The 115343-nt window shown below is 42.4% G+C and carries 106 protein-coding genes, 2 pseudogenes and 2 riboswitches; of the genes and pseudogenes, 24 read left to right on the top strand and 84 right to left on the bottom strand.

Annotation, left to right across the window (positions count from 1 at the left end):
• Window positions 1-34: 34 nt before the first annotated feature.
• The 20 genes from ACIFOD_RS08485 to flaG form a co-directional block, all read right to left on the bottom strand.
• Window positions 35-604: a class I SAM-dependent methyltransferase gene (locus ACIFOD_RS08485; protein WP_430314273.1), complete on the bottom strand. Its 570-nt coding sequence runs from the start codon at window positions 602-604 to the stop codon at window positions 35-37.
• A 260-nt stretch (window positions 605-864) separates the two neighbouring features.
• Window positions 865-1146 carry a hypothetical protein gene (locus tag ACIFOD_RS08480; RefSeq protein WP_430314272.1) on the bottom strand — a complete coding sequence of 94 codons (282 nt, stop codon included), beginning with the start codon at window positions 1144-1146 and terminating at the stop codon, window positions 865-867.
• An 83-nt stretch (window positions 1147-1229) separates the two neighbouring features.
• A riboswitch (cyclic di-GMP riboswitch) is annotated at window positions 1230-1321 on the bottom strand.
• 164 nt (window positions 1322-1485) lie between these two features.
• A complete protein-coding gene (locus ACIFOD_RS08475; RefSeq protein ID WP_430314271.1) occupies window positions 1486-2850 on the bottom strand; it encodes a murein hydrolase activator EnvC family protein in 1365 nt (454 codons plus the stop codon).
• A 39-nt stretch (window positions 2851-2889) separates the two neighbouring features.
• Window positions 2890-3774 (bottom strand): permease-like cell division protein FtsX, encoded by an 885-nt coding sequence (gene ftsX, locus ACIFOD_RS08470; protein ID WP_397552716.1) that lies wholly within the window; start codon window positions 3772-3774, stop codon window positions 2890-2892.
• Window positions 3764-4450, bottom strand: a complete 687-nt coding sequence (gene ftsE / locus ACIFOD_RS08465; RefSeq protein WP_397552715.1) for a cell division ATP-binding protein FtsE — start codon at window positions 4448-4450, stop codon at window positions 3764-3766. Before ftsE ends, ftsX begins: the two co-directional genes overlap by 11 nt.
• A 509-nt stretch (window positions 4451-4959) precedes the next feature.
• A complete protein-coding gene (cccB, locus tag ACIFOD_RS08460; RefSeq protein WP_430314270.1) occupies window positions 4960-5274 on the bottom strand; it encodes a cytochrome c551 in 315 nt (104 codons plus the stop codon).
• A gap of 79 nt (window positions 5275-5353) precedes the next feature.
• Complete coding sequence (locus ACIFOD_RS08455; RefSeq protein ID WP_428976027.1) at window positions 5354-6226, bottom strand: YitT family protein; 873 nt, start codon at window positions 6224-6226, stop codon at window positions 5354-5356.
• Window positions 6227-6776: 550 nt separating this feature from the next.
• Window positions 6777-7878, bottom strand: a protein-coding gene (gene prfB / locus ACIFOD_RS08450; RefSeq protein WP_156142358.1) for a peptide chain release factor 2 whose coding sequence is annotated in 2 segments (ribosomal slippage) — window positions 6777-7805 and window positions 7807-7878 — 1101 coding nt in all. Because the reading frame shifts where the segments join, the coding sequence is not laid out codon by codon here.
• A gap of 370 nt (window positions 7879-8248) precedes the next feature.
• Window positions 8249-10759 (bottom strand): preprotein translocase subunit SecA, encoded by a 2511-nt coding sequence (gene secA, locus ACIFOD_RS08445; protein WP_430314269.1) that lies wholly within the window; start codon window positions 10757-10759, stop codon window positions 8249-8251.
• A 493-nt stretch (window positions 10760-11252) separates the two neighbouring features.
• On the bottom strand, window positions 11253-12383 hold the full coding sequence (locus tag ACIFOD_RS08440; RefSeq protein WP_430314268.1) for a YecA family protein: 1131 nt from the start codon (window positions 12381-12383) through the stop codon (window positions 11253-11255).
• Window positions 12384-12512: 129 nt separating this feature from the next.
• On the bottom strand, window positions 12513-13349 hold the full coding sequence (locus tag ACIFOD_RS08435) for a DUF1028 domain-containing protein (RefSeq protein WP_430314267.1): 837 nt from the start codon (window positions 13347-13349) through the stop codon (window positions 12513-12515).
• Window positions 13350-13363: 14 nt separating this feature from the next.
• Window positions 13364-14473, bottom strand: a complete 1110-nt coding sequence (locus ACIFOD_RS08430; RefSeq protein WP_430314266.1) for an aminopeptidase — start codon at window positions 14471-14473, stop codon at window positions 13364-13366.
• A 110-nt stretch (window positions 14474-14583) separates the two neighbouring features.
• Window positions 14584-15162, bottom strand: coding sequence for a ribosome hibernation-promoting factor, HPF/YfiA family (gene hpf / locus ACIFOD_RS08425; RefSeq protein WP_113971339.1), 579 nt, complete (start codon window positions 15160-15162; stop codon window positions 14584-14586).
• 340 nt (window positions 15163-15502) lie between these two features.
• Window positions 15503-16258, bottom strand: a complete 756-nt coding sequence (locus ACIFOD_RS08420) for an ABC transporter permease (RefSeq protein WP_430314265.1) — start codon at window positions 16256-16258, stop codon at window positions 15503-15505.
• A gap of 6 nt (window positions 16259-16264) precedes the next feature.
• Window positions 16265-16609, bottom strand: a complete 345-nt coding sequence (locus tag ACIFOD_RS08415; protein WP_430314264.1) for an MmcQ/YjbR family DNA-binding protein — start codon at window positions 16607-16609, stop codon at window positions 16265-16267.
• Between the two features lie 79 nt (window positions 16610-16688).
• Window positions 16689-17078 (bottom strand): hypothetical protein, encoded by a 390-nt coding sequence (locus tag ACIFOD_RS08410; protein ID WP_430314263.1) that lies wholly within the window; start codon window positions 17076-17078, stop codon window positions 16689-16691.
• Between the two features lie 8 nt (window positions 17079-17086).
• Complete coding sequence (locus tag ACIFOD_RS08405; protein WP_430314262.1) at window positions 17087-17434, bottom strand: flagellar protein FliT; 348 nt, start codon at window positions 17432-17434, stop codon at window positions 17087-17089.
• A complete protein-coding gene (gene fliS, locus ACIFOD_RS08400; protein WP_430314261.1) occupies window positions 17434-17838 on the bottom strand; it encodes a flagellar export chaperone FliS in 405 nt (134 codons plus the stop codon). The genes ACIFOD_RS08405 and fliS overlap by 1 nt, the downstream gene beginning before the upstream one ends.
• A 22-nt stretch (window positions 17839-17860) precedes the next feature.
• A complete protein-coding gene (locus ACIFOD_RS08395) occupies window positions 17861-19363 on the bottom strand; it encodes a flagellar hook-associated protein 2 (RefSeq protein ID WP_430314260.1) in 1503 nt (500 codons plus the stop codon).
• Between the two features lie 15 nt (window positions 19364-19378).
• Window positions 19379-19738 carry a flagellar protein FlaG gene (gene flaG, locus ACIFOD_RS08390; RefSeq protein WP_430314259.1) on the bottom strand — a complete coding sequence of 120 codons (360 nt, stop codon included), beginning with the start codon at window positions 19736-19738 and terminating at the stop codon, window positions 19379-19381.
• Window positions 19739-19897: 159 nt separating this feature from the next.
• On the opposite strand from flaG, the gene ACIFOD_RS08385 reads away from it, so the two are divergent.
• Window positions 19898-20830 (top strand): endonuclease, encoded by a 933-nt coding sequence (locus ACIFOD_RS08385; protein ID WP_430314258.1) that lies wholly within the window; start codon window positions 19898-19900, stop codon window positions 20828-20830.
• Window positions 20831-20875: 45 nt separating this feature from the next.
• On the opposite strand, the pseudogene ACIFOD_RS08380 reads toward ACIFOD_RS08385, so the two are convergent.
• Window positions 20876-20989 (bottom strand): annotated as a pseudogene (locus ACIFOD_RS08380) (flagellin); the annotation flags it as partial.
• A gap of 89 nt (window positions 20990-21078) precedes the next feature.
• Here ACIFOD_RS08380 and ACIFOD_RS08375 point away from each other — a divergent pair.
• A complete protein-coding gene (locus ACIFOD_RS08375; RefSeq protein ID WP_430314257.1) occupies window positions 21079-21291 on the top strand; it encodes a hypothetical protein in 213 nt (70 codons plus the stop codon).
• A gap of 42 nt (window positions 21292-21333) precedes the next feature.
• Here the strand turns inward: ACIFOD_RS08375 and ACIFOD_RS08370 are convergent, their stop codons facing one another.
• From ACIFOD_RS08370 to ACIFOD_RS08310, 13 genes are all read right to left on the bottom strand, one after another.
• Entirely contained in the window at window positions 21334-22455 is a 1122-nt protein-coding gene (locus ACIFOD_RS08370; RefSeq protein WP_430314256.1) for a flagellin, read from the bottom strand.
• A gap of 156 nt (window positions 22456-22611) precedes the next feature.
• Window positions 22612-22833: a carbon storage regulator CsrA gene (csrA, locus tag ACIFOD_RS08365; protein WP_430314255.1), complete on the bottom strand. Its 222-nt coding sequence runs from the start codon at window positions 22831-22833 to the stop codon at window positions 22612-22614.
• Between the two features lie 4 nt (window positions 22834-22837).
• Window positions 22838-23281: a flagellar assembly protein FliW gene (gene fliW, locus ACIFOD_RS08360; RefSeq protein ID WP_430314254.1), complete on the bottom strand. Its 444-nt coding sequence runs from the start codon at window positions 23279-23281 to the stop codon at window positions 22838-22840.
• Window positions 23282-23299: 18 nt separating this feature from the next.
• Window positions 23300-23890 (bottom strand): DUF6470 family protein, encoded by a 591-nt coding sequence (locus ACIFOD_RS08355; RefSeq protein ID WP_430314253.1) that lies wholly within the window; start codon window positions 23888-23890, stop codon window positions 23300-23302.
• 74 nt (window positions 23891-23964) lie between these two features.
• The gene (gene flgL / locus ACIFOD_RS08350; protein ID WP_430314252.1) at window positions 23965-24870 is read right to left on the bottom strand and encodes a flagellar hook-associated protein FlgL; all 906 of its coding nucleotides are present in this window, start codon (window positions 24868-24870) and stop codon (window positions 23965-23967) included.
• A gap of 14 nt (window positions 24871-24884) precedes the next feature.
• A complete protein-coding gene (gene flgK, locus ACIFOD_RS08345) occupies window positions 24885-26462 on the bottom strand; it encodes a flagellar hook-associated protein FlgK (RefSeq protein ID WP_430314251.1) in 1578 nt (525 codons plus the stop codon).
• A 29-nt stretch (window positions 26463-26491) separates the two neighbouring features.
• Window positions 26492-26986 carry a flagellar protein FlgN gene (locus ACIFOD_RS08340; protein ID WP_430314250.1) on the bottom strand — a complete coding sequence of 165 codons (495 nt, stop codon included), beginning with the start codon at window positions 26984-26986 and terminating at the stop codon, window positions 26492-26494.
• Between the two features lie 17 nt (window positions 26987-27003).
• The gene (flgM, locus tag ACIFOD_RS08335; RefSeq protein ID WP_430314249.1) at window positions 27004-27270 is read right to left on the bottom strand and encodes a flagellar biosynthesis anti-sigma factor FlgM; all 267 of its coding nucleotides are present in this window, start codon (window positions 27268-27270) and stop codon (window positions 27004-27006) included.
• 114 nt (window positions 27271-27384) lie between these two features.
• Window positions 27385-27801, bottom strand: coding sequence for a TIGR03826 family flagellar region protein (locus ACIFOD_RS08330; RefSeq protein ID WP_430314248.1), 417 nt, complete (start codon window positions 27799-27801; stop codon window positions 27385-27387).
• Between the two features lie 60 nt (window positions 27802-27861).
• Window positions 27862-28563: a ComF family protein gene (locus tag ACIFOD_RS08325; protein ID WP_430314247.1), complete on the bottom strand. Its 702-nt coding sequence runs from the start codon at window positions 28561-28563 to the stop codon at window positions 27862-27864.
• Entirely contained in the window at window positions 28553-30040 is a 1488-nt protein-coding gene (locus ACIFOD_RS08320; RefSeq protein ID WP_430314246.1) for a DEAD/DEAH box helicase, read from the bottom strand. The genes ACIFOD_RS08325 and ACIFOD_RS08320 overlap by 11 nt, the downstream gene beginning before the upstream one ends.
• Before the next feature lie 150 nt (window positions 30041-30190).
• Window positions 30191-31042 (bottom strand): DegV family protein, encoded by an 852-nt coding sequence (locus ACIFOD_RS08315; RefSeq protein WP_430314245.1) that lies wholly within the window; start codon window positions 31040-31042, stop codon window positions 30191-30193.
• Window positions 31043-31257: 215 nt separating this feature from the next.
• The gene (locus tag ACIFOD_RS08310; RefSeq protein WP_430314244.1) at window positions 31258-32160 is read right to left on the bottom strand and encodes a DMT family transporter; all 903 of its coding nucleotides are present in this window, start codon (window positions 32158-32160) and stop codon (window positions 31258-31260) included.
• Window positions 32161-32448: 288 nt separating this feature from the next.
• Between ACIFOD_RS08310 and murB the strand changes: the two genes are divergently transcribed.
• A complete protein-coding gene (gene murB, locus ACIFOD_RS08305; protein WP_430314243.1) occupies window positions 32449-33369 on the top strand; it encodes a UDP-N-acetylmuramate dehydrogenase in 921 nt (306 codons plus the stop codon).
• Between the two features lie 119 nt (window positions 33370-33488).
• Here the strand turns inward: murB and ACIFOD_RS08300 are convergent, their stop codons facing one another.
• The 15 genes from ACIFOD_RS08300 to ACIFOD_RS08230 all read right to left on the bottom strand — a co-directional run bounded on the left by ACIFOD_RS08300 (window position 33489) and on the right by ACIFOD_RS08230 (window position 48331).
• The gene (locus ACIFOD_RS08300) at window positions 33489-33614 is read right to left on the bottom strand and encodes a hypothetical protein (protein WP_258549747.1); all 126 of its coding nucleotides are present in this window, start codon (window positions 33612-33614) and stop codon (window positions 33489-33491) included.
• 97 nt (window positions 33615-33711) lie between these two features.
• Window positions 33712-34173 carry a hypothetical protein gene (locus ACIFOD_RS08295; protein ID WP_430314242.1) on the bottom strand — a complete coding sequence of 154 codons (462 nt, stop codon included), beginning with the start codon at window positions 34171-34173 and terminating at the stop codon, window positions 33712-33714.
• A gap of 135 nt (window positions 34174-34308) precedes the next feature.
• The gene (locus ACIFOD_RS08290) at window positions 34309-35202 is read right to left on the bottom strand and encodes a helix-turn-helix domain-containing protein (protein WP_430314241.1); all 894 of its coding nucleotides are present in this window, start codon (window positions 35200-35202) and stop codon (window positions 34309-34311) included.
• Window positions 35203-35422: 220 nt separating this feature from the next.
• Window positions 35423-36313: a tetratricopeptide repeat protein gene (locus ACIFOD_RS08285; RefSeq protein WP_430314240.1), complete on the bottom strand. Its 891-nt coding sequence runs from the start codon at window positions 36311-36313 to the stop codon at window positions 35423-35425.
• 416 nt (window positions 36314-36729) lie between these two features.
• Window positions 36730-37119, bottom strand: coding sequence for an SMU1112c/YaeR family gloxylase I-like metalloprotein (gloA2, locus tag ACIFOD_RS08280; RefSeq protein ID WP_430314239.1), 390 nt, complete (start codon window positions 37117-37119; stop codon window positions 36730-36732).
• 107 nt (window positions 37120-37226) lie between these two features.
• On the bottom strand, window positions 37227-38054 hold the full coding sequence (locus ACIFOD_RS08275; protein WP_430314238.1) for a creatininase family protein: 828 nt from the start codon (window positions 38052-38054) through the stop codon (window positions 37227-37229).
• A 29-nt stretch (window positions 38055-38083) separates the two neighbouring features.
• Window positions 38084-39259 carry a M20 family metallopeptidase gene (locus ACIFOD_RS08270; RefSeq protein WP_430314237.1) on the bottom strand — a complete coding sequence of 392 codons (1176 nt, stop codon included), beginning with the start codon at window positions 39257-39259 and terminating at the stop codon, window positions 38084-38086.
• A 3-nt stretch (window positions 39260-39262) separates the two neighbouring features.
• Window positions 39263-40273 carry an ABC transporter ATP-binding protein gene (locus ACIFOD_RS08265; protein ID WP_430314236.1) on the bottom strand — a complete coding sequence of 337 codons (1011 nt, stop codon included), beginning with the start codon at window positions 40271-40273 and terminating at the stop codon, window positions 39263-39265.
• Between the two features lie 5 nt (window positions 40274-40278).
• Window positions 40279-41232, bottom strand: a complete 954-nt coding sequence (locus ACIFOD_RS08260; RefSeq protein ID WP_430314235.1) for an ABC transporter ATP-binding protein — start codon at window positions 41230-41232, stop codon at window positions 40279-40281.
• A 3-nt stretch (window positions 41233-41235) separates the two neighbouring features.
• The gene (locus ACIFOD_RS08255) at window positions 41236-42120 is read right to left on the bottom strand and encodes an ABC transporter permease (RefSeq protein ID WP_430314234.1); all 885 of its coding nucleotides are present in this window, start codon (window positions 42118-42120) and stop codon (window positions 41236-41238) included.
• An 11-nt stretch (window positions 42121-42131) separates the two neighbouring features.
• Window positions 42132-43106 carry an ABC transporter permease gene (locus tag ACIFOD_RS08250; RefSeq protein WP_430314233.1) on the bottom strand — a complete coding sequence of 325 codons (975 nt, stop codon included), beginning with the start codon at window positions 43104-43106 and terminating at the stop codon, window positions 42132-42134.
• A gap of 59 nt (window positions 43107-43165) precedes the next feature.
• Window positions 43166-44947 (bottom strand): ABC transporter substrate-binding protein, encoded by a 1782-nt coding sequence (locus ACIFOD_RS08245; RefSeq protein WP_430314232.1) that lies wholly within the window; start codon window positions 44945-44947, stop codon window positions 43166-43168.
• A gap of 41 nt (window positions 44948-44988) precedes the next feature.
• A complete protein-coding gene (locus ACIFOD_RS08240; RefSeq protein WP_430314231.1) occupies window positions 44989-45942 on the bottom strand; it encodes a S66 peptidase family protein in 954 nt (317 codons plus the stop codon).
• Window positions 45943-45964: 22 nt separating this feature from the next.
• Complete coding sequence (locus tag ACIFOD_RS08235) at window positions 45965-46714, bottom strand: IclR family transcriptional regulator (protein ID WP_430314406.1); 750 nt, start codon at window positions 46712-46714, stop codon at window positions 45965-45967.
• Window positions 46715-47404: 690 nt separating this feature from the next.
• Complete coding sequence (locus ACIFOD_RS08230) at window positions 47405-48331, bottom strand: manganese-dependent inorganic pyrophosphatase (RefSeq protein ID WP_430314230.1); 927 nt, start codon at window positions 48329-48331, stop codon at window positions 47405-47407.
• 176 nt (window positions 48332-48507) lie between these two features.
• Here ACIFOD_RS08230 and ACIFOD_RS08225 point away from each other — a divergent pair, with 176 nt between their 5' ends.
• Both ACIFOD_RS08225 and ACIFOD_RS08220 read left to right on the top strand, forming a co-directional pair.
• Window positions 48508-48726 (top strand): hypothetical protein, encoded by a 219-nt coding sequence (locus tag ACIFOD_RS08225; RefSeq protein WP_430314229.1) that lies wholly within the window; start codon window positions 48508-48510, stop codon window positions 48724-48726.
• 116 nt (window positions 48727-48842) lie between these two features.
• Window positions 48843-49622: a plasmid pRiA4b ORF-3 family protein gene (locus tag ACIFOD_RS08220; protein ID WP_430314228.1), complete on the top strand. Its 780-nt coding sequence runs from the start codon at window positions 48843-48845 to the stop codon at window positions 49620-49622.
• On the opposite strand, the gene ACIFOD_RS08215 is transcribed toward ACIFOD_RS08220, so the two are convergent.
• Entirely contained in the window at window positions 49616-50671 is a 1056-nt protein-coding gene (locus ACIFOD_RS08215; RefSeq protein WP_430314227.1) for a DctP family TRAP transporter solute-binding subunit, read from the bottom strand. The two genes, ACIFOD_RS08220 and ACIFOD_RS08215, sit on opposite strands and share 7 nt — an antisense overlap.
• 74 nt (window positions 50672-50745) lie before the next feature.
• Here ACIFOD_RS08215 and ACIFOD_RS08210 point away from each other — a divergent pair, with 74 nt between their 5' ends.
• The 6 genes from ACIFOD_RS08210 (at window position 50746) to ACIFOD_RS08185 (ending at window position 57680) form a co-directional block, all read left to right on the top strand.
• Window positions 50746-52356 carry an ATP-binding protein gene (locus ACIFOD_RS08210; RefSeq protein WP_430314226.1) on the top strand — a complete coding sequence of 537 codons (1611 nt, stop codon included), beginning with the start codon at window positions 50746-50748 and terminating at the stop codon, window positions 52354-52356.
• Window positions 52337-53029 (top strand): response regulator, encoded by a 693-nt coding sequence (locus ACIFOD_RS08205; protein WP_430314405.1) that lies wholly within the window; start codon window positions 52337-52339, stop codon window positions 53027-53029. Before ACIFOD_RS08210 ends, ACIFOD_RS08205 begins: the two co-directional genes overlap by 20 nt.
• Before the next feature lie 151 nt (window positions 53030-53180).
• Entirely contained in the window at window positions 53181-54179 is a 999-nt protein-coding gene (locus tag ACIFOD_RS08200; protein ID WP_430314225.1) for a TAXI family TRAP transporter solute-binding subunit, read from the top strand.
• 42 nt (window positions 54180-54221) lie between these two features.
• A complete protein-coding gene (locus tag ACIFOD_RS08195; RefSeq protein ID WP_430314224.1) occupies window positions 54222-54695 on the top strand; it encodes a DUF1850 domain-containing protein in 474 nt (157 codons plus the stop codon).
• Between the two features lie 15 nt (window positions 54696-54710).
• Window positions 54711-56873: a TRAP transporter permease gene (locus tag ACIFOD_RS08190; protein WP_430314223.1), complete on the top strand. Its 2163-nt coding sequence runs from the start codon at window positions 54711-54713 to the stop codon at window positions 56871-56873.
• Between the two features lie 15 nt (window positions 56874-56888).
• Entirely contained in the window at window positions 56889-57680 is a 792-nt protein-coding gene (locus tag ACIFOD_RS08185) for an SDR family oxidoreductase (protein WP_430314222.1), read from the top strand.
• 49 nt (window positions 57681-57729) lie between these two features.
• On the opposite strand, the gene ACIFOD_RS08180 is transcribed toward ACIFOD_RS08185, so the two are convergent.
• The 7 genes from ACIFOD_RS08180 to ACIFOD_RS08150 form a co-directional block, all read right to left on the bottom strand.
• The gene (locus tag ACIFOD_RS08180; protein ID WP_430314221.1) at window positions 57730-58809 is read right to left on the bottom strand and encodes an SDR family oxidoreductase; all 1080 of its coding nucleotides are present in this window, start codon (window positions 58807-58809) and stop codon (window positions 57730-57732) included.
• Between the two features lie 192 nt (window positions 58810-59001).
• Window positions 59002-61005, bottom strand: coding sequence for a penicillin-binding transpeptidase domain-containing protein (locus tag ACIFOD_RS08175; protein WP_430314220.1), 2004 nt, complete (start codon window positions 61003-61005; stop codon window positions 59002-59004).
• Window positions 61006-61223: 218 nt separating this feature from the next.
• Window positions 61224-62753 carry an AbgT family transporter gene (locus tag ACIFOD_RS08170; RefSeq protein WP_430314219.1) on the bottom strand — a complete coding sequence of 510 codons (1530 nt, stop codon included), beginning with the start codon at window positions 62751-62753 and terminating at the stop codon, window positions 61224-61226.
• Between the two features lie 421 nt (window positions 62754-63174).
• Window positions 63175-64482, bottom strand: a complete 1308-nt coding sequence (locus ACIFOD_RS08165; protein WP_430314218.1) for a hypothetical protein — start codon at window positions 64480-64482, stop codon at window positions 63175-63177.
• Between the two features lie 6 nt (window positions 64483-64488).
• A complete protein-coding gene (locus ACIFOD_RS08160; RefSeq protein WP_430314217.1) occupies window positions 64489-65721 on the bottom strand; it encodes a M20 family metallo-hydrolase in 1233 nt (410 codons plus the stop codon).
• Window positions 65718-67040, bottom strand: coding sequence for an amidohydrolase (locus ACIFOD_RS08155; protein ID WP_430314216.1), 1323 nt, complete (start codon window positions 67038-67040; stop codon window positions 65718-65720). The genes ACIFOD_RS08160 and ACIFOD_RS08155 overlap by 4 nt, the downstream gene beginning before the upstream one ends.
• Entirely contained in the window at window positions 67037-68239 is a 1203-nt protein-coding gene (locus ACIFOD_RS08150) for a M20 metallopeptidase family protein (RefSeq protein WP_430314215.1), read from the bottom strand. Before ACIFOD_RS08150 ends, ACIFOD_RS08155 begins: the two co-directional genes overlap by 4 nt.
• Window positions 68240-68691: 452 nt before the next feature.
• Between ACIFOD_RS08150 and ACIFOD_RS08145 the strand changes: the two genes are divergently transcribed.
• Complete coding sequence (locus ACIFOD_RS08145) at window positions 68692-69657, top strand: rhodanese-related sulfurtransferase (protein WP_430314214.1); 966 nt, start codon at window positions 68692-68694, stop codon at window positions 69655-69657.
• A 67-nt stretch (window positions 69658-69724) separates the two neighbouring features.
• Here ACIFOD_RS08145 and ACIFOD_RS08140 read toward each other — a convergent pair whose 3' ends face one another.
• A complete protein-coding gene (locus tag ACIFOD_RS08140) occupies window positions 69725-74983 on the bottom strand; it encodes a 5'-nucleotidase C-terminal domain-containing protein (protein ID WP_430314213.1) in 5259 nt (1752 codons plus the stop codon).
• Between the two features lie 664 nt (window positions 74984-75647).
• The gene (locus tag ACIFOD_RS08135; protein WP_430314212.1) at window positions 75648-78077 is read right to left on the bottom strand and encodes a S8 family serine peptidase; all 2430 of its coding nucleotides are present in this window, start codon (window positions 78075-78077) and stop codon (window positions 75648-75650) included.
• Window positions 78078-78381: 304 nt separating this feature from the next.
• On the opposite strand from ACIFOD_RS08135, the gene ACIFOD_RS08130 reads away from it, so the two are divergent.
• Window positions 78382-79554 (top strand): SEC-C metal-binding domain-containing protein, encoded by a 1173-nt coding sequence (locus ACIFOD_RS08130; RefSeq protein WP_430314211.1) that lies wholly within the window; start codon window positions 78382-78384, stop codon window positions 79552-79554.
• Window positions 79555-79647: 93 nt separating this feature from the next.
• Here ACIFOD_RS08130 and ACIFOD_RS08125 read toward each other — a convergent pair whose 3' ends face one another.
• From ACIFOD_RS08125 to ACIFOD_RS08105, 5 genes are all read right to left on the bottom strand, one after another.
• Window positions 79648-80430, bottom strand: coding sequence for a MetQ/NlpA family ABC transporter substrate-binding protein (locus ACIFOD_RS08125; RefSeq protein WP_430314404.1), 783 nt, complete (start codon window positions 80428-80430; stop codon window positions 79648-79650).
• Window positions 80431-80490: 60 nt separating this feature from the next.
• Window positions 80491-81156 (bottom strand): methionine ABC transporter permease, encoded by a 666-nt coding sequence (locus tag ACIFOD_RS08120; protein ID WP_430314210.1) that lies wholly within the window; start codon window positions 81154-81156, stop codon window positions 80491-80493.
• Window positions 81146-82159: a methionine ABC transporter ATP-binding protein gene (locus ACIFOD_RS08115; RefSeq protein ID WP_430314209.1), complete on the bottom strand. Its 1014-nt coding sequence runs from the start codon at window positions 82157-82159 to the stop codon at window positions 81146-81148. The genes ACIFOD_RS08120 and ACIFOD_RS08115 overlap by 11 nt, the downstream gene beginning before the upstream one ends.
• A 71-nt stretch (window positions 82160-82230) precedes the next feature.
• A riboswitch (SAM riboswitch) is annotated at window positions 82231-82336 on the bottom strand.
• Between the two features lie 509 nt (window positions 82337-82845).
• Window positions 82846-83541, bottom strand: a complete 696-nt coding sequence (gene chbG / locus ACIFOD_RS08110; protein WP_430314208.1) for a chitin disaccharide deacetylase — start codon at window positions 83539-83541, stop codon at window positions 82846-82848.
• 21 nt (window positions 83542-83562) lie between these two features.
• Complete coding sequence (locus ACIFOD_RS08105; protein WP_148970316.1) at window positions 83563-84288, bottom strand: GntR family transcriptional regulator; 726 nt, start codon at window positions 84286-84288, stop codon at window positions 83563-83565.
• A gap of 222 nt (window positions 84289-84510) precedes the next feature.
• Between ACIFOD_RS08105 and ACIFOD_RS08100 the strand changes: the two genes are divergently transcribed.
• From ACIFOD_RS08100 to ACIFOD_RS08085, 4 genes are read left to right on the top strand one after another with little or no spacing between them, the layout of a single operon-like run.
• Window positions 84511-85818 (top strand): 6-phospho-beta-glucosidase, encoded by a 1308-nt coding sequence (locus ACIFOD_RS08100; RefSeq protein ID WP_430314207.1) that lies wholly within the window; start codon window positions 84511-84513, stop codon window positions 85816-85818.
• Window positions 85819-85841: 23 nt separating this feature from the next.
• Window positions 85842-87134, top strand: coding sequence for a PTS cellobiose transporter subunit IIC (gene celB, locus ACIFOD_RS08095; RefSeq protein WP_430314206.1), 1293 nt, complete (start codon window positions 85842-85844; stop codon window positions 87132-87134).
• Entirely contained in the window at window positions 87131-87451 is a 321-nt protein-coding gene (locus ACIFOD_RS08090; protein WP_430314205.1) for a PTS lactose/cellobiose transporter subunit IIA, read from the top strand. Before celB ends, ACIFOD_RS08090 begins: the two co-directional genes overlap by 4 nt.
• Before the next feature lie 12 nt (window positions 87452-87463).
• A complete protein-coding gene (locus ACIFOD_RS08085; protein ID WP_430314204.1) occupies window positions 87464-87769 on the top strand; it encodes a PTS sugar transporter subunit IIB in 306 nt (101 codons plus the stop codon).
• Window positions 87770-87868: 99 nt separating this feature from the next.
• On the opposite strand, the gene ACIFOD_RS08080 is transcribed toward ACIFOD_RS08085, so the two are convergent.
• From ACIFOD_RS08080 to ACIFOD_RS08060, 5 genes are all read right to left on the bottom strand, one after another.
• Complete coding sequence (locus tag ACIFOD_RS08080) at window positions 87869-88087, bottom strand: DUF2922 domain-containing protein (RefSeq protein WP_282138643.1); 219 nt, start codon at window positions 88085-88087, stop codon at window positions 87869-87871.
• Window positions 88088-88123: 36 nt separating this feature from the next.
• On the bottom strand, window positions 88124-88342 hold the full coding sequence (locus ACIFOD_RS08075; protein WP_430314203.1) for a DUF1659 domain-containing protein: 219 nt from the start codon (window positions 88340-88342) through the stop codon (window positions 88124-88126).
• 128 nt (window positions 88343-88470) lie between these two features.
• Window positions 88471-89850, bottom strand: a complete 1380-nt coding sequence (locus ACIFOD_RS08070; protein WP_430314202.1) for a Glu/Leu/Phe/Val family dehydrogenase — start codon at window positions 89848-89850, stop codon at window positions 88471-88473.
• Between the two features lie 381 nt (window positions 89851-90231).
• The gene (locus tag ACIFOD_RS08065) at window positions 90232-91653 is read right to left on the bottom strand and encodes a hypothetical protein (RefSeq protein ID WP_430314201.1); all 1422 of its coding nucleotides are present in this window, start codon (window positions 91651-91653) and stop codon (window positions 90232-90234) included.
• Window positions 91640-92158, bottom strand: coding sequence for an RNA polymerase sigma factor (locus ACIFOD_RS08060; protein WP_430314200.1), 519 nt, complete (start codon window positions 92156-92158; stop codon window positions 91640-91642). Before ACIFOD_RS08060 ends, ACIFOD_RS08065 begins: the two co-directional genes overlap by 14 nt.
• Before the next feature lie 234 nt (window positions 92159-92392).
• Here ACIFOD_RS08060 and ACIFOD_RS08055 point away from each other — a divergent pair, with 234 nt between their 5' ends.
• The 6 genes from ACIFOD_RS08055 to ACIFOD_RS08030 all read left to right on the top strand — a co-directional run bounded on the left by ACIFOD_RS08055 (window position 92393) and on the right by ACIFOD_RS08030 (window position 98128).
• Entirely contained in the window at window positions 92393-93181 is a 789-nt protein-coding gene (locus ACIFOD_RS08055; RefSeq protein WP_430314199.1) for an ABC transporter ATP-binding protein, read from the top strand.
• Window positions 93165-93920 carry an ABC transporter permease gene (locus tag ACIFOD_RS08050; RefSeq protein WP_430314198.1) on the top strand — a complete coding sequence of 252 codons (756 nt, stop codon included), beginning with the start codon at window positions 93165-93167 and terminating at the stop codon, window positions 93918-93920. The genes ACIFOD_RS08055 and ACIFOD_RS08050 overlap by 17 nt, the downstream gene beginning before the upstream one ends.
• A gap of 64 nt (window positions 93921-93984) precedes the next feature.
• Entirely contained in the window at window positions 93985-94980 is a 996-nt protein-coding gene (locus ACIFOD_RS08045) for an aliphatic sulfonate ABC transporter substrate-binding protein (protein WP_430314197.1), read from the top strand.
• 65 nt (window positions 94981-95045) lie between these two features.
• The gene (locus ACIFOD_RS08040; protein ID WP_430314196.1) at window positions 95046-95636 is read left to right on the top strand and encodes an SCO family protein; all 591 of its coding nucleotides are present in this window, start codon (window positions 95046-95048) and stop codon (window positions 95634-95636) included.
• 219 nt (window positions 95637-95855) lie between these two features.
• Window positions 95856-96797 (top strand): UTP--glucose-1-phosphate uridylyltransferase GalU, encoded by a 942-nt coding sequence (gene galU / locus ACIFOD_RS08035; protein WP_430314195.1) that lies wholly within the window; start codon window positions 95856-95858, stop codon window positions 96795-96797.
• Window positions 96794-98128 (top strand): UDP-glucose dehydrogenase family protein, encoded by a 1335-nt coding sequence (locus tag ACIFOD_RS08030; RefSeq protein WP_430314194.1) that lies wholly within the window; start codon window positions 96794-96796, stop codon window positions 98126-98128. The genes galU and ACIFOD_RS08030 overlap by 4 nt, the downstream gene beginning before the upstream one ends.
• A 43-nt stretch (window positions 98129-98171) precedes the next feature.
• Here the strand turns inward: ACIFOD_RS08030 and ACIFOD_RS08025 are convergent, their stop codons facing one another.
• The 13 genes and pseudogenes from ACIFOD_RS08025 to ACIFOD_RS07965 all read right to left on the bottom strand — a co-directional run bounded on the left by ACIFOD_RS08025 (window position 98172) and on the right by ACIFOD_RS07965 (window position 111881).
• Entirely contained in the window at window positions 98172-99275 is a 1104-nt protein-coding gene (locus ACIFOD_RS08025) for a histidine kinase N-terminal domain-containing protein (protein WP_430314193.1), read from the bottom strand.
• 187 nt (window positions 99276-99462) lie between these two features.
• On the bottom strand, window positions 99463-101238 hold the full coding sequence (locus ACIFOD_RS08020) for a LamG-like jellyroll fold domain-containing protein (protein WP_430314192.1): 1776 nt from the start codon (window positions 101236-101238) through the stop codon (window positions 99463-99465).
• Window positions 101239-101369: 131 nt separating this feature from the next.
• Window positions 101370-102398 carry a MupG family TIM beta-alpha barrel fold protein gene (locus ACIFOD_RS08015; RefSeq protein WP_430314191.1) on the bottom strand — a complete coding sequence of 343 codons (1029 nt, stop codon included), beginning with the start codon at window positions 102396-102398 and terminating at the stop codon, window positions 101370-101372.
• Window positions 102395-103156, bottom strand: a pseudogene (locus ACIFOD_RS08010) (PTS transporter subunit EIIC); the annotation flags it as partial. The gene ACIFOD_RS08015 and the pseudogene ACIFOD_RS08010, both read right to left, overlap by 4 nt.
• Entirely contained in the window at window positions 103153-103404 is a 252-nt protein-coding gene (locus ACIFOD_RS08005) for a PTS transporter subunit EIIB (protein WP_430314190.1), read from the bottom strand. The gene ACIFOD_RS08005 and the pseudogene ACIFOD_RS08010, both read right to left, overlap by 4 nt.
• A gap of 91 nt (window positions 103405-103495) precedes the next feature.
• A complete protein-coding gene (murQ, locus tag ACIFOD_RS08000; protein ID WP_430314189.1) occupies window positions 103496-104395 on the bottom strand; it encodes an N-acetylmuramic acid 6-phosphate etherase in 900 nt (299 codons plus the stop codon).
• 258 nt (window positions 104396-104653) lie between these two features.
• Complete coding sequence (locus ACIFOD_RS07995; protein ID WP_430314188.1) at window positions 104654-105214, bottom strand: competence protein ComK; 561 nt, start codon at window positions 105212-105214, stop codon at window positions 104654-104656.
• Between the two features lie 311 nt (window positions 105215-105525).
• Window positions 105526-107169, bottom strand: coding sequence for a M20/M25/M40 family metallo-hydrolase (locus ACIFOD_RS07990; RefSeq protein ID WP_430314187.1), 1644 nt, complete (start codon window positions 107167-107169; stop codon window positions 105526-105528).
• Window positions 107166-108341 carry an aminotransferase class I/II-fold pyridoxal phosphate-dependent enzyme gene (locus tag ACIFOD_RS07985; RefSeq protein WP_430314186.1) on the bottom strand — a complete coding sequence of 392 codons (1176 nt, stop codon included), beginning with the start codon at window positions 108339-108341 and terminating at the stop codon, window positions 107166-107168. Before ACIFOD_RS07985 ends, ACIFOD_RS07990 begins: the two co-directional genes overlap by 4 nt.
• 28 nt (window positions 108342-108369) lie before the next feature.
• Window positions 108370-109653 (bottom strand): TRAP transporter large permease, encoded by a 1284-nt coding sequence (locus ACIFOD_RS07980; RefSeq protein WP_430314185.1) that lies wholly within the window; start codon window positions 109651-109653, stop codon window positions 108370-108372.
• Entirely contained in the window at window positions 109650-110141 is a 492-nt protein-coding gene (locus ACIFOD_RS07975) for a TRAP transporter small permease (protein ID WP_430314184.1), read from the bottom strand. The genes ACIFOD_RS07980 and ACIFOD_RS07975 overlap by 4 nt, the downstream gene beginning before the upstream one ends.
• 64 nt (window positions 110142-110205) lie before the next feature.
• The gene (locus tag ACIFOD_RS07970; RefSeq protein WP_430314183.1) at window positions 110206-111216 is read right to left on the bottom strand and encodes a DctP family TRAP transporter solute-binding subunit; all 1011 of its coding nucleotides are present in this window, start codon (window positions 111214-111216) and stop codon (window positions 110206-110208) included.
• Window positions 111213-111881, bottom strand: a complete 669-nt coding sequence (locus ACIFOD_RS07965) for a GntR family transcriptional regulator (protein WP_430314182.1) — start codon at window positions 111879-111881, stop codon at window positions 111213-111215. The genes ACIFOD_RS07970 and ACIFOD_RS07965 overlap by 4 nt, the downstream gene beginning before the upstream one ends.
• A gap of 173 nt (window positions 111882-112054) precedes the next feature.
• On the opposite strand from ACIFOD_RS07965, the gene ACIFOD_RS07960 reads away from it, so the two are divergent.
• Entirely contained in the window at window positions 112055-113419 is a 1365-nt protein-coding gene (locus ACIFOD_RS07960; RefSeq protein WP_430314181.1) for an FAD-binding oxidoreductase, read from the top strand.
• A 672-nt stretch (window positions 113420-114091) separates the two neighbouring features.
• On the opposite strand, the gene ACIFOD_RS07955 is transcribed toward ACIFOD_RS07960, so the two are convergent.
• Window positions 114092-114292, bottom strand: a complete 201-nt coding sequence (locus ACIFOD_RS07955) for a hypothetical protein (protein WP_430314180.1) — start codon at window positions 114290-114292, stop codon at window positions 114092-114094.
• Window positions 114293-114319: 27 nt separating this feature from the next.
• Window positions 114320-115156 (bottom strand): tyrosine-type recombinase/integrase, encoded by an 837-nt coding sequence (locus ACIFOD_RS07950; protein ID WP_430314179.1) that lies wholly within the window; start codon window positions 115154-115156, stop codon window positions 114320-114322.
• Window positions 115157-115343: the final 187 nt, after the last annotated feature.

Genomic DNA, 115343 nt, shown 5'->3' with positions numbered 1-115343 from the left:
ATAGCTATCTTTATTTCCTGTATATCGATGCTCCCTACCCTTTTTTCACGACAATATAATAAACCGATGGATGCAAGTGACCTAATATTGTATGGAACCCGGATGATTGGAGCTGTCGATCGAGTTCCCCGGAAGAAATCCGATGATCTAAAGGTGGTCCCATTTCTGAATCTACCTTTTCCCAATCCAGGATCAGCCAAATTCCATCTTCCTTCAGCATATCGTGTAGATCCTGAAATACTTTGATCAGGTCGGGAACTTCGTGCAAGACAAAGGCGGATACGATTTTATCCAAGGTACCTTTGTTGAAGCTGAGGTATTCCAGGGATGATTTCACATACACGATATTGTCTACATTTTCTTCGTTTGCACGGTGTTTCAGGTATTCCAGCATCTCCTGCTGCAGATCTACTGCCTGGACCTTTGTTTCAACCGTTTTGGCAATGGGGAGAGTCAGATAGCCATTTCCACAGCCTAAGTCGGCTACGATATCGTCTTTATTGAGTTTGAGAAGTTCGAGTGCTTGGTCCACTGGTACGAGCTCCTGACGTTTTGGATCGAGGAGCTTTGAAGCTTTATGATGTTCGAATAAATCTCCTGTCATTTAGATTCCTCCGTTCGGTAAATATACCCTATTATGTATTAGTATCTTAAATTCTACATATACAAGCAAGTTATTTACTCATAGTGTATCCTATATGAGAATTATTACAGATTTACAGAAAGAGTGTGTGTCTAATCATTGAAATATGCACGAACTACTCCCATATGAGATGACTGTATATTAGGAACAAGGGCTTGAAGAGCAATTACTGCCTGTTACATAAATAAAACCGAATGCCGGATTGGATCCGCATTCGGTTTTTATGCTGCTTTTAATCCTTCTAAAATAAGCATAAAGTATGTAACTGTATTTCCACCACGGCGATGGATGATTTCAATGTCGTTTAGTATCCTCTTAACCTCTTCTGAGCCGAGATTTTCAATAATCATCTCGGTGATCTCTTCTGCTGAATATTCACCAACATAGGTGTACTTTAATGCAGTACGGTTCCTTCTACAAAAACTTCTTAATTGCCTTTTTAATTCAGTCGATTCCAACATCATCATCCTTACTACAGATTCAAATCCTACTATACTGGACATATAGATAAAAAAATCCCACCAAAAAGGCAGGCGAAATGATACTAATAAAGCGTCCTAATTAGTATTCATTGTAATCCATTGTTTTCGGTAACCCGGCGATCATTATTTTAAGATAAAAAATGGAAGACCCGTGGTTTTGCGTCCTAATTTTTCAATTAGTTTGCCTTTTCGAAGGACTATACAAATCAAGGTAATATAGTTGTCATTATACTAGAAGAAAAAGGATATGAAAACAGTCATGAGAATAATATTCCATTCCATTTCCTTACATCTTTATGTAATACAAAAAAAATGAATTATATCCATAAAAGAAACCCCGCTCATGGCGGGGTTTTCTAATTAAAAGTTAATATATTGACGTGGATTTACAGCATTGGATTTCGATGCATTCCATGAACCTGCGTGAAGTTCAAAGTGTAAATGCTGACCGAAAGAGTATCCTGTGTTACCCATGTAACCAATTCTGTCACCTTTGTTCACTGCTTGTCCAGAGCTTACTGATGAAGAAGCCATGTGGGCATAAACCGTTGTGAAGGTTTGACCATTAATTGAGTGAGTGATGTAAACTACATTTCCATAGCTTGAGCTGTACTGACTCTTGATGACATATCCATCAGCTGCTGCTGAGATTGGAACACTGCCTCTTGCCGCGATATCTGTACCATAATGGAAACGTTGCTTACCGTTCAATGTGTCCCAGCCAAAGTTTGTTGTAATCGTTCCATAAGCTGGAGCTGTCCAGGCACCGGCACTTACTGGTGCACTTGGAGCTGATGGGGCAGGGGCAGGTGCTGCAGAAGAAGAACCACCACCGCTATTGCTGCTCGCAGTTGCTTGTTGTTGTTCTGCTGCACGTTTTGCCGCTTCAGCTTCCGCTTGACGCTTGCGTTCGATTTCACGCTGGCGTGCAAGTTCTGCTAGACGTGCTTGTTCAGCCTGGATTTCACCTTCAAGCTGGTGTTCCATTTTAGAAAGCTCATCAGATTCTTTTTGAAGATCTTTTTTCTCCACTTCCAAAGAAGCCTGCTGCGCTTCTAGCTGCTTGAATAAATCCGCTTTTTTAGCTTTTTGACTATCAAGATCTTTTTTCAAAGACTCCAGACTTGCTTTAGTAGATTCTAATTCTGCAAGCTTGCCTTCTACTTCTTCTTGTTTCTTTTCTAATTCAGCCTGATCACGTTTTTGTTCGTCCATGATCTTCTTATCTGCACTTACGATTGTATTGACTGCTGTTACACGGTTGATGAAGTCACCGAAGCTGTCCGCGCCAAGTAGTACATCAAGATAGTTTGCAGAGCCGCCTTTTTCCTGGATGGCACGGGCACGTTCTTTTAATAGTTCGTTACGTTCTTCTATCTTTTTCTTTAGAACTTCAATTTCTTCTTTAAGTTTATTGATTTCTGCTGTTGTTTCGTCAATCTCTTTTGTTTTCTCGGTAATCTTTGTTTCAGTATCTTTTAATTTTGTACTGATTTCTGCAATTTGTGATTGGATTTCTTGTTGTTTACTGATGTTTTGGTTAATCTCTGATTTTTTCTCATCAATTTTTCCATTGATTTCCTCTTTTTTAGAAGAAATGCCTTCTTGTTGCTTCTGTAATTCCTCCACGGAGGAATGAGCGTTAGCTGTTGTCCCTAACGTTGGTAGACTCCCGATTGTTAATGCTGCTGCAATTGATAATGATATGAAATACTTCTTGTTCAAGCGGCATGCTCCTTTCAGCTTCTATCAACCTATCAAATTTTACACTTTTAAGAATTTACGTACAGACATAAAGCTTCCCCAAGCCCCAATCAGGCAACCCATTAATAGAATCAATCCGTTTACTTGATAGATAAAGGGGGTAAAATCTAATATCTGAATAAAATGGTTTTGTAGTTTTGGCTTAATAAATTCATAAGCATAGTAGTAACCTGTTGTGACAAGAGCGATCGGGATAATAGAACCTAAAATTCCAAGCCATAATCCTTCTAGAATGAATGGCCAGCGTACAAACCAGTTGGTTGCACCCACGAGTTTCATTATCTCGATTTCCCTTCTTCTGGCGACAATGGTGATTTTGATTGTATTTGAGATGAGGAACATGGCGGTAAACAATAGACCGATGATTAACACTAATCCAACGTTTCGACTCATTTCCAATACATTAAATAATCTTTCAATCTTCGCTTCACCATAAAGTGCTTCGTTCACACCTTCATACTTGCTGACTTCAGCAGCGATTTTCCCAGTTTCACGGGGATTTTCCGCTTTTACGATAAATACATCGTATAATGGATTATCCTGTTCGAATAACCTGAAATCGTCTCCTAAATCCTTTACAAGATTTTGAAGTTCTTCTTCTTTAGAAGAGTATTCTACGGATTCCACTCCACTTATTTGGTTAATCTTCTTATCTATTTTTTCTACTTGAGCTTTTTCAGTACCGATCTCAAGTAGTACGCGTACTTCAACGTCTTTCTCAATATCGGTTGCAACCTTGTTCATGTTTAGCATAAGTACCATAAATACACCAACAAGTAGCAGGGTTACAGTAACGGCACTCACGGATGCGAATGTCATCCAGCCATTACGTCCGATGCTTTTGAAGCTTTCCCTTAGATGTCGACCATACGTCCTAGCTTTCATAACCGTAATCACCTCGCTGTTCGTCACGAACAATTCGGCCATTTTCGATGGCAATTACCCGATGCTTGATGGTATTTACGATTTCCCGATTATGAGTAGCCATGATCACCGTTGTTCCACGATTACTGATATCCTCTAAGATGTTCATGATATCCCAAGATGTTTCCGGATCCAGGTTACCCGTAGGCTCGTCGGCAATCACAAGTTTCGGCGTATTCACGATGGATCGTGCAATCGATACACGCTGCTGCTCTCCGCCTGACAATTCATTCGGAAGCATTCTTGCTTTATGCTTTAACCCTACCAGATCCAGTACTTCCATGACTCTCTTCTTTATTTGCTTTGGATGTTCTTCTATTACTTCAAGTGCGAAGGCAATGTTTTCATAGATTGTAAGAGATGGTAACAGCTTAAAATCCTGAAACACGACTCCAACGTTTCTTCTTAAGTATGGAACTCTACTAGTTTTTAATTTTGCCAGATTAATACCGTTTACGATGATATCGCCCTTAGTAGGCCTCTCTTCGCGGTACATCATCTTGATGAATGTAGACTTCCCGGCGCCACTTGGACCCACAACATACACAAACTCGCCTTGCTTAATGTGGACGTTAAAGCCATTGGCAGCCATGACACCGTTGCTGTACTGCTTATACACGTCTTTCATTTCTATCATTTTAAAATCACCTAATTTGTATTATGTAGTTACCCTCTTGGCTGTTATCGACATATGTACGGTGTTTGAACACAACGACGTCTTTACCATAATTAGACACGAAATGGCGAAAAACCTCGAATTGCTCTCCCGAAAATTATTATAACATCACTTTGTCCGTTGTTAAGGAAAAAAATTATTACATTTACGTTTCAAAGGTTGAAATAATGTGTATATTTTACCTTTTTTATTGTCGGTTATACCTATTTACCGTTATAAATGTAGGTATTTTTATCTACAACCTGGTACTATAACCAAGTAAAAAAGTTTGATAGTGAGGGGATGCTAAACCTTAGGGTGATGCTAATCTGATTAAGTTACTAGGTTATAATTTTTTGCGGATTTAGTGCGGAATCTTTACAAAAACTATCAGATGAGCTTTTGTAACATATATTTAAAGAAGGGATAGGAGAAAGTTTGTGGATAAATCAAAAAAGAAGAATCCTCAGTTCAGGACTCTTCCTCTTCACTTACTTCTTATTCGCCAACCACTCTGCCACTGCTTCTGCTTCTTCACCTTCGATGAGTCCTGCAGGCATTTGACCTTTACCATTTTGAATGACTTCCAGGATTTGATCTTTGTTTAATTCAGCACCGATTTTATTAAGGGCTGGCCCCATACCGCCTTCAAGGTTTCCACCATGACAGCTGGTGCATTTATTGTTTACGATTTTTTCAGGGTCTACTCCGCCAGAGCTTGTTTCTGTACTTTCTTCGCCGCCGCCACCGCAAGCTGCAAGTACCAATGAAGCGCCAAAAACAATACTAAGTAGCTTTTTCTTCATTTTTTCTCCCCCTAGGAACACATTTTAGAGTAACGGGAAGTATCGAGGTCCGTCCCTCTATTACATAATTATACCAAGGTTAAACCCGTTTGAAACCTTCACCTAACACCTCTGAAGCGTCCATTGTGACGACGAAAGCAGATGGGTCAATGGTTTTGACCAGTTGTTTCAGTTTTGTGAATTCTGTTTGATCGACCACACACATAAGGATCGGGCGCTCATCGTCCGTATAACCACCGTATGCAGATAGTTTTGTTACACCACGATCAATTTTATTCAGGATTCCTTCACGAACTTCTTCCTGTCTGTTTGTAATGATAAGTGCCATTTTTGAACGGCTGATGCCGACCTGGACTAAATCAATCGTTTTACTTGTCACGTACAAACCGATAAGGGCATATAAACCACGTTCGATGTCAAACACGATCGCAGCAGAAAGAACAATCATTCCATCGATAAGCGCGACGCAGGTGCCCAAGGACAGCCCGGTGAATTTATTTACAATCTGTGCTGCAAGGTCCGTCCCGCCTGTAGACGCTTTACCTCGAAAGACGATTCCCAATCCCAGTCCTACACCAATCCCGCCGAATAAAGCGCCCAGCAGGGGATCTTCCGTCCACGGCTTCCAGTCTTCTGTTAAAAATACTACCAGCGGCAGGAAAACCGTACCGATGGCTGTTTTTACGCCAAATTGAAGGCCCAGGAAGATTAACCCTGCAATGAATAACGGAATATTAAATGCCCACTGAACAAAGGCAGGCTTCCAATCAAACACACCTTTCAAGATGGTCGATATTCCACTTACCCCTCCTGAAGCCACCTCATTCGGCAATAAGAACACATTAAACGCAAGGGCCACAATCGTTGACCCAACCACAACAAACAAATACTCTAACAACTTCTCTTTACGCGGATTAAATGCCTGCCCACGACGCCTCTCTTTCAAACCCATCCAGTACGACTCCTTTAACCTATGTATTTATAGTATGAGTACAACCTCTTCCTTTATGCAGAGTATGCAGAGGGACGGACCTCCAATTGGTCATGTCCTGAACCTCTGCGGATGAAGATTGCTCATAAATTTTGCTTGATATAGTTGAAAAGCATATGTATGAACCAGGTGAAGATTCACTTCTCCACCCTTCAAACACGCTCTGTATCAACCTTTGAGAGTATAGCATGGGTACTTGGAGGTGTAAATAACACTTCAATAACGTGGTAAAGCATTAATAAGTTGGGGTGTTATTGTGGTGAGGGACGGACCTTGAATAGTGAGTTGCTTTACAACATAATTTCGGATTTCTGCAACGGTGAATTGGATTCCGCTTTCTGCAATAGGTGATAATACCGGTAGTCTGCGTGTGCTTATTCGTGTATGTAAACTATATTCCCTGTTCATTTTTATACATATAACGGAAGGAACGAATCGCTTTTTGAGGTCCGTCCCTCAAAAAAAGCTGAACCCTCCAATTAAATGGAGGATCCAGCTTGATTGAGTATGATTATTGAATTTTGGAACGAAGGTATGCGTTGATGAACGGGTCGATGTCTCCGTCCATGACGCCTTGTACGTTTCCTGATTCTGTGTTGGTTCTGTGGTCTTTGACCATAGAGTATGGATGGAAGACGTAGGAACGGATCTGGCTTCCCCATCCGATTTCCTTTTGCTCTCCACGAATTTCGGCAAGCTCCTGTTCCTGCTCTTCGATTCGCTTTTGATAGAGCTTCGCTTTCAGCATTTTCATGGCTGACTCACGGTTCTTGATCTGAGACCGTTCAGACTGGCAGGTTACCACGACATTCGTTGGTAAGTGAGTGATACGGACAGCCGAATCCGTCGTATTGATGTGCTGTCCACCGGCTCCACTTGCACGGTACGTATCGATTTTAAGGTCTTCCGTACGAATTTCGATTTCGATTTCTTCATTAAACTCAGGCATGACTTCGCAAGACACGAAGGAAGTGTGACGACGCCCTGAAGAATCGAATGGTGAAATACGAACAAGACGGTGTACGCCTTTTTCAGCCTTTAAGTAACCGTACGCATTGTGACCTTTAATGGCAAGGGTCACACTCTTGATGCCCGCTTCATCTCCAGGAAGATAATCAAGGGTTTCTACTTTGAAACCTCGCTTTTCTCCCCAGCGGGTGTACATACGTAGAAGCATGGAACCCCAATCCTGAGACTCGGTTCCACCTGCCCCGGGATGCAGTTCAAGAATCGCGTTATTCTTATCATGTTCTTCGCTTAGAAGAAGCTGAAGTTCGTAGTCATTTAATCGTTTGACCAAATCACCCAGCTCTTCTTCAAGATCTTTTTGTAGTTCTTCGTCGGGTTCTTCTTTGATAAGTTCAAGGGTAAGCTCAAGGTTTTCATGGGATTCAAGCAATGATTTGTACTCATTAACAAGGTCCTTCAAACCGTTTCCTTCATTGATCAACCCTTGAGCTTTTTGCTGGTCATCCCAGAAATCGGGTTGAACCATGATTTCGTCCAGCTCTTGAATTCTGGCCTCTTTGTTTTCTAAGTCAAAGAGACCCCCTGAAGTCCGCTAATGTTTTAGCTGATTTTTCTAACTCTGCTCTGATTTCTGATAGTTCCATGTGTGGTCACCTCTATAGTTATTTGGGTTGTTGAATTTATTTTGTATTGATGATGGCTGGAATAGAGTGGCCGTGTATTATTAAACAGTAGTGGTTGATTTCCGCTCCAGGTGCTCGCTTTCCGCGGGGCGTGAGTTGAGCCTCCTCGGGCTTTGCCCTGTGGGGTCTCAACTTTCCCGCTATTCCCGCAGGAGTCGAGCACCTTCCGCTCCAATCAACTTTAAAATTATGCTATTACATAACCTACTTCAAAAACACTATTACAAGAAAAATCCAATTATTAGTAAACTCTATCCCAATCATCCATAAAAAACGGAAAAGTACCTGGCACTTATTTTATCAAAATAAGTACCAGGTAGCATCTCTTTATTTATCCAGTTATGCCGTGGCAGTGTTTGTATTTTTTGCCGCTTCCGCATGGGCATGGTTCGTTGCGCCCTACGTCTTCTTGTTTGCGAACTGGTTGTTTCTTAGCCTTACCGCCTTCTTCTTTCGGGTTCACCGCTTGACCTTTGGCTACTTCCTGACGTTCAAGATTGTTGCGGATTTCAGCTTTCATGACGTATTTTGCCACGTCTTCTTCGATTGCGAGTACCATGCTTTCGAACATGGCGAATCCTTCATGCTGGTATTCGCGCAGTGGGTCGGTTTGACCGTAGGCACGAAGGTGGATACCTTGACGCAATTGATCCATGGCATCGATATGGTCGATCCATTTCGTATCAACCGCGCGAAGCAGGATGACTTTTTCAAACTCGCGCATTTGCTCCGGCGTAAGTTCTTCTTCTTTTTCATCGTAACGGTGCTTCACATCTTCATAAATCAGATCCATCATTTTTTCAGGCTCTTTACCGCGTAGATCATCAACTGTCACGTCGTTTTCAGGAAGAAGATTCGCGTTCACATAATCAACGATGCCCTGAAGGTTCCAGTTTTCCATGTCTTCTTCTGCTGTATGGGCTGCTACCTGACGTTCGATGGCTGATTTGATCATTCCTTCAACGATTTCACGAAGGTTTTCCGAGTCGATTACTTCATAACGCTGGTTATAGATGATTTCACGTTGTTGACGTAAAACATCATCGTATTGCAGAAGCTGCTTACGAGCATCGAAGTTGTTTCCTTCCACTCGTTTCTGAGCCGATTCTACAGCACGGCTGACCATTTTACTTTGGATTGGCTGAGTATCATCCATTCCAAGGCGTTCCATCATGCTCTTCATATTGTCAGAGCCGAATCGGCGCATCAATTCATCTTCCATGGAAAGATAGAACTGGGTCACACCAGGGTCTCCCTGACGTCCGGAACGTCCACGAAGCTGATTATCGATACGGCGTGATTCATGACGCTCAGTACCAATAACGGCTAGACCGCCACTTTCGATGACGCCTTCTCCAAGCTTGATATCCGTACCACGGCCGGCCATGTTTGTCGCGATGGTTACGGCACCAGGCTGCCCGGCTTCTAAAATGATTTCCGCTTCACGTCCATGGTTTTTCGCATTCAACACATTATGGCGAACGCCTTTTTTTGTTAAAAGTTTCGAAATAAGCTCTGACGTTTCAACGGCAACAGTACCAACCAGTACAGGCTGTCCTTTTTCGTTCCGTTCTTTGATATCCTCGACTACAGCAAGGAACTTCCCTTCAATGGAAGCATAAATCAGGTCGGCACGATCATCACGAACGATCGGCTTGTTCGTCGGGATCACGATGACACTCATATTGTAGATATTACGGAACTCTTCTTCTTCCGTTTTCGCCGTACCGGTCATACCGGAAAGCTTTTCGTACATACGGAAGTAGTTCTGGAACGTAATCGTCGCCATCGTCATGCTTTCGTTCTGGATTTCAAGACCTTCTTTTGCCTCGATTGATTGGTGAAGTCCGTCACTGTAACGACGACCCTTCATCAGACGTCCTGTGAAAGAGTCAACGATGACGATTTCGCCTTCCTGAACCACATAATCCACATCACGGTGCATGCTGACGTGAGCTTTTAATGCTTGATTGATATGGTGGTTAAGGGTTACATGTGAAATATCAAACAGGTTATCAATGTGGAAAGCTCTTTCCACTTTGCTGATTCCGTCTTCCGTTAATAGAACACCTTTTGTTTTTTCATCATATGTGTAATCTTCATCTTTTTTCAGCGTACGTACCACCGCATTGGCCTGAATATAAAGCTGAGGCGTACGCTGAGCGTTACCGGAAATGATCAGAGGTGTACGTGCTTCATCGATTAAGATCGAGTCAACCTCATCAATTACGGCAAAATGAAGAGGACGCTGCACCATTTGATCTTTGTACAGGACCATATTGTCACGAAGGTAGTCGAAACCGAATTCGTTATTCGTACCATACGTGATATCCGCTTTGTATGCTTCACGTTTTTCGTCTTTGGACATAGAGTTTAAGTTAAGGCCTACAGAGAGTCCCAGGAAATTGTATAGCTTGCCCATTTCCTCGGCATCACGGCTGGCCAGGTATTCGTTGACTGTGATAACGTGAACGCCTTTTCCTGTGATCGCATTCAAGTAAACAGGCATAGTCGCTGTCAGCGTTTTACCTTCACCGGTTTTCATCTCGGAGATGTTACCGCCATGCAAGGAGGCACCACCCATAAGTTGAACGCGGTACGGATATAACCCAAGTACGCGGCGAGCCGCTTCCCGTACGACAGCAAAAGCCTCAATCATCATATCTTCCAGGTCTTCACCCTTTTGATAGCGCTCCTTGAATCGTTCTGTTCTTTCACGGATTTCATCATCCGTCAATCGCTCCATATCGGGGCCTAATTCTTCTATTTGATCAGCCAGTTTTTCAAGCCTCTTTAATTCTCTTTTATTCGCATCGAACACTTTGTTTAATAGACCAAGCATGTATAAACGCTCCTTTATCTGTGTTTAAATGAGAGCCGAACGTCACCAGTATAACGAAAGAAAATGAAATTCAGATGAGATTGTTGAAAAACTCATGTAAAAAGTCACCTATATCCGTTTTCAATCACTCTACTAAAATTCGCTACAAAATCCAAATATCCTCCCACAAAAACACGATATATTCCCTACCAATCTTACCACTATCCCATATGGGTTACAACTCAATGAGGGACGGACCTCTCAATCACAGAGCTTTCAAAGGTTGGATGCTTCACTAGCACACGGTATTCCTGGATGGCTCATGAGAGGCGAGATTCGTCACCTCTAGAAATAGCGTCGATTCAGGTTGAGGGACGGACCTCACCTACTATATAAATCCGTCTAGCATTGGCGACCCTATTGCAATTCCACATAAAATTGGTGAAAAGTGAGGTCCGTCCCTCAAAAACAAAAAAGCCGCCTTTGCAGACGACTTGTAGGTGTTGTGTATTGGTCAGGCTTTAGTTTCTTTCAGTAGTTCGTAGACGGTGTCCTGGTAGCTTTCCCAGATTTGTTTGCTTCGTCTGGAGATGCTGTTAGCGGAGACATCGAAGTATTCTGCCAGTTCTTTTTGAACGTGGCGGATACTGATTTCGTCGATGTTTTTCGCCATGTCCACCAGTGCTCCCGAGTAGATTTTCGGATTACGGATCGTTGGGCGCTCTGTGTAGAAGTATTTTTCCAATACGGCTACCAGCAGCTCACTTTCTTTTTTGTCTTCCCCTTTTTCATTCAGGAAGTTTTGAAGGGATGTGATCGCTTCAACGTATTCCGGCGTTTTCCAGATTTCTACTCCTTCGATCGCTTCTTCGGCTTTCTCATCCGAATCCTTGGAAGTATCTGTTTCATCCGTGGCTTTAGTAGATGCTGCTGCTTTTCCGGCCTTTTTCTTTTCAGCACTATAAAGAACGAATCCGACATCTGCTATTTCCAAGTACTGCCCTGATAAGTAGTCATGCAGACTTTCAAACTCACCTTGTTCAAATCGGATTTTCACCAGTTCCATCGCTGCTTTCTCAATCGCAGGATAAATGAAGTACTGAGCGAATGGAAGATACTTCTCCCCATTCGGCAACAAAAGCCCCAAGAAGAAACTATTCTCTTCTAACTTACCGAACTTTTCCGTTACAATCAGCACATCACCAGTGATGGCTTCTTCCACACGTAACGTATGGTCATCCAGCTTCTCTACGGTACCTGCCGTCACACGCACGTTTTTCCAAGACTCCAGTACTTCAGCTGTCTGAGGACGAGTCACCGTGCTCAACTGCTTATCAACAAAGCGTTCGATCAAACGAACACCGTCAGCATCCTTTTGAGTTGCTCCGTACCAGCTGACAAATGCCATTTCATAAATATCCGGATCCGCTTGCATCAGATCCATTTTCGCCAGGTAGTGGTGATAGGATTCTTCCATCTCTGTTGACTGTGCCGTAGCAATATAATCATAGAGCTGCGCCTGAAGCACATCAAGCTCCTGATTCACCAGCATATTTATATTCACAACATTTTCTTTTTCACAGCATTTCTTATATTTTTTCCCACTGCCGCATGGGCATGGTTCGTTTCTTCCGACTGTACTCATGTTTGTATTTACCTCCAACTTCTTGAGTCCCGTACACAAATGTTCATTATATAACATTTGAAGCGTTCCTTAAACTGTTTTAGAACAAGAAAAAAGAACCAATCGCTTTTGGATTGGTTCTTTTAATTTCTATCGTCCTTGTTTCTTCATATAATCCAACACATCCAGATCAATATAACTCTCATCCTGCTCCCGCATTTCAAAGTTTTCTGTATGGAGATAGTCTTTCAAGCTCTGGTGAAGAGACTGTCTTTCTTTTGCATAGCCAAGACGGGTGAGTTCCCGCTCCACTTCATCATGGATTTCACCTTCCAGCAATACGACTCTACCAGGCTCTGACTCTTTAAAATAGAGCTGATGCATCAAGTAGATTCGTTTCAATTCCTTAATGGGAGACGCGTGATCATCCACCCTGAGATCAATGTACCGATCATTGAAGCCACCATATCCACCGCTTTCCTTCACTACTAAAAGCGCAGCGGACTGCATGCCCCGGGAATCACCACCAGCTTCCTGCCCGGCGTCGAGTGCATGAAGTAATCGTTCAGCCAGAGATCCAGTCGTCGACTCAAATGTCTCTGCCATCGCCTTTACGGTATTCTCATCAACTAAAATATTTCCTTGAGCAGCAAAGTGTTTTCCAGTTTGTCCCCCGGCCCAATCATAGCATCCTTCCCCTGTAAAAGTAGCAGCATTTCCACCAGCATCAATCAATCCCACCTGGCGTAATGGACGCTCGGGATCATCCTTAGTGATGATATCCAGCGCTTCCTCTGCCGTCTTTCCTTCTTCCATTAATTGAAGTGCATGAGGTCCGTACGAAGTATTCGCGTAAGACTGAGTCGCCACGGCTCCCACTCCTGCTTTCGCAAAAGGTACGACAGAACCAACACCGAGGAATTTGGACTGTACCGCAATCCCCCACTCTTTCTCTTCCGGGTCATAGCCTACAATGGAATACGTCATGGTGAAGTCCTCCTTTAAATTAAAGCGTCAGGATTTAATCCTTTTAGCTCTTCTACTACAAATAACCCATCTTTCCGAATTAAAACATCATCGAAGTAAATTTCTCCACCGTCATATTCCGGACGCTGGATGCAGACCATATCCCAATGCACGCTCGAACGGTTTCCATTATCCGCCCCTTCATAGGCCTGTCCTGGTGTGAAATGGAAGCTTCCGTTTATTTTTTCGTCAAATAAAATATCCAGCATCGGCTCATTGATCTTCGGATTCACACCAAGAGCAAACTCCCCAATGAAACGGGCACCTTCATCTGTATCCAGAATATCGTTCAATTCCTTCGTTTTATCTGCCGTTGCTTTCAAGATCTTTCCGTTTTCAAATGTCAAAGAAACATTGTTAAAAGAAAATCCGCGATACAGTGTCGGTGTATTGTATGTAATCGTCCCATTTACACTATCCTTCACGGGAGCCGTATACACTTCCCCGTCCGGAATATTCCGCTCTCCAAAGCACATGACAGACGGTATATCCTTGATGGAAAACGTAAGGTCCGTCCCTTCGCCGGTAATCCGTACTTTATCGGTTTTATCCATCAGCTCTTTAAGAGGCTTCTGGGCTTCTTCCATCTGCTTGTAGTCGACTGTGCAGACTTCCAGAAGATAATCGAAGAACGTGTCATAGCTCATCTTCGCTTTTTGGGCGAGTGACGGGTTTGGATAGTTTAATAGAGCCCATTTCTTATTTTGAATGAGATAGTCATTGGATTCTTTCATATGCGGCATGAGGAGCTGCCACTGTTCGGCCGGCACTTCACTCATCTCTGCATCATTTGCTTCGCTTGAAATATTGAGAAACGCGTCGATATCCTGATATTTTTCCATATTCCATTTATTTTGCAGAATCATCTGTTCCGGTTTCGCATGAGTGGCCATGATACGCAGTAGCTCCTGATCGCCGAGCTCATAGTATGGAATCACCCCCATCTCATACGCTTTCTGAAGAACCTCCTTTACAAGCGGTTTTGTCGAATGCTCTCCCATTATAAAGAGCTTCTCCCCTTCTACTAATTTCAAGGAATGGGTAAGCAGTACCTCTGCCAACCTCTCTAGTCTTGGATCTCTCACTTGGTATCCCCCTAAATTTTGTCTACCTTCAAACTTCGACAAAAAATGGAAAAAACCTCCTTTAGAAATGAAAAATCCTGCGGTCTCAGTGACCGCAGGATTTAAGGCTATTAGTTTGTTTCGATCAAGCCATACTTCCCGTCACGACGCTTGTACACAATATTCGTTGCGTTAGTCTCTGCGTCTGTGAAGATGAAGAATGTGTGACCCAGCATGTTCATCTGAAGGATCGCTTCTTCGCTGTCCATCGGTTTAAGATTGAACTGCTTCGTTCTTACTACTTCCGTATCGTCCTCTTCCTCCAGTTCAACCGCAGCTGCACCATTTGGAGAAACGTGATTCAGATCTTCCTGAGCCGCGAAGAATTCCTTCGGGCTGCCCTTCTCACGCATTTTACGGTTCACTCTTGTTTTATGTTTGCGAATTTGACGCTCCAATTTATCTACAATCAGATCAATGGCCGCATACATATCCGTGTTGCGTTCCTCTGCACGTAACACTAATTGCGGCATTGGAATAGTCACTTCAGTTTTCGTATTTTTATCAGGATACACTTTTAAATTAACATGTACATTTGCATCAGGAGTTTCATTAAAGTAACGGTCTAACTTGCCAATCTTCTTCTCCACATGTTCGCGAATCGCTGGAGTTACCTCAATGTTCTCGCCTCGAATGTTGTAGTTCAACATGTAAACTCCTCCTTTTAAAAATAAAGCTATGTTTATATATTCTCCATTCCCTTAATTATTCCTTCTTAAACTTTCTAAATTTTTTGTCAATTTTTCGTAAAGTTTGTAATAAGGTGTCGAGAGTATTGATGGATCAGGGATTGGAGAATGAAAGAGTGAGGTGAGGGTTGCGAGTATGTAGGGTTCACCTTTCACTCTTTATATTATTATTTTCTCATTTTTTGAGGAGATTAAACGGTGGGAATTTGGAGGTTTTGTGAATGGTTTGGGGCGGATTTGTGAAGGTGTGAGTTGACGCTTTGGTGTGTTAGATTTTTTGGTACCTGGTACAATCAATTCACTAAACATCCACATCCCGCCGCCCAAAATACCACCCAGCCACTCCACCAAACCCAATCAAATACACCACAATCACCCCAACAGAAAACATAAACGTCATCCCTTCAAAAGGTGGAGTTCCGAAGAAATACTGCTGTAAATCGGTATTGGCAAACAACAAATACCTCCCCCATTCCATTCCCCGCTCATTCATGACAATCAATAACGTTCCTGCGGAAAACGTCAGAAAGAGAGTCGTTCCAATGGCAAAGGAACTGCTTCTCGTCAGCACAGACAGAGTAAAAGCCACAGAACAGATGACAATCAGTTCAAGAAATCTCAGGACATAAGCACCCGCTACCAGGAAAAAGTTTACGTTGAATTCAAAGAAGCTGTCGTAGAACCACAGGGCGCCCAGTACGGCCGAAAATAAGAAATGGGCAGAAGTAAGAGTTGTTGCTATGACGATAACGGCTAAGTATTTGGAGAGCAGTATCTTCACACGGTTAACCGGACGTATGAGCAGCAGCTTGATGGTACCTGACGAAAACTCATTGGATACGATGTCACCTGCTATGATGAGGCAGAAGACTTGTAGGACGATTATAAAGTTAGAGCTGATTCGCATATACTCCCAGAAGGAGAATTGGATGCCTTCGAATAGCATGTAGACGAATAGAGATGCGATGGAGTTGATGAATACGATGATCCCAAGCGAAATCCACATGCGGGGACGGGATAGTTGTTTTAAGAGTTCATTAGTGACTAGGTTGATCATGTGTCTTCATCCGTTTCGTAATTGATTTGCCAGTTTCTTGGGAGCCACTCTCAAATAACCTTCGTGAATCAAGGCTACAATTGCTTGCCATCCTACTTCCTCTGTCTCTACTAGCACCCAGCCATGCCTTCCGATAAATGGCGCTTTAGTGTAGCCTTGCTGATCGAGTAAGATTTCTTGAGTGGTGGGGAGCGTTTTGATGGATAGGGAGAGATTATTCTCCTCTCCAATGATCACAAATGGCTTGTCCTTCACCCGGAAAGAAGTGTGACCGAAGCCGTCTATGTGTTCATGAACTTCAGGGTAGGTTACGCAAAGACTTCTGATTTCATCTACCAGACTATTTTTCATCAAGTCTTCCTCCAGCATTTTTCTATAATTATAGCATGAGAGTATTTGGAAAAAGAAAAAAGCCTCGAAGATTCGAGACTTAGTGTGTTAGATAAGGATTTAGTTCGTTTTCAATCGACGGTTTCCATTTAGAAAAGGCTGGTGACAGTTTTTCCTGCACGATACTTTGTTTGACTGAGTTGTTGTTTAACTGTCCGTCCAGTTTCCATGCCTGATCCGTCACCGTATCAAATCCGGTTAGAGCTTGCTGAATGTCTTCCCGTCCATCAAAAATTTCTTTCAACAAGAGATTGCTTTCTGAAATCTGACCGATAGCCATGAAGACATCCGAAAGAACCCGGTCCCCTTCTGTTTTGCTTAAATTCGTGAAGCTTGCTTCGACATACATCAGTGCTTCTTCGATTGTGTCTAGCATTCCGACGTATTGGCTTACCAATTCGTACTGTTTTTCGTCTAATTTCGTTGTCAAAGAATCACCTATTTCTTTTTATCGTAGAACATTCCATCGTATTGTAAAGATTCGTATGGGTTTGAGTATTTTTGGACAGACGTTTTTTTCTTGGTCAAGCCGTTCATGTCCCGCTTGATTTGCAAACGCAATTGAGCCAGTTGCCGATCGATTAGCCCGTTCCAGGCGATCATCTGCTTGCCAAGTTCCTGCTCCTCCTGTGTATAGGGGGGCTTGATATTGCCAAGTAAGCTCTGTCTTTTTTCTAAAAGAGATTCCACTTCCTCAATCGTAGATTCCCTGTTTTCATCAGTCACCTGTTCCAATGCTTCTTTCAATTGCTTCGTGATCGTATAGCAAAGAAGGACCGAGCTCATTACGCCTGTCCACCTTGTCCGGCATGCTGCTTCTGGCGATTCAGTTGAATGACTTGTTTCCATGTATCACGGAAATCAGTGATGAGACCCTCTACTTCTTCTAAAATTGCCACATCATTCTTGATATTAGCTTCTGTTAAGCGACGGTTGATGTAGTCGTAGAGGGACATGAGATTTTGCGAGACTTCAAGATCTGTGTTCAACGTCACCATCAGCTCATTTACGATGGCTTGGGTCTTTTGGATATTAGTATTTTTCAGTTCAATATTCTTTTCTTCAATCGCTTTTTTCGCGATATGAATAAATTTCAGGCTTCCGTTATAGAGCATAAGGGTGAGTTCACCTGGTGATGCGGTGTTGACCGAGTTGTTCTGGTATGTTGCATACGGGTTGTTGATGGCCATAGTGACACTCCTTTATTTATGATTAACCGCCGAATTGGTTCATGAGGAACATGGATTGTTGGTTGGAACGCTGAATGGCTTTTTCCATGGCGGTGAATTGGCGCCAGTAGCGGTCTTCGACTTGGATCAGCCTGTCTTCGAATCGGTCCATTTGGCTGTCCATATTATTTAGTAAACGACCCAGGGTAAATGTATTATTGGTGCTTGAAGCTTTTCCTGCTTTTTGCTCAATGCTGTCCATTGTATCTTTCAAAGTATCACGTAAACGACGGGCGATTCCCTTTTCATTTGAAGTCGCACCATCTTTAGCAAAAATCTCGTAGATTGCATTTGGGTCTTTGGAAATCGCTTCTTTTAGCTTGCTTTCGTCAATAATCAGCTTTCCGCGATCAAGGTAGTTACTTGAAGTTTTGATACCGATTTGGGCTAACTGGTCAATACCTGATGTTCCACCAGAGATTGGTGTGTACATGTCGGTTCTCATTTTGTTGAGCCCCGATGTTAGAACGGAATCGTTTCTCAGAGTACCGTTGCGTGACTTTTCTTCCCATAATTCGATTTCTTTTTCTTCCATTGACTCTTTTTGTTCAGCGGTCAAAGGTTGGAAATCACGGTATTTCTTTTCGTTTACTTCTCCGTTTACTTTTTCGATGAGTTTGTTATATTCGTCGACAAATTTGACGATTTTTTCTAGGATTTTGTCGGTGTCGGGTGCAGAAGTAAAGGTGACAGGACCTGTCGACTCGTTTTTCAGCGTTAGTTCAAAACCATTGATGGAAAATGTGTTTGAAGGTCTCGTCGTCGTAAGTCCATTATAAGTAAACGTTGCGTTTACCCCTACCTGACGCACTCCATTAAAGTTTGCATCATCGATTAACTTAAGATCTTTAAAAAAGGTACCTGTTTCATCTGAAAGATCGATATCATTCCCAGTCGCGTCACCTGAGTTTTTGGCAGTGAAAGAAAATTTCTGTGACTTCTCATCAAAGAAAACAGAAACTCCCGACTGTTGATTGATCTTTGATATCAAACTATTTAAAGTCTCTTTTTCAGGATCAAATTCTATCGATGTTCCCTTAGGATCTAAGGTCCCATCTTTAAGAACAGACTTAATATTTATTTTTTGAGTACCAGTAAGGCCCATTAAATCTTTTATCGTCTTGGAGGAATCCGTAATTCCGGTAACTCCACTAATGGTAGTTGCCGATTTTGCTAGATTTCCAACCTCCAATGTTCCCGAAAAATCGGTCGTCGAATTAATGTTTTTCACAGAAACAACAGAAGGATCAGACACACTAATCGTCTTCTGCGTATACGTCCCCTGCTTCATCACCCCATCAAAAATAAGATTACTGAAATCAAACATCATCTTATTCATATCCCGGTAGTCATCTCGCTGCCATTCAAGGTATTGCTTCTTCTGTTCCAATTTATCTAAAGGAATTCGTTCCGCCTTCATCAAATCTTTTATGATTTGATCCGTGTCCATACCACTGGCAAGTCCACCTATTCGCATATCAGCCATATGTTTCTCCTTCCATTAAACCTTCTTATCGACCATCAAACCAACAAATTCCGTCATCGCGGCATGCATATCAAGAATTCTCTTTGCTGGTATCTCTTTGACTATCTCCTGCGTCCGATCATCGACAATCGTCACATAATATTCTTTTAATTCATCATGAAATTCAAATTTGAGGTGTGTATTCGAAGTGGACATAAACTCATTCATCCCATTAACGACATCTTCCATTTTTTCTTTGGTGACAGGTTCTTTCGTGGTGGTTTCTTCATTGTGTCGTTCCTGCGCTTGAATTTGTTTCACTTCTTCGCGTGTTTGGTTCTCTAATCTAGTAAATGATTGTACTCCTGGAACTCCGCCTGTCACTTTATCAATCATCTTTTGATCCTCCTGAGGGTTATATGGGTTATATCGGTGTTTGGTGGGGAAAGTTTAGGTTAGATTGGCAGAAATAAGTGGGATTTAGAGTTATATAAGTTATCTAGAGGGTATAACTAAAAAGAACAAACGTTCTCTACTGAAAGGCGGGAGGAAATATTGGCGTGTGAAGAATTCTTACCAATGGTTTGTGGAAAATTGCTAGGTGATGGATGCATTGTAAAACAAGAAGGAAGAAAACCTCGTTTTCAATTCATACATTCAATCAAAGACAAAGAATGGTGTTATTACTGTTACTCCAGGCTTAAAGACTACCTTCCATTAACAGGTCCCCATTATAAAAAAATTGAAGATAACCGTGTTAAGGCAGGTTATACAGAATCATATTATGTACAATCGCGCACTCATGACCACATAACCACCTTAAAATCAATCTGGTACAAGAATGGAAAGAAAGTTATACCTTTCGAGTTCTTAATGAAACATCTGACTCCTCTCGCACTTGCATGGTGGTATCAAGATGACGGTCATCTCAAGAAAGACTCTACTATTCCTCGAAAAATCATACTTTCGACTGACAGTTTTACACCTACTGAGAATAATCAATTATGCCATTTATTGAAAGGTAAATACTCATTACTCTTTTCAATAGACAAACAAAACCGGATTATTCTTTATGATCAGTTTCAGATTCAATACTTTCTCTATTTAATTAGTCCTTACCTCCACCCCTGCATGTACAGAAAGACTATTACCTCTTGTGAAATATATAATCGGATTTCAAATTCGAAGCGGACTACCATTTATTTACCGGACCACATAAATTTAATTTCTCCTACAAGAGAGATTAATGAAAAGCTATCAGTGCTTCCAGATATTTTTACGGCCATTAAAGGTAGTGACTTTTATACTAATGAGTTACTAACATTTATCGAGTCTACTAAAACACCTGTTACTAAGAAACCCTATCAAATTGTCGTTTCTGAAGAAAACCTTCAGAACCTTTCTATATTAAATAAAATGACCGGATTAAATGCTAGTATTTTGGCTCAATTATGCTTTATGGAGGTACAACCTATATGCTCAAAGTAAAAAGAGACCCTAGTGATACTAGAGTCTCTAATAAAGAAGTCACTATTAACGAAGAAGTTGTAAAACTCCTTGAGGCTGCTGGTTGGCTTGCGCTAGCATAGCTTGAGCAGCTTGAGAAAGAATAGAATTCTTCGTTTGGTTCATCATTTCTTTCGCCATCGTGCGAACATTTACTTTCATAAATGACTAGACTATATCTTCACCCTCTATAAATAGTAGGGGTTGGGCACTTCGGATTCACAATGCTGATGACCATTGTTTCACCTACGGATTTCATCACCATGAGCTTAGCTTTTAGATGGTCTATCCTAGTCGTTGAACCTTCTCCACTCTTTCAAGACAGGAGCTTGGCTGCTGATTGCCCAATCTTTTCTTTTGTTAAAGCCATCACGCTTGTCGTTTCCAACTACGTTGTGGCAAGAAAAGCTCTAAGGGGTTTCCAGCAATTCACCCAATTATGATCTCTAGCCGTTACCAGCCAGGACGACTGTGCTTGTCACTGCCTAGGCAGCTAAAGCATAATCTACGTCACGGATACGAGATTCCGCAGCAGTTAGGTTTTCAGAAGATGTACCTAAATTGTTGATTGTGTGTTCTAGACGGTTTTGTTGGGCACCTAGAGCACTTCTTTGTGAGGAAACATCTTGTATTGCATTATTAATAGTTTCAATTGCAGTAGCAGCACCATATTTATTAGAAATATCTATGTCTTTTACTCCAAGAGCATCTGCACGCATATCCTTAATAGACACGAATGATGTTTGACCTGCATTTGCTCCAATCTGTGTCATGATTGAGCCGTCTAAATCAGAACTAGCTGCTTCTGCATCGTTGAATGTAATAGTAATGCTCTCTCCAACCTTCATGCCTTTAAGTCCCTCAGCACCAACTGTTAAAGCTGCAGTTCCACCGACAGCAGTTGCGCCATCTACTGTAGTAATCGCCGCATCTGATAATACTAGCTGTGAAGCGTCACTACCTGCATATTCAGTACCATCTGGTCCAACAATTGTAAAGTCTGTATCAGTAAAAGTGCCAGCTGTAGCTTCTGATGTTTTCACTATCATATATGCACCATTAGCCTCAGCTTCAGACGCAGCAGTTCCAAGTGCACTTACAAATGTGTCAATATTTGCTTTTGATATATCAATAGAAGAGTTATTGCTAACGGAACCTGAACCATCAACCTTTTCTGCTACTCCTAAAGCGGATCCATCTAATAATTTTTTCGTATTAAATTCAGTTGTGTTTCCAATACGGTCGATTTCTGTAACTAGTTGCTTAACCTCCGCTTGAAGTTCTTTTCTATCTGCATCAGTATTTGTATCATTAGCAGATTGAACAGATAACTCACGCATACGTTGTAGGATTGAGTGAGTTTCATTTAAAGCTCCTTCAGCTGTTTGGATTAATGAAATTGAATCTTGAGCATTACGAGACGCTGCATCCAATCCACGGATTTGCCCACGCATTTTTTCAGAGATTGCTAGACCAGCAGCGTCATCTCCTGCTTTGTTAATTCGAAGACCTGAAGATAGCTTCTCCATGGATTTACCTTGTGCATTAGAAGCACTGTTTAATTGACGATAAGTGTTAAGTGCCGCAATATTATGATTAATTCTCATAACAATAATTTCCTCCTTGAAAGTAAGTCCACATCCATGTGAACTATCTAGTTTTTAGTTTGCAATAAATCACAAAGGTCGGCCGCCCTTCTCCTCATTGCTTACAATACTATTATCGGTCATTTCTACTAGTCTTTAATAGTTTCAAAAAAATAATTAATCATTTTTTGGCAAAAGATTAAACAGATTGTCGACTCCTTTAGAAGCTTCGGTGTTCTCATCCTGGATAGAGAGATAAACTTCTTTTCTATGAATATCTACGTTCTTTGGTGCGTTGATTCCCAATTTTACTTGATCCCCTTTTACAGAAATAACCTTTAGCTCGATGTCATCCCCAATCTGAATACTCTCTCCAGTTTTCCTTGTTAGTACTAACATTCCCTCACCCCTTCTTTCCTGCAGGCTGAGCAAAGATCAGGTGCTTGGTTTGGTAGTCTGAGTTTGTTAAGATGACTTGTTTTCCTTTGCGATTTGCCAGGTTAAGAATGATAGGGGCCTGTAAATTCGCTGTTGATTCATTAAGCGTTTCTCGTACAGTAAGAATAGAAAGCACCTGCACATCTTTTTCAGAAGGTTTTCCTAGAAACTCTACACTAGCCTGATCCAGTTCAAAATCATACTCCTTAAAAAACACAAACGGATCCGTCACCACAAATCCAAGTTGAGGAGTCGTTACGGATTGCAATATATGAAACCACTCATTCTCCGGAAGCGGCAATAATACAAACTGCTTCTCCTCCCCAAACCCGGGGATCCCGTGTTCAAATGTCAAAATGTCTTCCGATTTCACTTCTATTTCACCATGATATTTCGTATCAATTTTCATCCGCTTCATTCCTTCATACTATATTTCTTGTTCGTAGTTAATTCCTACGTGCTTTAAGTTCGCAAAATCAATTTGCAGGTCTGCATATCGTTTCAAACTGACATCCACTTGGGCTGGAGTATACTGTATATTGGGCTTTTGAGGACGAGAGTTATTCACGACTTTTTGCGGTTCGACGTTCACTTTGACACTTCCGGGTTCATAGCTGATTTTGACGCTCCCTGCAGATGGAATCCATCCTATGTTAAACTCATACATCGGGTCCTCACTGTTCCGTTTAGCCTGGGCGGCAATCGCACCTCCGCCATTCTCGATCATCATGAGTTCATCGCCATCCTGGGAGACTCGGGCAAGTCCCGACAGCCAGTCTTCGTACCCTTGTTGGGAATATTCTTCTATTCTGCGGCGCACCGATTTCAAGTCCATATCGGCTCTGGCCTCGGTTTGGTCGATGGTCAGTTTGGAAGGCGTACGTTTAATCTCCATCTTTGCCTGGGACTGCTGGATATCTAATTCTGCCGGTGGCTGTTCGATGTCCATGCGACCTGGAGTCGTCCGGATGCTCAGGGCTGCTGATGTGGACTGCAATCTTATTTGTGGAACGTTCACACATTGTCACCTCCATGTAAAAAGGGACTGACCCTAAGGTGACAAAACACCTTAAAGGGTCAGTCCCCTTGCTTTTATCGTAAAAAATCCATTAACGTCGGCTGAATGATTCTGGCTCCGACACTGAGTGCCGCTCTATGGACACTTTCCTGGGTTTTCAAGTCCGTGATGACGCGTTCGATATCAGCATCTTCGTTATCAGAAAGAATCCGGTTTGCTGTAACTTCCTGTTGACCCAGTCGGTCGTCTACCATTTCAAGACGATTGTATCTGGCACCTAGCTCAGAACGTTCTGCTGATAACGTGTTCATGACGTCATCCAGTTCCTCAAGCTGACCGTCAAGAGAAGAAACATCTCCAGATTCCAATGCCTTTTGGATATTGTGTACTGTATCAAACAGTTTCTGGTTAAAGACCTTATTTGGGTTAACATTTGCTTTTAAAGAAACACCCTGTGAAACTTCAACCGGATAAGCATCAATAGCACCGCTGCCTAAATTGTCAGCAACCTGTGGAGCACTTCCATCTGCCGGGTTCCCATCCTTAATTGGAGAATTCCCTACGTCTGTACCATGAAAAATATATCTTCCAGCTACTTTTGTTTCAGCGACACTGACTAGATCTTTTTTAATCTGTTCAATTTCAACAGCCACAGCTTTCCGATCTCCCGGGCTTAACGTTCCATTCTTCCCTTGAAGCGTCAATTCACGAACACGCTGCAATCCTTGATTTGCTTGTTCAATTCCAGACTCCGAGTTTTCCATCCACAAATAAAGCTCAGATAGATTCCGCTTATACTGCTCAATCCCAGTCAAATTCGAACGATAAAACATCCCTTTCATCGCAACAACCGGGTCATCCGAAGGCTTTGTAATCTTCTTCCCTGTCGCCAATTGATCTTGCAGTTGACCCATTCGTCCATAAGAAGAACTAAGGTTTCTCATCGAATTTGCAGTCAGCATACTTTGAGTAACACGCATATTAATTCACCTACCTATCTCCCAACGGTTCCCATGCCGTTGATGATTTTATCAAGCATTTCGTCCTGGAGTGTGATCATTCTGGCAGAGGCGTTGTAGGCATGCTGGAATTTGATCATGTCGGTCATTTCTTCATCAAGGGACACACCGCTTACAGACATTCGGCGTTCGTCCACTGCTCCTCTTAAAACGTTGGAGTTGCTTGCGAGTCGCACGGATTCTTGTGATTCTACGGCAATTTTACCGATCACGGATTCAAAGTGCCCTTGGAATGAGGCTTCTTTTTCGCCATAAGGCAGTTTAGTCGTTGTGATGATGTCTGCTAGGGCCAGAACGTTTGATGCGTCACCAAGTGTCGGATTATCTGCACCCGCTGTCGCAATGTTATCGAGATTGCTCATTTCATCGGCCACCTGGATTCTTTGAGCGAAGCCTTCTGTCGGCACACCGTCCAAATCTGCTGCGGCATTCTTTGCATCCTGGAAGAACTTCGGTGTATCCGGAGTATCGTTGTCAGGATCAAAGTTTGGATCGTTCATTTGTTCAGGTGTGAAGCCTTTTTGATGTTGTTCATTGAATGCTTTGGCGAATTCATACGCCATGCTGTCCAGTTCATCGAGCATGCTGATGTAGGAGCCTTCTGCTTCACCGTCTTTATTTTTGAAGCCGTATGTATCGACAAGGGATCTCAGTTTTCCTTCGCCTTGTGATAAGAAATCTTTAATGTCGAGCGTCTGGTTACCGATCGTTACGGAATCCACCGTATTTTGAGGGCCTTCATAGGTAAGCTTAAGTTCATTGACTCCACCTTGTCCGACCAGATTGACGGCCAGGTTTCCGTCTTTTCCGACCAATGTGACCGTGACCGCACCTTCTGCGATTGGTGATGACGCTCCTCCATTGGACTGGTAGCTCGTTTGGATGGAAACATGCTGTGAAAGTTCATCGATCAATCGGTCCCGTTCATCGTATAGATCATTCGGGAGATAGCCATGTGGTTCAACATCGGCTATTTGTTTATTAATGTTATCGATTTGCCTGGACAGGGAATTGATTTGCTTTTCACTGACAGACAGTTCATTTTTCAAATCGCCTCTGACACTTGTTAAGGATGACGATAAGTAATTGAATGTTTCAGCAACAGCTTTTCCTCTCTCGACAACGACTGACCGGGCACCTGAGTTGGATGGGTTAACAGCTAGATCTTGAAGGGACTGCCAGAACATATCCATCGTTTTAGATAAGCCTGAATCGGACGGTTCGTTCATGACCTCTTCCATCTTCTTCATCGCTTCCATTTTTGTTTCCCAGTAGCCAAGCTTTTGGTTTTCACCTCTATACTGCATGTCCAGGAAAGAATCACGCACGCGTTGGATCGAACCGGCGTCGACTCCGGTTCCGATTTGACCTGGGATTTGTGGACGGTTCATAGAGGGGGCAGGATAAGGTGTCGTTTGTTCAAAATTGACTCGTTGACGGGTATATCCAGGGGTATTTGCGTTGGAGATATTGTGACCGGTTGTATAAAGGGCGCCCTGCTGGGTGTACATGCCTCGTTTTGCCGTTTCCAGGCCCATAAAAGTGGATCGCATGGTGTTGCCTCCGTTTCAATTAGTAAGTGCTATGCTTTCGAATCAAACATGGATCTTCCGGTTGGTGATTTCTTTTCACCGTTTGGACGTGAATAGGTTGATTGATCCGACTGCGGTTGAGTCATGGATAGATTCATATTCACGAATTGAAGAGATTGATAGACAAGCTTTTGATTCAGCTCATTTCGGACTTTTAACTCTCCGATGATACCAACCAGTTTTTGCTGCCAATGGGCTAGCGTTTCTTGTTCTTGGGGTGAACTGTGCTCGATACACTGAGATATCGTTGGTGCTTCGTTGAAAAATACTCTCCGTGATTGAAGATAGTGACTGGATTCTCGCTGCCGCTCAGCTTCCACCGTATTGATGGCAGCCAAGTGCTTTTGTTCATCCTTCAATACACGATCGAGTTCACTCATATCACCTTTTTTGATGACGTCCGTTTTATCCATTGAAAGATCGAACAAACTTTTATGCAACTTATATAGTTTTTCAAGAGTTATCGTTAGATTGGTTGCTGACATGTTTGTTCGCTCCCTTTTTATTGTCCGTTATAGAAATTATTCAATCCTTTAGCAATGGCTCTCGGGTCGATGGTATAGTTCCCGCTCTGAACCTGATCTTTTAAAGCTTCCACTTTAGCCTGGCGCTCTTTGCCGAGTTTAGAAACCTCCTGCATTTCTTTGGCGGCAGGAGAGATTTCGATTTTGTCGGATGCCGGTTTACCTGCCTTGCCGACCTGGTCCATCTTGTTAAGATTGCGCTTATAAGGATTAATGTTTTGATTGCCGATATTGTTAATCTTCATCATTTTCCCCTCGCTTTCATCACGTCCATTGTTTCTACCTAGTATATCGGATAAAAACGCAGTTTGTTTAGTTTTAGGGTCTGGTTAGTTTTTCCTGATTTCTGTATTAACCTTCTAGTTCTTATCTCTCATGGTGTAATACGTTCTCTGACCGGATTCCTTTGATTTATTCTTCCATTCCTGTTCCGTTTCGAACTTTTTCAGATCACTGGCAAGTTCAGAAGAACAATCACTGCAGATCCTCCCCGTCCCTATAATCTTTCCGCATTTATCACAAGGATAACCCATATTCGGAAATTGTCTTGTCTGGATACGACCTTTTTTTACCCATTTATATAGAAGTTCTTCATCTACCCCCGTCACTTCAATGACGCGACCCATTGTGGCAGCACGGTTTTCCCGCTTCTTTAAAAATTGGTAAACGGTCTCGTACATATTCTCTTCTTCTCTATAACATTTGTCGCATACATCACGGAATTTATTTTTCATAAAAATCGCGTTGCAGCGTGGACAATTGATGATTTCTGACATATTTATTTCCTCCCGGTGAAGCTTCTCTTAACCTTTATATCGGCAGGAAAGAGGATTGCTTTAACCCCTGGCGAGAGTTAAGGAAGATACCTCGTTAGCCCCCGCTTCCCTCAAGAGCTTTGCCGCCTGCCTCAGGGTCGTACCCGTCGTGTAAATATCGTCAAACAACAAGATGGATTTACCATACAGATCGGATTCAACCAACTGAAAAACCTGTTCCTGACTCAGCCGCTCCTTCCGTGTCTTCTTCGACTGTTTTTCAGAATGTGAACGGGTGAGGATATTGGAGGGACGGACCTCTGCTTCCTCAAGTAGAGCGATAGATTGGTTGAAACCTCTCTCATAGAGGCGTTCATCACTTAGCGGGATGGGAATGACGAGGTCATAATCTACTTTAGCAAGATAGGTTTTAATTGTATGTGAGAAGGCTTTTGCCAACACGTAGTCCCCGCGGTACTTATACTTTGCCAGATACTCTTTAAGGAAATCATTATAACGATAAAATGAGAAGTTCTGATGTAGAATCCCTTTCCACTCAGAATCTACTTCCCATCGATGACAGTCCAGGCACACGTCACCTTTAATTAATTGCGGAGCCAAATCATCCAAGGACCGGGAGCACCCCAAACAACGCTTCCCTTCTATCTTTACCAGCTGTTTATCACACGCATAGCACAGAAATTGAGGTTCCCTATAAAAGAACCCTCTCCAGGACATGATCTCTACCAGTTCATCATCACAATTCAAGCAGTTATTGATCATGAAGCAATCCTCTTCTCCCTGCTTCTTTATTCATCTGATCAATATGAAGAAGAGCTTTGATCATCTCACCCGTTCGGCCGTAATGAAAATAGATAATGTCTCCTTTTGGATAGTCAGCACTGCGCCCTACTCTTCCAGCGATTTGCACGAGGGCACTTTCTGTAAAAATCTTTTCTTCTGCCCCAAGTACGGCGACATCAATGTCCGGAATCGTCACACCCCGCTCTAAAATAGTGGTTGTTAATAGAATCGGAGTCTCTTTGTTTCTCATTTTCAATACCTTCTCTTTTCGGTCAGGATCTTCGGCATGGACAGACTCGATAAGAGGATTCATTTCTTGAAATAATGGCAGGGCTTTTTCCATAAGTTCGACAGTCGGGAAGAATATGAGGGCTTGTTTGGATTGCTGGAGTTTTGATAATGTCCATTTTTTCAAAGGATGAGGAATTCGATTTTTCTTCAAGGTTCTTTTCCAAAGACCGCACCATACAAACTTTGGTAGGGGTATGGGATGGCGGTGGAAACGGGCAGGAATCTGGATAAAGCTTCTATTCCCCTTGGCACACTGTTTCTGTGTTTTTTTGTCCGGGGTAGCGGTAAGGTAAATAATCGAGGACTGGGGTTTACGAGCTTTTTCCACTGCCCATTGCAGGGAAGACTCGTAGGAGTATGGAAAGGCGTCGACTTCATCAATGATCATGACATCAAAGGCGTCCTGAAATCGGTACAACTGGTGGGTGGTGGATAGAACAAGCTGGCCATAGTTGTTCCGTTCTTCCGATCCTCCATAAAGGGTGGTCACCGATGTGTCAGGGAAGACCTTTTTAACACGTGGAGACAATTCAAGGATGACATCCGTTCGAGGTGCGGCAATGCATACCCGTTTATTCTCCCTAAGAGCTTCATGGATTCCTTCATAGAGAACCTCGGTCTTTCCAGCCCCGCACACCGCCCAAACGAGCAAATCCTTCCTCTCTTTAACGGCCAAAACCATTTGTTCAGAAGCTGTCTTTTGCGCTTCTGATAGAGTGCCAGGCCATTTGAAAGTGGGAGCCGTTTCTGACGTTGGTGCAGGTCCTTTCCAGATTATGAGTGGTGTGCACTCCGATACTCTGCCCATCATGATGCAGTTACGGCAGTAGGTGCAAGTGGTCTGGCATCTGGAGCAGGAAAATGAAGCGAATAAATGAGGTCTGTTATTTCCACAACGGTGGCAACAGCTTTTCCCCACACCTTTTTGGTAGGAAACATAGCCATTCAAATAGTGCCCTTGAAGGGTGTCGATTGAAAATGGGATCTCGTCCAGTAGCAATGAACGTCCGCTAAGAAAGGATTGAAGCTCTGGAGAAAAACGAAATGACGGGTTAAGAGGTCGAGGTGGAAGGGAAGGGTATTCTGAAATTTTTTGTAGAACGGGGGCTTCCTGTTGTGTAAGAGTTTCTGGTATTAATGCATTATCTGCAAAAGCAAAGCGCAAAAACATCACTCCTAGTTTGGGATAGTGATATATTCTACACAAATATGTAAAAATCCTGCCTAATAAAAATGGTTCCAGGCACAAAAACGTTGTTTTGTGCCTGGCACCGGGGGATGGGTGGTGTACCGTTACAATCAAAACACCCAATCCCTATTGACTCATCTTCCGAGCCCAACCCATCCCCATCGAGCCCTCACCTAAATGAGTACCTATTACAGGACCGAAAATACTAACATTGAACTCCACATTCGGATACTTCTCTTGAAGCTCATTCTTCCACTCAATCGCATCTTCTTCACGATTCGCATGGATAATCGAAGCTTGAAACTCTTCTCCTGAAGAAACAGCTTCTTCAAGCATTGACTCCACCCGCTTCAACGCTTTCTTCTTCGTACGGATTTTTTCAAACGGAACAATCACTTTATCAACAAAATGAAGCAATGGTTTCACCTGTAAAAGGCTTCCGATGATCGCCTGAGCTTGTGATAGCCTGCCACCACGCTGCAAGTGAGCCAAATCATCTACCATGAAGTATGCCTGTACCGATTGCTTCATTTCATCCAATAATGCAACGATTTCATCAGCCGTTTTTCCTTCACGACCAAGCTTGGCCCCTTCAATGGCATAGAAGCCCTGGATCATGCAGCTGATTTCCGAGTCATAGGGATACACTTTAATGCCCTCGACCATTTCCCCCGCTTGGACGGCGCCTTGGTACGTTCCGCTGATTCCACTGGATAAATGGATGGAAATGACGGCATCGTAATCCTGACAAAGCTTTTCGAATAGCTCGACAAACTTTCCGACTGGCGGCTGTGAAGTCGTTGGAAGCTTTTCCTGGGTGCTGACCTCTTCATAAAATTCACTTGCCGTAATATCAACTTCTTCTTGATAGGTTTCTCCTCCGAAAATGACGCTGAGAGGAATCATATGTATGTTCAGTTGATCACGCAATTCTTTCGGGATGTAGGCGGTACTATCCGTTACAATTGCCGTTTTCATAGAATTACCATCCTTATTGTTTATTTTTATAGCCCGTGCTGCGAGCTTGTCTAGTCTACCTTATGTATCCTTTTCATTTTATATGAAAACAAGTTGGTTTGCATTAGTTTCTCGGGAGTTTCGTTTCCCTAAAACTAAACAAACGTTTGTTTAAGACTCTGAGCCCATATGGTACAAGGGATCCCATGTCCTAATCAAACGTTTGTTTAAAGGTCTTACCTCGTACCGACCGGCAAAGAGGTGATGATTTTTTTCGATTTTCTTGACGATAGGAATACTCCTGCAAAAATAATGAGTAATCCTAATATCAGGTTATGAGTGACAGGTTCCCTCAGAAGAACGAATCCCCAAATCATCGCAGTACCCGGAATCAAGTAGGTCACTGTCGAAGCGAATTCCGGACTTCCATTCGTCATGATATAGAAATAAAGAAGCGTTGCTACTCCTGACCCTAAACAGCCTAACCCTACTATCCCCAGGATCACCTCTCCTGAGAACAAATCTCCAATTGAGATTGGGTTGGTCATCATCATACCCATAAAGCCTACCGCTGCACCTATCAACAATTGGAACGTAGAAATCACAACAACACTCGTTCCCGCCAGATATTTTTTCGTAAACTGCGAAGCAAACGCGTAGCTCATCGTCGCAAGCACCATCGTCCCCACCCCTACAAAATTAGAAGTAAAGATCCCACTCACCTCGAAATTCATCAGGACAAGTATCCCTATAAACCCAACGACAATTCCAATCCATTGAAACCCGGTCAGTATCACAGAGAAAAATAAAAACCCTGCCAGCCCCGTCCAAATCGGTGTGGTCGCGTTTAAAATGGATGCCGTATTACTATTAATCTGTGTTTCGCTTAACGCGATCAGAGTCCAGGGTAACGCGGCATTTCCAATCCCGACAACAAACAGTTTCCACATAGGGAGCGATTTCTTCTCCCCTTTTTTCCTCTGTATGAAAAAGATCGGAAGAAGCACAAGCGCTCCGGCTAAACAGCGTAAGAAGACCGTTCCCCACACACCAACTGGATCCACCAGCCACTTGATGAAAACAAACGACATCCCCCAAATCAGACTTAAACCAATTAACGCTATATATAATCTGGCCAATTTGCTTCCTCCTCTCTTTTGTAAAAAAGTGTATAATTTAATAGTTAAATAGACGTTATAACATATTTTGTTAGTTCTATCCTAACTTACTTTGCTTAAGATGGGAACATTCTTTTTTCGTATTTTCGACCTATAATAAAGCATTCTTTTCCAATTAATAAGGTTCATTCGATCGGGATTCACATCTGCCAACTGAAACCATTTAACTTTCATGGGTTTTCGTCATATAATGGTGGGGTAGGATTTATTAATGAAAAGACGAAAATTACTTTATAGGACTGATATAGAATGTACAATAAGGAAAAAGTGTTTGAAGAATTATCAAAGGTGATGCATTCTGACAATATCAAACGTGATGAATTGTTACGAGAGCATTTGTATACGAAGTTAGGCGGAAGAGCTGATTTCTTCTTAACGCCAACCACTTATGAAGAAGTTCAAAATATCGTGAAGCTGTCAAATGAAGTGGATGTCCCATTTACCTTGTTAGGTAACGGATCGAATTTGATTGTAAAAGATGGTGGAATTCGTGGAATTGTTCTTCATCTGAAAAATTTTAAAGACATCAAAACGACGGATCAACTGATTGTCGCTCAAAGTGGTGCAGCAATCATTGATGTATCGAGACGTGCGTTAGCTGAAAAGTTATCAGGACTCGAATTCGCCTGTGGGATTCCAGGTACCGTTGGCGGTGCTCTATTCATGAACGCCGGAGCTTATGGCGGAGAAGTTAAAGATGTACTGGATTATTGCCATGTCGTCGACCGTGAAGGAAACCTGGTAAAACGTACAGCCGCAGAATTAGAGCTTGATTACCGTCACAGCAATATTTCTGAAAAAGGCGATATTGTACTGGAAGCAACCTTCAGCTTAAAGCCTGGCGACTACGAAGAAATCAAGGCCGTTATGGATGATCTGACAGATAAACGGGAATCCAAGCAGCCACTTGAATATCCATCTTGCGGAAGTGTCTTCAAACGACCACCTGGATATTTCGCAGGTAAGCTTATTCAGGACAGTGAGCTTCAAGGAACGAACTTTGGTGGCGCTGAAGTCTCCACGAAGCATGCCGGTTTCATCGTGAATAAAGACAATGCGACAGCCTCGGATTATATTTCACTCATTGAACACGTTCAAAAAACAGTGAAAGAAAAATTTGATGTGGAGCTAGAACGGGAAGTTCGTATCATCGGAGAAGATCTGGAATAAAAAAGTCAGGAATCATTTGATTCCTGACTTTTTTATTGCGTTAGACAAAAAAACAGCCTAAACGAATTTAGACTGAGCAGGGGATTTCATCATAATTTCCATGTACAAGGAACCATTAGCTATCTCTTTTTGGCAACAGGGGCGGGCTTTGTTCTGCGAAACTCTCTCAACCTTGTGATTTGAGATTGAGATACTTTCGCATCCAATTCATAGGCTTCACGAGCCTTAAAATAGAGCAGCGACACAGCTAATGCCCTCCTTTGTAAAAATATTAGTTTCTTTTTACCCGAAAAATTCTAGATAAAACCAAATTCAGTGAAAAATTTCATTTTAATCATCACTTTAGAAGTTATAGTTCCATAGTATCCTCCATTCTCCTTCTTCGATGGCTACAAAACAGGTTTGTGTGATCATTAATTCACCAAACTGACTATCAAAATACAAGTTCACTTCCGCTTTGCGGACATTTTTAAATTGAAGCCCTTCTTCGTTAAAGGTAAACTCATTCTCCTTTTCAATATTGCCGACCTCCACCTCAAACTCATCAACCCCCATATGTCCCATGAATACATGGTTTTTCGTTTGAATATAAGAGGATTTTGGAAACTTATTTTGCATTTCCGAATGAAACAACTCCCATGCGTTACCGAAATCACCGTCTTTTTCAAAATTGTAAAATTCCTCGATCACTTCTTCTGGTGAATCTGGTTCCTGGGTTTTCCCAATAAACATAAACAGAGCCACAACAAGCAGAATGGCAACAACCACTCCGATAAATAGAGGAACCGGGCTTTTCCTTCTCATCCATCCAACACTCCTCATCTATAGTTAACTTTATGAAGGACATGCAAGATGTATGAAATAAAAAAGCTTCACGAACCTTGTAAGGTATCATGAAGCTCCAATGAGGAGTTTAAAAAATGGAAGTCTACAGCCATTTCATAAGATTCCCATTTTACGAGAAATTTCTTCCCGCTTTTTTTGAAGGTACTGGTGATAGCGATTATCTCCATACATATCAAATATTAAAATGGATTTATTAATATACGATAAGGCTTTTTCCAACTCTCCCTCTAGTTCATAATTGTAGCCTGTATGATAATATAGCTCACCAAGACCAAATAAATGTTCCTCTTCCAAACACCATTTAATCGCCTGATTGCAGTAGGAATTGGATTCTTTATACTTTCCTAATCTGGTTAAAGTTCTGGCTATATTATAAAGTAATCTCGTTTTAATCGATTTATCATTAAGCTGTGTACTTGATTGCAATGCAGATCTAACTTCCTCATATAAGGTTAAAGACTTCTCTAAATGTCCGTTTCCATATTCAAAAACCCCTAAGGTCATATGAATTTCTATTTCCCGTTCTGTCATGGCCCGTTTTTTATTCATGGTGAGGGAAAGCGCCGTTTTCAAAAGGGCAAGCCCTGCATCACGGTCTTTTTCAATTTCAAATATATAAATACTTTTATGCCAGTAAAGCAATTGCAGATTGGTTTGGTTTCTAAAAAAGAGAGGGTTTTTCTCTTCTGTCCTTACCATTTCTATCATTTCATCGTACATTAACTTCACTCTTAAGTTTCTTAATTGGCGTTCGACTTCTTTCACATAATCTAATCGCGGGGTTGTTCCAATTTCAAAGAAGTAGTTTACATCTACCCCAAGTTTCTGAGAAATTTGATAAAGTGCCGTTGCGCTAGGGTAGATATCCCCTTTTTCGATACGACTGATCAGAGCCTGTGTACAGATCCCTTCAGCTAAATCACCTTGAGTTAACCCAACGACCTTTCGTAACTCCTTTATCTTTTTACCAATGATTGAGTAATCCAAAACCCCACCTCCTCAATATATTAATATCTTTATATTTTTACAGAAAACATGCCATTTCAGTAGATAAATGCGATTCTAACCAACCTCATTAGCCGACGCCACAACTACATGAAATTCTTCATTATGATTTAATAAACCTAACGACAAATTACAATACCTTTTGATGGCACTTCTCCATGTGGGAAGTGCTCTTTTTTTGAGGGACGTACCTCCAGTCGGTTCATTCTTTATCTATTTCACATCTAATGTGTTCTAGTTTTTTGTTTATGAACTGGACAAACTCTATATTATTTTGAATGTCAAAAAAAGCAGCTGCTTTTTCTAAATAAGGTAATGCTTCTTTATAATCCCCTATAAGCTCCAGATTATATCCAAGATGGTAATGTAGTTGTGCGAACCCATACATATGCTCTTCTATGATGATCCACTTTATAGCTCTTTTACAATACTGAATGGATTCCTGATAATTCCCCAATCTAGTGTGCACCCTTGCAATGTTATACAGGAGTCTCGTCTTGATGGATTTGTCCTGTAGCCACTCTGCTTTGGACAATCCGGCTTGTACTTTAGAATAGTGACAGAGAGATTTTTGATAACATTCATTGCTGAAATGGAAAGCTCCAAGAGTTAGAAGGATCTCCATTTCTCTTTCTGATAATGCTTTTTTGCTCTCGGCTGTCAGGTAGTATGCCTTATGTAAAAGTTCGAAAGCTGTATCTTGATCTTTCACGACTTCAAATTGGTAGATTCCTTTATGCCAACAAAGCAGTTGAGCATTCGTACTCTCCTTGAATAATGGATTAGTTTCCTCGACTCTGACCATTTCCATCATTTCTGAATATTGATGCTTAATCCGCAATTTTCGCAGTTGTCTTTCTACCTCTCTAACATAATCAAGACGGGGAGTCATCCCGATTTCAAAAAAATAGTTCACGTCTACTCCTAGTTTCGTTGTAATTTGATAGAGCGCAGTGGCACTTGGATAAATATCACCTTTCTCAATCCTGCTGATTAAGGCCTGTGTGCAGATTCCATCCGCTAATTCACCTTGCGTTAACCAAATGACTTTCCTCATTTCCCTTATCTTTGTCCCGATAACCGAATAATCCACTACCGAACCACCCAACTTAAAAATATTAATATATTTATATTTTATCAGAAACCATGCAATTTTCTTAAGTAATTCTGCATAATTCCCCTCAGACTGTCTCTTACCGACAATACATATATTCCAAATCTATGTTTTAATAATATCAACGACAAATTACAATACCTTTTGATGGCACTTCTCCTTGTGGGAAGTGCTCTTTTTTTAGACACTTAGCGAGAAGCAAAATATTAATATTTTTATATTTATATAGAAAAAGAAGATATTCGTAAGGAACTCCTCCATTTTTCAAGGAGAATCGTTCTACATCCATAATCCATCGATATTTTATTTATGTTTTAATAAATTTAACGACAAATTACAATACCTTTGGACAGCACTTTCCTTAATGGGAAGTGCTCTTTTTTAGGGACGGACCTCTACTTGCTTTCATAGAGTTCTAAGGGGAGACCATCTGGATCTTCGAAAAAAGTGAATCGTTTGTGAGTATAAGGGTCTATTCTTATTTCCTCCGTTTCAATACCTTCTTTTTTAAGAAGTCTTACAGTCTCTTCAATATCCTCTACTTCCAATGCTAAATGACGTAACCCTCGTGCTTCCGGATAACTTGGACGTGCTGGAGCAGTGGGAAAGGAGAATAGCTCGATCATATATTCGCCATTTAGCGCTAAGTCCAATTTAAAAGAGTCTCTTTCTTCTCTATAAATTTCCTGTTTTATTTCAAAACCAAGCTTGTTGACGTAAAAGTCTTTTGATTTATTATAATCTGAGCAGATAATGGCGATATGGTGGATTTTTTTAAAATTCATGTGTTCGCTCCTTCACTGTTTATCTATCATCCTATTATAAACAGAAAACTTCCTATCAATGTTGTTTACCCTAACATTGGTAGGAAGTAAATGATGATTTCTATCTATCAGCTAAGATGGTGATTCACCCTCGGATGATTCGGTTCACGTTCTTTAAAGATTTGAATAAACTCGACTAATCCCTCCACAGCGGCATTAAGCAGCTTTTCCCCTTTTTCTCTGGTTGCTTGTGTCGGATCACCCAGTGTCCCAGTCTCAGAAATAGAACTCCAATACGGCACCATCACAACTGGACGCCCTTCACCTTTCCCTACTAAATCCAGCCAGAAATATTTAGACATTTGGTATTTGTCTATATCTCTAACGGCTTTGTCCATTTGAACCAGTTCTTCTTTGATAGCCAGATACATAGAGGTTTCAAGCTCACAGGCATGATTGATCCCGCCAGGACTTTCTGAATCCCTTATTTCCTCCGTCAAGTCCACTACTTGTTGGAAATCCCAATGTGAAATAGAGGTACACTGAACATCCGGGTATTTTAAAATGGTTTGTCTTGCCGCTACTTTTAATAATGAAACATTGCTTCCATGTCCATTCATTAATAAAATCTTCTTAAATCCCTGATGGGCTAAACTGTTGCAAACATCCACTACATAATTTATAAAGGTCTCACTGCTGATGGATATGACACCGGGGAAATCCATCTGATGGGGGGCATACCCATGGTTAATTGCCGGAACGATGACCATATTGTGTGGCGAAGCCTTACCTGCCCTATTACAAATTTCGTTCGCCAGTACTAAATCTGTATCGATGGGTAAGTGATGGCCATGCTCTTCAATCATTGCAACCGGGACAACAGCGATTCGTTCTTCCTTGACGGCATCTTTCACTTCTGGCCAAGTCATTTCTCCAAAAAGATATTTTTTCTCCATGTCTATGTACCCCTTCTTTCTTTATTAATTTATACGTGCGATAAAAATGATCGCTTAAATTCCTCTTTGATTTTTTCTTGGATTTCTTTGTTTTTAATCACGTTCAGGCAGGTATGGGCCATGGTTTTCCCCGCCAGCAGCATCGTTTCATATGCAGCAGGAGTATTACACATATCAGCAAATTCCTTCGTATGTCCGGGGACAAGCTGATCCGTTAAGGATAATACAGGATGAATCGATGGCACAACGCGGCTGACATTCCCCATATCAATCGACCCCATTCCTTCATCATATCTTGAAATATCCACATAGTTGTATTCATCAAGAGCCTCTTCATACAGTTCTACCAGGGTTTGATTACTGACCATGGCAGCATACGGGTGTCCGATTTCTTTCACTTCCAGCTCAGTACCAGTCATAAGGGCTGCCCCTTTGGCACAGTTCATGACCTGTTCGACCACTTCTTCTAAATACACATTATCGATGGATCGAATACAAAACTCTGCCACCGCTCTATGGGGAATGATGTTGGTTGCCTTCCCGCCCTCTTTGATGATCCCGTGTATACGTACATCGGGCTTTACATGCTGCCTTAAGGCATTGACTCCGTTAAAGGTTTGAATGACACCATCGAGGGCATTTTTTCCCTGCCAAGGTTCCGAAGCTGCGTGGGCATTTTCCCCGTGAAAGATAAACTCGTAGCTATGGAAAGCGAGGGATTTCACATTGATGATGGTGGAGTATCCAGGATGAAACATCATGGCAATATCAACATTCTCAAATACTCCTTCATTTAAGAGATCAATCTTACCACCGACATTTTCTTCATCAGGGGTACCGATAACGGATACCTCATATTGTTCATCAGTTTCCAGTTTGGCAAGGGCAAGACCGGCAGCGACACTTGCTACCCCGATCAGATGATGACCGCAGGCATGACCAATATCAGGCAGGGCATCATATTCAGAACAAAAGGCGACATGAATACCTCCTTCGCCCTTTTTATAATTTGCGATGAAGGCTGTATCAAACTCTCCAACCCCTCTTTGAACCGTAAAGCCTTGACCCTCTAGATAGTCGCATAAAGCCTTAGAGGATTTATATTCTTCTCCCCCTAACTCCGGGTTCTGCTGAATATATCTACTTAATGCCACTAGACCTTCTTTTTCTCGATCAATAATGGAACTGATTTGTTCTTTTTCCATAGGTTATTCCGCTCCTTCCAACAGTTTTTCTGCGAAATGACAGGCTGCGAAATGCCCATCGCTGTATTGGGTCAGTTCAGGCTCTTCCACCTTACACTTCTCCTCGGCAAAAGGGCATCTTGTATGGAACCTGCATCCAGTGGGGATGTTACTTGGGTTTGGAGTTTCACCCTTTAGGATCATTCGTTTTTGTTTTTGTTTGGAGATTTTCGGCTTGGGCATGACATTAATAAGTGCTTTCGTATAAGGATGCAGGCTCTTAGAAATCACCTTATCCGCTTCGCCAATTTCGACAATCTTCCCTAAGTACATAATGGCAATTCGATTAGAAATTAACCACGCTAATGAAATATCATGAGTGATAAACAAGTAAGAAATTCCTTTCTTATCTCGTAAATCGACCATTAATCGTAGAATATCGGCTCGAACAGAGACATCAAGCATCGAAACCGGTTCATCGGCTACTATAAACTCAGGATTTAATATTAGTGCAGAGGCAATCACAACCCGTTGTCTTTGCCCCCCGCTTAATTCATGGGGATATCGGTAGAAGAAGGTTTCCGCCGGTTTCAACCCTGCCCATTCCAAAGCCTCTTTGACCTTTTCCTTCTTATGCTCTTCATTTCGAATCTTCCCGTTAATTTCCAATGGTTCTGCTACTATGTCTATGATTTTGAATTTCGAGTTTAATGAATCATATGGATCCTGAAAAATCATTTGTGCTTTTTGACGGAAGGATTTTATTTGTTTTTTATCCTTTTGATTCAGTCGTTGGCCATTATAGGTCACTTCCCCTTCAACGTTATCAAGCAACTGCAAAACGGCTTTTCCTGTCGTTGTTTTCCCGCTGCCGCTTTCCCCGACAAGAGAAACGATTTCACCCTTTTTTATTTCAAAATCCAGCCCATCGACTGCTTTCACCTGCTTCTTTTCTTTCGATAATAACTCTTTCAGAAATCCGTTTTGAATCGTAAAATTCACCCGTAAATCCTTTGTCTTCAATAAACTGTCCACATCGTTTACCCCCTTAAGTGACAAGCAACATAATGATCTTCAGCCATTTTCTTCAGTGGCGGGGCGGACACCTCACATTCCTTCGTTGCGTGCTCACATCTAGGATGGAAATAGCAGCCTGAAGGGGGTGTAATTAAGTCTGGCGGAGCCCCTGGAATTGACTCTGTCATTTCTTTTTCTCCATATATATCAGGGAATGCTTTCACTAGTTTTTGAGTATAGGGGTGGGAACTGTTGTTGATGATGTTTTCCACACTTCCCGTTTCCACGACTTTCCCCGCATACATGACGACTGCTTTATCGCATGTTTCCGCCATAACAGACAGATCATGCGTGATTAAAATGACAGACATCCCAAGTTCCCTACGAAGCTTTTCCAGCAGCTCTAAAATTTGCGCCTGTACCATGACATCCAGAGCAGTAGTGGGTTCATCCCCAATCAGCACTTTTGGATCGCATGCCAATGCCATGGCGATCATCACCCTCTGTTTCATTCCCCCGCTGAATTCATGAGGATATTGGTCGATTCTCTCACTATCAATTTCAACTAATTCAAGAAGTTCTTTGGCTTTTTTTCTAGCAGCCTTGTATGTTAATTGGTTATGATACATCATCACTTCTGTAATTTGTTCGCCAATTTTTTTTACAGGGTTTAATGCATTCATCGCCCCTTGAAAGGCAATCGAAATATCATTCCATCGATACCTTCTAATCTTGTTTTGATCCAATTCAGCTAAATTCTTGCCGTTATAATTAATTTCTCCTCCCACTACTTTGCCTTCTTTGGGGAGGAGATTGATAATCGATAGAGCAGTGGTCGTCTTTCCACAACCGGATTCTCCGACCAAACCGACCGCTTCACCTTCCTCTAATGTAAAGCTCACATCATCTACTGCTCTTACAACGCCATCTTTTGTTTCAAAATACGTTTTTAAGTTTTTTATCTCTAAAAGACTCATGGTTTATCTCCTTTTTAATCTTGGGTTTAAGATTTCATCAAAGGCATACCCAATAAATGTGAAGCCCAGAACAACCAGTACCACACATATTCCAGGGGATATTAAGTACCAGTAAGCGCCAAGGCTCGCTGCTCCTGATTCAAATGCATAATGCAGCATCATTCCCCAGCTTGGTTCCGTTGTATCTCCCATTCCCAGGAAGCTTAACGTCGTTTCCGAGAGGATCGCTACAGCAGAAACAAGAATGGTATTCGCAAATATAAGGGGAAATACATTAGGCAGAATATGCTTTCTCATAATGTATAGGTGATCTGCACCAATCGCACGGGCTCGTTCTATGAATTGCCTCTCTTTAACTGAAAGGGTTTGGGAACGTACGATCCGCGCTGTTCCCGGCCAACTTGTTAAACCGATGACAAAAATGATATTCCATATACTCGCTCCTAAAATGGCTGTCAGAACAAGAGCCAGAGGTAACCAGGGAAGCACGAGAAATACATCGGTAAACCTCATTAACAGGGTGTCGACTTTCCCTCCGTAGTATCCGGAGGCAATTCCGACGACAGTACCGATGATCATCGAAATCAATGTTGCCAAAAATCCGACTGTAATTGATATCCTGGCACCTAATAGCACTCCTCCCAGCACATCCCTTCCCAAATCATCCGTTCCTAATAAATGCTGCAACGAGGGAGGGCTTAACACTTCTGCCACTCCATATTCCTTTGGGTCATATTGAGTAAGGAGGGGACCAAATATGGCTATGATGACAAAAACCCCTAGAATGAGAGCCCCGGAAAGTCCCATCTTGTTTGAAACAAAGGTATCTAAAAATCTTCTCCATTTGCTTGTGACAGTTGAGTTGTTTGTAGCAATTGAGTTTTTCATCTGATTTCACCCTAGGCTTTATTATTTATTCTTGGATCAAGATATCCATAAATGATGTCTGCAATGAGATTTGCCAAAACCACACATACACTTACAATGAGAAAAATCCCTTGTAATAATGGATAATCCCTGTTATTCAATGCTTCATACATTAATCTTCCTAGTCCTGGCCATGAAAACACCGTTTCGATTTGAATCGCGCCTGCAATCATAAAGCCTATATTAATCGCGATAATTGTGACCATTGGCAGCATGGCATTCGGTAATGCATGTCTTTTCATGATCAACTTTTCGGAAAATCCTTTCGCCTTTGCCGTTGTAATATAATCCTCTGTCAGTACTTCAATTAATGAATTGCGCATGATTAATACGAACTGTCCGATTAATACAAGACTCAAGGTTAAGACAGGCAGGAATAAATGCATCAAGACATCAACGGCTTTTTCAAACGAGGTATCAAAAACCATCCCTGCTGTCACCATTCCGCTTGTCGGGAAGAGGTTCAGGGTCACACTAAAGAAGATCACCAGCATGATCCCCAGCCAGAAGGTCGGCATGGAATATGTAATGAGGGAAAATGCCAATGAGGTTACATCGATTTTCTTCCCTTGTCTGGCAGCTGCAATAATGCCTAATAATACACCGACGATAATGGCTGCGATCGTTGAAACCCCTACCAGCAAGAGAGTCGGGAATAATCGTTCCCCGATTACATGAATAACGGGCTGCTTAAACATAAAGGATAAGCCTAAATCACCTTGAAACAACTGCTTAAAATAGAGCCATAATTGAACGTACATGGGCTGATCCATTCCCATCAAATGCTTTATTTTCTCAATAGCCTCAGGTGATGCATTCGGATTTCTCACAATCATGGAAAGCGGATTTCCCGGCATGACCCGAAACAGAAAGAAATTTAGAATAAGAACTAGAAAAATTGTAATGATAGATTGAAAGATTTTTTTCAGTAAAAAGTTTTTATTCACACTATTCACCTCCACCTTTGAAATCAAGGGCAAAGTAAGTTACTCTGCCCTCTGTTCCATTACATATCGTCGTCGATCGAAACGCCTTTATTTTTTCTTTTGGCAATCATCATTCCACCGATAACAAGTACCGCTAAAATGAGACCCGTCCATAGCAGCACGGAAGATGATGAATCAGTTGTTCCTGCCACATCGCTTTCACTATCCTTTGCAGTGCTTGAAGAACTTACGGGTTTCACATTCAAGTAATTCTCATGGTTAAATGCAAAGAAGTATACATCGCTAACCTTTGTCCAGCCTTCCAGTTTTGCTGTATTCACAGCCTGGATGGCATTTTCATACATAAGAATGATATAAGGTGCATCCTCGTATAACATCTTCTGCATGTCATGAACCACTTTCTGTCTTTCCTTCTCATCAATCAGTTTCGCTTGTTCTTGAAGCAATTGATCATATTCTTTATTCGCATAATATGAATCACTCAGGTTACCAATTTGGTCAGAAGTCATGACCCTAAGAATCGTAGTAGGATCTGCATCTGTTCCCCATCCCCAAATAAACATGTCAAAATCAGCGTTATCATAAATTCGATCACCTAATAATCCATCATCAACGGTTTCGATTTCCGTGCCGATTCCCACTTCCTCCAACATGCTTCCAATCATTTCTCCTGCACGAACCTCTTCTGACGTTTTGGAACGCAACATTAATCGGAAGTTCAATGGATTCCCTTCACTGTCTTCGCGAATTCCGTCACCATCTCCATCCTTGAAGCCTGCGGAATCCATGATCTCTTTTGCTTTGTCAGGGTTATACGTTCTCAGTTCTTCTTCGGATGGCTTATAATGCCAGAAGTCTAAGCTTGGTGGGATGAGTGTCGTACCAGGTGTTGCCTGACCGGCATATGCAACATCCACAATCTTTTGCTTATCAATGGCAAAGCTTATTGCGTGTTTCACATCTTTATTTAATAACAATGGATTTCCTTTTGATTTCGGGTCTGGCCAGCTATTAATTGCAAGCTCGGTGAACCCGTGAGTTGTGGCAGAAATCACGTCAATATCCTCTTCTTTTTCTAATAGCGGCACTTGATTTGCCCCGATATTAATAGCGGAATCGATTTCTCCGATTTTTAGGGATTGGACCATTGTGTCTGTATTTGCATAAAGGATAAAGACAAGTTCATCGATGTTTGCTTTTTTATAGAAATAGTCTTCATTTTTCTCGAGTTTAATAAATTCACCCTTTTTAAATTCAACAAATTTAAATGCCCCCGTGCCGACTGGAGCTTCATTAGGCCACGTTTCCAGCTCTTCCATGGAAACATCCTCCCAAATATGTTTAGGGATAATCGGCGTCGTGCTTTGCAGCATATTGGCCTTAGGTTCATCCGTCTTAATCACGACGGTATGATCATCTGGTGTTTCGATGGACGTAATACCGTCTAAATACCCTGCGTATAAGCCCAATCCGCTTTCCTGCATGGTTTCGTATGTGAATTTCACATCTTCAGCTGTGAATGGTTCACCATCATGCCACTTTACATCTTCTTGCAGGTTGAACGTCCACGTTAAGTGATCATCACTAACGCTCCATTCTTTAGCCAATCGTCCAACAGGCTTAAGATCATTGTCAAAAGCAACCAACGGATCATAAATCAACTTGAATATTTCGGTAGCTGCGATATTGTAAGCAACAAATGGACTTATACTATCCGGTTCTGATGTCCAGCCTATATTCAACGTAAATGGATCGGCTGCTTTTGTTTTTGAAGCAGGGATTATAAAACTACTGAATAATAAAACAAACATAAGTCCGATACTGAATAATTTTTTATTCATGAACGTATACCCCTCCCAGGTTTGATTCGTTTTCGTCTGTTCTACTTCGTGCCTGATTCTGTTACATACAACTTCTTATTGGTGGCATCGAGCTTAGCGTTCACTCCCATGGGAAGTGTGGCAAGATCCTTCGTGTGTCCGATTGGCAGTCCGTGAATAGCCGGGATCCCTAACGGCTCAATAAAGTCATATAAAATATCCTCTAGACTAAAGGTGACATGAAAGCCTGGATCAAGCTTCTTCGGTCCGCAGTCCGTGCACTCACCAATGACAATCCCTGCGGCTTCCTGAAGCTTTCCTGCATGATATAAATGTGTAAACATGTGATCGATATTCCATGGCTCTGTCCAAACTTCTTCTAAAAACAAAATTTTCCCTTTCGTATCGATTTCATAAGGTGTTCCTAAGGACGCACATACTAACGTGAGGTTCCCCCCTGTCAGCTCTCCTTCTACCTCGCCTTTATGAATACAATTAATCCACTTTTTTTCATTCGCTTTGCGGATTTCTCCGATCGGTTCCTGTTGACTTAGGGCTTTAAATACATATTCCTTGCGATATTCCGTTAAATCCTCAGGGTTAAATCCCGCCATGCCAGGCCCATGAAAAGTAACAAGGCCAGTATATTTTTGAATGGCCAAATGCAAGGAAGTAATGTCACTGTAACCAATAAAAATTTTCGGGTTCTTCCTCACAAGATCAAAATCGATGTATCGCAGCATTCTTGCTGAACCATAGCCACCATGTGTCACGAAAATGGCATCAACTTCTTCGTTTCGAAACATTTCATTGAAATCATGTGCTCTTTCCTTGTCCGTTCCTGCTAAATATTCATGCTTGTTATGAAGATTCTCACCTGTAATTACCTTATATCCCCATTCCTGAAGGGTCTCTATCCCACGGATGATATCACTGCGATTGTAATGGGGACTTGCTGGAGCAATGATTCCAATCGTATCTCCTTTTTCAAGCCTCTTCGGTTTGATTTTCTCCATACTGAACTCCTTCCCTTGGAAACTAGTAAATTTTCTTAAATCCCATATCCTTTGATATTTCTTCTGCTGTTTGGAGTAATGCTTTCACATAGGAAGGCCTGCTCTCTTCCTTGTAAAAATGTTCAGGTCCTGTGATGGCAATGCCTGCTTCAAGTTTCCCTTCGTAATTAAAAATCGGTGCTGCATAAGCAACCGCTCCTAATTGAAGCTCACCCTCAGACTTTGCATATCCATGTTCCCTAATGGATTCTAAATCCTCTTTTAGTTCGTTCCGTTGTGAAATCGTGATGGGGGTAAATGTTTTAAATGTGTCTGAAAGACTATTAAATTCTTCTTCAGGCAGGTAAGCTAAAATCACTTTTGATAAAGCTCCCGCATAAATGGGAATTTTCTGTCCAACTTTAATTTCATGACCAAAATGATGAAACGATTCAATATTGACTAAACATAACGCTTGCCCATGATCGTACACACTTAAATTCACATTCATTTCTGTTGATTTAGATAATCGTTGTAAGTGAGGAGTTGCTTTTTGTACAAGATCGATCCCTTGAATAATGATGCCTCCGATACGGACAAATTGCATACCCAGCCGAAGCTTTCCTGTGGTTTCATCTTGTTCTAAGTAGCCTTTATGAAGAAGTGTTTGAACATTCCTATGAACGGTTGTAAGCGGAAGACCCGTCTTGTTGGATATGTCTACCAAGGTATGTTGAGGTTCTCTCATAGAAAATGTTTCAATAATCTCCAGAGCTCTTTCTACTGCTCTAATCCCTGTTTTGCTGCCGTTTGCGGTTTGTCTAATTTTAATCCCTCCTTTCAGATGATGTTTTTCTCCAGATCCTCACTTTCCGTTCTACGGAAAGTGGTTTCCGAAATTAGTTTATATAATATGTATTCAGCTTATTACATAAACAGAACATTCTGAATTTTCGTCTTATTATTTAGTACAGAAGCACATACTGCTCAGTAGATGTACATCTAAGAGATCGATAAAAGGTAGCCAAGTGCGGGAGAGTTGAATCATAAAATAAGTATGGGGTTTTATGATGGTGAGTTAAGTAATCCACTAAAGCTTGGCAGCATGCAAATAGGTAGAGGAAATGCTTAATAGTTCCAATTTATTAGAGTTGTCCAACAGCCTCTTTTCTATAATCTTTTTTCACTCCCAAAGCTTCTTTGATTTACGTTATGCTTTCCATCATACGGAAATGTGTTTCCGTTTTTAATTGTATAGCTATGATTATATATACATTTTTCAGAAAAATCAAATATTCTGACAAAACAAATGTTATATCCTACTTTTTTTTCACAGACGAGGTGTTTCTTCTGAAATCATTCATTTTATTGAGGAAATGGTAGAAGTAATACTACCGATATGGAATTTGGAAGGAAATTGATCAGTAGAAGATTAAAAACAAAAAAGAAGCAGTCACATAAACTGCTTCTTTCCCACAACCTATTATCTCATCGCATCCGTCAACACAGGTACGATCTGCTTCTTACGTGATACAACGCCTTTTAATAGGGCTGTATTGTTTTGAAGGGTTACATTAAATGCTTTTTCCACTTCCGCAGCTTTACTTCCAAGTGCCAACGCAGTTGAGTCGTTTTCCAAGATGTCAGTGACAACTAGTAGGAAAAGATCTAATCCTTTTTCTTTGATCAGCGTTTCCATCGCAGCTTCCACTTCTGCTTGACGTCCGAATACGTCATTCACATCGACAACGTTGATTTGAGCTACTTCTACCTTCGCGTTACCCATTGAGAATTCTTTCGCGTCAAGGGTCACAAGTTCTGCCACTGATTTCGTGCTCATGTTCGCACCGGCTTTTAACATTTCTAAGCCGTACACTTGAGCATCAACTCCAGCGATTTCAGCCAATTCATTCGCTGCTGCTACGTCTTCATCTGTGCATGTTGGAGATTTGAATAAAAGGGAATCCGAGATGATTGCTGAAAGCATTAATCCAGCCATTTCCTTCGTTACCTCTACTCCTTTTTCCTTGTAGATCTTGTTTAAGATCGTTGCCGTACATCCAACCGGCTCTGCACGGTAGTATAAAGGATCTGCCGTTTCAAAGTTGGCGATACGGTGGTGGTCGATGACTTCAAGAACGCGTACTTCCTCGATGTCTACGGCGCTTTGCTGACGTTCGTTATGGTCAACAAGGATAACCGTATCCGTTTCACCGGCAACCTTCTCAACCAAGCGTGGTGCGTCAACGTTAAAGTAATCAAGGGCATATTGCGTTTCACCGTTCACGTCACCTAAACGTACAGGCTCGACGTCCATCCCGATCTTTGTCTTCAAATCAGCATATACAAGGGCAGACATAATCGTATCCGTATCTGGATTTTTGTGTCCGAAAATAAGTGTTTTACTCATATTCATTCTCCTAACTCTATGTAATATAGTTCGTTGATCTCTCTCTTTACATTTTCTTATATTACCATATTTAAAAGCAAAACCGTATCCGTTCGTGAAGATTTTTTCCAGTGATTGTGAAGGCAGTATTCCCAGATTCTGTGTTATACTAGGGGGACAAGGAGGTGACAAATAGTATGGATCAGGTATTACAAGCCATAAGAGAGTTGCAGGGGCAAATGACACGTTTTGAAGACAATATGAATGAACGCATGACGAAATTAGAAAAAAGAATGGATAAGCTTGAAGATAATCAGCAAGACACCCAGGATAATATTACGATTTTAGTAAAAGAAAATTGGGAACACAAAAAGGAACTTCATAAAGTGAAACGACGAGTGGGTATGGAGCAGTAACCTCAAATTTTTCTACTCCCACTCTTCCCTCTTTAATTAGCACTGCCTCAAGTTGCATTCCTATAGTAAAAGTCTCATGCATCCCATTTTATTCCCCAAACCAAAGGAGGATACACATGCTAAACCGCAATGATCTCCTGCATCTTCTCATCAATAAAATAAAGACCTCAGATGAATTTAATCACCTCTCTACTCAAGATCAGAACAGGCTTGAATCTGCCCTGAACGACCAATTCCTTGCCCCCGATCTAAACCAAATACTTCAAGAGGAAATGTATCACGAAATAGATGAAGATGAAAAATTCACGATTTTAGAGAAAAGAACCTTCCAGTTAAAAATCTCGATAAAGGGTGCAAAACCACCCATTTGGAGACGTGTGCTCATACCTAATACGTTATCCTTCCATCAGCTTCATGAAGTAATCCAAACAGTGATGGGCTGGACAAATACACATTTATACTCATTTCAGGGAAGACCAGGAGTTTTTGAATACCCTGACGAAGAATATGAATTTCGTTCAGATTTAGCACGTGATTCAAAAATAGCAATCATTGGAAACTTTATAGTGAGTGAGAAAGAGACGATCTCTTATACCTATGATCTCGGTGACAATTGGGAACATCAGATTCTCTTAGAGAGAATCACAGGGGACCAAAGACTGACCTTCCCCGTTTGTATAAAAGGAAAGCGAAATTGTCCCATAGAAGACAGCGGAGGCATTCATCACTATCAACATGTTTTGAAGGTTCTATCAAATACCGAAAAAATGGACGAGGACGCCCAGTTCTTCAGAGAACGGTTTGGTGATCACGATCCCGAAAAATTCGATTTGGAAGAAACCAATGAAATGTTAAAAGAGTTGGGTTTTGAATCCAATACGGCAGACCTTTACTGAGGTCTGCCGTTTCTTTCACTAATCTCACTCATGATTTCCCTCCCTATTTCATCTTCATATTCTTCATACATAGAATCAAGCTTCTTCGTCCATTCTTCTTTTTCCGAATTCAGCAGTATATGGATGTCCAAATCTGTATTCCTCTTTAATTCACGCATATGGTCATCATTGATTTCAATCGAATGCCGACGAATCCATTCAGTCGTTTGATTCATCGCTTCTTCAATCTCTACTCGGTACTCTTCAGGCAAGTCACGCCAAAACTCTTCGTTCATTAATACGACATAGCCTAAGTAAGAATGATTGCTGACTGTAAGATAAGACTGATGGTCATAAAGCTTCTTCGAGTAAATATTCGAAATGGTATTTTCCTGTCCATCTATAAATCCTACTTCTAAGTTCTCGTATGTTTTATTAAAAGGCAGGTGACTTACAGCAGCCCCCATCCTTTGATATTGATCTTTTATCACTTCACCCGGCATTGTACGGAAGTGGAGCCGATTGAAATCACCGGGCCTGATCAAGGGTCGCTGACTATTGGTGATTTGTTTAAATCCGTTATACCAAAAGGTAATTCCTTTCACGTTTTCTTGTTTTTCTACCTTTTCAAGTAATATCTCTCCTATATTCCCCTCAAATGCCCGTTGAACATCGTCATAACTATTAAACGCAAAGGGTAAGTCGAACACACTATACTCTGGAACATAAGCAGAAACTTTGGACGTGGCAGGGATAATCATTTGAACATTATTATTTTTAAGGGCATTCCATTCACTGATATCCGAATAGAGTGAGCCGTTCGGGTAGATCTCAACCTTCACTTTTCCCTTGGTATTCTTTTCTACCAGTGCTTTAAAACGCCTGATTGCTTTTCCTTTCGGTGTGTTTTCAGAAACAACATGACTGACTTTAATGACGATAGCATCTTTCAGCTTTTCTTGATCGTCATCATATTCCGGGGAAAAGCCGGCCTGAAAATGAAAGCCAACAAAATAGGCTGTAGCAATTCCTGTTAAAATGAACACCCCTATAAAGAAAAATGTTCTCATTATTGGACCTCCCCTCTCTCCGTTCTACTAAAAATGGTACAATAACTTTGAATGAAGAGGAAGGAATATTCAGAATGAATCGAAAACAAATGCCCATTCGGTGGAAAATGACGATATTATCCTTTGGTGTAGTCCTGTTTGCGCTCATCATTGGATTTATTATATTTGTAGGAAAAGCGATTGAAATGAAGAAAGAAGAGTTGGGAAACCAGGCACTTATAACAGCCAGGACGGTAGCTAATCTTCCTACCGTGCAGAGCCATCTCGAGGATTCCGGAGGATGGGGTGAAATCCAGCCCATTGTAGAAAATATCAGGACGGTAAATGGTTCTGACTATATCGTCGTTCTCAATATGAACCGGATCCGTTACTCACACCCGTCCGATGAGCAGCTTGGGACCATCTCTGCCGGAAAGGATGAAGGTCCTGCTTTTGCCGAGCATAGTTATGTGACGACAGCCAAGGGGGAAATCGGTACAGCGGTCAGGGGCTTCGTTCCGATCATGAACGATCAGCACCAACAAATCGGTGTGGTCATTGTAGGCATACTGCTCCCCTCTACACTCGATATAATGAGGAATCTACAAAATGAACTCATCATTATAGGTGCGATCACTCTCCTATTCGGCATCATGGGTTCATGGTTATTAGCAAGACAAATAAAGAAAGATACTTTTCAGCTGGAACCTCATGAAATTGGTAAACTCCTGGTGGAGAGAACCGCTACTTTTCAAGCCATGAATGAAGGGATCATTGCCATTGATAATCAAAAAAGGATCACCGTCTTTAATGAGAAAGCCAAAGATATATTAGTGGTAAATGGAGATCCTGCCGGAAAATACATACAAGAGGTACTTCCTTCTTCAAAATTACCGGATGTGTTACACAAGAAGGAACCGATTTATCATGAAGAAATGAGATTAGAGAACAAAATTGTACTAAGCTCCAGGGTCCCTATCATGGTAAACGGAGACATTGTCGGGGCCGTTGCCGTGTTTCAGGATCGAACAGAGATGACTCAACTGGCAGAAGAGCTGACTGGAGTGAAAGAATTCGTTGAGGCATTGAGGGTCCAAAACCACGAACACCAGAATAAATTACATACCGTTGCCGGTCTGATTCAATTAGAAGAAGGAGAGAAAGCTCTCGATTATATCTTTCAATCCTCTCAAGAAGAGGAATATCTCACAGCCTCCCTGACGCGGCAGATCAAGCTTGATAGTTTGACAGGATTACTATTAGGCAAGATCAGGAGAGGAAATGAAATGGGGATAGAAGTAAAGATCGATCCCGATAGCTACCTGGCATCCCTTCCCCCCCTTCTGGATGAACATGATTTTGTCATTATCTTAGGTAACCTGATTGAAAATAGCTTTTATGCCCTAAAAGATTCTGAAGAATATACCAGGGTCATTACTGTCTATTTAAAAGAAGACCCGGACACTTTTCATATTGAAATAGAAGATAATGGAGCAGGAATGACGAAAGAACAGCTTCCCCGCTTATTTCAAAAAGGATACACTACCAAAGGAAAAAATGGCTCAGGCATCGGACTCTACTTGATTCATAGCATTATAGAGAAAGCAGAGGGTCATATTAAAGTGGAGTCAACCCCGGGTGAAGGGACGTTATTCCAACTCACTTTTCCAATGAATGGAGGGAATAATCATGAAGAAACCAATTAACGTATTACTCATTGAAGATGATCCAATGGTTCAGGAAGTCCATCGAATGTTCATAGAACGTGTACCCGGCTTTACAGTGTGTGCCAATGCGGGAAATGGACAGGAAGGTGCGGAGAAGGTTTCTTTCTATCAGCCTGACCTTGTTCTTCTGGATAACTTTATGCCGAAACAAAATGGTCTTGAAACCTTACAAGCTTTCCGGCAGCAGGATACAGACGTGGATGTGATTGTCATATCTGCTGCACAGGATAAAGAAACCATCAAGATGATGATGAGATTAGGAGTATTCGATTACATCATTAAGCCTTTCAAGTTTGAACGATTGAAACAAGCTCTTGAGAAATACCAAATGTTCAAACACCAAATGACAGGAGAGGGATCGGTGGGGCAGCAGGAATTAGATCGGCTTCAGGGTGTTCCCTCTCCCATTCAATCCCCCTCCATGAAGGAAGAATTACCGAAGGGATTGAACCAGCAAACGTTATCGCAGATCATACAATTTATAAAAGACCAGAAAAGCCCCTTATCAGCAGAAGAAACCGCTGAAGGAATCGGCATTGCCCGTGTAACAGCCCGAAGATATTTAGACTATTTACAGAAATCAGGACAGGTTCAAATCATGATTGAGTATGGTGGTATTGGACGCCCGATCAACCGATATCAATGGCAGTAAGTGAGAATGAGGACGCCCCTCATTCTTTTTTGTTTTCTTCAACCGCACTCCCGGACCAAAAAGACCAAAACGTCCTTTAAGTTCTAAATATTCTCATTTTTATATGTAAGCGTTACCATATTTAACAGGTAACTTAAAGGAGGACGAAACGATGAAAAGATTAAAATGGATTTCGATGGTAGCCATCATTTCATTACTATTGGCGGCATGTGGCAGTGATGGCGCAAGCGGCGGCGATTCAAGCAGTGGCGATGATTCTTCCAGCCAATCAATCGTATTTGGTACAGGTGGAACGTCTGGTGCTTATTATGCGATTGGCGGATCATTAAAACCGATTTTTGAGGAAAGTGATTTGATCGGGAATGTAACAGTAGAATCAACAGGAGCTTCTGTTGCCAATATCCAGAACATTACAGATGGTCTTAATCAAATGGCGATCGTCATGAGCGATGTTGCCTATGATGCAGTTGAAGGAAACGGGCAGTTCGAAGGCAATAAAGTAGAGGTTCAGGCTCTTGCAGGAATGTACCAAAACGTTGTACAGGTAGTCGCTATGTCTGATAGCGGAATTAAGAGTATTGAAGATTTAAAGGGTAAGAAAGTAGGAGTCGGTCAGGTAGGTTCCGGCGTGGAACAGAGCGCTAAGAAAGTATTGGAAGCGGCCGGTTTATCGTATGATGACCTTGAAAAAGTCACCCACACAGGGTACGCGGATTCTGTTCAGGAAATGAAAAATGGCACACTTGATGCTGCATTCTTCACTTCAGGTGTACCGAACAGTAATATTACTGACCTAATGCAGCAAAATGATGTATCGTTTGTTGAAATCAAAGGAGATCTTGCTGATAAGCTAATGGAGAAATATCCGTTCTATAAAACATTTACGATTGAGTCAGGAGACGAGGCAAAATATAACCTGGATTCAAAAGTTGAAACCGTCGGGATTCAAAATATGCTGGTTGTATCGAAGGATGTAAGTGAAGACACAGTATACGACTTAACAAAACGTTATTACGACTACTTAGGAACAGACGCAGTTGCAGTTGCACCGCTTAAAGAGGTGAACCGGGATGAAATGGCGAAGGGCCTCATTGCTCCCCTGCACCCGGGAGCGAAGAAGTTTTATGAAGAAAAAGGATTACTGGAATAATAGAGAAAGGGCATCAATCCTGGTGCCCTTTGCATTCTATCTATGAGAAAAAGAATCCTGGGTGCCTCCGCCCTGCTCCTTCTTACCCTTCTTGCCATTGTCCCGATGAACACGGTGGTCTTATCCTATGAGAATAAAAATATAGTAGTGCAGCCTGTTTTTAACCAAAAGGAATTTTCCATCCGCTGGACACATTCTGTTGAAAAAGAAGATTGGGAAGAATTTTTTCACATTAAAGATAATACCATCAACTTGACGTCCACCCGTTTCAAAACATTTGGTGCCGGTGTCCCGGATAACGCAGGCGAAGACACCTATATCAAAGATGGCTGGGTGTATATGACAAATATCCATCAACCGATTGGAGACTCATTGCGCTTCCAGACAGGTAAGAATACGAATCATCGAATTTCATTCAACGAACGAACTCTAGTACTCAATTCTCAGCGGTCCTACCAATTATCCGTGGGGTCCGTCCCTATGTATGAACTGATTTATATGATTGTTAAAGATTAAGCGAGGTGACTCATGATGAGAAAACAAAAGAACACATCTGTGGAAGAGTTGGACAGGGAGGGAAATACGAGAAGCCAGTTTCCCAAGTTGATCGGTCTATTTATTTTAGTATTGGCTGCCGGGATTGCACTCTTCCACTTATACACGTCTTATGCAGGGGCGTTAGTCGATGTTAAGCAGCGAAGCATCCACTTATATGGCTTAATGGCCATTGGGTTTATCCTGTACCCTTTTATTAGTAAAAAGAAAGGCCTCTCTGTTCCATTTTATGACTATATCTTAAGCGGTTTGTCCTTATTCGTTGGTATTTATATGTTATTCAGTGCAGAGCGCATCATTAAAATGGGGGGACAAATCAACGATACCGATTTTATCGTTGGAATACTCGTCATCGTCCTCCTTCTCGAACTGACAAGGCGTGTGACCGGCTGGGGCTTGACCCTACTTGCCCTTGGATTTTTAATCTATGGTCTCTATGTAAAGCTGGCCATCTATCCGGAATTGAATTCTCAAATCACATTGACTGTGACGAAGAAAATGATATCCCAGCTTGTTTACATTACGGAAGGGATCCTCGGTACAGCGATCGGCGTATCGGCAAGCTACATCATTCTCTTTATCTTGTTTGGAGCATTCCTTAGCCGCTCCGGCATGGGGAAATTATTTAATGACCTGGCATTGGCAGTTGCTGGTCATACAAAAGGCGGACCTGCTAAAGTTGCTGTGATCGCCAGTGGATTTCTCGGTTCCATTAATGGTTCGGCTGTTGCCAACGTCGTGACAACCGGTGCCTTCACTATTCCATTAATGAAAAAGATCGGCTATAAGAAAGAATTTGCAGGGGCGGTCGAATCAGCAGCAAGTGTAGGTGGGCAGATCCTTCCCCCCATCATGGGTGCAGCCGCCTTCATTATGGCAGAGAATTTGAATATTCCTTATACCAAAGTGATCATGGCAGGTATTATCCCTGCACTGCTATTCTACATCGGTATCCTGCTTCAGGTGCACTTTAGAGCTTCCAAACGCGGATTGCATGGAGTACCGAAATCAGAATTGCCATCCGTGAAAGCAGTGCTGGCCGAAAGAGGACATTTAATCATCCCGATGGTGATTCTCCTGTATTTATTATTCTCAGGAAAAACACCGTTCTACGCAGCATTTTGGTCAATTTTGGCAACGATTATCATTTCCGGTTCGAAGCAGGTTCTGACGTTAACAACCCTGCTCGGAGTATTTTTCATTTTCCAACCACAGGTCAATGGCGTCCTTTCAGGAGAAGGCATCCCTCCCCTGAAAAACGGATGGTGGGAACTCCTGTTGATTGTGGTGATTCCATTAGTCATCAATCTCGTTAGGAAAACAAAAAACCTGGAAGCCGAAGAAATAGGGTTAAAGGATTGCGTACAAGCACTGGAAGAAGGAGCGAAAACGACGATTCCGGTGGCAGTCGCCTGCGGTGCTGTTGGAATTGTTGTAGGAGTTGCTTCACTGACTGGAGTTGCACTGGAGCTCGCCAACAGTATTGTCGGTATTGGTGAAATGATCGACAGCCCGCTCCTTCAGCTCGTCATTACGTTACTGCTGACAATGGTTACTTCCATCGTGCTGGGAATGGGCTTACCAAGTATCCCAACCTATATCATCACGAGCACCATGGCAGCACCGATCCTTTTACAGCTGCCATTGTTCCGTGAATTGGCCGGGTCGACGGAAACAGCCGTGTTTGTTGCTCATATGTTTGTGTTCTACTTTGGGATCTTTGCAAATATCACGCCGCCTGTCGCCCTGGCAGCGTTTGCCGGAGCAGGCATCAGTGGCGGTGATCCGACTAAGACCGGATTTCAGGCGATGAGACTTGCCATTGCAGGATTTATCGTTCCGTTCATGTTTGTGTTTTCCCACGAAATGCTGATGGTTGATGCATCTGTTACGAGTATCCTTGTCCTGACCGTTACATCTGTTATCGGAGTGTTCCTGTTGTCTGTTTCCATCGAGGGTTTTTTCAAGAAGAAAATCCCTGTCAGTATGCGCTTGATAAGTGCAGCAGCAGCTTTTCTCCTGATCTATCCTGGCTGGATGACGGATATCATTGGCTTCACCGTCTTCGTCTTTGTTCTGTTTTGGAATTACCAAGGAAAGGGTAAACCGATGAATAAGGAGATCAATATTCCCAATTAAACGAGGTGGATTTTAATGGATTTTGGTTTAAAAAATAAAGCAGTGATTGTCACTGCTTCCAGTAAAGGATTAGGAAAAGCAACGGCACTCGAGCTTGCAAAAGAAGGAGCTCACGTGCTTATCTCCAGCCGAAATGAAGAAGAGCTTCAATCTACTGCAAAAGAGATCATTGAACTGTCCGGGAATCACCAAGTCTATTTTGCAACATGTGACATGACGAAACCAGCAGACATTCAAACACTCGTTGAAACAGCGGTAAATAAACTTGGAGGAGTCGACATTCTCGTCAACAACACAGGAGGTCCACCTGCAGGGGGCTTCCAGCAATTCGATGATGAAGACTGGCAATATGCCTTTGAGCTTAACCTGCTCAGTTATATCCGTACCATCAGAGAGGTTATTCCCCATATGAAAAAGAATAAGGGCGGACGGATCGTCAATATCGCTTCTTCCTCCACGAAGCAGGCAATTGATGGTCTGATTCTATCCAACACCTTCAGAACGGGAATCGTCGGGTTATCAAAGAGCTTATCAAGGGAACTGGCCCAGGATCATATTCTCATCAACACGGTGGGTCCAGGTAGAATCGCAACAGAACGAGTGGCTCAATTGGATCAATTAAATGCAGATAAACAAAATGTTCCCCTTGAGGAATTTAAGAAGCAAAGTGAAAAAGCGATTCCGATGGGAAGGTACGGCGAGCCTGAAGAATTTGCCCGGGCCATTACCTTCTTAGTTTCAGACGCCAACACCTATTTAACCGGTCAATCCCTCGTCGTTGATGGCGGATTGGTTACTGCACTATAAAAAAGCAAAGCCCCAAAGGCTCTCACCTTTGGGGCTTTGCTCATTCTATTTATACAGTGAGCTTTCCTCCGTTGGACTCGCAACCCGTCCGAATGATCATCTCAACCGTCTCATCAGACATAACTAAATGAGAAACCTTCGTACCCTCGATCAATTCCCGAGTATTACGATCATCAAACGTCAACGCACCTGCCAGATACACTTTGAACACATCAATCAAACTATTAAGCCTAACCTCATCATCATCTAATACATACTCACCACTATTCTCAACCACAGACAGGTTTTCGAATTGTAGGGCTTCTTTTAACATCTTCAGAAGCTCGATGTTTTCAGGTGGATTGGGATTGGTAATATGATAGATTTTGTCGGCTTGTGCTTTTTCAGGAGCCAAGCTTAAAATATCCGCTACGTAATCGACAGGTACAAGATTGGAAGTACCGTTTTTCGCCGCAACCAGTCTGTAGGTCCGCTCTTCTCCCCGGCGCCTTGCAGTCTTACGCTTGAACACCCCGAGTGCACGCATGAATCCGTACAGTGTGAATTGGGAGTCCGCTTCCCCCGTTTTAGAATCTCCTACAATAATAGCCGGTCGGAAAATGGACACATCCATCTTGTCTCGATAAGAAAAAACAAGATGCTCCGATTTCACTTTGCTTTCCTCGTATGGGTTATGGAATTCCCCGTCTGCTGGATAAAGCTCCTCCACCCCTTCTGCGAGCTTCCCGACCGTGTAAGCTGTACTCACATAATAAAACTTTTTCACTTGCAGTAGCGAAGCCAACTCAAGGATATGCTTGGTCCCATCGTAATTAGCAGCAAACAACTCATCACGCAATTCCAAATCAAACTTAACAAGAGCAGCGAGGTGATAAACCGCATCAATCTTCCCTGTTAACCATTCAAGATCATCCCTGCTCAAGCCAGCATTTGGAATGGTAATATCCCCTTGAAAAATATGAATCCTCTTTTGCTCATCCCCCTGAAAGGAATCTCTTAATCTTTCAGCTTTCTCTACATTTCTCACTAAAATATAGACTTCGTTCTCTTTATGTTGTAAAAGATTCTTGATGAGCCTCCCACCAAGAAAACCTGTCGATCCCGTTAAAAACAAATCCAAATTGATCACTCCTGTTGAATTTCAACCTCTAGGGCTATTTTGTCTATCATAGCACATATTGAAAGCGGAATCGTGGTTAAAGAGAGAGTTGGAACATGATGTCAAAATGACAGAGGGACGGACCTTCTATTCCTAATCCAGAGGTCCGTCCCTCTCTAATATAAAAAAACGGTGAGCATATGCCTGCTCACCGTTTTTGGATTACCAGCTATCATAAAATCTTTTTGTCACTTCTACTGTATGCGTACTGCCTCCCGCTTCTTCTACGTCTTCAAGAAGCACGGCGAGCACCATCGTCGGGTCATTCTGATCATAGGATACAAATAATCCATTTTCAGTCCCGGTTGTTCCCTGTTCTGCTTTGATCTCTGCCGTTCCGGTTTTTCCGGCGATTGCTTTTCCTTCTACACTCGCTTTACCGGCAATTCCTTCAGTGACAACTTTTCGAAAATCTGTTTTCAACATGTCAGATTGTTCTTTCGTTAGCAAGTCTTCTTTCCAAATCTCATGCTCTTCATCCTTTAGAAGTCTTGGCTTCATCATATTCCCATCGTTGATGATGCCACCGTAGGCACTTGCCAGGTGAACGATGCTCATGAGAACTTCCCCTTGACCAAAGGCTGAATCAGCCAGTTGGACTTCTTTTGAAATGGTTCCGTCGTTGGAAATTTGGGATTTATAAATTGGATAAGAAGATGGAATTTCTTCTCCGAAACCAAAGTCCTTTAATCCTGCAATAAAGGTTTCTGCCCCCATCTCTAATCCCACTCGGGCAAAATAGATGTTATCCGAGAATTTCAACGCACTTTCCAAGTCCACCTTACTCTCATTATCAAAGACACGGACGACCTTGTAATTCCCCCACGAATCATCCTTTTGCCACTTCTTCCCCGTAATATCATAAATCTTATTTGGATCTAGCTTTCCGGATTTTAATCCAACGGAAGCAGTGATGCCCTTCATGGTTGATCCAGGTGAATACGCAATGGGAAAACGATTACGTAATGGCTTTTTCAGGTCGTCCGCCAACTTTTTGTATTTTTCAGAGGACATGCCTAATACAAAATCATTCGGATCATAGGCTGGTGTACTGACCAGTGCCAATGCTTCACCGGTTTGAGGATTGAGGGCTGCCGCTGTCCCTGCTTCACTCTTCATTTGTTCATAAAGCTTCTTTTGCATTTCGGCGTCGATGGTCAAGGTGATGTTTTTGCCATCTTCAACCGGTTGTTCTGCAACAGTCACTACTTCTTCTGATTCTTCTTTTTTCAAATAAATCCGCTGACCATCTTTTCCTCTTAATTGGTCTTCATATACTTCTTCAGCACCACTAAGCCCCATCAATGATTGAGCCGTATAGCCTTCACCTTTTAGTTTCTCCAGCTTTTCTGCTGTAAGTTTTCCTATATAACCGGTCAGGTGGGCGGTCGCTTCCCCATATGGGTATTCTCTTGCAGGCACCCGTTTAGAGTACAGACCACCTAATTCAATTACTTCCAGAGCTAAAGGTCTTTCGCTGAGAGCAATCTTTTTAATCGGCACAAAAAATTCCGGTTTCACCCAGCTCTGATCAAGCTTGCCCTGAATCGATTCCGCTGACATATCAAGCAGGGATGAAAGCTTCTTTAGGTCACTCTCGTTAAACTCTTTCGGTACGATCCCCAGCTCAAATGCTTCTCCATTCATCGCAAGGGGCTGTTGATTCCGGTCAAGTATGTCGCCACGCTTAGCAGATATACTCTCCACACCAACTTTATCTCCCTTTTCCATTTCCGGCAGGATAAAAGAAGGCTCCCAGTCTACAAACCAGTTTTCATCCTCACCTTGCTTTTCTTTTGTTAAAGTGATTTCTTTTTCGTACGAAACCTCACCCGCCAAAGTGTTGAATGCAATAGTCAAAGGGAATTCCGCTTTGGATTCTTTGTCCCAGTCCACTTCTTTTTCCGGCTTCTTAAAAGTTACCTTTACGTCTTTCACTTCTAAATCTTCATAGATGTTTTTGTATCTTGTGACGAAATCTTCTTTCTTGAACGACTCTTTAGTTGAAGAGTTTAGATATTCGTTGAACATGCTTTCAAACTTTTCTTTATTCCAAAGATCGACATATTCCTGCAAGCGATCATCAGGCTTTGGCTTCTCTTGACATCCGGCAACCAGCAGGAGGAAAGTGACAAAGAGACAAAACAGCATTACTTTTCTATACATATGTACCGACAACCCCTATATTAGACTTTTCATTTCACTTCTAATTCTTTCAAAAATAACAAATTTTTTCAAATTTAATGTATCTATATGCTTGTATCTCTCAGTTATGATTATGGCTTGAATAGGAGGAGAAAATTGTCATATTTTGAAGAATGACACATATAATTTATTTTTGGACAAATAAAAAAGGCCAGTTCATAAACCGGCCTTCTCTACTATTATAAGTAAACCCCAACCCCAGGACCAAACGGAATACCTAATAAAGCAAACGTCAGGAGTAACACGATCCATACCGATAAGAACGCAATCGTATAAGGAAGCATGAGCGAGATCAAGGTTCCGAGTCCCGCTTTCTTATCGTATTCCCGCATGAAGGCGAGTATCACGATGATATACGGGTTCATCGGCGTGATGATATTCGTTGATGAATCCGCGATACGATAGGCTGCTTGTACAAACGCCGGGTTATATCCAAGTGTGGCAAACATCGGGATGAAGATCGGTGCTTCCAGTGCCCATTGAGCCGATCCACTAAAGATTAATAGGTTCAATAATGCTGTCAACAGGACAAATCCGATGATGGCCGCAAGCCCTGTCATATTTATCGATTCGAGGAAATTCGCTCCGCTGACCGCAACCCATGTTCCTAGATTAGTCCAATCGAAGTAAGCAATAAACTGTGCGGCTGCAAAGATTAATACGATATAACCGCCCATGTCTTTCATGGCTTCTGTCATATACTTTGGAACGTCCCTTGACGACTGAATTTTTTTCACAGTCACACCGTAAGCTACCCCGATCACAATAAAGAAGAATAGTGTGATGGGAATGATTCCGGATAAGAAGGTAGAAGGAATGAGTCCCCCATCTTCATTTCGCATCGGAGAGTCCGGCCAGGCAATCGAGACGACTAACAGGACGATGAAGGCTAATCCTGCCAGGGTTGCATTTCGGAGTCCTTTTCCTTCTAAAGGACTCTCTTCTTCTAATGTTTTATCTACTTTTCCTTTGTATGTCCCTAAACGCGGCTCTACTATTTTTTCTGTGACAAAAGCACCTACAGCTGTAAGAAGGACGACAGATGCAATCATGAAGTACCAGTTATCCACCGGTGTGACCGTTACTTCAAATGCTTTGGCAGCTTCGGTTGATATCCCTGCGAGTAGCGCATCGGTTCCGGTAATGATGAAGTTTGCCGTAAAACCTGCTCCTACTCCGGAGAAACCTGCAGCAAGTCCCGCCAGAGGATGTCTTCCCACCGTATAGAAAATCATGGCGGCAAGTGGAGGAATGATAACGAAGGCTGCGTCTGACGCCAAATTCCCCATGATCCCTACCATAATAACAGCGTATGTAATCAATCCTTTTGGAGCGTTTAAAACCGTTTTCTTAATCGCTGTTTCCAGTAATCCTACTTTTTCAGCTAATCCAATCCCGAGCATCATCGCTAATACAAGGCCGAGTGGAGCGAAGCCGGTGAAGTTATCGAGCATGGAGGTAAGGATGTATTGGAGTCCCTCCCCGGATACAAGGCTCTTGATTGCTAACTCTTCTCCGTTTTTCGGGTGTATAACGGTCACACCCAGACTTGAAATAAACCAGGAAAATAAAACAATAAAGACAGATAAGTACACAAACAACATGAATGGGTCAGGGAGTTTATTCCCTACCTTTTCAATCCCACCTAAAATTCGAAGATATCCCTTCTCCTTTTGAGGTGGATTCGGCTCTAAATTGGGATTTGTCATGAGGTCACTCCTTCAAATAATGTTTTAAGGAATAATTCCTTTTTACTTCCGTTAATAAGTATTTCGCTATTGATTGTATAAATCCTTCTTATTTTTTAATATTTATGAGAAAATTTTAAATTTACGGATTACTGGATCGATGCACAGTGCAGGTTCTTCATACCGCTAATGATTTCCGTGCAAGACTACGCTTTCCGCGGGTAGCCCGTGAGCCTCCTCGGCAAGCCTGCGGGGTCTCACATAAGCTACTCTTCCCGCAGGAGTCTTCGTCTTGCACTCCAATCAACCGCTGGAGAGAGTTAAAATCTAAAAGTACATTGAACATATTAAAACCCGAACTAATTTGCGTAATATAATGCAAATTAGTTCGGGTTTTACTTATACTAGAACACTTTTGTCCCAGCCTCAATTAAAGGTCCACTTATTTAAGTTGAAAACGATATAACTTCCTTGGTCTTCCTCTGCCGCCGCTTTGTTCTTCGCCGCTGATTTCCACAATCCCGATCCGTTCCATTTCAGTAAGGATTCTGCGTCCGTTCCGTTCGGTGCTTTTCAGCCAGCGGGAAAGGTCTTGGGACGTGATTTCCTCTTTGTCGTAATGACGGGAAAGAGAAAGGATTTTTGAGACGATGGCTGAACTGACCGAAGCCTCTTTAAAGACTTCCTTCCATTCATTGCCCCAGTTGTTAAGAGTGTATGTAATGGACTCTGACGACGGAAGAATTTCCGTTACCGTCTTGTCTTCATTGACACTTATGACGATGGAAGATTCGTGCTTTCTCGCATGTTGAAAAGCAAGACGGACATGATGCTCAGCTTCCAACACGGTCACACCAAACCCTAACCCCACACGGATATCCAGATCTGTATGTGCCTTCACTTCCTGAGTCAAAGTAGTGAAAACCGACTCCTTTTCATGAAGATCGAGTTCCCCTCTCGTTGTATAAACGAAGAATAATCCGTCCCCCAGTTGAACCATGGATCCATTGATCTTCTGGGCAATATCCAGGAGGTTTCGTTTCAGATCCAGCTCCTGATGCTTCATTTTATAAGAGAAATGGGACTCGTCCAAGGTCCGGGTGGAATAGATGACTTCGATTCCAACGATGGCAATTTGGGATTTTTGATATTTCCTCGATTGTGCCCTCTCTAATAAGTACTGCAAAATCATCCGGATGGATAAATTCGTCGGTACGACACGGTAACAAGGAATGCCTGCTTCAGTGAGGCGCTTTTGAACACTTTGGATACACGTAATAGCCGTTTCAATTTCTCCTTTTTCGTAGAGTGAACGGTGATAGTCTACCAGCTCATCAGCACTCCGGTATCCTTCATATGGATAAGTTGAGATTTCTAGTTGATCAAAGGAGTGGAATTGAACCGCTGTTTCAATTTCCTCCTTTGAAATTGTATCTATACTAATCTTATTTAATAGAGTCTGTTCTTTCATTTGCGCTTCTAATAATGCTCCAAAGAAACTGGATCCATGTAAAGGCGGAAAGCTCCCTTCCTTTTCCGTGATCCATCCTTTTTCCAGCGCATAGTAAAAAGGGGACTGTCCTGAAAAGAACCATTGATCAACTAAGCCCCGGTTCTTCTCAAGAATCTCTTCTATCTCATTCACCCCGTGATAAGGAAAATTCATAAGTTCGATATTGTCAAAATGAGTAGCCACATGATTGATCCGCTGAATCGAATCATCAGGGCCGATGACACCAATTTTTATCATCAACTATCATTCACCTGCTTCTTGCCGCAATACTTCAGCTAGAATCTCGACTCCTGCATACAAGTCTTCCAACGAGCTATGTTCCTTTGGATGGTGGCTGATTCCTTTTTCACAGGGAATGAATACTAAAGCAGAAGGCCATTTGGCTGCCATATTCATGACATCATGCCCTGCCCCGCTATCCATTTCAAACGTGTTGTACCCCAGGGTTTCCCCTGCTTGTTTGACTCTGGCTGTCAGCTTGTCATCTAATAGAATAGAAGGATTATCTACAAGAGTTTCTACGTTTATTGTAACATTAAATTCATTCTCTAAGCTTCGACACTGTTCAATTATTTTATCAGCCATAGATCTCTTTAGGTCATCGTCGACGGAACGAATATCGATTCCCGCTTCTGCATGACCGGGGATGACATTCATGACGTTCGGTTTTACATTGATCGTGCTGACTGTTGCTACTAGTGGTTTCGAGGACCGGCTTGATAGCTTTTCCGCCTCTTGGGAAACAAATGTGATAAGGGGAGCAAGAGCCACAAGGGCGTCCGTCCGTTTCCACATTGGTGTCGTCCCCGTATGACCCGCCATTCCTTTCACCTTTACCTTCAAACGGATCGGACAGGCTACACCCCGGACAATTCCAAATTGAGCACCATGATCTTCGATTTGGGTCCCTTGTTCAATATGAAGTTCGATGAAGGAGAGGATTTCTTCTTTTGATCGTTCAGCTTTTTCAATGGATGACCAGTCTAGGCCCGTTGATTCCACGGCTTCTTTAATGCTGACCCCGTGGCGGTCTCTTACGTTTTCTACTGATTTATCAAGAATTCCGGCCACGCTCTTACTTCCCAGGGTAGAAACGCCGAAACGTGCTGACTCTTCAGAGGCAAAACAGGCCACTTCAATGGAGTAATGGGGTTTGAAACCACGGTCTTTTAATGCTTTTACGGCTCCGAGTCCACATAGGACACCGGCTGCCCCGTCATAACCTCCTCCATTTTCAACCGTATCAAGATGAGATCCGGTCATGACAACTTGGCCGGTAGCCCCTTCCCACCTGGCAAATAGGTTCCCTGCCCGGTCCCTCTGTACGGATAGCCCCAATGTTTCTGCAACGCTGCGAAACACATTCATGGAAGCAGTCTCTTCCTTGGAATATCCTAATCTCGTAAATCCATCGGGCTGTTCCATCGTCTCAACCAGATTTAATGCTTCTAGAGTTTTTCCTAACCATTCTTTCAACTCGTAACCTCCTCTTTTAGGTGGGATAATTTTATAATAAGACGTGCGAAGGCATCCACTGCAACGGTTAAGACCCCTTCTTCAAAATCAAATTGATGATGATGATGTCCATTTTTCAATCCGGTTCCGAATACCATGAAGGTTGCTTTGCCACCTTGATTTTGCACCTCATTCATCATATAAGTAACATCCTCTGATGCCTTTAAAGATAAACCATCATGAATTTCGGATATAAATGGACTTTCCTCGCCCACTTCCTTTAACCATTGAATCCATTCAGGGTTACATGCTGCTTCAATCGTCTCTCCCACCACATCGATTCCAGTTTCCACACCATAAAGGTCTCCCGAGGCTTGAAGGATTCGCAGAGCTTCTTTTTGCATGTAATTATTGATGGCAGTCGTTTCCCCTCTTGTTTCCATTTCAAGATGAGCTTCATCGGCAATGATGTTTCTGCCTGCTCCCCCTTGAAGCTTCCCGACATTGATCCTGGTCGCCCCGTCAGAATGGCGTGGGATATTGTAAAGGTGAAGACTTGCTGCAGCAGCTGCCAATAAAGCATTCTTCCCTTTTTCAGGCTCGAGACCTGCGTGGGCCGCTTTTCCTTTATAAGTGACGTTGATTTTGGAGGAAGCCAGAAATGAATGAGTTGTAGCATACACTCGCCCAAGCTTTGTATCCCGTATGCCGATATGACCGCTTGCAAAATAATCGACATTCTCCAGCCAACCTTTTTTCACCATGGCTTTTGCTCCCCGTCCACCTTCTTCAGCTGGCTGGAAGAGAAGAGTGAACCTCCCAGAAAGTTGGTCTTTGTATGCCGACAAGAAGCTTGCCACACCAAGCCCGATGGCAGCGTGACCGTCATGACCGCAGGCATGCATGATTCCTTCATTTTGGGAATGAAAGCCTTCTTTCGTTGGAAGGTGGTGATCAGGATCATTCGCTTCCTTGATGGGCAGGGCATCGATATCAAAACGGAACGCCATATGAGGACCGGGCTTTCCTGTATCAATTGTGGCAGCTAATCCTGTATGCCCGCCTTTCATTTTGTCGAGCCAGCTCTGTTCCACGCCTTCTTTTATGGCACGTTCTTCTTGTTTGGTTATATAGTTTTGTGAGGGAACCCCCATTCGTTCCATGGACTCCAGTGCATCTTTTCCAAGGTGAATCGTGAAGCCGAGGTTGATTAATTCTTTTCCGATCAGATAGGTGGTGACATATTCAGTGAATCCCAGTTCGGGTTTCTGATGAAAGGTGCGTCTGAAGGAAGTGAGTGACGGCGAGATATCATTGATAAAATGTTCCAAAGTGCTCATCTTTCAGGACTCCTTTGTTCAAGCTTTTTCAAGGTATCCAGTGCAAGCTGGGCCATCACTTCAACCCCTTTAGGCAATGCACTTTCATTTAATTTAAATCTAGGATCATGGAGTGGGTATTGAGGTTCTGTATCCTTCACAGATGTACCCATCCAGTAGAAGGCACCTGGATATTTCTTCAGAAAACGGGAGAAGTCCTCTCCGCCAAGAGACGGTGAGACCACAGGCGCAGCTTCTTCTCCGAGTACTTTTTGGGCAGCGTTACGCACTTCATCCGCCCATTGAGGCGTGTTGACCGTCGCGGGATATCCATCTAAATAGTCGATGGACATGTGGGCCCCGAAGCTTTTCCCGACTCCTTCAATGATGGAGTGGAAACGGTCCTTCACCATTTCTTTCACTTCCGGCTTGAAGGTTCGAATGGTTCCCTCAAGGATGACTTCATCCGCAATGACATTGTAGCGATAGCCTCCTTCGATTTTTCCGATGGTGAGGACGGCAGAATCAATGGGATCTGTATTTCGGCTCACGATCGTTTGAAGCTGAGTGATCAGGTTGTTGGCAATAATGATGGCGTCATTGGACTGATGAGGCATGCTCGCGTGTCCTCCAGAACCTTTGACAGTAATCTTAAAGCGGTCCGAAGCCCCCATGATTTCATGATGGAGAACCCCGATTTCCCCGACAGGCAGGTCCGGCCAAACGTGCTGCCCGAAAATGACGTCAGGCGTATATTCGTCGAATACCCCGTCGTCCATCATTTGCTGAGAACCTCCTACAGGGGCATTCTCCTCCGCCGGTTGGAAGACAAGGAGAATCGTACCTGCTATTTCCGATTTCAGTTGATTCAATACTTTTCCTGTACCAACGAGCATGGCAGTATGGGCATCGTGACCACAGGCATGCATTTTGTTGTGGATAGTGGATTTGTAGGCTAGATCATTTTCCTCCTGGATTGGCAGAGCATCGATATCCGCTCTTAGTGCGACCGTGCCTCCTGGCTTTTCTCCTTGTATGATACCGAGGACTCCTGTTTTGGCATAGCCCGTTTTAAAAGGGATACCTGCTTCCGATAATTTTTCCTGAATTTTTTTTGATGTTTCAAATTCCTCTCCACTGACTTCAGGGTATTGGTGAAGATGTCTTCGTAATTCAATGACTTCATTCTCTACTGTTTGGACAAGCTGCTTTAACTTCATGAAAAATCTCCTTTTTCGGTCGAATGATTATTAAGGAAAAATTCCTTAATAATACCGTTAATAGATATATTCGATATTAACTTGGAAAATCCTATGTGGATGTAGAAAGTTTTTAGAAATTTGTTTTTTAATCAGCAGCAACGATGAAATTTTTTTGAAGGTATTACTGACAGGATTTTTACAAAGCGGGAGATATGCGGATGTTGGACAGCTAAGCTGAAAATAGAAAGATGGCATATAAATCCCAATCGGCAGGCATCCCTTGACATCCAACTTCTAATACCAGGCTCAGAACCAATTTCCACCATATTTTCCTCACAATCCCCATCTTTTCTCCACTATACATAATGCATTTCTTTAAAAATTTGTTATAATAGAACATCGTAAGAGTAATAAGGAACAGAATCCTAAGATTATATCTTGCAAATATATATCGATAGGTGGAAATAAACATGAAAAATTTTCGAGTACTACTGTATTACAACTATGTAGCCATTGAGAATCCTGAGGAAGTTACGGCCCAGCATAAGGAATTGTGTAAGGAGCTTGGCCTAATGGGACGTATTCTGATCTCATCTGAAGGAATCAACGGAACATGTTCCGGTACGATCGAACAGACGGATGCTTATATGGAAGCGATGAGACAGGATCCTCACTTCGCGGACACTGTGTTCAAAATTGACGAAGCTGATGGTCATGCCTTCAAGAAATTGAAAGTGAAGCACCGTCCTGAACTTGTGACACTTCGTCTAGAAGATGATGTGAATCCGAATGAACTTACAGGTAAATACCTTGACCCAAAGGATTTCTTTGAACAAATCCAGCAGGAGGATACGATCCTTCTTGATGCACGTAATGACTATGAATATGAACTGGGACACTTCAGAGGAGCCGTGAAGCCCGATATCGAAAACTTCCGTGATCTTCCGAACTGGGTCCGCGATAATAAAGATAAATTGGAAGGCAAGAAAATCATCACGTATTGTACAGGTGGTATCCGCTGTGAAAAATTCTCAGGCTGGTTAGTGAAAGAAGGCTTCGAGGACGTAGCGCAACTGCACGGTGGAATCGTAACTTATGGCCAGGACCCTGAAGTAAAAGGTCAGCTATGGGACGGTCAGCTATACGTATTCGATGAGCGTATCGGTGTTCCTGTCAACCAGACAGAGCATGTCGTTGTCGGAAAAGACTACTACACAGGTGAACCTTGTGAGCGCTATGTAAACTGTGCCCACCCGCCTTGTAACCGAAAAATTCTTTGCTCTGAAGAAAACGAGCATAAGTATATGAGAAGCTGCTCTGATGAATGCCGCAAGAGCCCCGAAAACCGCTACATTAAAGAGCATGGTTTGACGGAGGAAGAAGTGGCAGAGCGTTTGGCAGTGATTGAGAATGAGAAAGAGACTGAGACGATCTAAATAATACTATTGAAAAGCACTGGCTGAAAATTCAGCCAGTGCTTTTTTATACTTTGGAGTTTTTCTATTATGGTCTTCCACAAATACCAAACAATGTGCATAACCAGTTTTTCAATTTCTTGATAAAGTCGAAGAAATCATCCTGCCAGTCTCCATCACCTGAATCATCCTGCTGTACTTCCTGAATGATTCTGCCTTCTACTTTTGGAGCCACTTTTTTGTTTTTAGCTAAATAGTCAGTGAATACTTCGTAGTCCACCTGGTACAACTCTGTCATCCGACCTTCATCTTTAGCTGTTTTGAACATGGTATACCCGTCTCCACCATCTGCTGTAAAGGCATTTGTGGCTACTGTATACATCTTGTCGGTTTCGATTTTTTCAAAACCATTATCTGTTTTCACTTCAACAAACCAAACTCTTTCTCCAACCGGTTTGTTTATATCATACTTGAAGTTGATTCCTGATACTTGAAGGAATCGCCCTTCACCTGTTTCTACCCCGCTTACACCATGTTCAAGAGCATCTAAAAGTTCCTGACCGGTTAAGTCGAGTGTCACAAGATTATTTCCGAATGGCATCGTGGTTAAAACTTCGCCTAATGTAATCTTGCCTTTATCGATGGATGCGCGGATACCGCCCCCATTTTGAAGACCGATATGTGTCTTAACGGACTCATTTGCTTTTGCTACCATGGCGTCAGCAATGAGATTACCGAGATTCGTTTCCTTCGTACGAACATCAGCACGTTCCCCATTTAGAGCTACCTTCGTCTTACCCACTACTTCATTTTTAATCTCTTCCAGAGGAGCCTTGAATTCATTTACTTTCGCAAGTGCCTCTGCATCCTCTTCGTATGTTTCCAGATCGAGGACCTCACCTTCATGGCTAGTAACGACACCCTCAGCATTAAAGGTTACATCCAATAATCCAAGTAGATTTAAATATTCACCAGCTTGGACAATCAGTGTAGGTTCTTCTTTCTCAACCACTACCGGCTCTTCTAATACGGTGTGAGAGTGCCCGCCAACGATAACATCGATTCCATCAACAGCTTCGGCCATCTCCAGGTCATGTGAGTAACCCAAATGAGAAAGAACGATGATTTTATTTACACCTTCATTTTGAAGCATTTCAACCGTAGCAGTAGAATTTTCAGCAGCATCTTCGAATACGACGTTTTCCCCGGGACTTGATAGGAATTCAGTTTCTGGAGTCGTTAATCCAAAAATACCCACTTTCTCTCCATCTACTTCTTTGATGATGGCTGGAAAAATATTGCCACCTTCACCAGGAGTGCCTATTTCATTCTTCATTAGTGGTTCTAACTCTTCATCCCCTGTAACAGTAACGTTTGAGGAAACCATCGGGAAGTTCATTTCTTTAATAAAGTCGGCTAATGTTTTAGAGTCTTTATCAAATTCATGATTCCCTAATGTCATGGCATCATAGCCAAGTTCATTCATGAACCAGAGATCTGCAAGACCTGAATATTGACGGAAGTAAAGAGTTCCTGAGAAGACATCCCCAGCATCTAATAACAAAGCATTCTCTTTCTCGGAACGCACCTCGTTTACAGCTGTGAACAGTCGAGGATATCCTTCCACATGGGCATGCGTGTCATTTGTGTGCATGATGGATAAATCAAACTCAGTCGATTCTTCCGGTGCTGCTTCTTGAACGATCCGTCCTTCAACTTCAGGTGAGATCGGGCTGTTCTTTTCAAGGTAAGATGTGAACACCTCAAAATCTACAACGAACAATTCTGTTTGACGGCCGTCTTCTTTTGCCTCTTTAAACATGGTGTATCCGTCTCCACCATTTGCAGTGAAAGCGTTAGTAGCAACAGAATACATCATTTCGGGATCTAGTTCTTCAAATCCATTGTCTGTTTTCACTTCAACAAACCAAACACGTTCGCCTGCCGGCTTGTTTACATCATATTTATAGTTAATTCCTGATACTTGGAGGAATTCACCTGGTGCGTCTGTACCTTCAACCCTTGCTACACTGTGCTCAAGAGCATCCAAGATTTCTTTACCAGTTAAATCAAGTGTAACTAGATTATTGCCAAACGGCATCGTCGTTAAGACTTCTCCAAGAGTGATGTCACCAGCGTCGATTGAAGCCCGGATCCCACCACCGTTTTGAAGACCGATGTGTGTTTTCACAGACTCATTTGCTTTTGCAACCATACCGTCTGCAATTAAGTTTCCTAAGTTCGTTTCTTTTCTTCGTACGTCTGCGCGTTCCCCGTTAAGGACAACTTCTGTGTTTCCTACCACTTCTCTCTTTAATTCCTCAAGTGGTGCCTTATATTCCTGAACTTTCGCTAGAGCTTCGGCATCTTCCTCGTAGTTTTCAAGGTCCAGCACTTCGCCTGTATGGCTCGTTACGACACCTTCTGCATTGAATGTTACATCCAACAAACCAAGCAGGTTTAAGTATTCACCAGCTTGAACTATAAGGGTCGGCTCTTCTTTGTCAATGACCACCGGTTCATCAAGAACAGTATGAGAGTGGCCACCAACGATGATATCAAGACCATCTACCTCTTCAGCCAGCTCTAAATCATTTGAGTATCCCAAGTGAGAAAGAACGATGATTTTATTTACCCCTTCATTCTCAAGCATTTCGATTGTAGCCGTTGATTTTTCAACTGCATTTTCAAAAACAACATTGTCTCCAGGGTTAGAGATAAATTCTGTATCAGGTGTTGTTAATCCAAAGATTCCAACCTTTTCCCCATCTACTTCTTTGATCATCGCCGGATAGATGTTTCCACCTTCACCCGGAGTCCCGATTTCATTTTTCACCAGTGGCTCTAAATCTGCGTCACCTGTTACAGTAACGTTGGACGAGACCATTGGGAAGTTCATTTCTTTAATGAAGTTAGCAAGTGTCGCTGAATCTTTATCAAACTCATGATTCCCCAAGGTCATGGCATCGAAGCCAAGCTGATTCATGAACCAGAGATCTGCAAGACCTTCATATTGACGGAAGTACAGCGTACCTGAGAATACATCACCAGCATCCAGCAACAGTGCATTCTCTTTTTCGGCACGAATTTCGTTAACCGCCGTGAATAATCGAGGATATCCTTCTACATGTGCGTGTGTATCATTCGTGTGCATAATTGAAAGGTCAAACTCATCATTACTTTCAGCAGATAGATCAAACTTCCCTACAAACGGGTCATGATCACTTGCCCGTCCATGCTCTTCCATATACGGAGAGTTAAAGTTTACGATATCGTATTCCGCACCCGCAGCAAGACGGTTAGAAACTAACATGTGATCTAAGACTTGTGCATTTCCTTGATACGTGTACGTATATCGTTCGCTAACAGGAAGAGTCTCAACAAGATTCGTCAACACATCACCTTTAAGTGTTTGCAGAGGTGCTGAGTATTCAAAATCATTTAAATCTCCCATAACGACTACATTAGCGTTTTCATTCTTCTCATGAATATCTGCTACAAAGGAATTAACAATTTCAGCGATTTGGAGACGCTGCTCTTCACTTCCTAGTACAGGTGGTTGATTCTTGCCGAATAATGGCTGGTCTCCACCTTTAGAGTTAAAGTGATTATTGATGACGATAACGTCTTCACCATTAAAATTGAACTGTGCAGCTAATGGTTTGCGGCTATCATCGAATGCAGGATTTGTTGGATCGATTCTTCCTGGATTCAACGTTAAAGCACCGTCTTCATAAGCTACTGCAGTAGTCGCATCTCCTTTAGTTCCTTCCGCTAAGGTTACACGCTCGGGATTATATAAATAACCGACGCGTATATTCCCCCCTGGAACCCCACCATCTACTTTATTTTCAGGAGCGACTTCCGTCCACGCATAAGTAGGACCGCCAAAACCGGCAATCGCATCACTTAATGCTTTATAGTTGGCATCCGCCTTTACAACACCATCATCCGTTGTACCACTCTCATCTAATACTTCCACTAAGCCAATTATGTCAGGAGAGTTTAAATTCTCCACCATTGATTTAGCAAGCTTGTCGCGTTTTTCAGTATCAGAAGCAGCAAAGTTTTCAATGTTGTAACCTGCGACCGTCAACTTGTCTTCTTCTTTTTCAATCGTTGTGACTTCCGGTGTGAATTCACGTTCGGATAGTGCAGGCAGATTCTCTTCATTAACCAATATCTTAAAGTTACTGAAACCGTAACTTACAACCCCTGTTACAGTTCCATTGAATTGATCTCCTGTTTTTGCAACATAATCACGGTTATCTAATAATAAGAACATTCTCTCAGGATTTTGATTTTCTTTCGTTAAAAGCGGTGCGCCTTCTTTTGTATACGCCTTTCCGTCTACTTTTTCAGTAATGACAGGAACTTCGCCATACTTTTGAGGTCCTGTAACGGTTGGGCTATCCAGAGATACACGCATCCCCTCTACACTTTCATAAAAATCGATTCCATCCTGCCCGGGATCAAATTCACTGAATTGATCATTGTCGATCACTTCTGTTGGAGGAATTAAATCCTCCCCCATCACAAGAGATTCTGGAAGTTCATTGTCAGCAGAAGTGACAATCACATTTCCATACTGTGCGTTGATTTCAGTCATCGCAAGGTCTGTATCAAGCTTTTCAGAGTATCCATCCAATACCCACTCTTTTACTTGTCCATCAACCGATACGGCATCCCCCACGTTTACACCATGAGCTGGCTTATAAACAAGTAAAGCTTCAGATGTTTTATCATTATCATCTGGTTGAGCATCCTGCATGTAGAAATTACTTGCATCCACAACGTGGGTGACAATCCCCTCTACACCTTTTACTTTTTCTGAATTGTAAGGTGATGCATGTGCTTCACCTTGAATATCATGAATCCGCAAACCTTCAATGCCTTCATATGGTGTTGGCTCATCGGGCTGTTCACCTTCGAAGGACATAGCTGTAGCATCTTTTAAACCTGGAACCGTAAAATAGGTTGCAAGGTTTCCTGTAATGATGACTTTTTTGCCGATATTGTCCGGGTTTGTCATGAGGCCAAATTTTGCCCGGAAAGCAGAAGGCAATTGAACGGGAAGAATTTTGGAAGGATCCGTCTCATCCACACTATCTGCAATGACGAAATTGGTGTCTCCAGCAAACGGAGCTTCAAAATTATAACTGTTAGTACCTGTTGTATGCCCAACAATATACCCCGTAACAGTTCCTGTACCTGTATTATTCTCAATTGCTTCCTGAACCGTTAAATAATCGGATGCAGAAGCAACTGAACCAATAGGAGCAATATAACTGACAAGCATTGCCAGAATCGTTGTCAGGATTAACAACTGTTTTTTAACTATTTTCAACCTGGTTCCTCCTCATATTGTATGATTGTGAAATAAGCCTATGTATCTATCAAATCGCCTATCTCACTAAACCTGCTTTTAGTCTTTTTTCTATGGCACCAATACCTCCGAAGGTCTTGAAAGCGCTTACTTTTAATTATGTCCATTTCCTTTGGAAAGTCTAAATCCGTGCCAAAATACGTAGATTCGTGAAGCTTATTTATTAAAATCTACCTATTTAAAACACCTCCACCATTCAATTACACTTAGTTCAAATTATGTAGAATAATGTAAACCAAGTACTTCTTAAATATATCACTTTTTTGTCGAGGATTAAGGAATTATAAAAAAATTTACAAAAATGAGACAATGGATTCATATTATATTAATATGAGGTGACGGAATGGGATCGTCACTCTCTTTGGGATGTAGATAATCTTTGTTAAATAGGTATAAACACCCAGTAATATACTTAATCATACACATAAAATGTTATTCTTCTTAGATGAGACCATAATCAGAATGAATACTCCCCTGTATACATTCTGTCCAATACTAATAAGGTTTATTGGGTATCTTTAAGGCTATCATGGTCTCCATTCACCTAACAAATAACTTACTAAAACAAAAAGGTGTTTGCAGAGTTTTCCCTGCAAACACCTTTTCGACTTTTATACTTTATATTCTATTCCACTACAATGATATCACTATTCACATAATCTTCCTGTTCACCTTTTTTCGCATTCACGAAGAAATAGTAACTTCCAGGAGCCAGATTCTGCCCATTAATTTTACCATCCCATTTCAAGGTGTTATATTCTTTTGTAAGATTTGTAAATACAGGTCCGTCCCCGATATAAGCGAACGGGTCAGCACTGTAAACCCAGATGACCGCTTCTTCTGCTCCGCCTGGAAGGTAAACTTCTAAATCATAACCTTCGTCGGTTTTTGTAACGTCTAAACTGGTAATTCGAGGGTAGTCCGGCTCTTTAACGAAGAGAATCGTAGGTACTTCAAATGAAGATTCTCCATCAGAAACCTGTATCGTTCCTTCGTAGTAACCAGGGTCTAACTTACCTGCATCTACTTGGACATGTAGATTTACCTTTTTCGACTGTTTACCATTCACTTTAAGATTTTTGCTTGTCGAAACTTTTATACCTTTGGGATCCCCTTCAAAGTTCACATCAAAGCTGTACTTTTTCTTTTTACTGGATAAATTTTTGACTGTAAAATGCTGCTTTTCAACTTGTTTTCCTTTGTCTTTACTGAATACACCAAAAGAGTGACTTCCAGGTGACACAAGGGTTTCCGTATTGAGTGCATCCAGAGGTCTGATACTGCCCGTTCCTTGAGTATTATGAGGATATTGGACTCCCTCTGCATCAAATAAGTTTTCAGATGTATTCATCAGTGATGATTTAATATCGTCTACATTCCAGTCCCCATGAGCTTCAAGTAAAAGCGCAGCAGCCCCTGCTACGTGTGGAGATGCCATACTTGTACCTTGATAAGAAGCATAACCATAAGGATTTTCAGGATTATGAGTTGGAACAGTGCTTACAATGTTCACCCCGGGAGCTGAAACATCAGGCTTGATCATCCATGTATCCATAACAGGACCACGAGATGAGAAATCAGCCATTGTTTCCCCGATTTCACGAGCAAACTCCAGTTCAAATGAAACTTTGTTATTTCCTTTTTCCAATTCAGAAAGCATTTTATTACCATCTTCTAAAGACATCTTAATGGTCGGTACTTCCATACCTGGAATTTCAAATGTGAATTCTCCCGGTACGTTATTATAGATGATCGCTCCTGCTGCTCCTGCAGCATTTGCATTGGCTGCTTTATCAACAAAAGGATATGCTCCACGGCTGATAAGAGCAATCTTACCTTCTACATCTTTTCCTGCAAAATCCTCTGGTCCGCCTAAACCGACATCGACAAATTCATATTCATTCCCATCAAGGGATAATAACTCCTCGTCACTCGGGAAGCCCATTACTTTATCAGATTCGTAGGTTACACCACCAGTTGTCGTTACTTCAGACGTGTATACATTGTAAGGCAGCTGAGTCGCTCCTACAGAAATGGCATCACGTGAAGTACCTGGCGAACCGACTGTCCAATTATCAGGACCTGAGTTCCCATTTGATGTAACAGCCACTACCCCTTCAGCCATTGCCCAATCCAGTGCAATACTCGTTGCCCAATCTGGATTATTCAAGCTGTTTCCAAGTGATAGATTCATAACATCTGCCCCGTCCTGAACCGCTTTTTCAATGGCTGCAACAACATTTTCTGTCGTTCCGCTGCCACCCGGCCCTAGAACACGGTATCCTAATAGAGTAGCATCAGGTGCAACTCCTTTAATATTTCCATTCGCCGCTACTGTCCCAGACACATGAGTTCCATGAGCCGTTTCTTCTCCACGAGGGTCCCCGATGGGTGTTTCTTGTGGATCTCCGTCATTATCGACGAAATCCCAACCTTTATAATCTCCGAATGCCTGATTTAAATCGGGGTGTGTATAATCAACCCCTGTATCAATGACTGCAACGGTTACTCCTTCTCCGGTATACCCGGCATCCCATACCTGATCGGCTCCAATGAAGGGAGCGCTATTAGCCATTTCAGGATGATAAGCGTCCTGTTCAATGGAAATCCCTTCAGACCCTGTCACTGTATATGTAACATCAGGATACACTGCTTTTACTCCAGGTACAGATAATAGGTTTGGAATTTCATCAGCAGCTACTTCTAAAGAAAATCCAGAGAAAACATAATCGTATTCACGTTTAACTTTGCTCGATTTTGTCACTCCTTTAACATTCTTCTTTACTTTGTTTCGTGCGTTTGTCAAATTCGATTTGGATTGTTTTTTCCCTTTATGTTTTGATTCGACTAAGGATTCTTCCTCTATTTCAACAATTACGGTGGTAGACTTTGAAGATGATGTATCGATATTTCCGAAGATTTCGGCTAAATCTGGTGGTGTTTGAGCTTGAGGTGTCTTTGCATTCGAGTTTGCCATTGCCCCTGATCCAAAGATGGAAAGAATAAATACCAGAACGATTGAAATGATAGATGCTTGTGAAAACCGTTTTTTCATAGTAAATCTTACAACTCCCTTTTCTTATAAAATAGTATTACCAAATGACTCTTAACCCTCCTCATCCCATTTAAAATACACAACTCTAATAGTAATTCACCTAACAAAACTCAATCCCTTGAGCAAAAAGACCCATTATTTAGAATTAAATGTAATTATATATAGGGACGGACCTTCATATTCAGCGGAAGCCCGTCCTCAGAACATACTACTTTTAAATTGTCGCTAGAGAGGTCCGTCCCTCTTCCCTTTTCCACTCCCACCCTATACACTTAAAGAAAATATTACGATAAAGGATGGTTGGATGAATCGTTTTGTTGAAATGGTCGAGCCTTATTTTTTGAGTGAAGATGCGTTTGTGCAGAGATATGCGATAGAAATGTTGGAGGACACCTATTTAGTTGATGGGGATACATTTTTGACCGGTTTGAAAGCTGTTGACCGCGGGCCGATATCGGAATTCTCCTCCCCGGTTCTTCCATACTTAATGTACATGCCATTGAATGAGGATGGGATGATAGAGGTCATCGATCGTTTAAACCGGCTGGACAAAATGGATGATGATCGGCTGTTCTATACCCAGCTACTGCTAAACGCTGATACCAATTTGGTGATTGCACAGAAGAATGATGTAAAACGCTTTGTGGATGAAACCCAATTAGCAGAAATCGTGAAGCTGCCTTCTTTAACGATTGAGGAACTCTATCAGGAGCTGGCGAGCATCACCGTTTACTTGGATAATGATAGATATAACCAAGCCCACTATGATCATGGTAAGAGAATCATCAGGGAGTTGATAAAAAGGAACGGGATTGAAAGCTGGGAAGTACAGAATGGTGTAAAAGAAAATGAAGAGGAAGAAGACGGGTTTGGTTTTGACGGGATATACACCGTTTATTCGGCTGGTGAACTTCGTGAAGAAAGCGTCGTCCCTCAGTTAGTGAATCTCTTTAAAGATGAAGATGAAAGTGATTTATTATTCGAGGAAGTGGTCAATGCCCTGGTGAAAATAGGAACGGAGCAGGTGGTACGTGAGGTTGAAAAAGTAGCAATTTACGGAAATACCTATTTCTACACCCTGGACGTACTTGGAAGAATCAAAACCAAAGAAGCGGAAAATGCTCTCTTGAGATTATTTGACCAAACAAATGATATAACCGCTAAAACACTGATATCAGATTATTTATGCCACCAGCTATCAACGGAAGGGATTTCAAAAATCGAAGAGTTCATCGAGGAAGGCTATGATGAAGGAATGCTTTGTCTGGAAGAATCCCTCTATGTCAACTGCATCATGAATGGGATCGATCATCCAAAGCTTGCTGCCTGGAGGAGAATCATTGAAGAAGTGGAACACCCGTCATTGGATGACCAACCACTTCTCGTTCCTCAACTTGCCCATATCGGGGACAAAATAGGCCGCAACGATCCCTGCCCATGCGGCAGCGGAAAAAAATACAAGAAGTGCTGTCTATAAAATGAGGGACGGACCTCCGCATTTTGCGGAAGCCCGTCCCTTTCACATTCTTCTATTTAATATTTTGATTAGAGGTCCGTCCCTCCAGCCACTCTACTCCATCCACTCAGGCTTACCAAAGCCTTTAAACTCTTCGTCGATGATTTTTTCGAATTCGTCTGCTTCGACGACTGCTTTGATGTCTTTCGCCAGTTGTGAGTCAACGTCCTTCGTATTTACAACCACTCGGTTTCGATACTGATCAGGCATGTCCTCCAGCTGAAGTGCATCAAGTAAGTCCATGTCGGCAGCGAGTGCGTAGTTTCCTGGAACCGCAGATAGATCAACACTGTCAACGGCTCTTGGAAGCTGTGCTGCTTCGATCGGTTTGAACTGCAGGTTTTTCACGTTTTCAGCAATGTCTTTTTCTGACACAGTCAATGGATCTGTATCCGGTTTTAACGTGATCAGCTTAGCATCCTCCAGAATCTGAAACGCCCGTGCTGCGTTCGTCGGATCGTTTGGAATGGCAATGGCACTGCCTTCTTTGATGTCTTCAATCGAATCAAACTTCTGTGAGTAGATTCCCATTGGAGCCGTTGGTACGACAATCACTTCGGATAAATCCATGTTATGTTGTTTCGCAAAGGTTTCCATGTAGATTTTATGCTGGAAAAGGTTCGCATCCAGATCTCCCTGGGCCAGCGCGTTGTTCGGTTGGATGTAATCACTGAATTCTTTCACTTCCACCGTGTATCCTTTTTCTTCAAGTCCTGGCTTAATCGCTTTTGTCACCATATCACTGTATGGTCCGGATGTCGCTCCGATGGTTACCTCTTTTTTATCTTCTGCGCTTGAACTTGCTTCGTCCCCGCCGCAAGCTGCAAGAATGCTCATTGTTACCGCTAATGCTACGAATAAAATCCACTTTTTCACTTGTTGTTCCCCCTAGAGTAGTTATCGTTTATCGACTAATCGTGCAAACACATCACCCGTATATTGGATGAGTTGAACTAAACAAATTAAAATGACGACGGTCGTGATCATCACCGTGTTGTCATATCGGTAGTACCCGAAGCGGATTGCCAGGTCCCCGACTCCGCCTCCACCGACGATGCCGGCCATGGCTGAATAGGCGACTAAACTGATCGTTGTAATCGTAATCGCCTGAATCACCGCCGGTCGCGCTTCCGGTAACAGCACGCCCTTAATGATCATCCAGGGGCTTGCCCCCACTGAAACCGAAGCTTCGATCACTCCTTTGTCAATCTCCCGGAGCGATGTTTCTACCATTCTCGCAAAAAACGGAACTCCCGCAACAGATAGGGATACGGAGGCTGCCGTCGGTCCAATCGTGGTACCGGTCAATAGTTTGGTTAATGGTAAGAGTGCGACTAATAGAATGATGAACGGAACCGAGCGCACCATATTGACGACAAATCCAACGACCTTTTTGATCAAACTATTTTGTAAAAACAAGCCTTTGTCTGTTACGAAAAGAAGAATCCCGAGGGGTAATCCCACTAAAATCGCAACTCCCAGTGAAATCCCCACCATATATACCGTTTCAAAAAAGGCTTTATTCAATTCTGGTAAAATCGCTGTCAATGAATCAGGCAGCATTCTCAAGCACCTCCAAGCTTTGCGTCTTCAACGTGATATACCGGATCGCGGCTTCGACTTCGTCATGGGAGCCGATCAGTTCCATGATAAAAATCCCCAGTGGCACTTCCTGAATATATTCAATCTTGCCGTGAAGAATATTGCCTTGCACTTTGTATTTCTGGAACACTTCTGAAACGACGCTTTCCTCTGCGATTGATCCTTTGAATTGGATTTTGATCAGCTTTCCTTTTCTTGATTCCACGAGGTGCGGCGGGAGTTCAAATTGAAGGATCGTTTCAATGAATTGCTTCGTTAAAGGCTGCTTCGGTTCAGCAAACAGGTCGTATACTGGACCTTCCTCCACGATTTTCCCGTCTTGCATCACGGCCATCCGGTCGCAGATTTCTTTCACCACTTCCATCTCGTGGGTGATGAGAACGATCGTCAAACCCAGTTCTTTGTTAATTTTTTTCAATAGCTTCAAAATCGATTTCGTCGTATTCGGATCGAGTGCCGATGTCGCTTCATCGCAAAGTAAAACCGATGGATTATTCGCAAGGGCCCTTGCAATCCCGACTCTCTGCTTTTGTCCTCCGCTGAGTTGAGCAGGATAGGCATCGGTTTTATCTGAAAGACCGACCATCTCAAGGAGCTCGACGACCCTGGTCTTGATCTTCGCTTTTGGTACTCTGGCCGCTTTCAAGGCAAAAGCCAGATTGTCAAAAACCGTTTTCGATTTAATCAGGTGAAAATGTTGAAAAATCATGCTCGTTTTTTGACGGGCGAGTCTTAATTGTTTGGACGTGAGCTTCGTGAAATCCTGTCCATCAATGATGATTTCTCCTGATGTCGGGGTTTCTAATAGATTCAGGCAGCGAATGAGTGAACTCTTCCCCGCTCCACTGTATCCGACGATTCCAAAGATCGCCCCCTTTTCGATCTTTACGGAAACATTATCGACACCGACCACCGTTTGCTTTTTTGTACTGTAGGTTTTAACTAGATTTCGAATCTCAATCAATGTGCACACCCCTTTTTTTGTCCAATAAAAAATGCCTCTTTCAACTGAAAGAAGCATCGCCTGTTTATCTCGACTTATCTCTCAGAATGAAATCATTCTGCAGGAATTGGCACCGTTCCAATACTGGAGGTTGCCGGACGTCATAGGGCCTGATCCCTCGGTCACTCTGGATAATTGAAAGTATGTAATTTTCTAAATTTTTATCTTATAGAGGATAATACTGGGTCTGTGAATGGAAGTCAATAGGGAATTTTTCAGTTATTTTTATGTAAGCGTTATCTTTGTTGTTGCACTAGGGAAGGGATTTTTTGTGTAGGGGGACTTTGGTTTGATAGGGGCGTGGTGATTATCCATTTTTTTACAGTTTATAATATATTCCTAAAGTTGATAATAAAAGGTGGAAAGTCGATAATATATCTCTAAAGTTGATAATAAATAGACAAAGTCGATAATAAACCTTCTCTCATCCTATCAATCCATGTATTTCACATCGATTTCAGTTAATATCCTGCCTTAACACCATCTCAAAACCATACATACTATCCAAAAACTTTCCTTTCCACCTCAAAATGGAACTAATCTCCATTACCAATAGAAAAAGGCACTACCTTCCATAGCAGCACCCCGATCACTTGTCATAACAACTCACAACAAACATTCTAATTTCTCAAACAACCAAACGAAAACTAGAAAGTCCACTCCTTAATCCCCGTCAACACATCCAACTCCCTCAACCTCTGCTCACAATAAGACGAATTCCCTTTCAAGTATGTATCAACATAAGCCGGATGACACATAATCTCAAGCGTCTCACCTTCATCCCTGCTGTTCAATATCCTCTTCAATCCTTCAACCGACACTCCGTCACCATAAAAGTCCATCGAGAAACGATCGGTTAACACATTCATTGCGTCAAACCCATCACAGGGTACATTCCGGACCGAAACCCCAAAACGCTCCGACAATCTCTTCACCACCGGGATCAAAGGTCGAAAGCTATGAACATGGTGATGACTGTCAATATGAGAAAGGGGCAAACCGAATGATAGGAATTTATCCATCTGAGCCTCCCACTCCATTTCAACCTCATCCACATTGATTTCTTTTTCTTCAAAAATCTTGCTGGTGTAACGGAAAAAGCCTCTCTCATCCAGTAGTGATGGTACTCCGCCAGAAACTGGTCTCCCGCATGTCAGTGTTAAATGGACCCCAACCTGTAATTCTGGATAAACCTTCGCCAATTCCACCGCATGCAGAGTCCCCGGCATATTGACCAGCATCGTTGTTGAGTTAACGATGCCAAACCGGTGACTATCAACGATGCCGTAATTCACCCCCCGGCATAATCCAAAATCATCTGCATTGACGATCACGTTCCTCATAATCCCCCATCCCCTTTTTATCTAATAGGTTCTTTCTACAAGAAAGCTCGCTTTATCTCCTCTGAAGATCGCTTTGGAAAATTCAATCACCGATCCATCCTCTACATAAGCCGTCGTTTCGATCATAAAGCAAGGTGTCCCCTCTGGTACCTCAAGCTTCTCTGCCACTCGTTCATCTGCTAAAAACAATTCGATCGTTTCGACGGTTTTTTTAATTTTTATCTCAAACTGTGTTTCCAGGAGCTTGTAAAGAGATCTTTCACATTCGTCTTTATCAAGCCCCGGCGTCTTGTACCAGGGCAGATAGGCCACCTCATATTGCAGGGGCAGCCCGTCTGAATAACGGATCCTCTCTAAACGATTGACGGGATCTCCATTCTTCAATTCCAACGCTTTTTCAACTGTTGATTCTGCCGGGATGACATTCATGCTTAGTACCTTGATCTTAGGTTTCTTACCCTGTAATCGCAGTTGCTCTGTGTAGTTGTCGATCGTCGAGGACAGGATTTGACTGACTTTCTCTTCTGCGACAAAGGTTCCTCTTCCTTGCTCGCGATACACGTAACCTTCAAGTGTCAGCTGCTGGAGCGCCGTCCGGATGGTCGTACGACTGACATTGAACTTTTCGCAAAACTCCGCCTCTGTCGGCAGTTTTGTATTCGGCGCGTATTCTTTATTTTTAATCATGTGGATGATTTCTTCTTTTACATGCGAATGCAGGGCCTTTGCTTCTTGTGTCTCTTTCATTCTGTTTCTCCCTTCCACTTTCTTCCTATATTTGTTATAACACATCCACGTTCATTTCTCTATTCCTAATCATTTTATCATAAAAATAATTTGTTATTACAAATAAATAAAAATTAGTCATAAATTTTATTTTTGTCACTACAATGCATAGACGAGCGAAAATTTGTATGATACATTATAAAAAAATAGAAATCGCTTTCAAAATGAAGGGAGATCGACAGAATGTCATTAAAGGTGGTCATAATCGGAGGCGGATCAAGCTATACACCAGAAATTATCGAGGGGTTCATCCACCGATACAAATCTTTTCCTGTCACGGACATAACGCTTGTAGACATCGAAGCAGGGAAAGAGAAGCTTGAGATTATCGGGCAGTTTGCTCGTCGAATGATCCAAAAAGCAGGTGTGCCGATTGAATTGGAATGGACTCTTAACCGGCGGGATGCCTTGATAGGCGCTGACTTTGTGACAACACAAATCAGGGTGGGCGGCCTCTCAGCCAGGGAAAAAGATGAACGTATTCCGTTAAGTCATGGAGTCATCGGACAGGAAACCAATGGAGCAGGCGGTATATTCAAGGCCTTGCGTACCATTCCGGTCCTATTGGAAATTTGTCATGACATCCAACAGATTTGTCCCCATGCTTGGCTTATTAACTTTACCAACCCGGCAGGCATTGTTACGGAAGCCCTGCTTAAATACAGTACACATCATAAAGTCATCGGGGTGTGCAATATTCCTTTCAACATGAAAAACAGCGTGGCCGAGATGATGAATTGTTCTGCAAATGAAGTACAGATTGAATTTGTAGGGATGAATCATTTTGTGTTTGGAAAAAGGGTTTGGGTCAATGGTCAGGATGTCACCGATCAAGTTCTGCAAAAACTGATCCATCAAGAAGTGGATTACTCACCGGCCAACATCGTCTCCCTCGGATGGTCGAAGGAATTTTTACAAGCACTCGGGATGCTTCCCAATCCTTATCATCAATACTACTTCCAACGGGACTCTGTGTTGGAAAAGGACCTTCAAGCTTATAGAGAAAACGGTACACGGGCAGAGGTTGTTCGAAAAGTTGAAAAAGAACTTTTCATACAATATATGAAAGAAGAGTTAAATGAAAAACCAAAAGAACTGGAAAATCGAGGAGGTGCCTACTACAGTGATGCTGCCTGCAGCCTCATGACGAGCATTTACAACAACTCAGGAGACATCCAAACCGTCAACACACTGAACAACGGAACCATCCCGGACCTGCCTCACGAAGCTGTTATTGAAGTAAACGCCGTCATTACGGGGGACGGACCTCAGCCAATCGTCATTGGACCGCTTCCTTCATCAATTAAAGGAATCATCCAACAGATGAAAGCGTTCGAAGAGCTCGTCATTCAGGCAGCAATGTCCGGTGAGTACAATCATGTCTACCAGGCCATGGTGATGAATCCCCTAGTACAGAACGAAGGGGTAGCAAGACAACTAGTCGATGAATTATTGGAAGCTCACAAAGAGTTTTTACCGCAATTCAATTAATCTAGTAAATGGGGGAAAGAGAAATGAGTAAAGTAATGGGGTTTATGGAAAGCAAGTTTATGCCTATTGCAGGAAGAATCGGGTCACAACGACATCTCGTCGCCATCCGTGATGGATTCGTTTCAATCATGCCACTGATCATCGTCGGATCTTTGGCTGTCTTATTAAATAATCTGCCGATTGATGCCTTTCAAAATTTTATGGTCTCTGTATTCGGTGAAAGCTGGAAATCCGTTGGCGGGAATATGTGGAATGGATCATTCGCCATCCTCGGACTGCTCGTCGCTGCATCCATCAGTTATCATTTAGCTAAGTCCTATCATATCGATGGGTTATCTGCAGCATTAGTGTCGATCGCTTCACTCATCATCCTCACGCCGGTAACGGAAGACTGGGGAATTTCCTACGTCTGGACCGGAGCACAAGGGATATTCGTAGCCGTAATCACGTCCCTTCTTGTCACAGAATTATTCAAAGTGTTGATTCGTTCCAAGTTTACGATCAGTATGCCCGATGGTGTGCCGGAAGGTGTCGTAAAATCATTCAAAGCCCTGATTCCTGCAACGATTATCTTGATTCTTGTTGGTCTTATTCAAGCTCTCTTAACTTCTTTTGCAGAAAAAAGCATCTTTGAAATCGTGTTCACTGTGGTTCAGGAACCACTGCAAGCTGTATCCAACTCACTGCCATCAGCCATAGTTGTAGCCTTCTTAAATCATTTCCTTTGGTTCTTCGGCTTACATGGCACGAACATATTAGGTCCGATCATCGAACCGATCTATCTACCGTTAATTGAGAAAAATCAGCAGCTCTTCGCAGACGGGATGAGTGCCTTCGACGTTCCTTACATTGTGACGAAACCATTCTTCGATGCCTACGTGTACATGGGTGGATCCGGTACGACGATCGCCTTGATCATCGCCATCTTCCTTGTAGTGAAAACGAAGCATTACCGCACAGTCGGAAAACTGTCTGCTGCACCTGGAGTCTTCAATATTAATGAACCGGTCATCTTTGGTCTGCCGATCGTGTTAAACCCGCTTATGTTTATCCCGTTTTTACTGGTACCTGTCGTATTGACGGTTACATCTTACCTGGCACTGAGCTTAGGAATCGTACCCAAAACCGTCGCGATTGTTCCTTGGACGACACCTCCGATCATCAGTGGCTACCTTGTAACGGGTGGATCTTGGAGTGGAATCGTGCTACAACTTGTGAACCTGACAATCGCTACACTTATGTACATCCCATTCCTGCTCGCATCTGAACGTGCCCAATTAAAGAAAACAACCGAAACGAGTGATAAAATCGCATGAATGCTGAACAACAAATGACCTTAGAAGAAATATCTTTTCATATCATTTTACACGCTGGAAATGCGCGATCATCCGCCATGGAAGCCCTGCAAGCCGCCAAGAAAAAACAGTTCGAAACAGCAGAGGAAAAAATGGCCGAGGCAGCGAAAGAAGTACATCAAGCTCACCACTATCAAACACAGTTACTCCAAAAAGAAGCAAGTGGTGACACACAGAATCCTACGATTCTATTGATCCACGCTCAGGATCATCTTATGAACGCCATCACCGTCAAAGAACTGGCCCAGGAAATCATCGAAATCCATCAAACCAAGTAAGGAGTGCTTCATATGAATATCATGCTGGTCTGCTCGGCAGGAATGTCAACGAGTATGTTAGTCCAAAAAATGCGCAAAGCCGCTGAAGAAAAAGGCCTTGAAGCCACCATTAACGCTACGTCTGAAGCTGACTTAAGCAATCACTTAGATAATCTTGATGTGATTCTCATCGGTCCTCAAGTCCGCTACCTATCATCTAAAATCATTGAAAAAGCTGAGCCTTATCATATTAAGGTGGATGTGATCGATGGGATGTCTTATGGGATGATGAATGGTGAGAAAGTGTTGGAACAGGCTGTGAGTTTGTTGGGGAAATAATATTTTCGAGATTAAGAGTGACCTGTAATGGGTTACTCTTTTTTAAGGTGAATAACATGAAGAAAGTGTCCCCCAATTAAGGAGAACACTTTCACTCGATTACATCACATCATAATCCGTCACATTACGCTCGACCACTCGTGCTCCTTCCACACTCACAAACATTCCGTTCGAACTTCCAAACACATTGGTCGCAATCAGGTTATCCATCGCTGCTTTCACCGCCACCGTATCAATCGGCTCGATCGGGTCATTGATGGATAGCTTAGCTGACTTCCCCGTTTCGGTTGTAAATTCAAGTTCTAATACTTTTGCCATGCTGCCTCCTCCTTTCTATAGAACTATTGATTGTCCTTACTCGTTAATGTCAAAGGTTTCGACCTTCTCGATGTTGTTTAATCCTTTTGATGAAAGACTTGCCACAGATAAAGCTGCGCTGTTCATCTCATCCGCCGTTGCCAGTGAATTGATGTAGCTGTACGATTTGTACACAATCTTAGGATTCCCTTTCTCATCCAGACCATCATTGTAAGCCAGTCGTATTCTCGTAGATTTCAAATCCGCTGTTGCCATGTGCCTCACCTCCTTTCACCCTTTATATAGGGGAAAGGGAGAGTGAAGGACACCCCCGTTTAAAAAAAAGAGGGACGGACCTCCACTCCTAGTACCAGCTCCTAGGAATAGAGGTCCGTCCCTTGTTCTTAATAAAGTTTCCCTTGCCGGTATAGAACCGTGGATAGTTTCATGACGGAGTGGATGTAGCAGTTTTGGCGAAGTGGGAATGGGTCGCCGAAGAATAGTGGCAGGACGGTGTCCATGGTTGTTTTCATTTTGTCGTAGAGGAGGTTGAATACTTCTTCCTCTGTGTAGAACTGCGTTTCCCGTCCTTGCAGCCATTCGAAGTAGGAGACGATGACCCCTCCGGCATTGGCCAGGATATCAGGGATGATAATGACTCCTTGATCACTTAAATATTTATCCGCTTCCGTTGTGATTGGAGCATTGGCCCCTTCCACGATGATTCTTGCTTTCACCTTTTCTACATTATCCTTGTGCACCTGATCCTCTAATGCCGCTAACATCAGAACGTCTACATCTAAATACAGAACCTCATCGCGATCTCGGATTTCAGCCTTTACGCCGATTTCCTTCAACTGTTCATCCTGCGTGGGAAGATCTCCTTTATTCTTCATCGTAAACTCAACCAAAGCCGGAATATCAAGACCATCCGAGTTGAACAACGTCACATTCCGGTCACTCACCGCCACCACTTTATTTTGTAAATGAGTGGATTGATATGCTTCTAATGCCGCCACCGAGCCGACATTCCCGAACCCTTGTACAGCAATCGTTAACGCACGGTCCTCAAAATCGAGAGCCGTTTTCGCAAAGACATTATCCGTCTTCGTTAATAGACTCTTCTGTTCCCTCACAAAATCATGAACGAGATAGCGGAATGTAAAGAAGACACCTTTTCCCGTCGCTTCTCTCCGGCCTAACGATCCGCCGTTCACAACGCTTTTTCCCGTAAAGCTCCCTCTATAAGGCATTCCCGGCCGGATGCTCTTGTACTCCGCCATCATCCAGTCCATTTCACGTTCCCCTGATCCCATATCGGGAGCCGGAATATCTTTATCGGGTCCAAGGACATCGCTGAAATACTGGACATACTTCCTCGCGATCAAATGAAGCTCCTTCTCTGTATACTCACGGGGATTCAGAATGATCCCGCCTTTTCCTCCACCGAATGGAACGTCATGAAGGGCATTTTTCAACGTCATCAAGGAAGCCAGATTCACGACCTCTTCCTCATTCACCGTCTCGTGAAAACGGATCCCCCCCTTATATGGACCCAGGGCATTGTTATGCTGAACACGAAAAGCTGGGATCCTGACCACCTTCTCATCCTCCAACGGAATCCTCAAATACGATTTATGTACGTGGTTCGGTGTCGACAGAATGGAAGTTAATGACGTAAACGCTTTCTTTCTTGTCTCACCTTTTACTTCGGGTAAAAAAGATTCGTCCTCTAATAAAGCATCCAATGATTTCTGAACAATATCTCTCGTTTGGCTGATCAAATCCGGTCCCTCCTATAAATTCTAAGAAAATAATGGTATATACTATAGTGTTACCCTGTCACCCCTGGTTAAAAACGACTATTCTTAAACTCTCATATCGACATCTCCCGCTAAGCAGAAAAGACCACCCCTTATCCAAATGCCCACCGTAGTGGTATTTTTCAAGGAGGATGGCTTCAGGGAGAAATGATGAAGATATAAATTTTCATGAAATCTGTTCCAAGTAAAGAAGTTATGTATTGGATTCCAGTCACCAGATAGTCGATTTGTACCTGGAACCCTTTGAAAGAAATCAAAAAAGAGACCCCAATAAACTAAAGGATGCCTCTCTTGGCTTTTTAGTCAATCAATCGAGTACATAAATAGTTGGTATAAGTTGCTCTACCATGCATGATAAAACAATTTTCTATTTTTCACCGATAGTAGTTCTCCTGCGTTCCCTTCCTCTACTTTATACGGCTCACCACTCTGTATAACCTCGGCTACAATGGAGGCGAATTGATCCCTTGTATATTTTTTTGATCGATGTGACATCAAATCGATAAAGAGGTCTTTATATTCCAGGTCAGCTGCAGATATAAGAGAAACGGTCGCTATGATCTTTCTGCCAATAATAACGTGTTTAATGTCTGAACTTGGAGTATAGTAGAAACGTCCTCCGTACCTTCTCGCAATTTCATCATACCCCTTACCAGCTTTATAAATATTAAAATCACGACTAAGCTTAAACGTATGTCCGTTAGAATCAGTCATAGTGAATTCCATTGGGTACATTTCCTCTTCAGGACTGTCTTCTTGGTTTGTACCATCATTTTCTCTCTTACCTGCAGATGGGCTTTTCAATTCTTCGTTACTTTCCTTTTCCTTTTCAAGACTCGCTTCTTCTTCAAGACGCTTTTTGTCTTCTACCTCCACTTTCACCAGATAGAACGCATCTTTTGCCGACAGTATTTCTTCTTTCATTTCAGCAGTCGTTTGATTATCCGGCAAAAGGTTGACCTGTTTCATCATTCTCTCTGCTTGATGTTCGAAATCCTGTTCGTTTAATGATTGTTCTTCTGCAATTGCTTTAAGGTTTTGGATTTCTTCTTGTACTTCCTTATATTGATTTAACGTTTGATCAATATGATTCACCTGTGATGAATAATGATTAGTAAAAAACGCTCTAAGGGATGAGCTTTCAAGTTTGTCGAATGTCTTTAATTTTTCTGCCAGTTCGCTTTTTATTGAAGCCACCTTTTCAGCCATTTTTTCTTCTAAAGGACTTTTCTCCAGGAGACTGCTTACTTCGTTAATATTCTGTTGAAGCTCATTTGCCACTGGAACGGCTTGGTTATAATCCTCTATTTCTTTCATCATCGGGATTAAATGTTGACGCAGTTCCCTTTCCTTTTCTTCTCCACTTTTCAAAATTTCCTTCTCAGCATTTCGGAGTGATACTTGAGCCGACTTTAGTTCTGAAGGTTCAATCGTTTTTAATAATCCGCCCTCTTCCGTTTCTTGCAGGTTCATTTCCATTTCTTCATAAACCGCTTGAATGTCTTCCTCAGCATCAGCGAATAACTGATTTGCTTTATCTTTGTCTGTTTCAGAAATGATATATACCGTCAAGATTGAAAAAACCAGTAACCCTACAGCTGCAGCTGCAATGCTGCCAAGTCTGCCCTCTTTCAATACTTTTTTCCGTGAAGGCGGAGAAGGTTCATGATGAAGTATGGCTGTATGAATCCGTTCTTTCACCTCGTCATTTAATTGAAGCGGGGGAAGCTTTTTTTGTAGATTGTCTCCATTATGATTCTTCATTTTTACATCCTCCTGATATGGATTGCAGCTTTTTACACGCACGGTGATAGGTGATTCGAACTTTGTTTTCCGTCCACCCAAGAATGGTGGCCGTTTCTTTTACGTCAAAGCCATTTATTCCTTTCAAAACCACCACATCCCGATAATTGGATTTAAGCTTCTGAATAGTGGCTAGAAGTTCACGACTTCCTTCATTCAGAAAATAAAGAGATTCAGGCGTTTCTAATGAAGCGGCTTCATGATTTTTTGGGGAAAAAGAAGTAATGGACCATTTATTCCTCTTCATCTTTCTAAGTTCATCAAGGGCAAGATTCCTGGCAATCGAATATAACCATGTTTTCGGATTCGCTTTTCCCTCAAACGAGTCCACGGAATTCAGTGCCCGAATGAATACTTCCTGAACAAGATCTTCAACATCAGTCGAGGCCATCCGATATACAAGGAACGTATATATTGCATCACTATAGAGGTGAAACCATTCTGCAACCATCCTATTGTTGGACATCCTATTCCCCCGCTTTTTCTTTTTATATATTAGACGATAATGAATACCCATATATTTCACTTTTTTGAATATTTTTTCATTTTATTTACAAATTGCTCTTGAAGGTTGACAAGCTCGCCATTTATCCATTTCCTCCAAAATAAAGGAAACCTTGACAACCTCCCCCAATATACTATAATTACATTATTTATATTCCGACTAAACTAATATGAATTATAAGGTAAGGAGGATGACATGTTTATACAGATCAACCATCTCAATAAGCAATACCTCGATAAGTCAGGAAAACCAACCGATGTACTGAAGGATATTAATCTCGAGATAGATAAAGGTGAGTTTGTTTCAATCCTGGGACCTTCAGGATGCGGTAAATCCACTCTCCTCTCCATCGTGGCAGGACTGACCGCCTTGACTTCGGGAGAGATTCTTGTAGATGGAAATCCAATCAAGAAACCCGGAAAAGACCGGGGGATGGTATTCCAGCAAGCGGCACTTTTTCCATGGCTGAATGTGCGTGACAATGTAACGTTCCCTCTGAAAAAAGAGATGTCTAAGAAAGAGGCAAGACAACAAGCCGCAAAATACTTACATATGGTCCAACTGGGAAACTATCAGGATCATTATCCTCATGAGCTTTCAGGGGGAATGCAGCAGCGGGTGGCGATTGCACGGGCTCTCTCCATGAACCCGGAAATCCTTCTCATGGATGAACCATTCGGCGCACTGGATGAACAAACACGCTCCCGCCTTCACCACCAGCTTGAAACGATCTGGATGGAAACGAAGAAAACCGTCCTGTTTGTCACTCACAGTATCTCTGAATCTATTAAGCTTTCAGACCGGATCATCGTCATGGGTACCCGCCCAGGCACGATTTTGACAGATATCAAAGTGGATCTTCCCCGCCCACGGGATGCTCATAAAGAAGATATGGTAAAGATCGAAGAACATATCATGAGTTATTTAAAGAAGGAAATCGACAAAGTGATAAGTGAGGAATTGGCCTATGAACACAGCTCTTAAACGAATCATCTTTTTTGCCCTCATTATCGGTCTTTGGGAATCGGGATCACGATTCGGATTATGGACAGAAGTTGTCCTTCCCTCTCCCACTTCCGTTTTCCAGGCCCTTTTTACAGGAATTGCCGATCAAACCCTGATCATTGACCTTATTGCAAGCTTCAAACGCTTATTCATCGGGTTAGGGATTTCATTGCTTATCGGAACCAGCATAGGCGTTCTTCTGGCCAAATCAAGAACGGCTGACGATACGCTGGGATCTTTACTGCTGGCCTTCCAAAGTGTACCGAGTATTGTGTGGCTGCCGCTGGCCATCATGTGGTTCGGACTCAATGAAAAAGCGGTCATTTTCGTCGTCATCCTCGGTGGAACATTCGTCATGGCACTCAACATTCGAATGGGCATAAAAAACGTCTCTCCCCTCTTTTTAAAAGCCGCTCAAACGATGGGATCGAGAGGTTTGGACTTATTCATTCGAGTCATCTTCCCGGCATCGATTCCTTATGTGGTCACGGGTGCACGCCTTGCATGGGCCTTCGCCTGGAGAGCGTTGATGGCAGGGGAACTATTAAGCACCGGTCCCGGACTCGGCTACACCCTCCGATACGCATCCGATTTTGGTGACATGAGCCTGGTCATCGCCGTCATGATCATCATTGGAGTCATCGGAGCGATCGTGGATCAACTGATATTCCAGCGTGTTGAAAGATCAGTGATTAAGCGTTGGGGATTGGAATCTTAAGCATAGAAAAAAATACGGTAGGTGACGATCACCTGCCTCATTTAAAAAAACAGGAGGTTACAAAATGAAAAAAGCATTTATACTCATGACGATTTTCTTTACATTCCTAGGTGTTTTAGCAGGCTGCGGTACGGAAAAAAGCTCAGGCGGTGACGTAAGCAAGAAGGTCGTCATCGGATACTTCCCGAATATAAATCACGTTCCCGCAATGGTTGCGAAGGACAAAGGATTTTATGAAAAGCAGCTGGGTGACGGTACAAAGATTGAATACAAAACCTTCCCCGATGGATCATCGTTTATGACTGCTTTGAAAACTGGCGAAATTGATGCCGGTCTTGTCGGACCTGGTCCAGCTATGAATAACTACATGACCGGGGCTGACGTGAAGATCATCGGTGGGGGTTCTACTGGTGGAACCGTGGTTCTTGCAAGTAAGGAAAGCGGAGTGAAAACCGTGGACGATTTTGCAGGAAAATCCTTCATCACCCCTGCCGTCGGTTGCACACATGATGTTCAGGTCGAAACATTCTTGAAGGAACACGGCATTGAATCTCAACGTATCGGCGGAACCATGAAACACGTAACCGGAAACCCGGCACAATATGCCAATATGTTGAAATCAGGGAAAGTCGATATTGCCGTAGCGCCGGAACCTTGGGCAGCCGTGATTCAACAGGAAACAGGTGCCAACATCATCATCGATCATGATGAGATTTCATTCGGTGAAACATTACCAGCATCAGTACTTGTAGCCTCTGGAAAATCCGTAAAAGAAAATCCGGACACCATTCAAAAAATCGTGGACGCACATAAAGAAGCGACTTCTTTCATCGCTGAGAATCCTGAAGAAGCAAAAAAAATCACGATTAAAGACGTGAAAGACGTAACCGGCCAAGAACTAAGCAAGGAAGTCGTCGACCAGGCCTGGGAACGAATCGGCTTCACTTACAAAGTGGACTCCGATGCCGTTCAAGCCTTCGCCGACTCATCCTACGAGCTGAAGTTCCTGAAAGAAAAACCAAAATTCACCGATTTAATTGATAAGCAGTTCATAGACTAACCTGACAAGGTCCGTCCCTCTTCTAATGCGAGGGACGGACCTCTGTTTCAGAAGGAGGAAGTGAAGTGAGAGTGAAATCTATTATTGCAGCAATTGCCTTATCTCTTTTCTTGTTGGCTGGCTGCCAGGGGGAAAATGTTGAGGAGTCTTTTCCTATGAATGTAGAGGTCGGTGAATTGTCCGCTGTAGATCAGAATGGGGAGACTACGTCATTAGGTGAGCTGAATAAGGGAAAGATTGTGCTTGCTGATTTCATCTTTACAAATTGTGATACCGTGTGTCTTCCGATGACGGCGAATATGTCGAAGCTTCAAAAGAAGATAGCGGAGGCGGGACTGGATGGGGAAGTTCAGCTGATTTCGATTAGTGTGGATCCCGAACATGACTCTCCTGAAGTGTTGAAGGAATATAGTGGCCGATATGAAGTGGATGAGGAGAATTGGAGCTTCTTGACGGGATATTCCCGTGACGAGATCGAATCTTTTGCCAATGTTTCTTTTAAAACTCCTGCTGCTCAAGTGGAAGGCTCTAATCAATTCGTGCATGGCACTTCTTTTTATTTAATGAGTGAAAATGGGGTTTTGTTGAAGCAGTATGAAGGGGTGTCCAATCCTCCTTATGAGGAGATCATTGAGGATATTGAGAAGTTGAAGTGACCTTTTCGAGTGGAATCGAGGAGGTTTTTTTAATTTACTTCTGAAGTTTATTCTAAACACTTAAAGCTGGTTTCTTATGTTTTCCAGCACCATCTTCGGAGAAATCTGTATGATTATTTCAGGGCATTTGTTAAATCTTCGTAAACCCAACCTTTTCTAAGGATAAATAGAGCCCTCCTCTGATAAAATGGTAAGAGATCTATTTCGGAGGTGTATAGTATGAAGCAGTCCGATCTTTCCTTATTGTTATCATCATCTTTGACCCCCAAGAAAAAAGTGACCAAAGCCATCATTCCTGCAGCGGGATTAGGCACAAGATTCCTTCCTGCAACGAAAGCGCAACCGAAGGAAATGCTCCCCATTGTAGATAAACCGACAATCCAATATATTATCGAAGAAGCCGTCCATTCGGGCATTACTGACATCATCATCATTACAGGTCGAGGAAAAAGAAGTATTGAAGACCACTTTGATAAATCGTATGAGTTGGAAGCTACTTTAGAGAAGAAAGAAAAATGGAGTGCGCTTGAAGAGGTTCAATCGATTGCCAATCTGGCAAACATCCATTATATCAGGCAGAAGGAGCCACTGGGATTAGGCCACGCTGTCCTCTGCGCACGTTCATTCATTGGGGATGATCCTTTCGCGGTTATGTTAGGGGATGATATGATCCTTTCAGAAGAACCATGTGTCAGTCAGTTGATTCAATCGTTCAATGAATATCAGGCACCTGTCATTGGCGTTCAGGAAGTAAAGGAAGACCAGGTTTCAAAGTATGGAATTGTGAGCCCTTATTTTGAACAGGATAGCATTTCTGAAGATATTTACCGGATTAAAGGGTTGGTGGAAAAGCCTCACCCCACTGTAGCCCCTTCAAACCTGGCCATTATGGGAAGGTACATTTTAACCCCTGATATTTTTTCCTATTTAGAGAGATTACAAGTTGGGACTGGCGGAGAATATCAGTTAACAGACGCATTAAACCAGTATAATCAGGAACACCCCATGTACGCAAAAGTATTTACCGGGGATCGTTATGACATCGGAGACAAGCTGGGATTTATTAAAGCGACGATTGAATGCGCCATGAAGAGACCTGAACTTCAGTCACAATTGACGGTCTATCTCAAAGAACTAATGAATAAGGTGGGATCGCAATGAAGATTTCAGTGATCGGGGCCGGCTATGTGGGACTGGTAACAGGGGCGAGTCTTGCTAAAATTGGACATCACGTCACTTGTTTAGACTTAAATGAAGAGAAAATTGAGGTGTTGAACAAAGGAAGGTCCCCTATATATGAACCTGGTTTAGAAGCTCTGATTCAACAAAATATGAAAGCCCACACACTTTCATTTACGACAGACTTTGACATTGCCTGCCAGCTAGCGGAAATCATCATCATTGCGGTTGGAACTCCCTCCAATCAGGATGGTTCTGCTGATCTGACAGCTATTAAAGATGTCTCCGAGAAAATCGGTGCTCACATACACCACCCCGGAACCATCATTGTGACAAAAAGCACCGTACCAGTAGGAACCAATCGCAAGGTGAAATCCTGGTTACACACTTACTCGTTCTCGGCAGATCACTTTATGATTGCTTCAAATCCTGAATTCTTAAGGGAAGGATCCGCTATCCATGACACATTCAACGGTGATCGAATCGTCATCGGTTCGGAAAATGAAGAAGCTGCGAGGAAACTTGAAGAAATGTTCGCACCGTTTGGAGTTCCGATTTTACATACCTCCCTCGAGAGTGCTGAGATGATTAAATACTCCTCCAACGCTTTTTTAGCGACAAAGATAAGTTTCATTAATGAAATCGCCAACTTGTGCGAAAAACTGGGTGCCAACGTTGAAGACGTGGCCAGGGGAATGGGTATGGATCAGCGTATTGGATCAGCGTTTCTTCAAGCCGGGATTGGATACGGTGGCTCCTGTTTTCCGAAAGACACGAATGCGTTGGTTCAAATCGCAGGTGAAATGGAACATGAATTCGAATTATTAGAATCTGTCATAAAAGTCAACGCCAAACAACAGGTGAAATTGGTTCAAATGGCTAAAGATCACGTGAAAGAATTAAAGGGGAAAAGAGCCGGTATTTTGGGCCTTTCCTTCAAGCCCAACACCGATGACATAAGAGAAGCGGCATCCATTGAAATGATTAAGCTTTTAGTTGAGGAGGGTGTACAGATGACCGTTTACGACCCGGTTGCTCAAGATAATGCGAAATCCTTTCTGGGAGACACTGTCACCTTTGCCGATAACTGCTTTGATGCTATAGAAGATCAAGACATGCTCTTCATTGTAACGGAATGGGAAGAGTTTAAGGTCTTACGACTGAAAACCATCTCCAAGTTAATGGACCTTCCCTTAGTATTCGACGGACGAAATTGCTTTGCACTTGAAGAAGCGATAGATGCGAATATTGACTACTACTCGATTGGCAGACCTGCTGTCACTCAGTTTTCAAATAGTAAGAAAAACGTATGAACAGTAAAGACCCTCAACCATATTAGGATGAGGGTCTTCCTTTCTACAATACTACATTCGATTCCACAGGGATCCCGATCGTAAACGTCGTCCACTCATCGTTCGACTGACAGCGGATTTCCCCATCATGCTTTTCAATCAGTTTTTTACAAATATAAAGACCGATTCCCGTTCCGAGATCTTTTGTCGTGTAAAAAGGTTCGAAAATGGCTTCAATGGTTTCTTCTTTGATCCGCGGGCCATTGTTGGAGATTTCCAGTTTTGTTTTACCTGCTTCTTCTTCGCATGAAATCGTGATTTGACGTTGTCCCTCCACTTCCTGAAGGGCATCAATGGAGTTCATGATGAGGTTAAGGAAAACCTGTCTAAGTTCATCCCTATTTCCCAACACCTTGATGGCTGCATCGCACTGAAAGTCGATGGATACATCACCATCCAGAAGGCTCGGATACAGAAATTCAATGGTCTCTTCCAGATGATCTGTCAGGATGATCTCTTCCCTGGTACTCTCAATTAAATCCTTTCTCGATACATGGAGGAATTGAGAGATACGGTAATTCAACTGCTCCAGCTCATGCTGCATAATATCAAGGTAAGGTAATTCAGGGTAACCGTTTTGCAAGAGCTTGGTAAACCCGATGATCGACGTGAGGGGGTTTCTGAATTCATGGACAAAGCTCGAGCTCATCTGGCCCAGGATCGTCAGCCGTTCTTTATGGGTTTGATCGATATACAACTCCTTTTCCTGGAGCTGCTGCTCTTTAATTTCCGTGTATTTTCTGACAGCCAAGTAGGAGAAACGGTCGAAAAGGGCGTTGATTTCTTCAATAATGGGCTGCAAATCCCGGAGTTCAATTCCGGAATTACTCACCCACTTGATAATGATACTTTTTCCGACATTCACGTTATATACAAACTCACTTATATTCACGTTTGCGTTCACCCGTTCCAGGGCGGTCTTATAGGCGAGATAGGTAATTTCCTCCTCACTGAGAGGCGTTTCGATCGCACGCTTTACCAACTGAAACATTTTCACTCCATTATTCAACACTTCTTCTTTATATAAATCATTATCTGAAATGACGATACTCTTTCGCCAATTATGTAAAAATTCGTCTGAATGATTTTCAAGAAATTCTATTAGCATGGTAGAAGCCCTAGTCATCAAATGGCAGTCCCTTCATTCCGGTTATTGTCGAAATATTCGTTGATATTACTATAACAGAAATAAAGGGATAAGGTGAGAGTCATTTATATGTTTATTCATAAGAAGATAGAAGAAATCAAAGCATGAAGATCCTCCCTTGCACTTTTACGTATACAAGCCCCAACCATCATCGTACAAAATCAAACCGCTCATCAAAATCAAAAGGTATCTGGAATTGATCACGCACCCCGGTCAAATACGCCACATCAAAATACGTTTTCTGCGGCCGTGGCAGTTTATCCACCCATGGGGAATAGGTCTTAAACGAAATCACTTCATCTGCTTCATCGAATTCTGCAAATCGCATCCAGCCATTGCCCCCGTGATAGCTTGACTGGTAGTCGACAAGCATTTGTAAAACGGGATTACCTGCTGCATTTTGTTTCACTCTGTGAGTGGAGCCTTGATGATGGCCATTGACTGTCATAAACACCTGGTTAAAGGGATGGACCAGTTCATCCCAGGCCAATGTCCCCCTCTCTGTCTCTATGGGAGTGACCCCCTCTATGTTGAGGATTTGATGAGAAAGAAGGATGGTCGGTGTTTTGGGATGTGCTTTTAGAACCTTTTTTGCCCAAGGAATATCCTCTTTCATATGTTCCATGTCGAGGGATAGGAATAAGTAATGATAGCTTCCCGCTTTAATGATGGAATACGAACTATATCCAGTAGGGGAAGAATCTTTATAATACGACTTGTCCGTAAAACGCCCTGACCCATAATAGTTAAGATAAGGATCTCCTTTACCGTAGTCATGATTCCCGGCAATCGTCACATACGGTGCCTTTCTTTTGTCGAGGATACCGACGCTTGTAGACGAGTGGACCCATTCCTCCAACGAGTCGCTTTGATCGACCATGTCTCCCAAGAAAGCGGTCATCGCGATGTTTAACCTTTCATATCTTTTTGAAATCCATCTCATTTGCTCTTTGAAAATCTCCGGCTTATATCGCACCGTTTTTTGTGGATCCGGGACAAAAAGAAAGGAGTAATTTTTCTTTTTCGTTCGTAATGGTTGATATCGATTGGATCCATTTTTGACGTGGTCACCGGGCTTATGCTGGATAAGCCAGTCCTCTTTGGGGAGAGATCGATTGGCGATGCGGATTTCCTGTAAATTCCCAGCAAACAAAGCATCCGCTTTATTCTCTTTTTCTGATGCCCCGATATTCCATCCTTTTCCTTTGGCAAAATCTATCCCGATCATTTCAGCAGTGGAGTGCCGGAAATCGGCATCTCCATTTATATAGATGCTGGTATTCTTCCCATCATTGACGACCGCTACATGATGCCATTCTTCTTCACTATCAAGGGCAAGGGACCATTCTGTCTCGCTGCGTTGAAGATTTAAGGGATGACTTTCCCACTGGACTTGTTTAAAGTCAGATACAGATAAGTTGGAGCGATCCCCACCCCTTGACATAATACCCATTCCACCATAGTCTTTCGGAGAGAACTGTTTCGGCAGTTTGAATATGACCTCGATGGTATATCCATTTTTAAAACGATTATGATTCAAAGGGGCATCCTTGCCCGTTTGAAAGTATTGACCTCCAGCATCACTTTTTTTGTGATGAAATTGTAAGGTCTCCACCTCATCCTTTTGTTCGTAATCTTCCTCCGACCAGCGGATGAAAGGAAGTTTTTGATTAGCGTCTTCAAGGTTGATTAACCGGAGATGATTGCTGTTGCCACTTACGTCTTTCATCACTAGATCCTTCCCGGTGATGGTTCCGGAATGAATATAATCCTTCGAGAAGATCCAATGGGCGGCGATGGCTGTAGAAGGGCTTCTCTCTTCCATGTCCCGTCCGGAAATGACAGGAGGGAACAACACCCAAAGTAGAACCATCAAACCCGCCAGTCCCGTAATGAATAGCATGTGCTTTTTGTCTAATTTCAATGTCGTCCCTCCTTTGAATGGCCGAAGTGTTTTCTAATTAGTATGGACCGTGTCGAATAGAAGATGTATCCTATTGAAACAAAAAAATCTTCTAATGAACAAATCATTAGAAGATTTTCTATACAAGTATTTCACATACTGAGGTCCGTCCCTCTTATCAACCGGATCTTTTGACCAGGCTCCAATAATTCCAGTAGATCAAGGTCTTCATCACGTATTCTGCCGACTACGTTTACGGCAGGGTTTTTCTCCAGGTTCTTTCGGACAATTTGCATTTCCCCTTTATAGCGTCCATACCAATCATTGTCTCGGGTGATGGTGCCACGTGGTCTTTCTACGGTATTTGCAGGTGGAACATCGCCATTCGTCCTTGTTTCGAGTAGTCGATACACATCTCTTCCCTGATCGGGTCTGAGTTGATATTCCCCCTCGATTTCACCGCTTCCCTTATACGAAAGCTCCATTACATTTTCTTGAACATACTCCACTAGCTTACACAGTAGTTCCTGTGAACAACCGGGGTCGCCTATAAATACACCCTGGACGCCGCAGTGCCTCAATTGCATGGCACTCGTATAAGGGTTTTGATCTCGATGATCCTCCAAAGTTGGAAGACCTTTGTATAACGGTCCTCTTTTTTCCCCGTCCCCCGGGATAAAGGCATAAACCGGGATGTCTAGAGCGTCAAACAGTTTTTGCTGTTTCATAAAGTAAGCCTGATCCAATCCCGTTTCTGGCTTAGGGTAAAAATTATGCCACGCAATCATGCTTCCTGTTTCCAGTCCGCATGAGATCCACTCTTGAAGCTCCTTCTCCCCAACTGTACTGGCATTGATCGCAATCTGAAAATGTCGGGATAACTCCATCATTTCGTCCGTTGTAAATCCATCATCCAGCCGAAGAGCCGTCACACCCAATTCCTTAAACTCTTCCAAATGGCTCAATCCTAAAAAAGAGGGAGTGTTCTTCGATACGTCAGCAAACACTTCAAACACTTCCCTTTTGAAAATGGATAAAAGATGACTGACATGATCCCTGCTATACGCCGACTCTTCCGGAATGTGAAGGGAGGTGAACGCCAGCTTGATACCTGATGAAGAAGCGTGAAGAATTCTATCTTCAGCTCCTTCGTCAGATAAATAAACGGAGATTCCGATCATTCGAACTCACTCGCCATTTCATCTTTAAAGCCAACCAGATACGTGATAGCAAACCCGGCTGCATAGGCAATTAAAAGTCCCATCGTGTAGTAAAGAATTTCTCCTGCATTCACAAGGAAAATCAGCGGCAATCCTGATACCCCGATCGCGAATGTCGCAACATCAAAGTACGCTTGGAATGCTCCGCCGAATCCGGCACCTAAACACGCCGTCAGAAATGGTCTGCCTAATGGTAACGTCACACCAAAAATGAGCGGTTCACCAATTCCGAGCATCCCTGCCGGAAGAGCTCCTCCAATGGCTCTCTTCAACTTCTTCTTCTTCGTTTTCATGAAGATCGCGAAGGCTGCTCCGACCTGTCCTGCTCCACCCATTGCAAGGATCGGAAGAAGCGGATCATCTCCGATTGTGTTGATCAGTTCCAAATGAACCGGTGTCAGTCCTTGATGCAATCCTGTTACGACGAGTGGCAGGAAGGTGGCGCCGAGGACGAACCCGGCAACCAAACCACCCATTTCAATCAATGAAAGAAGTCCATTCGTAATTAAATCTGAAATATATCCACCTACCGGCATGAATACCGTGTATGTTAATAATCCCGTGACAAGTAACGCAATCGTCGGTGTCACGATAATGTCCACAGCCTGGGGAATAACCTTCCGTACTTTCTTCTCAACAAACGCCATGAAAATGGCAGCGATCAATACTCCGATCAGTCCGCCCCGGCCTGGAAGCAGATTTTCACCAAATAGCGTCACATCACCAATCGCCGGGTCCCAAACTCTTCTGTCACTTTGTTAACCTTACCCGGCCCCAAAATCACCTGATACGTTTCGTCTTCTACAAATCCTAGTACTCCTTCAATCTTCTTGATGCTCGTTTTTTGGACCAGATCTTCGTTATACACTTTCACTCTCAGTCTGGTCATACAATTTTCATAGCTTGCTATATTATCAGCACCGCCAAACTGCTCTAAAATAACGCCAGCCAACTCTTTATTCGTCATTGTTCACCTTCCCCTTTCAGGTTTGCTTTGTATTCCTTTGCCCCTTCGATTTCTATGAAGAGTTCCGAACAAGTACTCCTATACAAAAAGCCTATTTTTCAATGGCTAATCGAACGTAACCATTGGCATCTTCTAATCGGCTTTTCGCTTCTTCATAGTCACAGCCAAGTGATATCATCACAATGGAAGGTTTCACTTCGTTGTTTGCTTTCTTTAAGGTTGCCGTTGCCGTTTCTCTATCAGCACCTGTGATACTCTCGATGATTCCGATCGCCCGCTGTTCAAGCTTGTAATTACTGATATTCACATCCACCATCAAGTTACCATAGGCTTTTCCAAGCTTGATCATGGCCGCTGTCGAAATCATGTTGAGGACCATTTTTTGTGCAGTCCCGGCTTTTAATCGAGTGGATCCGGTCAATGCTTCCGGTCCGGCATCTACTTCAATCGCATGCTTTGCTTCAGCAGAAATTTTCGAGCCTGTATTACAAGACAGGGCCACCGTTGTCGCACCGAGTTCCCTTGCATACCTTAAACCACCGATGACATACGGGGTACGTCCGCTCGCTGCAATCCCGACGACCGTGTCCGCCTGCGTCAGCCCGATTTCTTTCAGGTCCGATACGCCTAACTCCTCATCGTCCTCTGCTCCCTCAACCGCCTTTACGAATGCTTTCTCCCCGCCGGCAATCAATCCGACGACGACGTCACTGCTGACACTAAAGGTCGGAGGACATTCCACCGCGTCCAGCACACCCAGCCTGCCACTCGTGCCTGCACCGATATAGATCAATCTCCCACCTTGAGAGATGGATTTCACAACATCATCAACTACTTTTTCAACTTGAGGAATCACTTCTTGAACAACTGAAGCGACCTTTTGATCCTCCTCATTCATCATGCGAAGAATCTCACCTGTACTCGCTGTATCGATTCCAAGCGTATTCTGATTAACCTTCTCAGTTGATAATTCAAAAAATTGATCTTTCATAAGTTATTCCTCCCAGAAATCTGTATGCGTTTTCATTACTTCTATTATAATCATGTTTGAAATTTAATTTCAATTGTATTTTTCATTATATGAAATTTTATTTTAGAATAGACCAATAATTTTCATGGAAAAAGAGGGGAAGATTTCAAATAAGGGGCAATGATAAAAGAAAATGACAAATAGGAGTTGGTATAATCACCCTACTCCTGTTTTTTCATTATTTAATGATTTCGTTTTTGATACTCAGAGGTCCGTCCCTCAAAAATCGATCTGTGAATCATTAGTTATGTCTGAGGAATCAAGCATATCGGGATGAAATCCTGGAAGATATAGTTCGCTTTCGGTCCTTCTCAAAGTTCTGCGGGATGGGAAGCTTGCGAAGTGATTCATGGTGGCAGCCGCCCGTTCACGTTGTTTGGTGATCACTTTTTCAGAACAGTTGACTTCCAACTGCTCGCCATTCGTAAACTGGATGTATGTTTTTCCTGCTGAAGTGACAGTAGATTCAATATGCTGGCAGAATAACCAGATACAATCATAGTGTGTTGAAGCCATTGTAGGTATCGCATAGATGAATTCCTGCGGGCAAATCATAAGAGGTGTTTTTCGTAAATACCTGGTAGCATGGCGAACGGCTTTGATCCTGCCGTCATATGTAGACCGGTAAGCCATACAGGAGTCGTCTAAAATTTCCATGACTGATTTTTTGCTGAACGTCTTTCTCCCCGAGTAGTCATAAATGATGGACTGATGAATTCCATCATAAGCAGGACAAACCGCCACAGTCCTTCGAGTAACCAGCACTTCTAAACCTTTCAATCAAAACACCTTCCTTTTCCTTTTTAATAAAGTCCCCTTTATCAGAATCTTCTTATATATGAGACTTTATTACTATTATATACTAATGTTAAATTATTTCCATTTATATTTGTATATTTTTTGAGAAAAATCTCATAATTTGAGGAAATGGATTATTTCCTGGGAGATAGTGTCGAAACTCTTTCCTCTAAATATTGAAAATGATGGGTTTGATCATTCATTTCCCGTTATTTTGTCATTACCTCTAAAAGCATTACCTAAAAACAAAAATCCGAAATTCAATAAGTGAATTTCGGATTAACAAATGAGCATCAGCCATGAGTTTTACACATTCCTATATTACTCTCTTTGTGCTCTTTAAACCGCATAACTTCCTTGATCACTTCTTCCACAAAAATAGGAGTCTTCACAAACGCACTTTCTACATGCAAACGTTCTGTACGTTTGTGGGCGTCTTTTCCGAATGGGCCTACGTTGAGAACTGGACCCTCTAACTTATTCATTTCCTTAAATGGAATGCTATATGTGGTGTTCCAAACAGGGGTATTTTCTTCAAATACAGCCCATCCTTTATTATTGTCCTGATAGTTCACATAGCTAAGGTCCGATATTCCATTAAAATAATGTGCTTGTTCGACAGGCAAATTAAATTGCTCATTAGCTGCTTCTGTTACTTTTTCTATACATTTTAACACCAAAGGATGCTGAGATGTATTGACAGCAGGATAATAAGGTGGCGTAAACATTACTACAATGGCAGGTGTCAGCTCCTGACAATTAATGAGGAGAGTATCGGCAATTCGAAAGGATTTCTCACGATCGTCCCCTTGGTTTATCCCTATGTCATGTTTCAGGGCCTCAATATAATCTTTACCCAGCTTCTTTTCAGCATATTCAACCAGCTCGGAGTAACGAAGGACTGAAACCTTCCCTACAGAAGGAATCCCCTCCCGTTCACATAATTGACCATACCATTCATTGCATTCCTCCGCTGCAGACACTGCAACCTGCTCAAATAGGTTCATGATATCCGCGGCTGTTCGCTTCATTGTAAAGACGTTATATAGAGCGACAGTTCCATATGGAGTTTGTGCTGAATAATTAAGTCTTAGATCTTCTTGCTGAAGTGTAATGGGAAGAGGAGCATTCTCTCCGTATTCTGTTTCTCTAAATAGTGGATTCCATTCCATTTTACGAGTAAGAAATGATGCAATAAAAGAAGAAGTCATCCCGCTTAAAGGTTCACCAACATGAGTCTCTCTTCCATAAAAGAGTGCGGAAGGCATAATTTTACCGATTGAGCCTGAATAAACGTGATATGCCGTGTCAGTAGGCTTCTGGGAAAATACGGGTTCACCATTCAGGAAGAGAGTATAGTTAAGGTCATATTCTTCTTTCATTTCGTTTAATTTAACGACCGCCGATCGCATTCCAGATGAATTGACCTCTTCATCCGGTACCGTTAATAAGACAAGATTGACCGGCCACTCTTCATGGGCTGCCTTTTCAATGATTGCCATATGAATGGCCAATCCCGCTTTCATATCCATAATCCCCCGTCCCCAAAGGTAGTCTCCGGAACGCAAATCATTTTGGGCTTCGGGATGCAGTTCATCAATATACTCTTTCAGTTCCCTGGTTAGGCTCTCCGGATTGCAAGCGAGTGCTTCCAGCTCTCCATATTCTTCTGTACTAACCGTATCAAAATGACTGATTAACACTATCGTTTTATCCGCTTTTTCATGCTTGTATAAAGCAGTTAAATACTGGCGGCCAAAATCTGCGGATCCCAGCTGAAGCAACTGAGAATTAGTATGAAAATAAGGGATGGTTTTCATTTTTTCAAACAACCTGACGGGAAAATCCAACTCTCCCTCTGTTAACGTCCGGCTATGCCAGCTCACCAACTCACACAATAATGCTCGTAAAGACTCAGGCGTCCCCCACTGTCTCATGATATAACCTCCTTCATGTGCTGCTGATTCACCCAATGCTCTAAGCGAATCAGTCCTATTTCTAATACTTCCATACTGTAGGCGAAAGAAATGCGAATATACCCTTCTCCGTATTTTGTGAATGCGCTACCGGGTACGACGGCTACCCCGCCTTCCTTTAATAGGCTAGTAGCGAATTCCAACGAAGAAAGATTGTATTGTTTAATGGAGGGGAAAATATAAAAGGCTCCCTTGGGAAGTATCACATCGAATCCCATTTCCACCAAACGTTTGTAGACAAAATCCCGTCGCTTTTTGTAGGCTAAATTCATTTCAGCAGGAACATGGCGATTATTCGATAATGCTTCGATGGCAGCAAATTGGCCAGGTACCGATGCACAAACGACATTGTAGATATGAACCTTCACAACATGCTCCATAACAGTTTGTGGTCCCAGCACAAAACCAATCCGCCAGCCTGTCATAGAATGAGATTTCGACAACCCATGGATAAGAAATAATCGATCTTTCAAGTTTGTATAAGATGCGAAGGAGTGATGCTCTCCTTCAAAAGCATTCTCGCTATAGATTTCATCCGAAATAATGAACAGATCATGCTTCTCAATCACTTTTACCAGCTCATCCATTTCTTCCTTACCCAAGGTGACACCGGTCGGATTGGATGGATAGTTAAACAAGATGGCCTTCGTTTTTTCCGTGATTAATGCTTCCAGTTTCGCTGGAGACGGCCTGAATTGAGTAACTGATGTATCTAAATAGACGACTTTTGCTCCACACATCGTAATAATGGGTTCGTAACCAGAGTAGAGCGGTGCCGGTAAGATAACCTCGTCCCCTTCTTCCAGGATCGTTCTGAAAACAGAGTCAATCGCTTCACTTGCCCCGTTTGTTACAACCACTTCCGTTTCCGGATCATAATCCAAGCCATACTGATCCGCGAAGAAGTCTCTAATGGCGGTTCGCAATTCAAGTAAGCCGGCATTATGGGAATAACCGGTTTGATCCGAAAGAATGGCCCTTATTCCTGCTTTTTTTACCGCTTCTGGCGTAGGAAAATCAGGTTGTCCAACAGTGAGATTGATAGCGTCAGGGTGAAATACCAACTGATTAGAAAACTGGCGAATTCCTGGTATAACCAACCTTTCAGCTCGCGCGTTTATAGTGATTGACATATGCTTCTACACCTTTCTCTTTTCCACACTACTCCGTAAATCCTGGTAACCAGAGAGATAACGGCGGGAAAAATGTAATAACAAGTAAACAAATGAACATGGAAACAAGAAATGGCACGATCGCCCAAGCAATCTTTTCAAATCGCACCCCTCCTACACTTGAAGCTACAAATAAATTCACACCTAGTGGTGGCGTGATAAACCCAATTGCTAAATTCGCTACCAGGATGACTCCAAAGTGTACAGGATCTACCCCTACTGCTGTAACAATGGGCAATAGTATTGGCGTTAGGACTACTAAAGCAGAAATCGTATCAATGAACATCCCGACAATTAAGAGAAGGATATTGATTGCAATGAGTATGATGAGTGGGTTCGTCGAAAGATCCGTTAAGAATACAGAAATATCACTTGGAATTTGTTCTAATGTCATAAAGTATGCAAAGGAAACCGATAAACCAATAATGATCATAGTAGTAGCGTTAATCACCACTGCCTCACGGAAACTCTCGAACACTGACTTCCACGTTAATTCTTTATAGACAAATAAACCAACGATTAATGAGTACACGACAGCTACCACGGCAGCTTCAGTCGGAGAGAATACCCCTCCATATATCCCACCTAAGATGATGACAGGAATGAGCAGCGCCCATTTCGCATCATTGGTGGCTTTCACGACGTCTTTAAATTGAAAGGATATTTGTTCTTCAGGAGCATATCCCCTTTTCTTTGCAATCACATAGGCAGTAAACATCAGTCCCATACCTATGAGAAATCCGGGAAGGATTCCAGCTAAGAACATACTTCCAACAGATACTCCTCCGATGACACCGTACAATACAAAAGGAATACTTGGAGGGATGATGACTCCTATTGATCCTGCAGCAGCAGCCACGGCTGAGGCAAATCCCCCTCCGTAATTACGTGCTCTCATAGCTGGAATCATGAATCCTCCTATGGCAGCAACAGTAGCTGGTCCAGATCCTGAAATGGCTGCAAAGAACATACAGGCTACGATGGTGACCATGGAGAGCCCTCCAACCATCCACCCAACCATGGCAGTAGCAAGGTTTAAAAGCCGTTGTGAAACTCCTCCTTTTCCCATTAAAATGCCTGCAAGCATAAAAAACGGAATCGCCAATAAAGGGAAGGAATCCAGAGACGTAAATGCTTTCTGAGTAATGATGGCAAGGGGCAATGTAGACCCGAAGTAAATGGCTACAAGAGCCGAAACCCCAAGTGAGATGGCAATCGGAACACCAATGAGTAAACAAAGCGCAAGGGACCCAAAGAGTAAAGCAATGGTCATATCTGTACCTCCTCAGAAGGTACGTCATCATTCGTGCGCCAAATCATGATGAACTGTTGAACAAGACGCAGAGCCATCCCTGCCCCGCCTATAGGAATCGCCAGGAATGGCAGCCACATCGGGATTTGCATGGCCGGGGTAATTTGTCCATTTTGAAAACTGGCAAGTACGAGTTGCGTTCCAAAGAATGCAAGGAATACGGCTAGTCCAAACCAAATGATCAACGCGAATGTTTCAAGTATTTTTCTTGATGTTCCTCTAAATAAATCAATAAATGCCTCTATTCGAATATGCTGTCTTTTTTTCACGGCATAGCTGGCACCTATCCACACTTGGAAAATATGAATATATCGAGCCATTTCCTCAGTCCAGCTTGGTGCTGAAGAAAAGACGTACCTTCCGACCACTTGAGCAAAAATAAGGGCAACCATAATCGCTAAAGTGAGGACTAGAACCATCTCTTCGAAGTACTCGAATTTCTTTTTCATGTGTGCTCCTCCTTTCAAAAAAACGAAGAATCAAGGAGATGAACCTTGATTCTTATTTTCGTTATTAGTTGTTGGCCTCTAACGCCTTGTCAACTAAATCCTCACCGATTTTCGGTACGTATTGGTCATAAACAGATGATGCTGCTTCACGGAAAGCATCTCGTTGTTCATCCGTTAAGTTATTCACCTGCATACCGTTTTCCTTCAGCTTATTTAAGAACTCTACATCTTGTTCCTGAGCTAACCCACGTTGTTCATCACGATATTCTTCAGATGCTTCTGTTACCATTTTTTGCAAATCTTCAGGTAATTCATTATAGAAATTGTTATTCATTAACAGAGCAGTTGCCGCATATACATGTCCCGTTAAAGAAAGATAGTCCTGAACTTCATAAAACTTATTCGTGTAATAAAGTGAAACCGGGCATTCCATAGCATCATATGTCCCCTGTTGAAGTGCCGTATATAATTCACCAAATGCAAACGGTGATGCGTTGGCTCCGAATGCTTTAAACGTATCGGTGTGAAGAGGATTTTCAAGAGTCCTGAACTTCAATCCGTTCAACTCTTCAGGGTTTTCAATCGGCCCATTATTGTTTGACATGTGGCGGAAACCATTTTCTCCAAACACCAAGCCTTTGAGATCATTCTTTTCTAAATCAGCCATCAGTTCTTGACCAAGTTCACCATCAAGGGCCCTATATGCTGCTTCATTACTATTGAATAGGAAAGGTAAGTCGAAAACTAAGAACTTCTCATTAAATGAGGCAAGGGGGGCAACGGCGGGAATAGTCATTTCAATGTTCCCTAATTGAACAGCTTCAATTGCTTCACGATCTGATCCATAAAGCTGACCATTAGGGTAAAGCTCTACTTTAATTCGACCGTCTGATTCTTTTTCCAGTTTTTCTTTAAACGTTTCCGCTGCAACATGTGAAGACTGTTCCTCTGGGACTAAGTGAGCAATCCGGATCGTGTAGGTGTCTTTATCACCTTCACTGGAAGAACCGCTTGGACGTCCGCATGCTGATACAACCAGGATGGCAATCAATAATAATGGAATGAATTTTTTCAATTTGCTTCCTCCTCTTGATAATATCCTTGAATTCTGCGTTCAATGTTTTTCATATGTGCCGACATCTCTTTTTTGGCTGTTTCGACATGTTTTGATTGAAGTGCTGTGAAGATGCGATTATGTTCTTCATAAGCCTCTTTGGCACTTAACCGGAGAGTGTTTGAAAGAACAAGAAATGCACGGTTTACTCCGGTGTTTGATGTATGTATCATATCTCTAAGCTTCGGGTTTGGATTTTCTTTTGCTAACAGAAGGTGAAATTCACGATCAAGCTCAATGAACTCCTCATAACAATCTTCTTTAATCGCTTGCCATTGAGATTTCAAGTTTTCCTTTAATTCTTCCAGTAATCGATTTTGAAATGTATCTACAATGATTTCAAGATTATATACTTCTAATAATTCGCGAATTTCAAGGAACTGCAAGGCGTCTTCTTCGGTAAAAGAAGCGACAGTCGCCATCTTAGCATCTGAAATAATGATGAGTCCTTCAGCTGCAAGTCTCTTCAACGCTTCCCGAATCGGAGTTCGACTGATCCCTAACTCCTCAGCAAGCTTTTTCTCTGGAAGTTCTTCATCGGGTGCCAACTTACCAGAAATAATGTCTTTTTTGATTAAATTGAAGGCTTGCTCAGCTAACGTTTCCTTCTTAATGATTCTCTGCAAGTCACTCCCTCCCATCTTTTAATTTTTATTTTCTCTTCATGATGTCTAGGTGTTTTAGTGGTATACCGCATACTTAATAAGGAGGTATACCGTATACAAGTATGATAATTTATGCTAGTCTATTTGTAAATATAAATTTTAGAATATTTTAAATATTAGGAAGGTGACTTGGGTTGAGCATAGATTGGATCACAGAATTAACCGCTATTCTTACGAAAGAAAAATTAAGTAACAGTGATGGTGACCGATTCCGCCATAGTAAAGATGAATCATTTCATCCTCCTTCTGAACCGGAAGTTGTGGTGTTTCCCGAAACCAAAGACGATATTACCGCTGCCTTGCAGGTAGCTAATCGATATGATATACCGGTGACTCCCTATGGGGCCGGCTCAGGATTGGATGGTCAGTCCATACCTATTAATCATGGAATCTCAATGAACTTTGAACGAATGAAAGAAGTCATTTCTTTTAACCCTGAAGACTTAACCGTTACGGTACAACCCGGAATCACCCGCTTGGAGCTCAATAAAGAAATAAATCGGCATGGACTATATTTCCCTATCGATCCCGGTGCTGATGCGAGCATTGGCGGGATGACTGCAACGAATGCCAGTGGTACAACAGCCGTCCGATATGGCTCAATGAGAGATCAGGTGTTGAACCTGGAAGTGATTTTATCAGACGGCAGAATCATAAAAACAGGTAGTGATGCAAAAAAATCCTCAAGCGGTTATCATTTAAACAGCCTTTTTGTAGGATCAGAGGGAACTTTGGGGATTATTTCAGAAATCACCTTAAAACTGCACGGCATCCCGGAACACATCATCGCTGCCCGCTGCACCTTCCCTTCACCTAAAGCATGTGCGGAGGCTGCTCATGCAGTATTAATGAGCGGCATCCCTATCGTAAGAATGGAGCTTGTTGATGCCAGCAGTATCAAGCAAGTAAATGCCTATGGAGACTATCAATTTCCAGAAGAGCATTCCCTCTTTTTCGAATTCTCAGGTACCCAAGTTTCAGCAGAGGAAGAAGCTTCCGTTGTACAAGAATTAATGGATGAATCGGGATGCGGAAATTGGGCGCGTGCAAGCGGGTCAAAAGAACGTGCTGAATTGTGGCGGGCACGGCATGAGCTTGCCTATGCCTATCGTCATATTAAAGGAATGGCCGTAGCTGGTTCAGACGTATGTGTTCCGATTTCTAAACTGGCAGACTTAGTCGTCTATGCCCGTGAACATATTGAAGAAAGCGGCCTTGCGGGAGGTGTCTTCGGACATGTGGGAGATGGGAACTTCCATACAATCATCGTATATAACCCTGATGATCCCGGTGAAGTGAAACAGGCAGAAACGATTAATGAGAAACTGGTTTTGAAAGCAATAGAAGTAGGTGGAACCTGTACGGGCGAACATGGTGTCGGTCTCGGGAAGATGAAGTATCAGGATAGGGAACATGGAGGGGCTGTTGAAGTGATGAAATCATTTAAAACACTCCTGGATCCCAGAAATAGATTGAACCCAGGGAAGATATTCTACTAAACTCAGAACTATACAGAAGCCTCCATTCGATACACAAATGCATCGAATGGAGGCTTCCTAATTTATTATTGTGCCAAAAGTGATTCAACCACCGAATCAGAGATGGCTCCTTCTCCAACAAGAATATAATGCATTTCGGTAACTGGAGCGAACATAGCAAGAGTATCAACTGTGCCTCTGTTGGATGAGTCAATACTACGGGATTCCCCTCTTCAGCTGCCAATCAGAACCAGACGGGGCATCAGGGCGGTTCTTACCTGTTGTGATTTGTCTGCTGAGGTAAGTCACTATTTTTCACCAGCAATAAATGGCGGCTGTATCGTAACGCTCTTTCCTCTGTACTGCTAATACTAAAATACGTATCATAGGATCTGATACTCCAAAGTTTAAATTACAGACATCGCCCGCAGCTCAACATGTGCTGACAGCCGGTTCACAATACTTCAAGGTTTCCGCTGAATGGAAATTTGAAACAGGAAGCAAAGTGTCGGTTACCCTTCTTAAGGACGTTACACAGGTAGTCCACACATGCACCAACACTGTCATAAGCATATCACCTTTAAAAACGGTATCTAAGATTGTTTGATATTGTATATTTCACCTTATTCATTTGTGTAATAAATCACACCTTATCAAAAAAACCCTACTATCATGAACTTGAGAAAGGAGTTTTTATGACTCAATGACTCTTGCTACTTTACGCCCACACGTCTTGCAGCTACCTTCCAGAACAAGATTATGATTATCAGAATCCACACTGTAATCAACAATCGTCGTCACACCGCATGACCGACAAAATACATTTCCTTCAAATTTCTTACGGATATGTTCCGGTAAGGACATCCACCTTTTATGTGCTAATTCATCCCTCACGTTACCCACCTCACAATAAAATAACCTTCAACAATCCTTCGAAAAAGTTCGTCGAATCGCATTTTCGAATTCCGTTTCAGGCACGCGTGATTTCGCATACCTCTTCGTTACATTAATATCCCTATGACCCGCCAATTTAGATACTATTTCAAGACTGACACCCTGATCGATAAGATGCTGACAAAATGTATGGCGCAGCTTTTGCGCATTTATATGGAACTTCTTAAGCATATACTGAACCGATCTCTCCGTTAATCGCTCATTCGTTTTGGAAACGAACAACGCTTCCTGTGGTTGAATAGTATCCATATAGTCAGAAAGAGAATGCACTACTTCTTCCGACAGAGGAATAATTCGTTCATCCCCGTGAGTATCCGAAACGCTTACTTGTTTCGTTTCAAGATCTATATCCTCTATATTGAGGCCACAGAGCTCTGATACCCGTATCCCCGTATGAAGAAGCATATATACAATCGCTATATTTCTTTCATTTTCACTTTCTCTTACTTCTGATAAAAGGGCTTCACACTCTTCCTTAGAAAGTGTTTCGATCTCTTCCTTTTTGCTTCCTTGTTTAATCTTTATATCAAACGTAATGTCAGGTCTCTTTAAATATTTTGCAAAAGTACGTATCACTCCCAGGATTTTATCCGTCGTGATCGGACTCTTACCCATTTCTTCTAAAAATAGAATGTAATCCTGAACATCACGATGAGTAATGTCCATTAGCTCTCTGTGATTCTGTTGAAGCCACTTCTCATATTTCTTAAGTTCCTGATGGTAAGTCGAGATGGTATTTGATGATTTCCCTTCATGTTCAAGCCATGTTAAAAACTGATCAATTGTAGTGCTAGATCCTTGCAAGAGTACCACCCTTTCGAATCAAACCTCTATTTACTATTATCGTAGAACTTATAGATGAAGAAGTCAACTTCTCCGAATGTAGCAGGGTGTAGTTAAGGAAGGAATGATTCATTTTTCAAATCAGACTTTAAACCAAACGACAAAAAAGAGCAACTCTTAAGAGCTACTCTTTCTTCACATTTGCCTG

Source organism: Rossellomorea sp. NRS-1567, assembly GCF_050467885.1.
In the GTDB taxonomy this organism is placed as follows: Bacteria; Bacillota; Bacilli; order Bacillales; family Bacillaceae_B; genus Rossellomorea; species Rossellomorea aquimaris_C.
This window is presented reverse-complemented; position numbering and strand designations above follow the sequence as displayed.

What these genes read in the sequence shown, in the direction of transcription:
- ACIFOD_RS08340 (WP_430314250.1), bottom strand. Translation starts at nt 26,986, where the DNA reads ATGTCAGCAACCAATCTAACGATAACTCTTGAAAAACTATATAAGTTG.
- ACIFOD_RS08175 (WP_430314220.1), bottom strand. Translation starts at nt 61,005, where the DNA reads ATGTATAGAAAAGTAATGCTGTTTTGTCTCTTTGTCACTTTCCTCCTG.
- ACIFOD_RS08240 (WP_430314231.1), bottom strand. Translation starts at nt 45,942, where the DNA reads ATGGAGAAAATCAAACCGAAGAGGCTTGAAAAAGGAGATACGATTGGA.
- ACIFOD_RS08270 (WP_430314237.1), bottom strand. Translation starts at nt 39,259, where the DNA reads ATGGAAAAAGAACAAATCAGTTCCATTATTGATCGAGAAAAAGAAGGT.
- ACIFOD_RS07980 (WP_430314185.1), bottom strand. Translation starts at nt 109,653, where the DNA reads ATGACCATTGCTTTACTCTTTGGGTCCCTTGCGCTTTGTTTACTCATT.
- ACIFOD_RS08330 (WP_430314248.1), bottom strand. Translation starts at nt 27,801, where the DNA reads ATGTCAGAAATCATCAATTGTCCACGCTGCAACGCGATTTTTATGAAA.
- ACIFOD_RS08405 (WP_430314262.1), bottom strand. Translation starts at nt 17,434, where the DNA reads ATGAGCTCGGTCCTTCTTTGCTATACGATCACGAAGCAATTGAAAGAA.
- ACIFOD_RS08260 (WP_430314235.1), bottom strand. Translation starts at nt 41,232, where the DNA reads ATGAGTCTTTTAGAGATAAAAAACTTAAAAACGTATTTTGAAACAAAA.
- ACIFOD_RS08415 (WP_430314264.1), bottom strand. Translation starts at nt 16,609, where the DNA reads ATGAAAAATAGTCTGGTAGATGAAATCAGAAGTCTTTGCGTAACCTAC.
- flgK (WP_430314251.1), bottom strand. Translation starts at nt 26,462, where the DNA reads ATGCGATCCACTTTTATGGGCCTGGAAACGGCAAAACGAGGCATGTAC.
- ACIFOD_RS08165 (WP_430314218.1), bottom strand. Translation starts at nt 64,482, where the DNA reads ATGATAAAAATTGGTGTCATCGGCCCTGATGATTCGATTCAGCGGATC.
- ACIFOD_RS08030 (WP_430314194.1), top strand. Translation starts at nt 96,794, where the DNA reads ATGAAGATTTCAGTGATCGGGGCCGGCTATGTGGGACTGGTAACAGGG.
- ACIFOD_RS08135 (WP_430314212.1), bottom strand. Translation starts at nt 78,077, where the DNA reads ATGAAAAAACGGTTTTCACAAGCATCTATCATTTCAATCGTTCTGGTA.
- murQ (WP_430314189.1), bottom strand. Translation starts at nt 104,395, where the DNA reads ATGAAAGATCAATTTTTTGAATTATCAACTGAGAAGGTTAATCAGAAT.
- ACIFOD_RS08025 (WP_430314193.1), bottom strand. Translation starts at nt 99,275, where the DNA reads ATGCTAATAGAATTTCTTGAAAATCATTCAGACGAATTTTTACATAAT.
- celB (WP_430314206.1), top strand. Translation starts at nt 85,842, where the DNA reads ATGAGTAAAGTAATGGGGTTTATGGAAAGCAAGTTTATGCCTATTGCA.
- ACIFOD_RS08145 (WP_430314214.1), top strand. Translation starts at nt 68,692, where the DNA reads ATGAAAAATTTTCGAGTACTACTGTATTACAACTATGTAGCCATTGAG.
- ACIFOD_RS08325 (WP_430314247.1), bottom strand. Translation starts at nt 28,563, where the DNA reads ATGATCAATAACTGCTTGAATTGTGATGATGAACTGGTAGAGATCATG.
- ACIFOD_RS08060 (WP_430314200.1), bottom strand. Translation starts at nt 92,158, where the DNA reads ATGTCCAACAATAGGATGGTTGCAGAATGGTTTCACCTCTATAGTGAT.
- fliS (WP_430314261.1), bottom strand. Translation starts at nt 17,838, where the DNA reads ATGGCCATCAACAACCCGTATGCAACATACCAGAACAACTCGGTCAAC.
- ACIFOD_RS08190 (WP_430314223.1), top strand. Translation starts at nt 54,711, where the DNA reads ATGAGAAAACAAAAGAACACATCTGTGGAAGAGTTGGACAGGGAGGGA.
- ftsE (WP_397552715.1), bottom strand. Translation starts at nt 4,450, where the DNA reads ATGATAGAAATGAAAGACGTGTATAAGCAGTACAGCAACGGTGTCATG.
- ACIFOD_RS08005 (WP_430314190.1), bottom strand. Translation starts at nt 103,404, where the DNA reads ATGACGAATAAAGAGTTGGCTGGCGTTATTTTAGAGCAGTTTGGCGGT.
- ACIFOD_RS08150 (WP_430314215.1), bottom strand. Translation starts at nt 68,239, where the DNA reads ATGAAGTTAAAGCAGCTTGTCCAAACAGTAGAGAATGAAGTCATTGAA.
- hpf (WP_113971339.1), bottom strand. Translation starts at nt 15,162, where the DNA reads ATGTTGAACTACAACATTCGAGGCGAGAACATTGAGGTAACTCCAGCG.
- ACIFOD_RS08120 (WP_430314210.1), bottom strand. Translation starts at nt 81,156, where the DNA reads ATGCTGCCTGATTCATTGACAGCGATTTTACCAGAATTGAATAAAGCC.
- ACIFOD_RS08090 (WP_430314205.1), top strand. Translation starts at nt 87,131, where the DNA reads ATGAATGCTGAACAACAAATGACCTTAGAAGAAATATCTTTTCATATC.
- ACIFOD_RS08485 (WP_430314273.1), bottom strand. Translation starts at nt 604, where the DNA reads ATGACAGGAGATTTATTCGAACATCATAAAGCTTCAAAGCTCCTCGAT.
- ACIFOD_RS07990 (WP_430314187.1), bottom strand. Translation starts at nt 107,169, where the DNA reads ATGAGACAGTGGGGGACGCCTGAGTCTTTACGAGCATTATTGTGTGAG.
- ACIFOD_RS08050 (WP_430314198.1), top strand. Translation starts at nt 93,165, where the DNA reads ATGAACACAGCTCTTAAACGAATCATCTTTTTTGCCCTCATTATCGGT.
- flgL (WP_430314252.1), bottom strand. Translation starts at nt 24,870, where the DNA reads ATGCGTGTTACTCAAAGTATGCTGACTGCAAATTCGATGAGAAACCTT.
- ACIFOD_RS08045 (WP_430314197.1), top strand. Translation starts at nt 93,985, where the DNA reads ATGAAAAAAGCATTTATACTCATGACGATTTTCTTTACATTCCTAGGT.
- cccB (WP_430314270.1), bottom strand. Translation starts at nt 5,274, where the DNA reads ATGAAGAAAAAGCTACTTAGTATTGTTTTTGGCGCTTCATTGGTACTT.
- ACIFOD_RS08065 (WP_430314201.1), bottom strand. Translation starts at nt 91,653, where the DNA reads ATGAAGAATCATAATGGAGACAATCTACAAAAAAAGCTTCCCCCGCTT.
- ACIFOD_RS08295 (WP_430314242.1), bottom strand. Translation starts at nt 34,173, where the DNA reads ATGAGAAGGAAAAGCCCGGTTCCTCTATTTATCGGAGTGGTTGTTGCC.
- murB (WP_430314243.1), top strand. Translation starts at nt 32,449, where the DNA reads ATGTACAATAAGGAAAAAGTGTTTGAAGAATTATCAAAGGTGATGCAT.
- ACIFOD_RS08080 (WP_282138643.1), bottom strand. Translation starts at nt 88,087, where the DNA reads ATGGCAAAAGTATTAGAACTTGAATTTACAACCGAAACGGGGAAGTCA.
- ACIFOD_RS08170 (WP_430314219.1), bottom strand. Translation starts at nt 62,753, where the DNA reads ATGACAAATCCCAATTTAGAGCCGAATCCACCTCAAAAGGAGAAGGGA.
- ftsX (WP_397552716.1), bottom strand. Translation starts at nt 3,774, where the DNA reads ATGAAAGCTAGGACGTATGGTCGACATCTAAGGGAAAGCTTCAAAAGC.
- ACIFOD_RS08315 (WP_430314245.1), bottom strand. Translation starts at nt 31,042, where the DNA reads ATGAAAACGGCAATTGTAACGGATAGTACCGCCTACATCCCGAAAGAA.
- ACIFOD_RS08125 (WP_430314404.1), bottom strand. Translation starts at nt 80,430, where the DNA reads ATGAGCATTCTTGCAGCTTGCGGCGGGGACGAAGCAAGTTCAAGCGCA.
- ACIFOD_RS08155 (WP_430314216.1), bottom strand. Translation starts at nt 67,040, where the DNA reads ATGAGCACTTTGGAACATTTTATCAATGATATCTCGCCGTCACTCACT.
- ACIFOD_RS08220 (WP_430314228.1), top strand. Translation starts at nt 48,843, where the DNA reads ATGCTAAACCGCAATGATCTCCTGCATCTTCTCATCAATAAAATAAAG.
- ACIFOD_RS08200 (WP_430314225.1), top strand. Translation starts at nt 53,181, where the DNA reads ATGAAAAGATTAAAATGGATTTCGATGGTAGCCATCATTTCATTACTA.
- ACIFOD_RS08185 (WP_430314222.1), top strand. Translation starts at nt 56,889, where the DNA reads ATGGATTTTGGTTTAAAAAATAAAGCAGTGATTGTCACTGCTTCCAGT.
- ACIFOD_RS08255 (WP_430314234.1), bottom strand. Translation starts at nt 42,120, where the DNA reads ATGAAAAACTCAATTGCTACAAACAACTCAACTGTCACAAGCAAATGG.
- chbG (WP_430314208.1), bottom strand. Translation starts at nt 83,541, where the DNA reads ATGAGGAACGTGATCGTCAATGCAGATGATTTTGGATTATGCCGGGGG.
- flaG (WP_430314259.1), bottom strand. Translation starts at nt 19,738, where the DNA reads ATGATTGATAAAGTGACAGGCGGAGTTCCAGGAGTACAATCATTTACT.
- ACIFOD_RS08210 (WP_430314226.1), top strand. Translation starts at nt 50,746, where the DNA reads ATGAATCGAAAACAAATGCCCATTCGGTGGAAAATGACGATATTATCC.
- ACIFOD_RS08100 (WP_430314207.1), top strand. Translation starts at nt 84,511, where the DNA reads ATGTCATTAAAGGTGGTCATAATCGGAGGCGGATCAAGCTATACACCA.
- ACIFOD_RS08245 (WP_430314232.1), bottom strand. Translation starts at nt 44,947, where the DNA reads ATGAATAAAAAATTATTCAGTATCGGACTTATGTTTGTTTTATTATTC.
- ACIFOD_RS08085 (WP_430314204.1), top strand. Translation starts at nt 87,464, where the DNA reads ATGAATATCATGCTGGTCTGCTCGGCAGGAATGTCAACGAGTATGTTA.
- ACIFOD_RS08130 (WP_430314211.1), top strand. Translation starts at nt 78,382, where the DNA reads ATGAATCGTTTTGTTGAAATGGTCGAGCCTTATTTTTTGAGTGAAGAT.
- ACIFOD_RS07975 (WP_430314184.1), bottom strand. Translation starts at nt 110,141, where the DNA reads ATGAAAAAGAAATTCGAGTACTTCGAAGAGATGGTTCTAGTCCTCACT.
- gloA2 (WP_430314239.1), bottom strand. Translation starts at nt 37,119, where the DNA reads ATGAATTTTAAAAAAATCCACCATATCGCCATTATCTGCTCAGATTAT.
- ACIFOD_RS08195 (WP_430314224.1), top strand. Translation starts at nt 54,222, where the DNA reads ATGAGAAAAAGAATCCTGGGTGCCTCCGCCCTGCTCCTTCTTACCCTT.
- ACIFOD_RS08230 (WP_430314230.1), bottom strand. Translation starts at nt 48,331, where the DNA reads ATGAGTAAAACACTTATTTTCGGACACAAAAATCCAGATACGGATACG.
- ACIFOD_RS08105 (WP_148970316.1), bottom strand. Translation starts at nt 84,288, where the DNA reads ATGAAAGAGACACAAGAAGCAAAGGCCCTGCATTCGCATGTAAAAGAA.
- ACIFOD_RS08275 (WP_430314238.1), bottom strand. Translation starts at nt 38,054, where the DNA reads ATGGAGAAAAAATATCTTTTTGGAGAAATGACTTGGCCAGAAGTGAAA.
- fliW (WP_430314254.1), bottom strand. Translation starts at nt 23,281, where the DNA reads ATGAAAATTGATACGAAATATCATGGTGAAATAGAAGTGAAATCGGAA.
- ACIFOD_RS08215 (WP_430314227.1), bottom strand. Translation starts at nt 50,671, where the DNA reads ATGAGAACATTTTTCTTTATAGGGGTGTTCATTTTAACAGGAATTGCT.
- ACIFOD_RS08420 (WP_430314265.1), bottom strand. Translation starts at nt 16,258, where the DNA reads ATGATCAACCTAGTCACTAATGAACTCTTAAAACAACTATCCCGTCCC.
- ACIFOD_RS08015 (WP_430314191.1), bottom strand. Translation starts at nt 102,398, where the DNA reads ATGATCGGAATCTCCGTTTATTTATCTGACGAAGGAGCTGAAGATAGA.
- ACIFOD_RS08225 (WP_430314229.1), top strand. Translation starts at nt 48,508, where the DNA reads ATGGATCAGGTATTACAAGCCATAAGAGAGTTGCAGGGGCAAATGACA.
- ACIFOD_RS08435 (WP_430314267.1), bottom strand. Translation starts at nt 13,349, where the DNA reads ATGACGTATTCCATTGTAGGCTATGACCCGGAAGAGAAAGAGTGGGGG.
- ACIFOD_RS08455 (WP_428976027.1), bottom strand. Translation starts at nt 6,226, where the DNA reads ATGGGTTTGAAAGAGAGGCGTCGTGGGCAGGCATTTAATCCGCGTAAA.
- galU (WP_430314195.1), top strand. Translation starts at nt 95,856, where the DNA reads ATGAAGCAGTCCGATCTTTCCTTATTGTTATCATCATCTTTGACCCCC.
- ACIFOD_RS08375 (WP_430314257.1), top strand. Translation starts at nt 21,079, where the DNA reads ATGACCATTGTTTCACCTACGGATTTCATCACCATGAGCTTAGCTTTT.
- ACIFOD_RS08440 (WP_430314268.1), bottom strand. Translation starts at nt 12,383, where the DNA reads ATGAGTACAGTCGGAAGAAACGAACCATGCCCATGCGGCAGTGGGAAA.
- ACIFOD_RS07985 (WP_430314186.1), bottom strand. Translation starts at nt 108,341, where the DNA reads ATGTCAATCACTATAAACGCGCGAGCTGAAAGGTTGGTTATACCAGGA.
- flgM (WP_430314249.1), bottom strand. Translation starts at nt 27,270, where the DNA reads ATGAAGATTAACAATATCGGCAATCAAAACATTAATCCTTATAAGCGC.
- ACIFOD_RS08075 (WP_430314203.1), bottom strand. Translation starts at nt 88,342, where the DNA reads ATGGCAACAGCGGATTTGAAATCTACGAGAATACGACTGGCTTACAAT.
- csrA (WP_430314255.1), bottom strand. Translation starts at nt 22,833, where the DNA reads ATGTTAGTACTAACAAGGAAAACTGGAGAGAGTATTCAGATTGGGGAT.
- ACIFOD_RS08395 (WP_430314260.1), bottom strand. Translation starts at nt 19,363, where the DNA reads ATGGCTGATATGCGAATAGGTGGACTTGCCAGTGGTATGGACACGGAT.
- ACIFOD_RS08055 (WP_430314199.1), top strand. Translation starts at nt 92,393, where the DNA reads ATGTTTATACAGATCAACCATCTCAATAAGCAATACCTCGATAAGTCA.
- secA (WP_430314269.1), bottom strand. Translation starts at nt 10,759, where the DNA reads ATGCTTGGTCTATTAAACAAAGTGTTCGATGCGAATAAAAGAGAATTA.
- ACIFOD_RS08370 (WP_430314256.1), bottom strand. Translation starts at nt 22,455, where the DNA reads ATGAGAATTAATCATAATATTGCGGCACTTAACACTTATCGTCAATTA.
- ACIFOD_RS08480 (WP_430314272.1), bottom strand. Translation starts at nt 1,146, where the DNA reads ATGTCCAGTATAGTAGGATTTGAATCTGTAGTAAGGATGATGATGTTG.